Below are 102965 nucleotides of genomic sequence, written 5' to 3'. Positions count from 1 at the left end.
ACCCCCCCGGATCATGAACAACAAGGGGGGGAATTCATGCCGGACCCGAAGGCCGGAGGCCCCATTGCGGAGCCACGTAGAAGGTAACGGGGGGGATCGTCGCCGTTGACTCCATGATCAACCGGGCCCATCAGCACGCCGCGGGCGCCCGTAAAAGGGGGACGCAGACAGGGGCGAACCGGAAGATCCGGGCCGCTCGCAGGCGCTTCAAGAACTCGGTCGGTCCCGGGGCGGGCTGACCACCAAGGTCCATCTTGCCGTCGACGGCCTGACTGCCGCTGTCGATCGTGCTCACACCCCGAAACGTCAACGACGCCACCGCGCTCGCCGACGTCCTCGACGGGGTCCGCACCCCGCGCGTCGGCACGGGTCGCCCGCGCACGACACCGGACCGTGTGCTGGGTGACAAGGCATACTCCAGCAGGGCCATGCGTCATCTGCTGAGGCGTCGGGGCATCGCCGCCACGATCCTCGAGCGCCGCGACCAGGTGGCCAACCGCCGACGCAGGGGGCGCTTCGGTGGCCGGCCACCCGCGTTTGACAGGGAGATCTATCGCGACCGCAACGTGGTCGAACGATGCTTCGCTCGCCTCAAGCAGTTCCGTGCGATCGCAAACCAGGTTCGACAAGCTCGCGGACCGCTACCGCGCGGGAGTCGTCCTCGCCTCCCTGATCCTCTGGCTCCGCGAAACGGCCAGGTGATCATTTGTCAGACAGGCCCTAGTGGGGAACCCGGCAGAAGCCAGCGGGACATCCTCGCCATGTAGGAGGCGACGGACCTCTGGGACCCGTCGCCGTTGGCTCAGAAGAGCCAGCTGACGAGTTCGTTGATCAGGACACGGAGTACCGTGCTGAGCACCACGCGGGATACCTCGAGGAGGACCTCGCGTCGTAGTACGAACTTCCGCAGGAACCGAGACACTGCTTCTCCAGAGCGCAGACACGGTCGAGGTTGCGCCACATCCCTCGAGAGGGTCGTGCGTTCATCTCGATGTGCTGTCGCCTGAAGAGCCAATGGGATTCCGCGCACCTCCCAGAGAGGCGTGCAGCAGTAAGTACTCTACGGGACGACGAACTTGGTGTACCTGCGGTTGTCCGAATTTCCCCGCGCCGGTTTTTACGGAGATGCTGCAGGGCGATGAAGCATTGCGAGACAGCTTGCTCTGCTGCGTTCTTCGGCAGCACTAGCTGCACCGAACCCGTGACAAGGAGCACCATGCCTCTGGAATCCCGTCTCTGGGGCAAGGCTGCTGGGCTTGGCGAGGACGCCCGCGGCGCAGACCGTACGCATCCTCTGATCTGCCACCTGCTGGACGCGGCCGCCGTCGCTGAGGTCGTCTGGGACGAGTTGCTGACCGTGCATCAGCGCAGCACGGTGGCGGAGGCGCTGCAGGTCTCGGATGGGCAGGCGCGGTCGCTCGCGGCATTCTGGGCGGGACTGCATGACATCGGGAAGATCAGCGTGCCGTTTCAACTGCACCGGAATGGACCGAAGCACGGGGGGAAGCTGCTGACTCAGCCGCTGAGCGCTGAGCCGGGGTATGCGTTCGGTGCCGGTGCCGTGCAGGACCGGCAGTCGCACGAAGCGGCGGCACACTGGTGGCTGGTGGGGATCTTCGAAAAGATCGGCTATCCGTCATCGAAGCGACGTCCGCAGTCCCAGCTCGGTCACGCGGTGGCCCAGTTGCTCGGTGGTCACGGCGGCCGCTTCCATCCGGTGGTCCACAACAAGGACTCGCGATGCCCTGCGGCGCGTCACCCCGGTCTGGGCATGGGGAGTTGGGAGGAGCAGCGACGGCTCCACTTCGATGAGGTGCGCAGAGTGGTCGGGGTGAGGTCGGTTCCGCAGGGTCGGATGACGCCAGGAGCGGCCGTCGTCCTGACGGGGTTGGTGACCTTGTCGGACTGGCTGGCCAGTATCGAGGAGGAGATTCGGACCCGGCTCAGGGATGAGACATGGGCTGGAACTCCGGACGATCTGGACTCCTACTGGCAGATCGCCCGCTCGGCCGCTCCCCGCCTGTTGCAGCGGACGGACCTGCTCGGGACCGGGTTCGCTCAGCCGCCGGAACCTCCTCGGTGTGCGGGGAAGCCTGGTCTTGGGACGAGTATGGCTCGCCAGATGCCCGACCTGGTGGCCGAGCACGGGCCGGGCATGGTGGTCGTGACGGCTCCGTCGTCGGAGGACCGTACGGAAGCGGCGCTTTGCGCGGCGGCTGTCCTCGGGCATGCAGCGGGCGCGCGGGGCCTCTACTACGCACTGCCGACCGGTTCAGCGGCTGACAGCCACATGGCGCAGGTGCATGCGTTCGCCGAGCAGGCGCTGACCGGCCCGTGGCGTTCGTTGCTGCTCCACAGCTCTTCCCGGTTGAAGCCGGCGGAAGCCGCGGAGCAGTGGGCGCATGCCAATGCGACCGGCGGAGTCAGCCCGGAGCCCGGGGAGGAATGGGCCCCGACAGCGAACAGCTGGCTCAACTCCCATCACCGCGCGCTATTGGCTGCGCTCGGCACGGGGACGGTGGACGAACTTCTGCAGGCCGTCATGCCGGTGAAGTTCAACGTCATGAGGCTCTTTGCTCTTTCCAGCAAGGTCGTTGTGGTGGATGAAGCCCACGCCCGCAACGCCTGGGGGCATGAGCTGATGCTGCGGTTCCTTGAGTGGGCCGCAGCGTTGCGGGTCCCCGTTGTCCTGGCAGCGACGGCTGCGGACAAGTCGGTGGACGCGATGTTGGCGGCTTACCGCCATGGCGCAGGAGGGGACAGGGAGCCGGTGAAGCAGCCTCGTCGGACGCCGGGGTGGTTGTTCGTGGATGCTCAGTCCGGAGGCGGTCACCTGCCCCAGGGGCCTACCGATGCCGCTTGTGCCGGCACGCTCAGCGTCGAAGTCGTTGACGGCACGCCGTACGGCGAGATCGAGGCAGCTCTTGCACCGATCGTCGCAGCCGGGAGCGGAAGAGCTGCCGTCTACCGAGCGACGCCTGCGGCAGCCATCCGCACGTTTCATCAGCTCACGAAGGATTTCCCCACTCTGAACGTGACCCTGATCCATGAACAGATGCGGAACAAGGACCGGTGGCAGCGTCTCGCAGCCTGTCGGGGTGCCTTCGCCCCTGATGGTGCGGTCTCCGGTCCCTCGGTGCTGGTGACGACGTCGATGCTGGAGCATATCCGGGGCCTGCATTTCGACCTTGTCCTCTCCGGACCGGCGCCGCTCGCGGCCCTGCTGGCCCGCGCGGTGCAGAGCGTGGGTGACCGATCGAGGCTGGTGGTGCTCCGAGCGGACAACGCGTCGGAACTGGACGACGCCGCGCTGGTAAGGCGTACTGACCTGCTCCTGGGGACTGGCAGGACGGTTTCCCTGCCCGAAGAGCTACCCCTCGTGCTGGATGAGGTGTATGCCAACGAGTTCGCCGACGGGCTGGAGTGGGCGACGGCGCGTGAGGTCCAGCAGCTCGACAACCAGCGCACGGTCCGTGGAAACAGGGCCGGCGGCACCGCGCGGTGGCTGGCGGTGCCTGGGCCGGGGGAGCTCGATGGCAACCTCGGACTGCTGAGCCGCGATCACACCGGTATGGAGCCCGAGCTCCTCTCCTCCGTGTTAGGGGAGGACGTGGTGCAGGTGGTCTGTCTGTACGAGCACGGGCGACCGGGGAACAAGGTGTACCTCCTGGAAGACGGCGTTCCGGAGCGGAGACTTGAGCGCGGCCCCAAGGGGAGACCGGTGCCGGGCCAGCTGGTCCCCTATCTGATTCCGGTACCGAAGCGATTCGTCGAGGACATGGAAGGTGATGCCAATAATGCCTGGCGCGGCATGGCAGCCCTCAAGAATGTTCTCCGGCTGAATCTTGAAAAGGGGGAAGACGGCAGGTGGGTGCACACCGGCCCGAAGTATCGATTTTGCATGAGTGAACACGGTCTGGTGATCGACGAGTTGCCGTAAACGGGCACGCCATCCCGTACGTCCGTCTAGCATCTAGTGGATGTCCGACCATGGGGGGAGGGGCGTGGCTACGCCTGGGGCCAATCTGATCGATCAGCCATGGATTCCTGTCGCATGGCTGGAGGGGAAATCGGGTCCGCCGTATGTGGGTCTGAGGAGTCTGTTCCTGCGTGCCGGAGAGATTCGCACGCTACTGGTTCCGGAAGCTCCGGCTCACTCGGCGCTGCTGCGCTTGCTGTACGCGCTGACAGCCCGGATCACCGCTCTGGACGAGGCCGGTCCCGGAAGCTGGGGCGATCGGCGGGAGGAGATCCTTGAGCAGGGTTTTCCTGAGCAGAGCATCGACCTCCCCGGCGGCCGCAAGGCCGGCATCGCGGGCTACTTCGACCAGTGGGCCCATCGTTTCGACCTGTTCGACCGTGATCGTCCTTGGCTTCAGGATCCTCGTCTCCCCGACCAGTGCGACAGGAACCAGACTGCCGGGATCCACAAGCTGGTCATGAGCCGGTCAGCGGGCAACAACCACTCCTGGTTCGGGCACTGGAGCCATGCCGAGCTCGTTCTTCCCCACCTTTCGCAGGCGGCGCTGTCGCTGCTGACCTGGCACTATTGGGGAGCCCCCGGGGCCCTCTCGAGGCGCGCAGTCGACCATGTGAGCCACCATTACGCGAAGGCCTCACCCCTGCGGGCCGCGCTGTCGTATCACCCGGAGTGCGACAACCTTCTCCTGACGCTGCTGGCGGGTCTGACTCCGCCGGACGGCGACGTCAGCCGGCAGACCGACCTGTGCCCATGGGAGCGAGAAAATCTTCTGGACCCGCTCAAGCCGATGCCTGCGCCTGAGGGCCCCTGCTCACGGCTCACCGCCTGTTCGCAGCACGCCCTGTACCTGGTCGCCGCCGAGGACGGCGAGCACACCACCGACGCCTACATCACCTGGGCCTACGATGCGGAGCGGATCCGGCCCGAGGACGACTACCTGATCTGGGACATCGGTAAAGACGGAGAGACATTCCCCCGGCTCGCACGTTCTTCCCGTTCCCTCTGGCGCGACATCGACGCCCTTCTGCTGAAGCAGCTGGACGACGCCAGCCCCGTCCAGCCGAAGGTGATGGACCACGCCTTCGACGTCAGTGAGTACATGCGAGTACGGGCGCTCGGCTTTGAACAGGACGCCAGCCAGGCGGCCAACCATCAATACGTCGACTCCACCACCCCAGTACTTCTCTCCCGGGTCGAGGAAGACGTGGTGAGCAGCGACCTGCCCGTCCGCCAGCTCCGCGAACTCGGCGAGCTCTTCGGACACCGGCTGGAGCAGGCCACGAAGGAAGCGTGGCTGAAGTACACGGATGACAAGAAGAACGACCCTGGAGCCTGGCTGGGCGCGGTAGCGGCACGGTACTGGCCGTCAGCGGAGGTCGAGTTCTGGTCAAGGTTCAGGCAGTTAAGCCGTTCTGACGGCGCTGTGGACTCCGGCTTCGACTTCGAGGCCGCGTGCCTGGCCTTCGGGCGGCACGCACTTGACGCGTACGAAGCGGTGACCGATTCCGTGACACGCACCCCACGGGGTGCGAAGGCCGTCACCAGCGCGAAGGCGATCATCCTCGGCGCACTGAAGGACCCGCTCAAGGCGATGCAGCAATCGAAGACGACCAGGGCGGCCAAGGCGTCGTGACCGCCGCCCACCGACCCGAGGACAGGCAGTGAGCCCCCAAGCCCCTGAAGCAGGCGAGCACCAGAGGACGCGCGCCTCGTACGCCGCTTTCGCGCTGAGTATCGAACGCCTGTGCCGCGCGGATCCCGGAGCCCGTGCCGCGCTGCGCGCGGGGCTGCGCCGAGATCTGGACCACCCGCGCACCCGCCCCATGCACCGGCTGCTGACGACACGCCTGCCGGAGGAGTGCGATGACCCAACAGCGCAGGCCCATTACACGGTGGCTTCACTGATCGCAGCTCAGCCACGACACGCTTTCGCACCCGGTCAGGAAGACGACGAAGACACCGCCGCCGAACAAGGCGAGCCAATTCCTCCGGAGAACGGCGAACCGGACGAGGAAACTGCCCCGTCAGAAGTCACCCCGTATGGGTCCTCGTTCGGTGCGACTCTGGGACATGCCGTCATCGCGAAGGGTGCCTCCATGCGGATGAGCGCCGCAGAGAACCGCATCAACCTCCTGACGCGCCAGAGTCTCCGTGGAATTCACCTGCACCTCCCCGCCGCGGTGAATCAGGTGCGCTCCACCGGTACCCCGATCGACTGGGGCCAGTTGCTGGCAGACCTCATCAACTGGCCCTACCAGTCGGGGCGTATCAGCCGCCGCTGGCTGCAGGACTTCTACCGGATCACCGCCCGTGCCGACCGGGACTGACCCTCTCACCCACAGGAGCTCCCTGATGGCCCTCAAGCCGCGCTTCCTCGATATCCACGTCGTTCAGCCCGTTCCTTACTCGAACCTGAATCGGGACGACACCAACTCGGTCAAGACCATGCTCTACGGCGACGCCCTGAGGACCCGCATCTCCAGCCAGTCCTGGAAGCGGGCCATCCGCGAGCACTTCCAGGAAGCGCTCGGTGATCGCGCGCTGCGTACGCGCCGTATCGGTGAGCGGGTCACCGAGGTACTCCGCGGCCGTGGGTGGGATGAGGCGCCTGCCGGTCGTGCCGGTGCGCATGTTGCCGCGGGAAGCAGCATCAAGTGGGAGGTGGCCAAGGGGAAGGACAAGCAGCCCATCACGAACAAAGTCCTGACCAACGCGCTCGTCTACCTTCCCGAAGACGCCGTCGAGGAACTGGCGGACACCGCCGAAGCCCACAAGGACGCGCTCACGACCGACTTCACCGGCAAGGGAAAGACGAAGCCCGAGAGCGCCCTGAAAGGGAAGATCGACAAGATCCTGCTAAAGAGGAACGGCGTCATCAACCTCTTCGGCCGCATGCTCGCCGAAGTCGACCATGCCGGTGTCGACGGCGCCGTCCAGGTCGCGCACGCCTTCACCACCCACACCACCGAGGTCGAACTCGACTACTTCGCAGCTGTCGACGATGTCACCGCGACGAAGGACGATGAAACAGGCAGCGGTCACATGGGCACGGCCGAGTTCAGCACCGGCACCCTGTACCGGTTCGCCACAATCGACCTGCGGGAACTCACCAAGAACTTGAGCGACGACAACGACATCGCCGTCGATGCCGCCCGCGAACTCGCCGGCCAGTTCCTGCTCTCCTTCATCGAGTCGCTTCCGCAGGCCAAGAAGAACTCCACCGCCCCGCACTCGCTCCCGCATCTGGTCCACGTGGCGGTCCGCTCCGACCGGCCCCTGTCCTTCGCCGCAGCCTTCGAGGAGCCCGTACGGTCCGCCCGGCACGGTGGCTACGTCGCACGTTCCGTGGAAGGCATCAACGCCTACGCCCAGGCCGCGAACACCCTCCTCGGCCCCAGCCGCGTTCTCCACGCGGCGCACGCCTCCCTCCAGTTCGACAAGCTGGAGCACCTCGGAGAGCGTCACGCGTCCTTTGAAGCCCTCGTTACCGCCGCCGTCGACGTGGCGCTCGCCGAGGCCCCGCAGTGACCGAGCGACCCGCCCGCGGACTGTTGCTGCGTTTGGCCGGCCCCCTGCAGTCCTGGGGCACCCACAGCAAGTACCTGTGGCGTGACACCGCCAGATTCCCTACACGGTCCGGCATCGTGGGCATGTTGGCCGCAGGTCTCGGGCGGGAGCGCGGAGCGCCTCTGGACGACCTCACGGCACTGTCGATGACGGTACGAGTCGACCGCCCCGGCGTAGTCTTGTCCGACTTCCACACCGTAGGCGGTGGGCTACCAGCCGATGAAAAAGTGATCACCGTTGATGGAAAACGCAGGGCCGGGGACAAGGGAACTCTGGTGTCCAAGCGTCAATATCTGGCCGACGCTGCTTTCACTCTCGCGCTCACCTCCGACGACGCAGAGTTGCTCCACATGTGCGGCGATGCCCTCCGTGACCCGCATTGGCCCCTGTTCCTCGGCCGCCGGTCCTGTCCGCCGGAGGGACCGATCCTGCTGGGAGCCGTAGAAGATCCACTGCAGCACCTCGTACGGCTGCCCCTGGCAACCAAGCGGCCACGCAGCGGCGCACAGGCGACCGACTTCTACGGCGATAGACCGCTCGGGGTGCTCCCCGTGGACACCGACGCCCCGGACAGGGGCGACGGCGATCACCACAGCGGCGAAGTCACCGACGAACCTCTGTCGTTCGCACCGCTGCAGCGCCACTACCGGCCCCGGCCGCTGTACCGACGAGCCGTACACCTGCCGGAAGCCGCGTACGAAGGCTTCGGCACCGGCTACCTGGAAAAGCTTCAAACCTATATCGACACCCATTTCGTCAAACCGGAGGGGAGCGCCCGGTGACTCTGTGGCTGACCCGCATCGTGCCCTCGCCAAGTTCTCGCGAAGCCCGAAGGGACCTCGGTGGCAGCGACCAAGGAATCCGGCTGCATCAACGCATGCTGCAGATGTTTCCCGACGGCGTCGAAGGACCCGCCCGGGCCGCATTTGGGGTCTTGTTCCGGGCAGAGGAAAGCCCACGTGGACCACACATCCTGCTACAGAGCCACATAGAACCTGACCCCTCACGCCTGCCAGACGCTTACGGCAACGTCGACATACGATCACTCGACGCATTGTTGTCGAACCTGCGCAAGGGGATGGTAGTCAACTACCGCTGTGTGGCCAGCCCCGTGCGCAAGCCAGGTGCCACCTCTCGGGAAGCCTACAAGCTCCCGCCGGTCGTGGCCTTGAGCGGTAATGCCGCTGTTGAATGGTGGGAACGCCAGTCCAACGCAGGCGGGCTGGAGCCGTTGCACGTCACCGCTCACCCGCTTGCCGCTGTCCGAGGCCGACAGGGCTCCCGGGCCCCTGTTGTCAAACAGAAAATCCAGCATGCCCGAACGCAATTCGATGGGACAGCCCGAGTGCTCGACGCCGAACTACTTCGGGAAAAGGTCGCTACCGGCATCGGGCGCGGGAAGGCATACGGATGCGGGCTGCTCAGTGTTGCTCCCGTCCGGTGAATTCAATCGCGCGCCGACCTGAGCCATGTCGGGCTCTTGGCCACAGTGCTCCCGCTTGGCAGGGGACCTCCGCACTCTTTCTCTGACTACCGGGACACGAGAGTGGGAAAAAAACCGCCCACCACGTTGAGCCGATCGTTGCTCGGCCAGCGAGCGATGTGCCTGGGGTGATCTCCGCAGAAACGGCGGTGAGCCGCTGGTGGTCCTCGACGCGAGCCCCTTGGTAGGCGGACGTCCCGCAGCCCATCGAGTCGGCATGCGAGGAGCCAGCCGAAGGGCTGTCCCGTAATCCCTGGTGGGCGCGCGACGACAGCTACGGCACCTCGCCGCGTTGTCGGAACGCCCGAATACATCCAGTATTCGGACGTCCCTCCGCCTTGCGATGCACCGCATCTGACGCCGCACGCTGATCCACCGGGGATTACGGGACACCCCTTAGGCCGGTGCCATGACCAGCCCTGGAGGTGGACGTGGCAATCTTCGGCCGGGTGTGGACATGGAATCTGTGTGGGCAGCCGTGGTGGGCCGGAGGCGGCGTATGACGTGCCGGGGAAACCGTTGCTGCTGTATGCGGAGGTCTCGTGCTGGTCATGTCCCTGTGGGATATGACCGTTGCCGGGACTTGCGGACGCGCCTTCGTTCGAGTCGAGGTGAGCCGCAAAACCCTGGGTGAGCGACGCGGTTCGTCATCAGCCCTGCGGGGGCCGTAACGCCCGGCCGAATCGTGCGAGATGGGCTGCTGACCTGCGCTTCGCGATTCCGAGGGTATCTGCGACGGCATCGCAGGCTGGCCGATTCGTCGCTTCTCCCTATGGCCGCTGCCCGCCCGGTCTGTGCCCCGGTGGGGGTCTCCGGGGCCGGCTCAGCGCACGCGGCGGATGCGGATCGGTCCGCGCGCCCGGTCCGGATCGACGCGGCGGCCGCCCTGGGTGATCTCCACCTCGCCGGCCTCCGTCAGCCGCCGTGCCGCCCGGCGTGAGGGCTCCATGAGGGCCCGCCAGCCGTCGTCGTCTCCGGACCAGACCGCCCGTGCCGCGTCGGAGGGGCAGATCGTCGCGTCGGGCGCACGCCCGTCGAGCAGGTCGAGGATCGCCTGTTCGAGCCGCTGGTCCTGCTGCTGTCCGGTTCCGGTCATGCCGCCAGTGTCGCATTCGCCCGGAATCCTGCCCGTCGCCCTGTCCGCCCGGCCGGAATGCCGGTCTGCCGCTACGAACGGGGAGACGGCGGAGGCCCTGGGGCCGCGGTCGCCGGTCTCCAGGCCGAAAGCGACGAGAGCACGGGGCGATCAGCGACTTGTCGACAAAGGGATCATTGACGTTCGGGAACGCGTCGGAGCCGTCGCCCTCGGAAGGGATGAAGCCGGACCCGCGTAGCTCCTCGAAGGCCAGGCCGTACCCGCGTAGCTCGTCGAACCGGACGGGCCCGCCCGTAGCCACATCCAGGCCCCGCAGCCGCCACGAAACGCGCAACACCTGTGCCCGGACCGGGCGTCGCCCGCCTTTGCCGCGGCCTGCCACTCGCCCTCGCGGTGACCCCGGCCGCCGGTCGCCAAGGCGGGGTGTGCGGCACGGGCCGGGCCGCCGTCGTCGGCTGCCGGGGGCTGCGAGCGGCACCTCCCGGCGTACGGTCCGCGTTCACCGATGTGACATGGCCCCTTCCGTTCTGTTCGGTTCTCTTGGAACATCCTGTTCGTTTCTGTCCCCCACACTCCAAGAGGCCCCTCACTCATGGCTGATATGAATCGGCGCCGCTTTCTCCAGATCGCCGGTGCGACCGCGGGCTACGCCGCGCTGACGGGCAGCATCGACCGGGCCGCCGCCATCCCCGCCCACCGCGCGTCCGGAACCATCCAGGACATCGAGCACATCGTCGTGCTGATGCAGGAGAACCGTTCCTTCGACCACTACTTCGGCGCGCTGAAGGGGGTCCGCGGATTCGGGGACCCCCGGCCCGTCACCCTGCCGAGCGGAAAACCGGTCTGGAACCAGGCGGACGCGGCGGGAAAGGAGACCCTGCCGTTCCACCCGACCGCCGACGACCTGGGGATGCAGTTCCTCCAGGGGCTCAACCACGACTGGGCGGGAGGGCACGAGGCGTACAACAACGGCCGGTACGACCGCTGGATACCGGCCAAGACCCCCACGACCATGGCCTATCTGACCCGGGAGGACATCCCCTTCCACTACGCCCTCGCCGACCGCTTCACGGTCTGCGACGCCTATCACTGTTCCTTCATCGGGGCCACCGACCCCAACCGCTACTACCTCTGGTCGGGCTACACCGGCAACGACGGCACCGGCGGCGGGCCCGTCCTCGGCAACGAGGAGAAGGGGTACGGCTGGACGACGTACCCCGAGCGGCTGGAGGAGGCCGGGGTGTCCTGGAAGATCTACCAGGACACCGGGGACGGGCTGGACGCCGGCGGCGGCTGGGGGTGGATCGACGACGCCTACCGGGGGAACTACGGCGACAACTCGCTGCTGTACTTCGACAAGTACCGCGACGCCCGCCCCGGTGACCCGCTGTACGAGAAGGCGCGCACCGGTACGGACGTGGCGAACGGCGGCGGGTACTTCGACCGGATCGCCGCCGACGTCAAGGCCGGTACGCTGCCGCAGATCTCCTGGGTCGCCTCCCCGGAGGCGTTCACGGAGCACTCCAACTTCCCGTCGAACTACGGCGCCTGGTACATCGCCGGACTGCTGGACGCCCTGACGTCCGACCCCGAGGTGTGGAGCCGGACCGCCCTGTTCATCACCTACGACGAGAACGACGGCTTCTTCGACCACGTCGTCCCGCCCTACCCGCCGGTCTCCGCCGACCAGGGGCTGTCCACCGCCGACACCGCGGCCGAGGTGTACGAGGGAGGCTCCTCGTACGACGCTGGTGTCTACGGTCTCGGACCGCGGGTGCCGATGCTGGTCGTCTCGCCCTGGAGCACCGGCGGTTACGTCTGCTCCGAGGTCTTCGACCACACCTCGGTCCTCCAGTTCATGGAGAAGCGCTTCGGGGTGCGCGAGCCGAACATCTCGCCGTGGCGGCGCGCGATCTGCGGCGACCTGACCTCCGCGTTCGACTTCTCCCGTACCGCACCGGCCCCCGACGACCTGCCGGACACCGCCGCCTACGAGCCCCCGGACCGCGAACGGCACCCCGACTACCGGCCCACCCCGCCCGACGTGGGCTCGCTGCCCCGGCAGGAGGCGGGCGGGCGACCCGCGCGCCCGCTCCCGTACGCCCCGTACGTGGACGCCGCCGTCGACGCGGGCACCGGGAAGATCGCCCTCACCTTCAGTCCGGGGGCCGCGGCCGGGGCGCAGTTCTACGTCACCTCCGCGAACCGGACCGACGCCCCCTGGACGTACACCGCCGAGGCGGGCAGGACGGTCTCCGACGCCTGGAACTCCGCCTACTCCGGCGGTGTCCACGACCTCACCGTGCACGGTCCCAACGGCTTCCTCGTCACGTTCCGCAGTCCGGGCAAGGCCACCGGACCCGAGGTCACCGCCCGCCACAACGAGGAGAGCGGCGGTCTGGATCTGACGCTCACCAACCCCGGCGGCACCGAGGCCCGCCTCACCCTCACCGAGGCGTACGGGGGCGCGGAGCAGACGGTCACCGTGGGAGCGGGCGCCACGGAGTCACGGACCATCGACCTGCCGGCGGACCGACGCTGGTACGACGTCTCCGTCACCGCCGAGGGAGCCCCGGACTTCCTGCGCCGCTTCGCCGGCCACGTCGAGACGGGAGCCGTCGGGGTCAGCGACCCGGCGACCGCCACGGCGTGAGAACAGGGAGAGGGGCCAGGACCGCACGGTTCCGGCCCCTCTCCCCTCTCCCCGTCCGCCCCCGGCCCATGCGGGCGGCGGCTGGTTCAGGCCGCGCCGCCGTCGCCCCGTCCGGCGCCGGACGCCGCCTTGATGCCCCGGGTGATCTCGTCCAGGACGGAGAGCTTCGGCGCGTCCTCGCTGACGTCGAACCCGGAACGGACCACCACGAGCATGTCGGCGGAGGCGGGGGAGGGGAACACCAGCGACTCCACATATCCGTCGTCGCCCTTCTCCGTCGCCACCTCCCAGCGCACCGCGTAGCCCTTCTCGCCCGCCACGGTGACGGCCTCGGACTTCAGGACCTTGTGCGCGGTGATCTTTCCGTAGGTCGCCCCGCCGTAGGACTCCTTCGCGTTGACGGCGATGTCCTGCTTCGCCGCCTCCTCCGGGGTTTTCGCGGTGATCTCCAGGGCGACCGCCGGAGCCGAGAACACCCCGCCGCGCACACAGGTCTCCCCGCTGTCCCCGGGGCACGGGTGCTCGCCCGTCGTCACCCCGGCACCGACCGGCGCGGACTTGCCCTGCCAGCCCTTGGGCACCGGCATGCTGATCCCGGCCGCCAGGTCCGTGGCGAAGCCCGGCTCCGACGGCGGGGCCTGCTCGCCGGGGCCCCGGGGGCCACCCTCGCCGTCCTCGTTTCCGTTGCCGCCGTCCTTCCGGTCGCCCTCCGGGCCGCCGCCCGGCGACCCCGGCCCGTCGTCAGGGGTGGCGGACGGTGCGGAGGCCGCGGTGCCGGGCCGACCGCCGTCGTTCTCGCCCAGCAGATACACGCCGCCGCCGATGGCCGCGAGCACCACGGCGCCCACGACCACGCCGACGCCGATGCGGATACCCCGTCGGCGTCCCGCAGCGGGGGAGGGGCGGACGTGGCCGGTCCACCGGGCTCCGTCCCACCAGCGTTCCTGGGCGGGACCGTTTCCTGAGTGCCCGGGGTCTGGATGCCAGCCGGGCGGGGTCATCTGGGTCACGGACCGCAGCCTATGCGGACCGGCTGAGAATCACATGAACTGCCCCTGTCGGCAGCCGTACCCGCCCGCCCGTACGGCCGCCGACCCGTCACGGTTCGATCAGGCCCGCGCGGATCGCGTACCGCGTCAGCTCCAGACGGTCGCGCAGACCGAGCTTCTGGAGCAGGTTGGCCCGGTGCCGCTCCACCGTCTTGACGCTGATGACGAGCAGTCCGGCGATCTCCTTCGAGGAGTTCCCCTCGGCGACCAGCTTGAGGATCTCCTCCTCCCGGTCGGTGATCGCCCGCGCGGGAAGCTCCTCGCCCTCCTTCGCCCGGTCCAGGTAGTTCCGGATGAGCGCGGTGACCGCGCCGGGGTAGAGGAACGGCTCGTCGCGCATCGCGGCCCGGCACGCCTCGACAAGGTCCCGGTCGGCGACCGACTTGAGGACGTATCCGGCGGCCCCGGCCTTCAACGCCTCGAAGAAGTACTGCTCGTTGTCGTACATCGTCAGCATGAGGATGCGCAACTCCGGCTGGACGCGGGAGAGTTCCCGCGCGGCCTGAAGCCCTGTCAGGCGGGGCATCGCGATGTCCAGGATCGCCAGATCCGGCCGTTCGCTGCGCGCCCTCTCGATGGCCTCGGCCCCGTCTCCCGCCTCGGCGACGACGGTCAGATCCGGTTCGCCGTCCAGGATCAGCCGGACCCCGCGGCGGACCAGGGCGTGGTCGTCCGCCAGCAGGATGCGGGTCGGCGCGGGGCCGGGGCCCTCGGCGGCCGGGACGACGGAGGGAGACATGGGCACGGGTCACTCGCCTTCGGTACGGACGGGTACGTCGAGAGGGACTTCGGTACGGACGGGTACATCGAGACGGACTTCGGTGCCGCCCAGCGGGCCGGGGCCGATGGACAGTTCGGCGCCGATCAGCAGGGCGCGTTCGCGCATCCCGCGCAGGCCGGCCCCCTCGGCGGCGCCCCGGAGTCCGCGGCCGTCGTCGCGGACCAGCAGCTCCACCCCGCCGGGGCCCCGGTCCAGGGAGAGTTCGAGCCGGGTGGCCCCGGCGTGCCGGACCGTGTTGGTGAGGGCCTCCTGGGCGATCCGGTAGACGACCAGCTCCGCCTCCGCGTCCAGTCCGGGCAGGTCCTTGCCCGTCCGGCGGCGGATCGTGAGCCCGTCCGGCGCGGGGGTCTCGGTGACCAGAGCCGTGAGCGCGCTCACCAGGCCCAGCTCCTCCAGCACCCCCGGCCGGAGCCTGCGGGCGATCCGGCGGATCTCGTCGAGGGACCCGCGGGTGATCTCCTGAACCTGCCGCAATTCGCCGCGCAGCGGTTCCGGAGCGTGGTCGGCGACCCGCTTCAGCTCCAGCAGCACCGCGGTGAGGGTCTGGCCGACCTCGTCGTGCAGCTCCCGGGCCACCCGGCGCCGCTCGGCCTCCTGCGCGGACAGGGCGCGGGCGCTGCTGGTGGCGCGCTCGGCCTCCAGCCGGTCCAGCATCGTGTTGAACGTCTCGATCAGCGCGGCGATCTCGCCGTGCCCCGCCACCTCGGGGCGCGGACTCGGCCGCAGCAGATCGGTGGTGGTCATCGCGCGCGTGACCCGCTGGAGCGGGAAGAGGCCCAGCCGGAGCAGCGCGGCGTTGGCCGCGAGCATGAAGGCGATGCCGCCCGTCAGGATCATGGCCTCGGTCAGCAGGACCGGCGTGGACACGGTGATCGGACCGAGCAGCAGCAGGGCGCCGGCCGCCACCAGCACGGCGGCGTTGAGCAGGAAGATCCGCCAGAACAGGGACAAGGGTGAACGGCTCCTTCTGGACGTGGGCGTCGGGCTGACGGCGGCACGTGGGCGTCGGGCGGGCGGGTGGTGTGGAGCGGGGGTGGAGGCGGGCGTGGACCATGGGGAGGAGGCGGGTGTTCGACAGCCTCCACTATCGCCGCCGCACGGACGAACCACGCCGCCGCCTGCGCCAGCCTCGTCGCCCGTGCCGTGCCCACCCCCCCGGGTGCCGTGCCCACCGCCTGCGCCAGCCTCGTCGCCCGTGCCGTGCCCGCCGCGTGGGCTGTCCTCGTCGCCTCGGCCTGCATGGTGCGCACCCCCCGATATGGGTGCTGCCCCCGATGGCCCGCTGCCGCCGCGCGCGGCGACCATGAGGTCCAGGGTCCCGAGGGCCCTGACCCTGCTCGGCGCGGGGGCCGGGGCGGCCGGAGCCGAAGGGTCTCCGTACGGGAGGGAGAGACCATGCCCACGTACGACGAGCGGCTGCGCGTGCTGGAGGAACAACTGCGGCGCGACGATCCCGGATTCGCCGAGGCGATGTCCGGGGGCACGCCGCGCGGCCCGCGTGAGTACCGGCGTCGCGGCGCCTGGCTGTGGCTCGCCGTCGGGCTCACTGTTCTGGGCTCCGGCATCGCCGCCGGTCACGGGCTGCTGATCGCCGGGGGCCTCGTCGTCTCCGGAGCGGCGGCCAATCTCTTCGACCCGCAGCGCGGACGACAGCACGGCCGGGACATCCCCACCCCCTGACCCGCCCCTGCCCCGTCCTTGATCCGCCCCCTGCCGTCCCCGCTGCTCGCCCCGCCGAGTCCGCCGATCCCCCCCCCGGGGATCCTGCCGACCACGCGCCATCTCCCCGGCGGTGTCCGCATACACCGCCCCACCGGTCCCTCCGGGCCGGTGCAGGCCCCGTCCCGAGACCCCCGGGCGGGGCCTTCGCGCGTACGGGACCGGGCGGCGGGGGCCCGAGGGCCGGGCCACGGGCGGTACGGTCCGACCACAGGCCGGCCTGACACCTGGCATAGGCTGCGGGTCCTGGTCCGGCCGACACTGGGAGCGACCGATGCCCGTCGAATGGCAGCCCGTGCGGCAGTCCCGTACGCACGAACTCGTCCTGCGCAGCATCGAGGAACGGGTCTTCGCCGGAGAGCTGCGGGCCGGTGACCGGCTGCCTCCCGAGCGGGAACTGGCTCCCGTGCTCGGCGTCAGCCGCTCCGCGCTGCGCGAGGCCCTGCGGGTGCTGGAGACCGTCGGCGTCCTGGCGGCCCAGCCCGGCCGGGGCCCCGACGCCGGGGCCCGGATCGTGCGCAACCCCGACGACGCCCTCGGCCGGCTGCTGCGACTGCACTTCGCGCTCGGCAGCTACAGCCTCCAGGACGTGCTGGAGGCGCGGGTCGTCCTGGAGCGGTCCAGCGTCGAGGCCGCGGCCCGCCACGCCCCGGCCGAAGACCTCGACGAGGCGGCGCGGCTGGTGTCCGGCATGGCGGAGCCGGGCATCGGCGTCGACGCCTTCAACGACCTGGACACCCGCTTCCACGTCCTCCTCGCCCGCAGTTCCGGCAACGCGCTGACGTCGACCCTCACCTCCGCCGTACGCGAGTCCGTGCGCCCGCTCATCCTGCGCGCCCTGGAAGCGGCCGAGGACTGGCCCGCCACCGCCCAGGCCCTGAACGCCGAGCACCGCAGTCTCCTCGCACTGGTGCGGGAGGGCGAGGGGGGTCCGGCCGCGGAGCTGGTGGAGCGGCACATCCGGGGACTGCACGGAACCCTCGTCGAGGGACCGGTCACTCCGGAGGAGAGCCCGGGGAAGCGCCCGTAGCACGGCTCGGGCACGGCACACAGCAGGCCTCCGTACGCGCGCGTCCTGGCAACCCGACGAGGAGCCCCGCCCGGGGCGGTGTGAGGGCGTCCGGATCCTTCCCCGGGCCACCCCCGCCTAGTATGGTCCGACCATAGAAACATCATCCTCAGGGCGACGGACGCCACGCCGCAGAGAACCCGACCGGGGAGACGCCATGCGTATCGGACTCTTCGCCACCTGCCTCGGGGACACCCTCTTCCCCGACGCGGTGCGGGCCACCGCCGTCCTGCTCACCCGGCTCGGCCACGAGGTGGTCTTCCCGCCGGGCCAGACCTGCTGCGGGCAGATGCACATCAACACCGGCTACCAGCGCGAACCCGTCCCGCTCGTACGGAACTTCGCGGACGGCTTCGGCGACCCCTCCATCGAGGCGGTCGTCATGCCCTCCGGCTCCTGCGCCGGGTCGGTGCGCCATCAGCACGCGCTCGTCGCCGACCGCTACGGGGACGCGGCGCTGCGCGCCGGGGTCGCCGCCGTCGCCGCCAAGACGTACGAACTCTCCGAACTCCTCGTGGACGTCCTCGGCGTCACCCGCGTCGGCGCGTACTTCCCGCACCGCGTCACCTACCACCCCACCTGCCACTCGCTGCGGATGCTCCGCGTCGGCGACAAACCCCTCCGGCTGCTGCGGGCCGTCGACTCCATCGACCTCGTCGAACTGCCCGGCGCCGACTCCTGCTGCGGATTCGGCGGCACCTTCGCGCTCAAGAACGCCGAGACGTCCACCGCGATGCTCCGCGACAAGACCGACAGCATCCGGGCCACCGGCGCCGAGGTCTGCACCGCCGGGGACTCCTCCTGCCTGATGCACATCGGCGGCGGGCTCTCCCGCATCCGGTCCGGCACCCGCACCCTCCACCTGGCCCGGATCCTCGCCGCCACCCGCGCCACGCCCGACGCCCTGACGGAGGCCTCCGTATGAGCACGTTCCTCGGCATGCCCGCCCCGCCGCCCCGCTCCCCGTACGGCACCGGCAACCTCCGCGGCGACCAGCCCTTCCCGCGCGCCGCGCACCACGAACTGGGCAACGCGCAACTGCGTCGCAACCTGGGCCGCGCCACCGCCACCATCCGCGCCAAACGCCTCGGCGTCACCGGCGAACTCCCCGACTGGGAGGCCCTGCGCGACGCGGGCTCCGCCATCAAGACCGACACCATGAACCGGCTGCCGGAACTCCTGGAACAACTGGAGCAGAAGGTCACCGAGCGCGGCGGCACCGTCCACTGGGCGCGCGACGGAGCCGAGGCCAACGCCATCGTCGCCCGCCTCGTGCAGGCCACCGGCAGCGACGAGGTCATCAAGGTCAAGTCCATGGCCACGCAGGAGACCGGACTCAACGAACACCTGGAGTCCGTCGGTATCACCGCGCACGAGACGGACCTCGCCGAACTCATCGTCCAGCTCGCCGACGACAAGCCCTCACACATCCTCGTCCCCGCCATCCACCGCAACCGGGACGAGATCCGGCGGATCTTCCTGGACCGCATCCCCGGGATCGACCCGGACCTGGACAACGTCCCCGCCCACCTCGCCGCCGCCGCCCGCCGCTACCTCCGCGAGAAGTTCCTGACCACCAGGGTCGCCGTCTCCGGGGCCAACTTCGGCGTCGCCGAGACCGGGACCCTCGCCGTCGTCGAGTCCGAGGGCAACGGCCGGATGTGCCTGACCCTGCCCGACACGCTCATCACCGTGATGGGCATCGAGAAGGTGCTCCCGCGCTACCAGGACCTGGAGGTCTTCCTCCAGCTCCTGCCGCGCTCCTCCACCGGGGAGCGCATGAACCCCTACACCTCCCTGTGGACCGGGGTGACGCCCGGAGACGGACCGCGCGACGTCCACCTGGTGCTGCTCGACAACGGGCGTACCGCCGCGCTCGCCGACACGATCGGGCGCGCGGCCCTCAACTGCATCCGCTGCTCGGCCTGTCTGAACGTGTGCCCGGTGTACGAGCGCACCGGCGGCCACGCCTACGGCTCGACCTACCCGGGCCCCATCGGCGCGGTCCTCACCCCCCAACTGGCCGGGATGGACGCGACGAAGGGAGACCCCAACAGCTCCCTTCCCTACGCCTCCAGCCTCTGCGGGGCCTGCTTCGACGCCTGCCCGGTCAAGATCGACATCCCCTCGCTGCTGGTCGAACTGCGCCACCAGCACACCGAACAGGCCGGAACCACACCGGAGAAGCTGGCGATGAAGGCGGCCGCCGCCGTGATGCGCCGCCCGGGCCTGTACACCGCCGCACAGAAGGCCTCCGCGCTCGGCCGGGTCGCCGCGGGGCGCGACGGGACCATCTCCCGGCTGCCGCCACCGCTGAGCGGCTGGAGCGACAGTCGCGACACCGCCGCCCCGCCCCGGCAGACCTTCCGTTCCTGGTTCGCCTCCGACGAGGGGCGGGCCACCCTGCGGGCCGCGGCCGCCGAACGCACCACCGACCCCGGCGAGGAGGAGGACGCGACATGAGCAGTTCCCGCGACACCGTGCTGGGCCGGGTCCGCGACGCCCTGGCCCTGGCACCCGCCCACGCGGTCACCATCCCGCGCGACTACCGCACCGGCCGGGTCCTGCCCGACGGCGAACGCCTCGCCCTGTTCACCGACCGGCTCCTGGACTACCGGGCGAGCGTCCATCCCTGCGCGGCCGACCGCACCGCCGAGGTGATCGCCGACGTCCTGCGGAAGCACGGCGTCCGCCGGATCGGTGTGCCGCCCGGCCTCGACGCGCGCTGGCTCTCCCGCTACGACGGCGAGGTCCACCACGACGGCCCGGACTTTCCCGCCGCCCGGCTCGACGCCCTGGACGCGGTGGTGACGGCCTCCGCGGTCGGCTGCGCCGAGACCGGCACGATCTTCCTCGACGGCTCGCCCGGCCAGGGCCGCCGGGCGCTGTCGCTCGTCCCCGACCTCCATGTGTGCGTCGTGGATCTCTCCGCCGTGGCGGCGGGCGTGCCGGAGGCGGTGTCCCGGCTGGTGCCCGAGCGGCCGACGACGCTGATCAGCGGTCCGTCGGCCACCTCCGACATCGAGCTGGAGCGGGTGGAGGGCGTGCACGGGCCCCGCACCCTGGTGGTGGTGATCCGCACGGACGCGTAGCTCCCGGCGCTCCCTACCCGTGACGGGCGCCACCCACGACGACCCTTCCCACGACGGGCGTTACCCGTGACGGACGCTCACCGCGCCCCGCCCGAAGGCGATACGCGTCCACGCCCCGTCGTCCGACCAGCGGACGGCGACAGTGTCCCCGGTGACCTCCACCCGGTCCACCACCTCCTCCGCCGCCACCGGCGCCCCCGCGTCCGGGGCGGCGCTGAGGGCGGCGAGCGCCACCAGGACCGCCGGGCCCCACGTCACCGCCGAGCCGGACGAGGACGTCGGGGTGCTGGAAGGGGGCGCGCCGGGCAGGGTGGCGGTGAGGCGGGGGACGGTCGCCCAGCGGGTGAACGCCGTGCCCTGCGGGGCCCGTACGTCCTCGGCGCGCGCCGCGTCCCAGCCGTACAGCCCGAGCAGCCGCGAACGCGCTCCGTCTCCGGGGCCGGTCGCCCAGCCCGTCAGTTCGGCCCGCGCTCCGTCCGGCGCGCCCAGCACGCGGTGGATCCGCAGCTCGTCACGGCCCCGGGCCACCGTCACGCTCTCCACCCGCAGGCCGGGTGCCGTCGCCGGGGCGCCCGCCGGGAACGCCGGCAGATGCCAGGAGGCCGCCCAGCCCCAGCCGTCGCCGTGCCCGGACCCGAGCGGACGGATGCGCCGCCGTGCGCTGCGCGTTCCGCCGACCGTCACCGACAGATGGTTGTCCGCCGGGTTCGCGGCCGACGTCGGCCCGGTCACCGTGGAGTACGCCAGCCGCGCGTAGTGCGGGTCCTCGTCGGCCGCTGACTCGCCCTCGTCCGGCCGGACATGGTCGCTGCCGTGGTTGTGCAGCCGCACCACCCCGTCCGCCCGGGTGGACTGGACCAGCAGGCCCGCCGCCGGTACCGACAGCACCCGGTCGGGACCCTCGCTGGGGGCGGCCTCCTCCTCCGCCGTCCACAGCGGGTGCCCGGCCGGGGCCAGCAGGGCCACGAACGCCTTCGAGGCCCAGTACGGCGACGCCGGGCCGGAGTACGTCTGGAGCGTCGACGCGTGCGGGCCGTGCCAGCCGAGGCTCAGCAGCCCGTCCTGCCCGGCCGCCCCTCGCTCCAGGAAGTACCGCAGCGCGCCGCTGACCACCCGCCGGGAGGCCCCCGGGGCGAGCGGCGTGTGCCCGGTGACCGCACCGAGGCCCACCGCCGCGCCCGCCGCGAACCGGTAGGTCAGCGAGCGGCCGAAGTACAGCGGCGCCCCGTCGCCGCCGAACATCAGCGCATAGCTCTCCAGATGCTGGCGCAGCCGCGCACCGTGGCGCGCCGACTCCTCCTCGTCGCCCGCCAGACGGGCGTCGAGCAGCGGATACAGGTGCAGTGCCCAGCCGTTGTAGTGGTCGAAGGCGCGCCCGTCCCCGTCGGTGTACCAGCCGTCGCCCGCGTACCAGCGCTCCAGCAGCTCCAGCGCCCGCTCCCGGGCCCGTACGGTCTCCGCGTCGCCCCGGCCCACCGACTCCAGGAACCCGGCCACGGTGTACGGGAAGAGGTACCAGTTGTTGGGAGCCGGCACATGCCGCAGCGCGCCGCGCAGCCACCGCTCCGCCCGGTCCTGTACGTCGCTGTCCAGCCGGTCCCAGAGCCAGGGCCGGGTGAGCCGCAGGCCGAGCGCCACCGACGCGGACTCCACCATGGGCTGGCCCCGGACGTGGTGGCCGAGGATCGGGGGCCAGGACTCCGCGTCGTCCCGCCCCGGGCTCCGCGTACCGGCGTCCAGCCCCTCGGCGTACCGTTCCAGCAGGCCGAGCGGGTCCCCGCCCCCGGCCCCGGCGATCCGGAACCCGGCTGCCAGGAACGTGCGCGCGTACCCCTCCAGGCCGTCCGACCGCACCCCCGACCACGACGGGGGACCGGGCAGGTCGAGCCGGGCCCCGGCCGGGGAGGCCCACCGCCACGCGGCGGCCAGCAACCCGTCGGCGGCCGCCTCCCAGTGCGCGCGGGTGTATCCGGTGTACGGGCTCGACGCCCGCTCCTCCGGCGGGAGTTCGAAGGCGCCACCGCTCACGGCAGCAGCACCCAGTCCGCGCCGACGGCGGCGACGAGACCCACCCCGAGCAGCCAACTGCCGAGCCGGGTACGGCCGTTCCGGCTCAGCTCGATCACCACACCGCACAGGATGAGCGCGAGCCCGTACACGCCGACGACCAGCACCGAGGACCGGCTCGCGATCCGCAGGGCGAGCACCACCGCCATCGCCACCATGCCCACCGCGGAGAGCACGATCCGCAGCCGCCGGGCCTGGCGGGGCGTCAGCCGCCGCGGCTCCGCGGCGGCACCGTCCGTTTCCGCTCCATCGACCTCCGGGCCTGCGGCCCCTGAGGCACCTGCGGCCCCTCTGACCTCGGCCGCACCTCCGGCCTCGGCCGCCCCTCCAGCTTCGGGCTCCGCTATCGGCGGGTCGGCGGGGGCCCGGCCGCTCCCGGCCGGCCCGTCGTCCGGCTCGTCCTCGCGCTGGTCCCGGCGCTGATCCTGGTCAGAAGTGCTCATGGAGCCGGATCGTAGTAGCTGCCCGGCACCCCGGTGCCCGGAGCGGTACCTTCTGTCCACGGCCGACGCCGGACCCCGCGCCCCGCACGGCCGACGCCGGACGCCCCGGACCCCGCACGGCCGACGCCGAACGGCCTGGACCACGCGGGGGTCGGGCTCCGGGGCTCGAACCCCGGCGCGTCCCGCCGCCCTAGTTACCCCAGCAGCCGGGGTGCTTCCTCCGCCGCGTCCACCGCCCGTCCCTCCTCCACCCGGTCCGCCAACTCCCGCGCCCAGGAGGTCAGGTGGGTGACCGCGAGACCGTGCGGCCGGTCCTCGGTGTACGGGGTGATCGCCGCCGCGCCCCGGCGCAGCAGGCGGGCCCCGCCCGCTGTGTTGCCGCGCGCCGCGTGGGTCAGCCCCACCGCGAGCTGGGCCAGCCCCCGCCACAACGCGCGTTCGCCCTCGGGACCCGACTTCCAGGCGTCCTCGAACACCTCGTGCGCGTGGAACGGCATCCCCGCCGCCAGCAGCCGCTGCGCCTCCCGGAGCGTTTCCGGAGGGGACCGGAGGACCCCCTCCGGCTGCCGCTCGACGCCGGGCGACCCGTAGGGCAGCGGGCGCCCCAGCCCGTCGCGGGGGCGCGCATTGCGCGCCCGGCCCTCGGCATCACGGTCTCTGCGCGTCTCGTTCACTACTCGATTGTGCCCCGCACCTGCAAGGAATCGGGTGAACTCTGTCGGCGAGCACCCGCGCACGACTAGGCTCGACCGTCGAGAAGACTGCCTCTGTGGGAAGGGTGGGCATGAAGCCGTCCCGGCCGTTGTACGAGCGTGAACCGGAACTGGCCGCCGCTGCCGAGGCGGTGGACGCGCTGTGCGGCGCGCAGGCCGTCGGCGGGCTCCTGGTCTTCAGCGGAGAGGCCGGGCTCGGCAAGACCGCGCTGCTCTCCGAGATACGGGCGATGGCCACCGACCGCTGCACCGTCTGGTCCGCCCGGGGCGGCGAGACCGTCACCTCCGTACCGTTCCACGTGGTGCGGCAGTTGTTGCAGCCCGCGCTCGACCGGTTCCCGCCGGACGAGACCCGCGCCCTGTTCGGCGACTGGTACGAGACCACCGCGCCCGCCCTGGGACTGGCCGAGCCGAGCGGCCCGCAGCCCGACCCGCAGGGTGTCCGCGACGGCCTGGACTTCGTCGTCGGCCGCCTCGCCTCCCGGCTGAGCCACCGGCCGCTGCTGCTCATCGTGGACGACGCCCACTGGGCGGACGGCGAATCCCTGGCCTGGCTGGCCTCGTTCACCGCCCGCCTCGGCGAACTCCCGGTCCTCGTCGTCCAGGCACACCGCCCGCAGGAGCTGGCCGAACGCGACGCCAACTACATCGCCGACCGGGAGGCGGAGCGGGGCTCCGGCGGCAACGGCACGGTCACCCGGGTCGCGCTGCGCGCGCTCACCCCCGACGCCACCGCTGTCCTGGTCCGCGCCGCCCTCGGGGAGCACGCCGACGACCCGTTCTGCCGCGAGGTGTGGGCCGTGACCGGCGGCAACCCGTACGAGGCGGTCGAGCTGGTCGCCAAGGTCCAGGACCGGGAGCTGCCGCCGGTGGAGGAGTCGGCGGGCGAACTGCGTGAACTCGGCGCGTCCGCCCGCGGCAGCGGTCTCGTCGCCCGCCTGGAGCGGCTCGGCACCAACGCCAACCGGTTCGCCTGGGCGGCCGCCGTCCTCGGCACCGACATCTCCCAGGAGCTGGCGGCCACCCTCGCCGGGATGAGTTCGGCGGAGGCCGCCGACTGCACCGCCCGGCTGCGGGACGCGCGTATCGTCACCGGGTTCGACCCGCTGGAGTTCGTCCACCCACTGATCGCCTCCGCCGTCTACCGCTCCATCCCGCCCGCCACCCGCACCGCCATGCACGGGCGCGCCGCCTGGGCGATCACCCGGGCCGGTCTCGGGGCAGCCGCGGCCTCCCGCCATCTGCTGGAGGTCCATCCCGACGACGACCAGGAACTGGTCGCACAGCTGCGGGAAGCGGCCGGCCAGCACCTCGCGGTCGGCGCTCCCGAAGCGGCCCGCCGCTGTCTCGAACGGGCCATCGAGGAGCCGCCCCGCCCCAAGGACCGGGCTGTCCTCCTCTACGAGCTGGGCTGCGCCACCCTGCTCACCTCACCGCCCACCACGGTCCAGCACCTGCGCGCCGCCCTCGACATGCCGGGACTCGACGACGGCCTGCGGGTGGACGCCACCTTCCGGCTCGCCGCCGCGCTCGCCCACAACAACCAGCTCAAGGACGCGGCGCTCTCACTGGCCGCCGAGGCGGCACGGACGGCGCCCGGCCCCGGGCTGATGCGGTTGCAGGCCGCGCACTTCATGTGGGAGGGCATGCAGGCCACCGAGGAGGACGGCCCGACCCGCTCCCGGCGGCTCGCCCGCAACGCGGACCACCTCAAGGGCCGCGACAACTCCGAGCGGGCCCTGCTCACCCTGCGGGCCTTCGACGCCATGCTGCGCGGCGAGAACGCCCAGCTCATCGTCGACCTCTGCGAACGCGCCCTCAACGACGGCAGCCCCGCCAGGGGACTGGGCTGGACCGACACCGAGTGGGGCTTCGAACTGCCCACGATGGTGGGCATCACCTACACCTTCACCGACCAGCTGGACCGGGCCGAGAGCCTCTTCGGCGAGGCGGTCCGCGCCTTCGAGATCTCTGGCTGGAGCGGTGGCCATCTCGCGTTCGCGCACACACTGCTCGGCATGGTCCACCGCCGTCGCGGCCGCCTGGCGGAGGCCGAGGGCTTCCTGCGCGAAGGACTGCGCCTCGCGGACCGCGTCGGCTCCGGAATGCCGGTGCAGTGGGACGCCGCCTGCCTGCTCATCGACACCCTGCTGGCCCGGGGCCGGGTGGAGGAGGCCCGTCAGGTCGCCGACCAGTACGCCTTCGGTCCGCCCTACCCCAGCGCCATGGTGCTGCCCGACGCCCCGTGCGTACGCGGCCGGCTGCTGCTGGCGGAGGGCCGCACGGAGGAGGCCGTCGCCGAGCTGGAGGCGGCGGGCGCCGCCCTGGAGCCGCGGGAGCGGTTCAACGGCATCTGGGCTCCCTGGGCGGGCGACCTGGCCCGCGCGCTCGCCGACACGGACCCGGCCCGCGCCTCCCATCTGGCCGCCCGCGCCCGGGTGCACGCCGAGCGGTTCGGCACGCCCACGGCCCTGGGCGAGGCCCTGCGGTGCGTCGCCCTCTTCGCCCCGCCCGAGCAGTCCGTGCAGTTGCTCGCCGACGCGGTGCGTCACCTGGAGAAGTCGCCTTCCGGTTATGAGCACGCCCTCGCCCGGGTCGAGTACGGCATCGCGACCGGCTCGCACCGCGAACTGTCGCGGGCCCAGAAGCAGGCGATGACCTGCGGAGCCGAGGGACTCGCCGCCCGCGCGCAGCAGGCACGGGCGTCGATCCGCTCCTCCGAGTGAGGTACTGTTTGTCCTGCGCGACCCCCGGGAAACCGGGAGGAACCGCATCGGGACGTGGCGCAGCTTGGTAGCGCACTTGACTGGGGGTCAAGGGGTCGCAGGTTCAAATCCTGTCGTCCCGACTGGAGACAGTCGCTGATCAGGGCCGGTTTCGGAGAAATCCGAAACCGGCCCGTCGTCGTTGTCGGGGACCGGTCGGGGTCCGGTCCCGGAACCGCCGGACGACCCGGGCGCCGACCCGGTGCCGAGGATCTGCCCGGGGCCGCGTCGGGTGGGACCGATATCTGCGTGCGGGCGACGGTGGAGAGGCGCGGGGGACCGCTGATCACCGTCAGTTCAGCTTGGCCACCCTGGCGATGATGGCGTCGGCGACGCTCTGTGCGGGCCAGGGGAAGACGCGGATGACGGTGTACTGGTGCGCGAGGCCGTGCATGGCGACCCAGAGGGTGACCGCGTCCAGCTCCGGATCGGTGACCGTCGACTCTCCCGCGGCCACGCAGTCGGCGAGGGCGTCGGCCAGGACGCGTATGGCCGACGCACCGAGACCGGTGAGCTGCTCCTCCGTCAGGGAACTCTCGCCCAGGGTCGGCATCCACAGACCGCCGAACATCGTGCGGTAGCGGCCGGGGTGGTCCTGGGCGTAGCGGAGGTAGGCGTGGCCGAGGGCGTACAGCCGGTCCCGCGGGTCGGCAGCGGCGTTCTCGGCCACGTCGCGCAGATGGTCGGCGAGCGCGGCGAACTCGCGTTCCACCACGGCCAGCATGATGGCCGGCTGGTCCGAGAAGTGCCGGTAGATCGATGGAGCGGCGATCCCGACCTTGCGGGCGACCGAGCGCAGGGTGACCGCCCGTTCGTCGCCGGTCTCGTCGAGGAGTGCGGAGGCGGCGTCGAGGATGTCCTCCCTCAGCCGGCCGCCCTCGCCGCGTCGATTACGTACGCGGGTCGCCTGCGGGGGCGTCTCCGGGCTCGGCACGTCGGTTTCGTTCATGTCCGTAATCTTACAGTCTAAAGTTTAGGGCCGTTAGCCTCTCGGTGGCTGGTGGTCATGGCTGGGGGTGCCCCTGCGCCCGGCGTTCTCTCCGCGCTATCGCCTAACGCCGTAAGTTTATGCCCGTGATCCCTTGTGCGGCACGAGCTAACGGTCATATCCTTACGCATGTAAGCGCAAGGTTGAGGTCCTCAAGGAGAGTCATGGCCGCCATCACCACACCCGTCACGGAGATCGTCCTGCCCGCCCAGGTGGAGCCGGACGGCCTGCGCGTACGCACGAACGACCTCCCCGCACCCGCCGACGGTCAGGTCGTCATGCGGATGGACGCCACCGGCGTCAGCTTCGCCGAGCAGCAGATGCGCCGAGGCAAGTACTACGACCAGCCGCCCTTCCCCTTCGTGCCCGGCTACGACCTGGTCGGCACCGTCACCGCCACCGGCCCGCGGGTGGACGCGGCACTCGTCGGACGCCGATTCGCCGCCATCACGAAGACCGGGGCATGGGCCAGCCACGTGCTGGTCGACGCCACCGACCTGATGCCGATCCCCGTGGAGGCCGACCCCGCCGCCGCCGAGACCGTCATCGTCAACGGCGTCACCGCCTGGCAGATGCTGCACCGCGTCGCGGGAGTCCGCAGAGGCCAGACGGTCGTGGTCCTCGGGGCCAACGGGGGCGTCGGGTCCACCCTCGTCCAGCTCGCCCGGCACGCCGGCCTCACGGTGATCGGCACCGGCTCGCCCCGGCATCACGACCTCATCCGCGAACTCGGCGCCACCCCCCTCGACTACCACGCCCCCGATCTGTACGACCGGCTGCGCGCACTCGCCCCCGACGGCGTCGACGCCGTCTTCGACCACGTCGGCGGCGCCGCCATCGTCAAGTCATGGCGACTCCTGCGCCGCGGCGGCACGCTCGTCTCCTACGGCAGCGCCGCCACCAAGGACGAGGCCGGAAGCTCCCAGCTCCCGGTGCTGAAGCTGTTCGCCCGGCTCTTCGTCTGGAACGCCCTGCCCAACGGCAAGGGCGCCCACTTCTACAACCTCTGGGCCGGAAAGCGCCGGGACCGGAAGGTGTGGCAGCAACGGATGAGCGATGACCTCAACGAGGTCCTGCGCCTGGTCGTCGACGGCACGCTCGTTCCGCAGATCGCCGCCACCTTCGCCCTGGGCGACGCCGCGGCGGCCCTGGAACTCGCCGAATCCCGCACGGTCGCCGGCAAGGTCGTCATCCTGCCCCAGGCGTAACGCCCGCCCCCGCGCCAGCCCCCGCACCACCAGCGCCCGCACACGCCCATGCCGCGCATGCCTGTGCCGCGCATGGGCGCACTCGCCCCCGGTCGTTCTCGCTCACGCCCGCGCCTACCGCCGTACCGCGGTTTCGCCTGCCCGCATCACTCCGGCCCGGTGCCCACATCCGCGCGCACCCACCTCGTGCCGACCCGCCTCGTCGCCCGCCACGCTCGTTCGCCCTGCCCTCCTGGAGGTAACCCTCATGTCCCTCGCCGCACCCCTCGCCCCCGCCGACCGGCCCGCCCCGGGACGGCCCGCCACCGGCGACGTCGCCAATCTCGGCACGTACATCTGCTTCGGTCTCGCCTACGTCCTCGGGCACGGCTCCGCCGCTCTCTCCCACGGCGAGGCACCCGTGCTCGACCTGCCCGGCTGGCTGCCCATGACCCTGCTCGGCGGCGGGCTCGCCATCGGTACCGTCCAGGCGACCCGCGCCGCCCTGCGAGCCCAGCGGGACACCACCGACCCCGCCGCCGTCCGCACCGGCCAGCTGCTCGGCGCCGCCTGGGTCACCGCACTCGCCGCGCTCTTCCTCGTCGTCACCGGGCTCAGCGCCGCCGTGGACCACCCGGACCTCCCGACCCTGTTGTGGCCCACCGGCTCCGGATTCGTCGTCGGACTCATGTACGTCGCCGAGGGCGCCGCCCGCCGCAACCTGCTCCACTACACTCTCGGCACCTGGCTCGCCCTGACCTCGACCGCGGCTCTCCTCGTGGGCACCCCCGGCCTCTACTGGGTCCTCACCGTCGCCGGAGGCGGCGCCTACGCCCTTGCCACGCTCCTCGAACGCCGCCGCCTCCTCCTCGCCGCCTCCCGCAGCTGATCCGCACTGCCACGGCACGCGGCGAACGCCCTCCCTGCGGAGCGCCCGACCCGGTCGGAGATGCCCAAGGGCAACGTTCCGACCGTGGAAAAAACCGTGATATCGCGTCACTCGTTTACATGACGTTTCACACTGCCCGGGTCACGGGGGGCGTGGTGGGATCGAATCATGTCTTCGACACCAGTCATTGAAGTTGAGAGCCTCAACCTGAGTTACGGCGACTTCCACGCCGTCAAGGATCTGTCCTTCCAGGTGCGCGCCGGGGAGTTCTACGCCCTGCTCGGCACCAACGGGGCAGGCAAGACCTCGACCCTGGAGACCATCGAAGGTCACCGCACCGCCACCTCCGGCACCGTGCGGGTCTTCGGGCAGAGTCCGGCCGACCGCCGTGCCGTGCGGCCGCGCATGGGAATCATGTTGCAGGAGAGCGGATTCACCCCGGACCTGACGGTGAGGGAGTCGGTCCGTCTGATCGGCAAGCTCACCCACCGCGAGGACCGGATCGACCGGGTGCTCGGCGTCGTCGGGCTCACCGACAAGGCGAGCACCAAGGTCTCCCAGCTCTCCGGCGGCGAGAAGCGGCGGCTGGACTTCGCGACCGCCGTGTACGGCGCGCCGGAGCTGATCTTCCTCGACGAGCCCACCACCGGGCTGGACATCCAGTCCCGCGACGACCTCTGGAAGGCCGTCGGCAGGCTGCGCGAAGAGGGCTCCACGATCGTCCTGACCACGCACTACCTGGAAGAGGCGCAGCAGCACGCCGACCGCATCGGCCTGATGCACAAGGGCACCTTCCACAAGGAGGGCACGGTCGCCGAACTGACGCAGACCCTGCCCTCGGTCATCAGCTTCACCGTGGCGGGGCACGCGCCCGCGGTGCCGCTGCCCGCCACGAGGGGCGGTGACGGCAAGTACGTGGCCGAGACCTTCCAGCTGGAGAAGGACCTGTACACGCTGCTCGGCTGGGCCGAGCAGCACGGGGTGGAACTGCGCATCCTCGAAGCCGGGCCCACCCGCCTCGACGACGTCTTCCGCGCCATCGGCAACGCCTGAGAACCCCTACCGGACAAGGATTTTCACCATGTTCCCGATCGCTCTGAGCGAGCTGATCCAGATCTTCCGCAACCGCCTTGTGCTGGTGACCAGCTTCATCATCCCGGTCGCGATCAGCGCCTTCTTCATCTACCGGCACGAACTGTTCGCCGAGATGGCCAGCCTCGGCTACATCGCGGCGGTGGTCATGTTCACGGTGAGCGCCTTCGGCCTCTACACCGCCACCGTGACCACCCTGGCCTCCCGTCGGCAGAACCTGTTCCTCAAGCGCCTGCGCTCCACCGCGGCCGGGGACGTCTCGATCCTTTCCGGACTGCTCCTGCCGCTCACCGCGATCGCGGTGGTCCAGGTGACCGTCATCATGATCGTGCTGGGCGCGGTCGCCGGTGCCCCGGCCAACGCGGCGCTGCTGGCGGCGGCGGTGCTCGCGACGCTGGCGATGATGGTCGGCCTCGGCCTCGCGACGGCGGGGCTGACCAACTCGCCCGAGCACGCGCAGGTGACCACGCTGCCGGTCAGCCTCGGGGTGATCGCCGTGGCCAGCTGGGTCGGGATCAGCGGCACCGAGGAGCTCACCCCGCTTAAGCGGCTGCTGCCCGGCGGCGCGGCCACCGAGCTGGCCATGAACGCGTGGAACGGGGGCGTCGCGCTGTCGGACTCCCTGATCCTGCTGGCGCCGACCCTGGCCTGGGTCGTGGTCGCCATCGCACTGGCCTCCCGGATGTTCCGCTGGGAACCGCGCCGCTGAGCGTCGTGCACCGTAAAGGGGAGAGCCCGCGCGATCGGGCGACCCCGCTCTTTGAGGCCCGGGAGCCTGCGTGCCGGTCAGTCCTGTGACGCCTCCTCGGCGTTGCGCCACACCGTCAGATCGATGGTGATGTAGCGGCTGGGGTCGTCGTCACCGGACTGTCCCCGGTAGGTCACCACAGCGATGTGCCCGGCCTTGCTGAGCACACAGATCTGCGATCCGGGCGTGAGCTGGTCGAGACCGAGGCTTTCGGTGAAGCGGGACTCCTGGCGGCAGAGCTCCAGCGAACCCTTCTGGGAGTTCTTGAGGACGACCAGTTTGCCGTTGGCGCTGCCGACCTGTTCGTCGCCGAAGAGGGAGTCGCGGTGGAAGTAGAAATCGCCGTCGCCGTACAGGACACCGCTGTCGTTGTTCTCCTTCGGGCGGGGCGGGTTGTCGGCGAGCATCAGTTCGTAGCTCGCCGACAGGTCGATGCCCTTGTAGGAGACGGGCCGGGGGTCGACCGGCTTCGTCGGGCCGCTGTCCGCCGACCCGCCACCCGCCGACGAGTCGGCGCGACCGCCCTTGTCGCCGGTGGAGTCGCCGGACCGGTCCGGCAGCAGGATGCCGAGCAGCGCGAGACCGGCCACTCCGGCGAGGACCGCACCGGCGACGATCAGCCCCGGGCGCTTACGGCGCGGCGTGGGGCCGGGAGGGAACGCGGCGTTGCCGCCCCAGCCGGGCTGGGCGAACTGCCCCTGCGGGTGGGGCGGCTGGATGGTGTACCCCGGGAAAGCGGGATTACCCCGCGGGGGACCGGGCGGCGCGGCTCCCGGAAACGCGGGGGCGGCCGGTCCCGTCTGGGTCATCGCGGCCGCGATGTGGTCGGCCTGGATGCGGGGGTAGGAGGGATGGGACCCCGGGGAGACCTGGGTGGGCGTCGGCGGCGCGGCGGGGCGCGGAGGCGGAGTCGGGGCGGGCGCGGGAAGGCGGTGCCGTTCCGTGATGGACCCGGCGACCTCCTGCGGAAGCCAGTCCTCGCCCTGTCGCAGGGGAGTGGGCGAGATCTCGTGGCACATCCGGATGATGTCGGCCAGGGCCGGGCGGTCGGCAGGATCGCGGCTGAGGCACCGGCTGACGAGGGGGCGGAGTTCGTCGGGCAGGCGGCTGAGGTCGGGATCCTCGTGGACGATCCGGTAGAGGACCGCGTGCGAGGGCCCGTCCCCGAACGCGGGCGCGCCGATCGCGCCGTAGGCGGCGATCTGGCCCAGGGCGAAGACGTCGGTGGCGGAGGTGACCGTCCCGGCCGACGCCTGCTCCGGCGCCATGAACGCCGGGGTGCCGACACTGACTCCCGTACCCGTCAGGGCCGTCGTGTCGGCGGCCCGCGCGATACCGAAGTCGATCACGCGCGGTCCGTCCGCGGCGAGCAGGACGTTGGCGGGCTTGAGGTCGCGGTGCACGATGCCCGCGCCATGGATGACCCCGAGCGCCTCGGCCACCCCGACCGTCAGCAGCAGCACGCTGCGCAACGGCAGTCCGCCGTACCGGGCCACCGCGTGCGCGAGCGAGGGGCCCGGCACATAGGCGGTGGCCAGCCAGGGCTGCGCCCCCTCGGTGTCCGAGTCGATGACCGGCGCGGTGTAGAGCCCCTGCACCCGTTGCGCGGAGCGCACTTCCTGCTGGAAGCGCCGCCGGAACTCGGGGTCCTCGCTGAACTCGGCCCGGATCACCTTGACGGCGAGCGGCCGTCCGCCGGGCGTGTACGAGAGGTAGACCTTGCCCATGCCGCCCGCGCCCAGCACGGCGGCCAGCCGGTAGCCCCCCACCACCGGCGGATCGTCGGCCTTGAGCGGCTGGAACGGACCGGCCGAAGGCGTGCTGATCAAGGTGTTCCCCCCTGGTCACGAGAACGGGGCCTGCGAGCGCCCCGGTCATCAGGAGCAGAGCGTACCGAACGACGGGGCGGGCCTCGGCGGGGGCGAGCGCGACCCCGCCGGGCGCGGTGACGAGGGGGGCTTTCCGGCGGTGTACGGGACCGGGTGTGCCCCGGGGGCTCCGGTCGGTCAGAGCTGCCGGAGCGCGCTGAGGACGGCCAGCGGAGTGGCGGCCGCCCAGGCCTGCGGGGAGCAGGCGTGGGGGTAGGGCACCGGGCGCGGGTGTTCCGTGCGGCCGTAGCCGGCGAGCACCTCCGGCAGCCGGTGGCCGTGGTGCGCCGAGGTGTCCAGCAGTCCCCGGATCAGCGCGCGTGCCTCCTCGGCCAGGCCGTAGCGGGCCAGGCCCAGCAGGATCACCGCGTTGTCGTGCGGCCAGCAGCTGCCGCGGTGGTAGGAGAGCGGGTGGTACGCCTGCTGTCCCGCGGCCAGTGTCCGTACGGCCCAGCCGGAGAAGAAGTCGGGCTCCATCAGGCGCCGTCCCACCCGCGCGGCCCGGTCCGGGTCGAGGATGCCCGACCAGAGCAGGTGTCCGGCGTCCGAGGCCAGCGCGTCGGCCTGCCGGCCCCGGCCGTCCAGCGCGAGCGCCGGGAAGTCCGCCTCCGGCATCCAGAAGTCCCGTGTGAAGCGCTCACGCAACGCGGTGGCGGCCCGCTCCAGCCGCTCGGCGTAGGCGGGGTCGCTCCAGCGGGTGCGGGCCAGCCGCGCGGTGCGCACCAGCGCGTCGTAGGCGTAGCCCTGCGCCTCGGCGACCGCGACCGGCCCCTCGGCCTGGGTGCCGTCGGCGAAGCAGACGGCTCCGGCGGAGTCCTTCCAGTTCTGGTTGACCAGGCCCAGCGGGTCGGGGCTGTAGACCAGGTATCCGTGTTCGTCCAGTCCTCCGTCACGGAACATCCACTCCACCGCGGCCCGCGCCTGTGCCTCGTACCGCGAGGCCAGGGAGGAGTCACCGGTGACCTGGGTGTACCGCTCCAGGAGCACCAGGAAGAGCGGGGTGGCGTCGATCGAGCCGTAGTAGCGGCCGTAGGGGACCTGGTGGAAGGTGGCCAGCTCGCTGTGGCGGATCTCGTGGACGATACGACCGGGCTGCTCGCCGCGCTCCGCGTGGTGGCCGGTCCCCTGGGTCGCCGCCAGGGCGCTCAGGGTGGCCGCGGCCAGTTCCGGGCGGTACGGCAGCGCGAACAGGGAGGTGAGCAGCGAGTCCCGGCCGAAGAGGGTGAGGAACCACGGGACTCCGGCACCGGGAACCCGGACGCTCTCCCCGTCCAGACCGGTGACCGGCACCCGCAGTGCCGCCAGATCGCTCAGGCCCCGTGCGCACGCGGCGGCCAGCGAGGCGGGCGCCTCGGCCGGCAGCGGCAGCGGGGCGCCGGTGAACGCCTCGGTGTCCTCGGCCAGTTCGGCGTGGGCCTTCTGCGGCGAGGCGACAGCGGCGGGGGCCGGCGCGCCGTGCGCGTAGGCCGTGGCGGTGAGCGTGAGGGTCGCCGAGCCGTGCGCGGGAACGTCCAGCCGCCACTCCAGCCGTTGCGCGGTCCCGTCGTCGCCGACGGGCCTCACCGAGGCGGGAGCGGGGGTCGCGCGCACGGCCGTCCGGGAGTGCCAGGGGCCGCGCCGGTAGCTGAAGGTGACACCGTCCGGCCCGGCTTCCGCCGATCGCCGCGCTCCGTCCTTGACGTAGTGCCGCTTGTCGGAGCGGAGCTCGAACTGGTCGGCGAAGTCGGCGTCCAGGGTGAACACGAGGACCGCGGTGACGGGGGAGGGGCGGTTGTTGACCAGCCGCAGCTGTTCCGTCAGCACACCTTCGCCGAGGGCCTGTTCGCGGAAGACCGTGTAGTCGGCCGGTTCGTCGCGGGTGCCCGGCGGGGTGAGGACGCAGCGGGCGGAATACTCCCCCGAGGAGGGCACCAGGACGGTGGGGGCCGTGCCGCCCACGGTCAGCGACATCCGGCTCAGGTGGCGGGCGTCGCGGTGGAAGAACCCGTCCGGGGTCGTGCCGCCCCGGCCGGTGATGGAGCCGTCGACGCCCAGGACGGCGAAGGTGCCCGAGCGCACCAGCGTGGGGCCTGCTGTGTCGTTCACGTGGTCTCGTCCTCGGTGAGGTGGTGGTCGCTTTCGGTGTCCGCCACGGGGGCGGCGGCCATCAGGTCGAGAGCGAGGGCCGCCGTCCACCCGAAGTTCCTGGTCCCGCGCGCCTGTGCGGTGACCGGGTCGACGTACTCGGAGAAACCGCTGGAGCCCGCCGCGGTGAGCATGGCCTCGCGCAGCGCGTCGGCGGCCGCACCGTGCCCGTACTGCCGCAGACCGCGTTCGAGCAGCCAGTTCGTGTTGAACCACGCGGGGCCGCGCCAGTAGCGGGAGGAGTCGAAGGCCGCGCCGGAGAAGTCGTAGCTGGGGGCCATCGGCACCTCGCCGAGGCGGAAGCCGTCGCCGGTCAGCGTGGACACCAGGGCCCGCACGATGTGCCGCGGCAGCCCCGGGACGACGAGGGGGACGAGCCCGGCGACGCTGCGCTCGGCGATCAGCCCGCCGCCGACCACGTCGCGGCAGAGGAACATGCCGTCGTCGGGGGACCAGAGCCGCTCCACCAGAGCCGCAGTGAGGGTCCGTGCCCGTTCCTGGTGGCGGGCGGGGTCCGCCCCGACCTCCGTCGCGATCCGGGCGAGCGCGTGCTCCGAGACGATCAGCAGCGCGTTGACGCAGGGGTCCTCGACCGCGAAGGCGTGACGGCCTGGCGCGTCGGTGTATCCCGCGTCGCGGTAGTCGGCCGCGAGCCGCACATAGCGGCCGTAGTCCAGATCGGTCGGCCGCTCGGCGGGCTGCCCGTGGTCGAGGTCGGCGCGGCGGTAGCTGTCGGGCCGCATCGGCTCGACGCGCTCCAACGGGCCGTCCCAGCACGGACTGTTGTCCATCCCGGCCTCCCACGGGTGGATCACCGAGGCCAGCCGCCCGCCGCCCAGGTCGCGCGGACCGGTGAGGTAGTCGTGCCAGGCGGCCAGGGCGCCGTACACCCGGGGCAGGAAGCCGCGCCGCTGCGAGGTGCCGGGGTCGGCGAGGTGGACCAGCCAGGCGGCCAGCGCGTGCACCGGCGGCTGGATGATGCCGGAGGTCTCCGTCCCCGCCGGTGCGCCCGCCGCGGCCCCCTCCAGCGACGAGCGCCAGAAGTCGGGGCTGGGGAAGTACGCGTCCAGCGGCACCGCCGGGTTGAAGACGATGTGCGGGACACGGCCGTCGGCCCACTGGGCGCCGAGCAGGCTCTCCAGTTCGCGCTGGGCACGGCGCACCGAGAGGTGGCGCAGGCCGATGGCGATGAAGCCGGAGTCCCAGCTCCACTGGTGGGGGTACAGACCCCGGGAGGGGATGGTCGAGGAGCCGGTCCAGTTGGTCAGCAGGACCCGTGCCGCGCCGCGCCGGAGTGTCAGGTCTCCGGTGGCGGCGGGCACGGGAGTGGTGAGGAGCGTCGTCACGCGCCGGACCTCCGCAGGAACGCCGGGATGGAGCGGACGGCCGCGACGGGGTCACCCGTCAGACGGCACTCGGCGGCGAGGTGGCCCGCGTAGCCGATGGTGTGGAGGGCCCCGATCCAGGCGGGCCAGTCCAGGTGCCCCGCACCGGGCTGGAACCTGTTGGAGTCGCTGACCTGCGCGTGGCCGATGTACGGGGCGGCCGCGAGGATGGCGGCGGCGGGATCGGCTTCCTCGATGTTCATGTGGTAGCTGTCGATGCCGATGCGGACCGAGTCCAGGCCCACCGTCCGGATCAGCTCGGCGGCCTGCTCAAGGCGGTTGACCATGTGGTCCTCGTACCGGTTGAGGGGCTCCAGATACAGCTCAGCGCCCTCCTTGCGGGCGTGCTCGCCCAGCTCGGTGAGGCCCGAGAGCAGCACCTCGCGGTCCTCCTCCTCGCTCCGGGGCGGTTCGAAGGGCGGCAGCCGGCGGGAGAACATCCCGTACGAGGCGGGGGTCTGCACACCGAGCGCACCGATTCGCGCGGCCACGCTGATCTGGGACTTCAGCTGGTCGATCGCGTCCCGGCGCAGGTCCTCGTCGAAGGCGGCGAAGAAGTGCAGCATGTCGACGCAGACGGTCGGCATGACGACGCCGTCGGCGGCGGCCCGCTCCAGCTCGGGCAGCCGGTCGCGGAAGTGGAAGTCGCCCTTGGAGCGCAGCTCGATCGCGTCGAACCCGGCGTCCTGGGCGAAGGACCATTTCTCCTGGAGCGTGTCGCCGGGAAGCAGCTGTTCCTGGCAGGCGGTCTTGAGCATGGGGTGGTGCCTTTCGGCGCTGAGAGGGGGTGGGGCCGGGTCCGTCGCCGTGCCCGGCCGGACGGAGGGGCCGGGCACGGGGCGGGGGGTCAGAACTCCAGGACGATCTGGAGGGCGTCGGCGGGCCGCTGGTCGAGCAGCTCGTAGGCGTCGGCGGCATCGGCCACCGGCACCACATGGCTGACCAGGGACGTCACATCGACCTGCCCCTCGGCCACCAGGGACAGGAAGGTCCGCTGGAGCCGCTCGACGGTCCACCGTCCGGAGAGCTGGGGCGGCACTCCGCCGATCTGCGAGGAGATCAGCTGGACCCGGTTGTGGTGGAACTCGTCTCCCAGCCGCAGTCCCGCGCCGTCGCCCTGGTAGAACCCCGAGGCGACGACGCGGCCGCCCGTGGTCACCGAGCGCAGCGCCTCGTGCAGGGCGGGATGGGCGCCGCTGATCTCGATCGCCACGTCGGCGCCCGCTCCGCCGGTGGTCTCGCGGATGCGCGTCGCGACGTCGTCGGTGCGCGCGTTGAGGGTGTGCCGCGCCCCGTACGCCACCGCGGTCGTGAGGCGGGCGTCGATGGCGTCGACCGCGGTGACCCGGGCGCCGCTGAGCTGGGCGAGACGCGTGGTGAGCAGCCCGATGACCCCCTGGCCGAAGACGGCGACGTCCTCGCCGAGGTGGAGGTCGGCGGCGAGGATCGCGTTGTACGCGATGGCGCCGACCCGGGCGAAGGCTCCCGCGAGCGGTTCGAGCCCGGCGGGCAGGGTGTGGCCGGTCATCCTGGCCGCCGGGACGACGCCTTCGCTGCGGTGCCCCCAGATGCCCCAGACCAGGTCCCCGACGGCGGGCATCCCGGGAGAGGAGACCAGCTCGGGGGAGACCTCGGTCACCTCGCCTACCTCGGAGTAGCCCCAGCCCGCCACCGGGTACTCGATGCCGGCGGCACCCTCGCGGAACAGCCGGCTCCCGGCGTCCCAGGTGCGGGTCAGATAGGGGTTCGTACCCCGGTAGGCGGTGAGTTCGGTGCCCGCCGAGATACCGGAGAAGCGGGTGCGTACCCGTAGGTGCCCCGTTGGGAGGGGGGCGCTCTCGTGCTCGGCGACTTCGACCTGGCGGGGGCCGGTGAACTGGACGACGCGTTCCACGGAGGTCTCCGTACTGCTGGGAGGTGGGCTGTTCGCTGACTTAGGTCGAAGGTATCTCACGCTTATGTCTTGTCAAGCTGCAAAAGTGATGCTGTGATGCTTTTGGAAAATGCGTAAGTGGCGTGAGGACACAGAATGGTGCTGAAAGTCCGACGAGCGAGGACGACCCTGGTGGGACTCGCCGTGACCCTGGCCGCGGGTCTGCTGGCCGGCTGCTCCGGAGACTCCGGCGACAGCCGGCGGGCCGACAACCGGATCACGGTGTGGTCGCAGGAGAATCTGCCACCGCGCATGGCCGCGACGCGGAAGGTCGTCAGCCGCTTCGAGAAGGAGACCGGGATCACGGTCGACCTCGTCGGCGTGGACGAGTCCCAGCTTCCCCAGCTGATCATGTCGGCGGCGGCCGCCGGGGAACTCCCCGACGTCATCGGAGCCGTCCCCATGGGCCAGGTGTGGCAGATGTACGGCAACGGACTGCTCAACACCGAGATCGCCGACCGGATCGTGAAGGACCTGGACCCGGGTACGTTCAACGCCAACGCCCTCGCCCTCACCGAGGACGACGGCACCCGGCTCGGCGTCCCCTCCGACGCCTGGCTCCAGCTGCTCGTCTACCGCAAGGACCGCTTCGCCGACGCCGCCCTGCCCGCACCCGACAGCTACGGCCGCGCCCTGAAGGCCGCGGCCGAACTGGACGGCGACGGCCGCGACGGCATCTCCCTCGCCACCGACCCCTCGGACGTCTTCACCCAGCAGAGCTTCGAGGACCTGGCCCTGGCCAACGGCTGCGAACTGGTCGACGAGGCCGGTGACCCGGCCCTCGACTCCCCGGCCTGCCGTGCCGCCTTCACCGCCTACGACGACCTCGCCCGCGAACACGGCGCGCCCGGAACCCAGAGCGTGGACACCACCCGCGCCTCCTACTTCTCCGGCACCTCGTCGATGATGGTCTGGTCGTCCTTCCTCCTGGACGAACTGGCCGCACTGCGACAGGACGCGCTGCCCAGCTGCCCCGAGTGCAAGGACGACCCGGGCTTCCTCGCCCGCAACACCGGCGTGGTCACCTCCCTCCAGGGCCCTGACGGCGACCAGCCCGCCCAGTTCGGCGAGATCACCTCCTGGACCGTCACCAGGACCGCCGAGACCGGCGCCTCCCGCGCGTTCATCGAGTACATGATGGACAAGGGCTACGAGGACTGGTTCGGCATGGCCCCCGAGGGCAAGATCCCCGTCCGCACCGGGACCCCGCGGAGCCCCGGCTCCTTCGAGCAGGCGTGGCGCCAGAGCGTCATGGGCGTCGACCGCCGCGAGTCCCTCCAGAAGGCGTTCCCCACCGAGCTGCTGGACCGGCTCGTGGACGGGGTCGGCGACATGAAGCGCTGGGGCCTCACCCAGGGACAGGGGACCCTCGTCGGCGCGACCAACGGCGAGCTGCCCGTCGCCAAGGCGATCGGCGCGATGACCAGCGGCCAGATCACCCCCGAGGAGGCCGCGAAGGAGGCCAACGACGAGGTGGCCGCCCTCCAGAAGTCCCTCCAGTAACCGACGGCCACCCGCCTGCCCGGCAGCCGCACACCGCACCTTCACCGAGGTAACTGACCCATGAGCACACTCCAGCGCGGCGCGAAGAAGCGCCGCACCACGCCGCGATCGGCGGCCAGCAGGGAGAACCGCGCGGGCCTCGCCTTCGTCACCCCGACCTTCCTGGTCGTTTTCGTCGTCGTGATCCTGCCCATCGCCTGGACCGTTCTGCTCGCCTTCCAGAACGCCAAGCTCGTCGGAATCCAGGAGAACGGGCTCCTGGGCCGCTGGACCCTGGACAACTTCTCCCAGGTGTTCGGCTCGCCCGGCTTCTGGAGCAGCCTGGGCACCACCCTCGTCTACACCGTGGGGGCCACCGCAGGATCAGTGGTCCTCGGCCTGATCGCCGCCCTCGCGCTGCGCAGGCCCTTCCGCGGCCGCGGCGCCCTCCGCGCGACGATGCTCCTGCCCTACGTCGCCCCCGTCGTCGCGGTCGCCTTCGTGTGGGAGATGGCGCTCAGCCCGCAGTACGGCTTCGTCAACGACTGGGGACGCAGGTTCTTCGGCTGGGACGATCCCATCGCCTTCCTGTCCACCCGCTCCTACGAAGTCAGCCTCCTGGGAGCCCACTTCGACATCCCACTGGCGCTCCTGACGGTCATCGCCTTCGAAGCGTGGCGCTACTTCCCCTTCGCCTTCCTCTTCCTGCTGGCCCGCCTCCAGGCGGTGCCGGCCTCACTGGAAGAGGCCGCGGAGGTGGACGGCGCGACCGTCTCCCAGCGGTTCCGGCACGTCCTGCTGCCCCAGCTGATGCCCGTCATCGCCCTGCTGTCCGTGCTGCGCTTCATCATGACGTTCAACAAGTTCGACGACATCTACCTGCTCACCGGCGGCGGTTCCGGCACGGACGTCGTCGCCGTGCGGGTGTACGACTTCCTGACCGCCCGCTTCGACGTCGGAGCCGCCTCCGCGCAGGCCCTCGTCCTCGCCGTCGTGCTCATAGCTCTTCTGGGCGTCTACTTCAGGTTCTTCGCCAAGAAGGTGCAGGAGGAATCAGCATGACCGCCACCCCGGCCCTGAAAACCGTCCGACCCGAGCGCACCGCGTCCTCCCGGCCCGCCGCCCCGCGGCCCAGGGCACCGTTCACCCGTGCCCGCTTCGAGGAACTGCTGTTCGGCACCCTGCGCAGGTTCGTGATCCTCTTCCTCGTGGCGATCACCCTCGTGCCCTTCCTCTACATGCTGATGCTGTCGATCAAGCCGATCGACTCCCTCCTCCAGAACCCGGGCAGCCTCTGGGTGTCGGCGAAGGACTTCACCCTCAGCACCTACCAGAGCGTCCTCAAGCCCACGTCCGAGGGCGGCCAGGGCTTCCTGCGGATGCTGCTCAACTCGGCGCTCGTGGCCATCGCCACCGTCCTGCTCACCCTCGCCGCCGCGGTGCCCGGGGCCTACGCGGTCAGCCGGCTCAGGTTCTTCGGCGGCCGCCAGGTCAGCGCGATCTTCCTCGCCGTCTACCTCTTCCCCGCCACGCTGCTCGCCGTGCCGCTCTTCGTCATGTTCGCCAAGATGGGACTCTCCGGCAGCCTCGTCGGCCTCGCGATCGTCTACATCGCACAGACCGTCCCCGTATCGATCTACATGCTGAAGAACTACTTCGTCACCATCCCCTTCAGCATCGAGGAAGCCGCGGCGATCGACGGGGCCTCGCGGCTCCAGACCGTCCGCAGGATCATCCTGCCGCTGGCGCTGCCCACCTTGATGGCGACCGGGCTGTACGTGTTCATGATCGCGTGGAACGAATTCCTCTTCGCCCTCCTCTTCCTCGCGGCCGATCCCGACGCCTGGACCGTCTCCCTGGGACTCCAGCAGCTCGCCGGCGGCATCGAGGTCTCCAAGACCGTGCTGATGGCCGGTTCCGTCGTCCTCACCATCCCCGTGGTAGTGGTGTTCTTCGCCGCCGAACGGCTGCTCACCGAAGGGCTGACCAGCGGGGCCGACAAGGGCTGACGCCCCTCAGCGGGCGTCGGCCGGCGGCGGAACGGACGATGATCGAACTAGGATGGCGGGGATGGCAGGAAACCAGGCCAGCGCGGGGCATCTGCTCCAGCTCATTCGCAGCGGCGAGGCCACCACACGGGGAGAGCTCCAGCAGGCCACCGGACTCTCCCGGTCGACCGTGGGCCACCGGCTCGACCAGCTCTTCGGCGCGGGGTGGCTGCGCGGCGCGACCGGCACCTCCACCGGCGGACGCCCGTCGGCCCGGCTGGAGTTCGACCCCGCCCACGCCGTGGTGCTCGTCGCGGATCTGGAGACCCGGCACGCCCGCGCCGCCGTACTCGACCTCGCGGGCACCGTCCTCGCCGAGCACACCGGCGACCTGGTCATCGCCGACGGCCCCGACCGCGTGCTGGACCAACTGGCCCGCTGGTTCGGCCCGCTGCTCGCCGAGGCGGCGGTTCCCGCCGAGAAGGTCTGCGGCATCGGGCTGTCCGTTCCCGGACCGGTCGAGTGGGACACCGCACAGATCGTGCAGCCGCCGATCATGCCTGGCTGGGACCGCTTCCCGGTCCGCGAACGACTCCGCGACGCCTGGCTGGAACACGTGGGTCCGGCTCCCGGCCCCGGCGCCCCGCCCGTCTTCGTCGACAACGACGCCAATCTGATGGCCCTCGCGGAGCAGCGGGCCGGTCATCCCCGGTGCGACGCCTTCGTCCTGATCAAGGCGGCCACCGGAATCGGCGCCGGTGTGGTCGTCGGTGGCGAGATCTACCGGGGGATCGACGGCGGCGCCGGCGACATCGGTCACATCCGCCTGCACGACCGGCCCGACGCGCTGTGCATGTGCGGCTCCTACGGCTGTCTGGCCGCCGTCGCCAGCGGCCGGTCGATCGCCGAGCAGCTGACCGCCATCGGTATCCCCACGGCCTCCGGCTCCGACGTCCGCGCTCACCTCGCCGCCGGTGAGCCGCACGCCATACGACTGGCCCGCGAGGCGGGCCAGCGGGTCGGAGAGGTCCTGGTCACCGTCGTCACGCTGCTCAATCCCGGAGTGCTGATGCTCGCGGGCGACTTGGCCGGCACGCCCTTCCTGACCGGCGTCCGCGAGCTCATCTACCAGCGGGCCATGCCCCGCACCACCGCCCGCCTCCAGGTGGTCACGTCCGAACTGGGCGACAAGGCTGCCCTGGCGGGGGCAGGCGTCATGGTCGTCGAGCACCTGTACGCGCCCGACCGGGCCGACGCCCGACTCACCGCCCTCGCCCGCGGTGACGACTCCGCCTGAGCCACCTCCGCATCTCGGCCCGAACCCCACCCACCTCTTCTCCTTCTTCCCGAACCACATCCGCACCAAGAACGGTCACGCATGTCCTCAACCACCCCTCCCCGGAACGACCGGACCGGCACCCTCCCGCAGGGCGACTGGACCGGTGAGCCCGTCCGCGTCGGCCTCGTCGGCGCCGGACCCTGGGCCCGCGCGACGCACGCCCGCATCCTGGCCGCGGGCCCCGAGACGACCCTCACGGGTGTCTGGGCCCGGCGCCCGGATGCGGCCGAGGAGGTCGCCTCCGCCTACGGAGCGACCGCGGCCGGTTCCTTCGAGGAACTCCTCGACAGCTGCGAGGCCGTCGCCTTCGCCGTACCGCCCGCGGTCCAGGCGGCCCTGGCTCCCCGAGCCGCGGCGGCCGGGCGCGCCCTTCTCCTGGAGAAGCCGCTCGGCACCGATCTGGCGAGCGCCCGCGCCGTCGCGGACGCGGTCGCCGAGCACGGCGTGGCCTCCCAGCTCGTCCTCACCAAGAGGTACCACCCCACCACCAGGGCCTTCCTCGCGAAGGCCGCCACCCTCCAGGTGACGGGCGCCCGGTCCTCCTACCTCCACGGAGCCTTCCTCGGCGGCGAGTTCGCCACCTCCTGGCGCCTCCAGCACGGCGCGCTTCTCGACCTCGGTCCCCACCTGCTCGACCTCCTCGACACCGCCGTCGGCCCGATCACGTCGCTGCGCGCCACCGGAGATCCCCGGCGCTGGACGGAGGTGACGTGCGAACACGCCAACGGGGCCATCAGCCAGGCTTCGCTGTCCGGCAGCGTCCGAGTGGACCGGGCGCAGACCCGGGTGGAGCTGTTCGGCCCGGACGAGGAGCTGGCCTACGACACGGCGGGGATCGACCACGAGGAGTGCTGGCCGATCCTCCGGCGGGAGTTCGCCACCGCCGTCCGCACCGGGCGCGCCGCGGACCTCGACGCCGCCCACGGCCTGCGGATCCAGCACCTCCTCCAACAGGCCACGGACAGCGCGGGCCTGGCCGGGTAGGGCGTCGGAACACGACGGACGGACCTCCCGGACCCGGTCGGGACCCGGCGGGCGCGGGTCCCGCGGCGACGCGCGCTGTGCGGGCCCCTCTCAGCGTCTCAGGTGTCGCAGGGCCAGGCGGCGGAGATGGCGGGGCGCTCCGCGGCGGGGAAAGCGCCGAGTTCGCTCCGGGTGAGCGGCTGCGGGCCGGTGGCGCAGGCGCGCTCCGCCAGTTCGGCGGTGCCGCCGCTCGCCTCGTCGGCGCGGCGGGCGTCCAGGACGGCGAGGTCGGAGCCGTGCAGCACGATGACACGCATCCGGTCGCCGTTCTGGTGCACGGGGACGACGAACAGGCGGCGGCCGTCGCCGTACGCCTTCACCTCCGCGCCGTCCGGAAGGACCGCCTCGTAGGAGCGGTCGAGCCCCGGGTGGGTGAGGCGCAGGGTCCGGATCCCGTCGGCCGACGCGGTGAGACGGACGCGGTACCGGGCGGAGGCGTCGGTGCGGTCGGCCTCGACCTCGCCGCCGTAACGGTTCAGCGCCGCGGGCTCCGTGGACGCGACGACCGCGGGGCCGTAGCCGTCGAGGCGCACGTCGGAGAAGTTCTCCCCCTCGGGCACCCGCACCGTTCCCGAACCGTGCGGGGTGCCGTGGTTCAGGGGGACGATCTCGCCGTGCGGGTCCTCGCGCGGACCCCGTACGTGGAGCAGGGAGGACGTGTCGGTGTTGAAGTCGAGGAACTGGGCGCCGTCGGCCGGTACCGGGGGCACCCGGGCGTCGTCGGAGACGTAGGAGCCGGTGGCGGTCAGCTCGTACACCGTGCGACGGCCGTCCGGCTGGGCCACGGCCAGGACGTTGCCGCAGTCGCTGATGGCCAGGACGGAGGAGGGGTCGACCGGCCCGCCGACCGTACGCCAGCTCATGCCGGAACCGTCGGCGCCGAACGACAGCACCCCCATGCGAGCCCCGTCCGCCCCGTCGGCCCGGGTGAGCACGGCCAGGCGGTGCCCCTCCGGGGCCACGTCGGCGGCGAGCACCTCGCCGCTCGGGGCGAGTCCCGGGCGCAGCGTCGCGGCCGGAGCCACCGCGGGGTTGTTCCGCGCCAGGAGGCCGTTCAGCGCGTCGTCCTGCTCCGGCTCACCCGCGACGCCCCAGGCGGCGAGGGCGTAACGCAGGGCGTCCGCGCGGTACGCGCCCCCCTCGGCGCCGCTCCCGCGGGCGGAGTTGGTGGCGGCGATGGCGCGCAGCACCTCCCCGGCCGCCACGGTGGACGTGGCCACGTCCTCCTCGGATGCCCGCTGCTCGTTCCCCGCCCCGGAGCTCTCACCGGCCACCGGAAGCGGCACAGCCACGGCGGCCGCCACCGCCGCGAGGGCGGCCCCCACGAGCGCCACCCCGGAGCGACGGCGGCGGCGACGGCGCAGGTGGGGAGCGGGAGCGGTCTCTTCCGGAGTCTCCTGTGCCTCGGGCGTTTCCTGTGCCTCGGGCGTTTCCTCCGGGGGAGCGGGGTGGGCGGGCGGGGCGGACCGTGACGGTGCGGGCGCCGCATCTCCCGCCGGGGCGACGGACCCGGCCGGATGCGCCTCGGGAGCCTCGGCGGGACGGTCCGCGTCGGGGCCGGACCCGTCCGCACCGGCCGCGACGACTCCGGAGACGCCCATTCCGGCCACGACGGGTCCGCAGGGCCCTGCTCCGGTCCCGGCGGGAGGCCGGGCAGCCGAGGGGGCCTCCACGGGTGCGGGACCGTTCCCGGTCGGGCCGTTCCCGGCCCGGTCGTCCCCGGTCGGCCTGCGCGCGGCGTCCGGGATCGCGGGTGCTTCTGGTTCGGCCGCCCTGCCCACCACGTGTCCGAGGCGCGCGACGGCCTGACGGCCCGGTGCCGGGGCCGGACGGCCGTCGAAGGGGGCGCGGGTCTGCGCCGGTAGACCCGCCGCCGGAAGCCCCCCGGCTCGCGGCCCAGGTGCCGGGGCGCCCGCCGGGATGCCGCTCACCGGGAGGCCGCGCGAGGGGTGCGGCACCGTCCCGAGCGTCCTCTCCCGCGGGCCCGCCGCGCCCTCACCGACGGGCTCGGCGGGGGGCGCGGAACCGGGAGAGGCGGACGCCTCCCGCGCCGCGTGCCCGCGCGCGTCGCTCTCCCGCGGCGCGGGCACCGGGTCCGCGACGGGCCGGGGCGCCCCGTGCGCGGATGCCGTCCTGCCGTTCTCCGACGGTGCCGTCGTCCGTGAGCCGGGTACACGCTGGGGTGGCTTGCTGGTCACGCGGGGGCTCCTCAGGATCGGGGCGGCGCGCCGGACCCGGGTGCGCGGAGGGCCCGGACTCCCTTCGGTGCGGGAAGCGGTCGCGCGTGGGGAGGACACCGCGTCAGAGGGCTTACGCAAGCCGCCCGCACCGCGCCGGGGCAAAGACCCCGCCGCGCGCTTGCCCGTAGGGGTGAATCCGCCCGTCGCTCCTCAGCCCCTGCGGTGCGGGCCAATTCCCTGCTCAGCGGGGCGGCCCGTACACGGCGGTCGTCGGGCGTGACCGGGGCGCCGGGAACGCCGCAGGTGAGCGGCCTCGGTTTTCGATCAAATATGCGACATGGGTGGTTCATTCGGGAGTGTGATGCGTTGACGCGAGGGGTTGACCACTTCGCCGGACCCGGGTGGCCGCGCCCCCGGCGGACCGGGCAGTATCGGCGGCATGAGCGAGATAGACGAGGCCCAAGAGGCCTCTGGTGCACCCGTATTGACCACGCCGGAGGCGTGGCGCGGCTACCTGCAGAACTACGACGAGCGGTATCTGCGGACCCAGGACTCGGACGAAGACTTCGAGTGGATGGACGACGAGGCGTACGAGGAGTTCCTGGAAGGTGCCCCGCTGGGCCGCTGGCTGGGAGAGGCCCCGGCCAGCGAAGCGGCCCTGGCGGCGGCCGAGGAGCGGCTCGGGGTGCGGTTCCCGCCCAGCCTGCGCGCGTTCTTCCTGGCCAGCAACGGGTGGATGCGCGTCAACGGCTGGGTGGACCTCGTCCACCCCTGCGAGCGGGTCACCTGGATGCGGGAGAGCGATGCCGGGTCGCGCGTGATCGCGATCTACGACTCGATCGAGGGCAACGAGGAGTACGTCGAGCTCTTCAACCGCTCGATCGAGGTCGCCGGGGGTGAGGACTTCTGGCTCCTCGACCCCACCGACGCCGGACCGGACGGGGAGTGGACCGCCCATCTGTTCACCCCGAAGTACGGCGACGTGGAGGAGTTCCCGAGCTTCGCCGAGCTGTTCGACGACGGATACACCGACATGGAGTGAGGCGAGCACCGGGGGTCGGTCCGGGTGCGTCCGGACCGGCCCCCGGCTCCCTCAGGCCCCGCTGTCCGGCGCGCGGTCCGCGGTCGGGAGCGTGAGGCCGCGCAGGGCCTCGGCCGGTGTCACCTTCCCGTGCACGCTCTCCACCAGCAGCGTCTCCATCGCCCGCAACAGGCCCTCGATCACCGGCACCGGGAGGTAGTGGGTGTCGGCCATCAGATACAGATGAAGCCGGTCGGGGCAGTACGGGGTGTGGACGAAGTACTTGGCGTCCTGGCGGGCCCAGGACCCGATGAACGAGATTTCGCTCCGCGCCCGCAGTGCCAGCAGCGCCTCCGGGTCGTCCCCGGTGTCCGGGAGGGCGTCCCAGCGGTCCCGCATCCGTACGTCGTTGAAGAACGCCGACAGGTCCAGCTTCCGGCCCCGCGCCCGGCCGACCCGCTCATGCACCTCGTCCATCGCCGCCGGGTCGTACTCGCCGTACCGGTAGGCGCTCATCGTCGGCAGGAAGCCGCCGCGTACCGCGTCCTCGAACGTTCCCTCCCCGGGCGCCAGGACGAACAGGGCGTTCTCCGTCTGCGCGCCCACCATGCTCTGGAGCCTCGGTTCGTTGCGGTTCCCCGCGATCAGGAGCATCACCGCGCGGTCATGGCCCGTGTACGCGGCGAGCGTCGCCGCCGCGGCCGTCAGCAGGACCGTGCTCGTGCTGACCCGGCAGCGGTCGGCCAGCCGCTGGGCCGCCACCGCGCCGGCCACCGACGCGAGCCGCAGCCGGACGAAGCGTCCGGGATCGTCCTCGCCCGCCCCGTCCGGCGGCGGCGGGAAGTCGAAGTGCGAGGTGGGCGCGGTGCTCAGCGCGCGCTCCCAGTGGTCCAGCGCGGCGCGGCCCCGCCGGGCGCCCTCGCCCTCCTGCTGGTGGCGGGCCTGGTCCAACGGCTGCCACTCCACCGGCTCCAGGCTTTCGCCGCGCAGCAGCCGGGCCAGCTCGTCCTCCATGACCCGTACGCCGCCGTAGTCCGTGGCCTGGTGCGACACCACCATGACCAGCCACACCGGCTCCCCGGCGTACGTCAGGACCGCGTACCGCATCCCGAACTCCTCGCCGTTGCGGAACGGCGTGGCGGCGAGCCGGTCGGCGAGCGCCTGGGCGTCCGCCTCGTCCGGCGGGCCTGGCGCGTCCGCCGGGGCGGCGTGCACGGCGACGGCGGCGGAGCCGTTCCCGTACACCCGCTGCACCGGCCCGTCGGGCCCGTTGGCGAACGTGCTGCGCAGGGCCTCGTGGCGGGCGATCAGCTCCCCGAGGACGCTCAGGACCCCGTCCGTGGTCGTCCCGCCGGGGAGGGCCACCACGCGGGCGAGGTTGAAGTAGTGCGCCTCTTCGGCCAGCCAGTTGATGGACTTCCAGATCGCCTGCTGCCCCCAGCTCATCGGGGCCGATCCGGACCGCAGTCCGGAGAACCGGACCGTACGGGTTCCGGTCCCGACCGTTCCGGATTCGGCGTCGTCGGCCGTCCCGGTGCCGCTGCCGGTCTCGACCGCGGCGGTCCCGGTGTCGCCCGTCCCGGTGTCGTGCGATGACATCTGCTACCTCACATCGTTTCGTGGAGAGCGCGGGGAGCGCGGGGAGTATGGGGCGCGCGGGGCGCCGACTGCGTGAGGAGCGACGCGGCGGAGAGGAGGCGGACCGGGGCGGCGGCGACCGCCGTCACCACGGCTGCCCGCCGTTCGTCCGTCCAGTCCAGGACGTACAGCCCGTCCAGGCGGCTCGGGTGGCTGCCGGGTCCGTCCGCCCACGGCAGTCCGGGCGGACGGGGGAGAAGCGGCCCGGTCCGGTGGCCCGCCTTGAAGAGCGCCTCCCCGCGCACCCACTGCCGCAGCACCGCCCGGCCGGGGTCGGGCCGCGCGGCGGCGTCCCGCAGTCCGGCCTCACCCAGCAGCCGGGCCCACATCGGCGGGGGTCCGACGCGGCGGCCCGCCGGCTCCACGTCGACGCCGACGGCCCCGGGCCCGGCGGCCGCCGCGACGAGCCCGTCCGCGTGGCTCAGGCTGATCCCCACCTCCGGGTGGTCCCGCAGGAACGGCCGCCCGTGGCCGTGGCGCCCGCAGTCCGCGCAGAACTGGACCGGGACCAGCTCGCGCGGCGGCCACCCGGTGAGACGCGCCGCGCAGAGCCGGAGCAGCAGCCGCGCGGCCAGCACGTCGTCGCGGCGGTCCGGGACGCGGACCTTCGCCAGCCGCCGCCGCTCCCACGGGGCGAGCGCGCCCTCGTCCAGGCCGCCCCGGTCCAGGACCTCCGCCGTGGTGGCCACCACGGCCCGCGCGGTGCGGCGGCCCGGCGGCCTGAGCCGCGGACCGCTCAGCACGGCCGTACACCGGGCGGCCGGGCGTTCACCGGGCGGCCGCCTGCGGTGCCGGTCCCGGCTCCGGGGCCGCCTGCGGCGTCGGCGGTGTCCGCGGTGCGGCCGGGCCGGGGGTGGAGAGGAAGCGTTCCTGGATGCGGTCCAGAGTGCCGAAGTCCTCGATGGTGACCGTCTGGAGGTCGATCTCGCGACCCGAGACGGTCTCCAGGAGGTAGACGAACTCCAGGAAGTCCAGGGAGTCGATGAGACGGGCCTCGATCAGATCCTCGTCGTTGCCGATGGGCCCTTCGAGGCCGGGGTTCTTCTCGTGGATCCACGCGACGATGCGTTCCATGGCGGGCTGCTCCTTCTCTGTGGCTGCTCGGTTCCTGGTCCTGGGCGGGGGCTCATCCCTCCGTCCCGCAGGCGGAGACGTGCTTCCGTCCCGGACGGGGACACGTCATCGGCGGACGGGGCAGCCGCTCAGTCCGCGGCCTCACGGAGCCGGGCCAGCGCGGCGCCCGCCGTGCCATGGGCGAGGATCATGGCGTGCACCCAGCGCTCCACCCCGAAGGCGACGCAGGAGCTGTACGCGGAGCCGTGCTCACCGGCCCGGATGCCCAGGCGCTCCCCGAAGAAGTTGCGGTGCCGGTTGACCGAGGCGATCGCGGTGCCGTCGGGCGCGCTGAACTCGTGCTTCACCGGGTCCAGGGCCATCAGCTTGGCCCGTGAGCCGCCCTTGTCGTAGAAGGGGTCGTCGGCCGTGGCCCGGGTCAGGGTCAGTCCGAGACGGGCGGCCACCTCCCGCACGAACTCCGAGCCCTTGTCGAGGTGTTCGACGGCGCCTTCCCGCGTCCCGAGGTACAGCACCTCACGCATGTGGAAGCCCCACAGCCGCCGCAGCCCGTCGTAGTGCGTCTCGTTGCGGAAGCAGCGCCCGGTCGCCGACAGCCGCAGCCCGGCCGCGCCGACATCCGCGCCCTCCAGGGAGAGCAGCAGTCCGTAACAGGTCGCCGACGGCAGCAGATGGCCGGTGGGCCGCAACGGCAGTTCGGAGGCGGGCGTTCCGGCGGCCAGACCGTCGAGCGCCTCCGGGGCGAACCCCGCGGCGGAGACGCCGAGGTGGGGGAAGTTGCGGAAGTAGTCCAGCCGCGTCAGCCCCTCGACGGACAGCAGGGGCGGGCCCACGACCTCCGGGGCGGAGAGCCGGGCGGCGAGTCCGGTGAGCAGTCCGTCCAGGCCGTGCAGCAGGGCCGTACGCACCGGGTCCAGGGTGATCAGGCCCGCGCCAGGACTCTTCAGGCCGAGCTCCGGCGGGGCGGCGGTGGGGGAGGTGCTCATCGGAGGCGTTCCCTCTCGGGTAGGGACGGGCGGGCGCGGGAGGCGGATGCGGGGTCGGGGAACAGGGCGGCCGGAGCAGGGCGAAGCCGCCGGGTGGCGAGGCCTGCGTGGCAGGAACGGACGGGCAGCGCGAGGGATCCGGGAGCCGGTGCGGCTCGGGCGTCGGCGGGAGGTCGAGGACGACGGTCGGCGGTCCGGGCACTGCTCCGGCACTCCGGCCGGAGGGCGTCGCGGGAAGCCTGGCGGTGCGGTGCGGTGCGGTGGGGCTGCGGGCGGTGAATCGGCTCGACAGTAGCCAGCCCTCCGGCGCATGTCTAGACCAAAGGGGACCGGTGTCAGCAGGCGGAATCGGTGCTACCGGCGGAACCCGAACCTCCTCATGTCCGGCTTGCTGTAGGGCACTTGACAGCACAGGAGGTCTGGACCAATTGTTTGGGTCGCGCCTGGGGCGCCCGTCGGGCCCCTGGGTCGTACCGGGTGTCTCTGTGTCGCTCCTCGCCCGCCGCCGGGTCCTCCCGGACCGGCCCGGTCACCCCCGGTCACCCGTCCCCGCTCGCCCGCCTCACCGCCTGGCCGCACCACTGCTCGTACGACCGCCCGCTCCACCTACCGCCCGGCCGCCTCACCGCCTGGCTGTTCCACCGCTCGACCGCCCGCCCGCATGTCTCCCTGCTCCACCGCTCACTCGACCGCTCGCCCGACCGAGGAGAAGCGCTTGTCATCGTCGCCCCCTGCCTCGCGCGCCGTGTCCCAGCCGCGCGCCCGCGTCGGACGGTGGCTCGTCCTGCTGCGGCTGCTGCCGCGCGCGGGCGCGGGCCTGCTGACGGCCGCCGTCGTCCTCAACATCCTCATCGGCCTCCTCCCGCTGGCCTTCATCGTCTGGATGAGCGTGCTGCTCGACCGCCTGCCGGAGGCCCAGGCCGTCTCCGGCGGCACGGGCGGGGTGTTCGCCGCCCTGCTCCTGGCCCTCGGGGCCTTCGTCCTCCAGCAGTTGCTCGCCCCCTTGCAGGCGGTGCTGGGCGAGGTGGCGACCCGCAGGGTGGACGGCCAGTGCGTGAGCGGGCTGATGGACACGGCGCTGCGCCACTCACCGATCGCGATGCTGGAACGCGAGGAGACCCTCGACCTGCTGAGCGACGCCCGGGGCGCCTTCGACCGGCTGCTGCCGACACCCGGTGACGCGGTGGGCGGGGCGATCGCGCTGATCGCCCGCTACACCCAGCTGCTGGGCGCCGTGGTGCTCGTCGGCGTCACCCTCTCCCCGTGGGCGGGCGCGCTGACCGGGGCCACCGCGCTGGTCCTGCGGTTCGGGCAGCGCGGCTCGCTCGGCCGGTTCTCCGACCTCTACCAGGACATGGCCGGGAAGCGGCGCCGTATCGCGTACATGCTCCGGACCGCCGGGGGCACCGAGGCCGCCAAGGAGATCCGGGTCCTGGGGCTGGCCGACTGGTTCCGGGGCCGTCACCACCAGGACATGCAGGGCTACCTCGATCCGCTGTGGGAGGGGCGCCGCCGCATTCTGATGGGGCCGTTCGTCGTGCTGGCCCTGGTCGGTCTCGCGGGCGGCACCGGAGTCCTGCTGCTGCTCGCCGGACCCGCGGCGCGCGGCGAACTGTCACTGCTGACGCTGGCGGTCGCCCTCCAGGCCGTGCTGATCCCGATGAGGTTCGGGGTGTACTTCCCCGAGTGCGATGTCCAGACCCTGTACGGGATGCAGTCGTACGACTCCCTCACCGCCTTCACCCGCCGCGCCGCCGAGGAGAACGCGGCCACCCCGGACGCTCCCGGCGCCCCGGCGAGCCCGACCGGACAGGGCGCCACCGAACCGGCCGCCACCGAACCGGTCCTGGCCGGACAGCTCCCCGCCGGACCGGCCGCCGGACCGGCCCCCGGAGCCGCGGACGTGGGCGCGTCGGCGCTGGGCATCCGGTTCGAGGACGTCGTCTTCCGCTACACCCCCGACGGACCCGCCGTGCTCGACCACCTGGACCTGGAGATCGAGGCGGGCCGCTCGACCGCGATCGTCGGCCTCAACGGCGCGGGCAAGACCACCCTGGTCAAGCTGCTCACCCGCCTCCACGAACCGTCCGCCGGACGCGTCACGGCGGACGGCACGGACCTGCGGGGCCTGTCCGGCACCGCGTGGCGGCGCCGACTGGCCGTCATCTTCCAGGAGTTCAACCGCTACGAGCTCTCCCTGCGTGACAACGTCACGCTCGGCGCCCCCGAGGGCGCACCCGACCCCCGGGCCTTCGACGCCGCCGTGGCCCGCGCCGGCCTGGAGGACGTGCTCGCCCGGCTGCCCAAGGGCCCGGACACCGTGCTCTCCCGGCAGTACGAGGACGGCGTCGACCTCTCCGGCGGGCAGTGGCAACGTACCGCGCTGGCCAGGGCGTTCTACGCCGTGGAGCGCGGCGCGCGGCTGCTCGTCCTGGACGAGCCGACGGCCCAGCTGGACGTCCGCGCCGAAGTGGAGTTCTTCGACCGCTTCCTCACCATGACCCAGGGGCTGACCAGCGTGGTCATCTCGCACCGCTTCTCCACCGTGCGCCGTGCCGACCGCATCGTGGTCCTGGAGCACGGCAGGGTCGCCGAACAGGGCACCCACGAGGAGCTGACCGCCCTCGGCGGCCGGTACGCGGAGCTGTTCCGCCTCCAGGCGGAGCGCTTCTCCGGCCCCGTCCCGGAGGAGGCCCGATGACCACCCTGTTCACCGCCGTACGCACCCTGCTCGTCCTCGCCCACCGGCTGGACCCCCGGCGGCTGTACACCGCTGCCCTCCTGCTCCTGGTCGGGCTGCTGGCCACCCCGGCCATGGCCCTGCTGCTGCGGGAGTTCACCGACAGCGCCCTCGACGGAGCCGTCGCCACGACGGCCTGGCTCGCCTTCGGCGTCGCCGTCGCCCTGGTCCTGGAACTGTCCATGGGGCACTTCGCGCACCTTTTCTACTTCGAGCTGGGCGAACAGCAGGAGACCGCCCTGCACCAGGAGGTGCTGGCCGTCTCCAACGGGACCCGCGGACTGGAGCACCTGGACAGCGCGGAGTTCGCCGACACGCTGACGCTGGTGCGCGAGGACGTGTCCCGCACCAGGGCCTCGCTGGAAGCCGTGCTCCAGATCTGCGGTCTCGCCCTCCAGGCGGTCCTCACCACCGTCATCCTCGCCACCGTCAACCCCTGGCTCGTGCTGCTGCCGCTGGCGGCGGTGCCGCCGGTCCTGGTCGCCGACCGGGCCCAGGCCGTCCTGGACCGGGCCAAGGAGACCTCCGCGGAGTCCACCCGGCTCAGCCGCCACCTCCTGGGCCTCGCGACCTCCGGCCACTCCGTGCCCGAAGCCCGGCTCACCGGGGCGGAGGGCGAGCTGATCCGGCTCCAGGCGGCGGCCTGGCAGCGGACCACCGAGCTGCTGCGGCGGGCCGCCCTGCGCGCGGCGGCCCTGCGGGCGGGCGGGCAGCTGCTGTTCGCGCTCGCCTACGGCGGCGGACTGTGGCTGGTGATCCGCCAGGCCCTGGACGGGGCTGCCGGAGCCGGTGACATCATCCTCGTCATCGCCCTCGCGGTACAGGTCAGCGTCCAGGTTGCGAGCGGCCTCGGGCTGCTCGCGATGCTCCAGGGGGCGGGCCGTACCTTCGAGCGCCTCGACCGGCTCCGCGCCCTGGCCGCCGAGGAGCCGGACTCCGCGGCCCGCCCCGCTCCGGAGCGCCTGGAGCACGGCGTCCGGCTGGAGAACGTGTCCTTCCGCTACCCCGGCAGCGACCGGGACGTGCTGACCGACGTCTCCCTGACGCTCCCGGCCGGAGCCACCGTCGCCCTCGTCGGCGAGAACGGGGCGGGCAAGTCCACCCTGGTCAAGCTGTTGTGCGGGATGTACCGCCCCACCTCCGGCCGCATCCTGGTGGACGGCACGGACCTCACCGAGCTGGACCCGGCCCGCTGGTCCGCCCGGATCGCCCCGCTCTTCCAGGACTTCGCCCGGCTGGAACTGCCGCTGCGCGAGAACGTCGGCGTCGGCCGGCTGTCCGCGCTGCACGACGACCCCGCCCTGCGCGAGGCGATCGCCGCGGCCCGCGCCGACCGGGTCCTCGAACGGGTGCCGGACGGCCTGGACGGGCTGCTCGGCAAGGGGTACGGCGACGGGGCGGAGCTCTCCGGCGGCCAATGGCAACTGCTGGGCCTGGCCCGGTGCCTGCTCCGCGAGGACCCGCTGCTGATGGTGCTCGACGAGCCCGCGTCCGCGCTCGACGCGGCCGCCGAGCACGAGCTGTTCCAGCGGTTCACGGACGCGGCCGACCGGGCCCGCTCCGGTTCCGGCTCGCTGACGCTGTTCATCTCGCACCGGTTCTCCACGGTCCGCTCCGCCGATCTCATCGTCGTCCTGGAGAACGGCGCGGTCCGCGAACACGGCGGCCACGACCAGCTCCTCGCCCGGCAGGGCCTCTACGCCGAGCTGTTCGAGCTCCAGGCCCGCGCCTACCGCTGACCCCCGCCCCACCGCCTCCCGGAAGGGACTCCATGCAGCCACAGCGCCCCGCCCGCGTCCGCCGCCGCCCGCACCTGCACCGCGCCGCCTCCACCGTCCCGTACTTCAGCGCCGACGGGGAGTCCTACCTCGCGCAGACCTCCCTGCGCGAGCTGGAGAAGTCCCGCCCGCTGCGGGTGCTGAGCGAGGAGGACTTCGCGCACTGGCAGACCTACGGCTACGTCGTCGTCCCGGAGGCGATCCCCCCGGCGGCCGCCCAGCGGCTGCTGGACTTCACCTGGGACTTCCAGGGGCTCGACCCGGACCGGCCGGACACCTGGCACGAGGACCGGCCGTTCCGCTCCGACCTGGACCGGCAGCTCCACATCTACGGATTCGTGGAGGCGTACCACCACCAGCTTCTGTGGGACAGCCGGATGACGCGGCGCGTGTACGACGCGTTCGTCGACGTCTGGGACTGCGAGGAGCTGTGGGTCACCCTGGACCGGCTCAACCTCAACCCGCCCAACATCAAGAACCGCGACCGGGCCCTGATCGACCCCACCGACCGGGGCTTCGACATCGAGCTGCACTGGGACATCGACACCACGCTCGACATACCGCCGCAGCGCGTCCAGGGCATCATCGCCCTCAACGAGACCCGGCCCGAACTGGGCGGCTTCCAGTGCGACCCGGAACTCTTCCGGCGGTTCGACCGGTGGAAGACGCAGCAGCCCCGGGACCGGGACCCGATCCGGCCCGCCGTCGACCGGGACGCCTTCCCCGTCGTCCGTCCGGACCTCCACCCCGGCGACCTGCTGATCTGGAACGGCCTCCTCGCCCACGGCGTGGCGCGCAACACCTCCAAGGACGGGGCGCGGGCGGTCCAGTACCTCGCGATGATGCCCGCGCTGGAGGAACACGAGACGCTGCGCTCCTCCCGCGTCGACTCCTGGCGGCACCTGCGGACCCCGCGCTGGAACCGGACGCTGGCCGGTGACGCGATCCGGCACGAGTCCCTCCGCTATGAGACGGCCACCCTGGACGGTCTCGGCCGCCGCCTCCTGGGCCTCACCTCCTGGCACGAGAAGGACGACGAAGGCGACGCGGAGGCGGCGTCCCCGGCGGCGCGACGGGCCGAGGCGCCCGGGAACGGGAGCGGGCAGCCGGCATGCGACGTATCGGTCTAGCGCTCCCCACCGACCGCGCCTGCCCCGACGCCATCGCGGCCCTGGGCGACGAAGCGGCGTACGCGGCCCGCCACTTCGGCACCGAGGTCCGGCTGCTGATCCTGGACACCTCGGGGCCGGACGCGCTCGCCGCGAACCGCACGGCGGCCGACGCCCTGCGCCCCGCCCCCGGCGTCACCGTCCACCACCTCGACGAGCGGCGGCAACGGGCCTTCCTGCGCACGGCCCTGGAGCGGTCCGGGGTCGAGGACCCCGGACGGCTGCTCGGCCTGATGCTGCCGGACGGGGTGTCCTACGGGGCCTGCACCAACCGGGTCTTCCTCGTGGCGGCGGCCCTGGGCTGCACCTCCGTCCACCGCCGGGACTCCGACGGCCGCTACCAGAGGCACGAGGGCGAGACCGTCTTCCCCGTCCACCACGAGTTGGCGTTCCTGGGCCGCCGGGCCGCCGACGTGGCCGCCTCCGGCGCGCTCACCCGGACCCGGCTCGACCCGGCGGCGGCGGACCGGCCGGTGGCACTGGTCGGCGGCTCCTTCATCGGTGAGATGTCCGTGGACCTCGGGGAGATGCACCGGGCCGACCCGGCGCTCTACGAGGAGGTCGTCGGGTTGTCGCTGCCCGCCGACTGCCCGGAGATCTGGCGGCGGAAGCTGGTGGGGGAGGCGTTCCGGGGCGGCGGCACCACACCCTTCACCCGCGACCACACGACGCTCATGGCGGTCAGTCCCGCGCGCGTCGACATGTGCAACATCAGCCTCACCGACGCCGTCTACGAACGCGTACCGCTCCCGCCCGCCACCGACACCATCGGCAGCGACTACTTCCTCAGCCACCTGGTGCACGACGCCAAGCTCCCCGGCGTCCTGCACAACCGCCACATCGTCAACCACTACACCGGAGAGCGCCGCACCGACCGGGGGTTCCTCGCCTACCAGCTCCGCTTCGCGCGGTTCCTGCTGGCCACGCACCACCTCAACGCCGTCTACGCCCGCCTCACCGCGGCGGGCGGGGACCTGCTCGACGCCGAGGGACACCTGCGCGCCCCGCTCGTCGCCGGGTACGTCCGGGACAGCGTCGCGCTCGACGTCACGGCGAACGAGGAACGGCTGGACGTGCTCGACCGGTCCTACCGCGCGCTCGGCGACCGCTACACCGCGGTCGCCGACGCCCTGGCCGCCCGCCGCCAGGAGCTGCTGGACGGGGCGGCGGCGGACATGGCGGACTTCGCCCTGCTCATCGACGCCTGGCAGCCGCTCGTGCGGGCGGCCCGCTCCCCGGAGGGGGTACGGGCCGCGAACGCCGGCCGGGAGGCCGCGCCCCTGAGGTGAGCGGCTTCCCCTCGGCCCGGTCGCACTCCTCCGGGCCGAGGGTGCCCGTGTCCCCGCCCGCGCACGACCGGGTACCCGGCCTCGGACGGTCCTCTTCATGCCTCCGGCGGGGCGATCCGGAGCACGTGCGCGGGCGGATGGGTGATGCCCAGCTCCGGCCGCCAGGCCGCCAGGATCTGCGCCGAGGGATCGAACAGCGGGGACGGCAGCTCCTCGGGTGCGGTCCATCGCCAGGCGCTGATCAGATGCGGCTCGGTGACCTCCGGGACGCCCGAGGCGAGGCGGACGAGGGCGGCCATGCTGATGCGGTTGATCCCGCCGATCACGTCATGGACCATCGCGATGACGTGCACGGCCGCCGCGTCGACGACCAGACCGGTCTCCTCGCGCAGTTCGCGCGCGGCCGCCGCCGCCACCGACTCCAGGGTCGCGTCGACCTTGCCGCCCGGCAGCTCCCAGGTCCCGCTGTGGTGCCGTCCCAGCAGCACCCGCCCCCGCCCGTCCTGGACGATCACCCCGACCCCGAGCGCCGCCTGCGCCGTTGGCGGACGGGTGTTGCGGTCGGGCGCGACGGCGGGGTCGGCTGTCATGGTGCTGGATCTCCGCTCTTCGGGGCCGGTACGACGCCACCGTAGCGAAACGGCCCGACCGCCCGGGTCCGGAGGCAGGCCCGGCAGCCGCGGGGCACTGCCCGCGCCCCGGCCCCGGGCCGCCGGACGCCCGGGACCCGGGGTCAGACCACCAGGCGCAGGGAGGCGTCCGCGATGCCCAGCCGTACGCTCTGGCCCCAGGCCAGCTCCAGGGCGTCGGACTCCATCCCGTCCCCGAACACCGTGATCCGGTCCGACTCCACGGTCAGCCGCAGTCCCTGGCCCCGCCCCAGCTCGCCCGCCACCCGCGACGTCCCGGTCGCCGGGGACGGCCACGCCTCCCGCACGAACCACAGCAGCCGCGGGTCGCCCGGTGCGGGAAGGGCCAGGGCGCTGCCGCGCTCGCGCCACAGCGAGCGGAGCCAGCCCGTGGCTCCGGTGCCGGTGCCGACGAGCACCCCGGAGGAGGCCTGGGCCTCGCCCGGGACGCTCTCGCCGTCGGGCCCCAGCCGGTAGCGGGCGGTCTGGTGGCCGGGCGGGCCGACGTAGATCTCGTTGAGGGCGACCAGGCGCTGGGTGTCGTCGGCGACGGCCTCCACCATCGTCAGCTCCTCCGCCCGGCCACCTGCGGACGCGGCCCGCAGCAGGGCGGCCGCGTCCGCGCGGTGGTGCCGGACCAGCACACCCGGATTGCGCCCGGGATCGGTGTCGATGCCCACGACCGGCTGACCGGAGAGGTACTTGGCGGTGTTGGCGACCAGCCCGTCCTGGCCGACCACCACCACGACGTCCTCCGGGGCGAACAGGAACCGGTCCAGGTCCGCCCGCTCCACCCGGGTGGAACGCCAGGTCAGCGGTACGGCCGCCGCCACGTCCCGCAGCGCCCGCCCGGTCCGCTCGTGGCGGGCGGCCACCTCGTCGATCGCGCGGCCACGGCTGGAGAGGAAGAACGCGGCCTGCCCGTGCGTCCCGTGCCGGGCCAGCAGCTCCTCGTACTCGGTGCGCCGGTGCACCAGCACCGCCCGGGGGGCGAGGCTCACGCGCCCGCCCCGCCGCCCGGCCGCCCGAGCTTGGCGAGGAGTCCGGTGAGGACGTCCGGGGAGAGCGTCAGGCTCTCGACGCGCGGCAGGTTCTCCGCGACCCGGCTCACCGCCAGGGCGTGCAGCGTGGCCGCGTCGACCTCGCCGTGCACCCGCAGCCACGCGGCCTGCGCCTCGGCACGGGCCGCGCCCGTCTCCCGGGCCGCCTCGGCCTCCGCGCGGGCCAGGCGCACCGTGCGGGCCGCCTCCGCCTCGGCCCGTACGCCGTCGGCGGCGGCCTTCTCCTCCGCCTCCCGCCGGGCGTTGGTGCCGCGCTGGTCGACCAACTGCTCCTCCCGTCGGGCGAGTTCGATCTGGCTGGCCAACTCGTTCTCGGCGATGGCGCGTTCGCGTTCGACGGCGACGGCCCGCCGCTCGTAGGTGGCCCGGTCCGCCTCCTGCTGGATCTGCTCGCGGGCCGGGGTGCGCAGGGCGCGCTCCACCTCGGCCTCGGGACGGATCGCGACGACGCGCACGGCCACCACGTCGATGCCGGTGGCCGGGAGCCGGGGTTCGGCGGCGAGACCCGCGGCGACCCGTTCGCGTACCGCGGCGACCCCGTCCACCAGGGCGGCCGCCAGCGCGGTGCGGGCCAGTACGTCGAGGGTGTGCTGCTGGGCGGTCTCGGTGAGCAGGGTGGCGATCTGCTCCAGCGGCGCCGCCCGCCAGTTCCCGGTGTCCGGGTCGACGGAGAAGTCGAGCCGGTCCGCCGCCTCGGCCGGATCGCTGATCCGGTAGGTGACGGTGGCCTGCACGGTGACGTCCTGGAAGTCGGCCGTACGGGCGTGGAACGCCATCGCCAGCTCCCGGTCGTCCACCGGCACTTCGGAGAGCGCCGCCGACAGCGACCGGTACCAGAAGCTGAGCCCCCGGCCGTCGTGGGTGAGCGTGCCGCGCTTGTGGTGGCGGATGTGGGCGGTGGGCGCGGAGCGCAGATGGCGCCAGCCGAAACGCCGGGTGATGTCGGCCATGAGGACCCCCTATTTCGTCAGTGCGACGATAAGGGGGTCCGCCCCGGATCGTCAACCGGACGAGAAGGGGAAGGCGGTGCGACGGGCGAGGTGCCGGGCCGGGAACTCGCCGCCCCCGTGCACCGCGAGGTCGGCGCCGTTGACGTACGAGGAGAGATCGCAGGCCAGCCAGAGGCAGGCGTGCGCCACGTCCTGCGGCTCCGCCAGCCGTCCCATCGGCACGGTGGACGCGACGGCCGCTCCGCCGTCCTCGCCGTAGAGCGCGGCGGCCCTCTCGGTGCGGACGAGGCCCGCGGTGATGTGGTTGACCCGGACCCGCGGTGCCCACTCCAGGGCCAGTGCCCGGGTGAGCCCCAACAGGCCCGCCTTGGCCGCGGAGTAGGCCGCGGTACCCGGCTGCGGAACATGGGCGGAGACGCTGCCGATGTTGATCACGCTCCCGCCGCCCGGCTGCTCCCGCATCACCAGGTTCGCCGCCTGGGCCACGGAGAACGGTGCCAGGAGGTTGAGGGCGACCACCTTCTCGACGAAGCGCGGGGAGACGGTCGCCGCCTCGGCGTCGGGGGAGCCGCCCGCGTTGTTGACGAGGACATCGAGTCGCCCGAACCGCGCGGCCGCCGCGGCGACCAGGCCCGCCGCCGCCTCCGGGTCCCGTACGTCCGCCGCCCGGAACACCGCCGTCCGCCCGTCCGCCGACACCGGCTCGGCGGGTGCGCCCCGCGCGCCGACCATGACCTCGGCGCCGCTCGCCAGAAAGGCCCGCGCGATCGCGGCGCCGAGCCCCTTGGTGCCGCCCGTGACGAGTGCCGCGCGCCCGGTGAGGTCGATCCGCTGGGGCGGGTGCATACGGTCCGCCTTTCCGCACGGAGAACGGATCCATCGAAGCTACCAAGCGCTTGTTAGGTGCGGTAGGGGTCTGCGTGGGGCGGACGCACGGACGGCCGGTGACCTCCGCGGAGATCACCGGCCGTGCGGTGATGCGCCGCCCCCGTCCCCACGGTGCGGCGCCGGTGGACCGCCCCGTCCGCCGGGCGGGACGGTCCACGTCTGTCAGGACTCAGGCGCCCCCGCCGCGAGTCCGAGGCCCGGGAGGATCGCGCCCTCCACGAACCGGGTCAGATACGCCGCGTCGGCGTGGCGCCCCTCCAGCAGCGGCCGGGCGCGCAGCACCCCGAGCAGCTGGGCCGGGACGAACGCGGCGGCCGGCAGGTCCGCGGGGATCTCGCCCCGCTCCTGGCCGCGCCGGACCATCGTGCCGATCGCCGCGATCTCCGGCACGATCAGCGCCTCGCGCAGCGCGCACAGCAGCTCCGGGCTCTGGAGCGCGGCGTGGCTCAGGGCGTGCATCAGCGGGGTGTCGGCCTCCGACGCCTCCCCGATCGCCCGCGCGGCCTCCAGCAGATCCCCGGCCAGGGTTCCGGTGTCGATGTGCGGCAGCCGCATCCGCCGGGTGCCGTGCAGCGCGGCGACGACCAGCTCCGGCTTGGAGCCCCACTGCCGGTACAGCGTCGACTTCCCGCACCGGGTGCGGGCGGCGACCCCCTCCATGGTCAGCGACTCGTACCCGCTCTCCCGCAGCAGGTCCAGCACCGCCTCGTACAGCTCCCGCGCCCGCTCCGGCGTGATCTTCGACCGGGGGGAGGCGAGGGCTGACTCCGGTCCGGAATCGGGCGAGGGCATGGGCGCTACCTCCTGCGGCGGTGCGGCGAGGTGTTCGATACACCAGTCTACCGATACGCACGTGTACCGATACGACTGCGTATCGGTACACTGGCGTATCGATACGGCGTGGACTGGACCACTCCGTCCTGACACCGCTTCGCATCCAAGGGGGCACCGGGTGACGTACGCCCGCACCGAGCCCACGGACCAGGAGCCGGACATACGTGCCCGACCGCCCCTCGTCCGCGAGTTCCTTCTCGTGGCCGGACTCTTCGTGGTCTACAAACTCGGCCGCGTGGCCGTCGGCGGCGACGCCGGGGAGGCGTTCCGCAACGCGGGGAGCGTCTGGGACCTCGAACGCGCCCTGCGCCTGCCCGACGAGGGGGCCGTCCAGGGCCTGCTGCTGCACGGCGAGCCCCTGATCCACGCGGCGAACACCTACTACGCCGCCGTGCACTTCCCGGCCACGGTTCTCTTCCTGGTCTGGCTCTACCGGCGCCGCCCCCGCCACTACCTCTGGGCGCGCCGTGTCCTCGCCGCGCTCACCGCCGCCGCCCTCGTGCTGCACCTGCTCTTTCCGCTGGCTCCGCCCCGGTTGCTCCCGGCCGCCGCACTGACCGACACCGGGCAGGTCTACGGCCCGACGGTCTACGGGCAGAGCCCCGCGACGGACACCATGGCGAACCAGTTCGCGGCGATGCCCTCGCTGCACGTCGGCTGGGCGGTCATGGTCGCCGTCGGGCTGATCGCCGCCTCCCGCTCCCGGTGGCGCTGGGTGTGGCTGCTGCACCCGGCGCTCACGCTCCTGGTCGTGGTGGGCACGGCGAATCACTACTGGCTGGACGCGATCGTGGCCGGCGCGCTGCTCGCGCTCGCACTGGCCGTGATCCGGCCGCCACTGCCCGCCGGGGCGACCGCCGCCGGGCCGCGCGGTGCGGTGCCCACGGCCGGCCCGGCCGCCGTACGGTTCGCCGCGTCGCTTGCCGCGCCGGTCGTCGCATCACCCGGCGCGGCGGTCGGCGGGCCGCCCGTCCCGGAGCCCGGAGCACCAGTTGGGGCGCCGGTCGTCGCGTCGCCCGGTGGGCCGCTCGTCCCGGAGTCCGGACCTGCTGCGGAGCCCGTGTCCGAGACCGTCGCGAGCGGGGTCGCCCGATGAGCGCCACCCTGATCGCCGTCGTCCTGTCCCTCGTCTCCGCCGGGGCCTACGCGGCCGCCGCCGTCGCGCAGTCCCGGCTCGCCGGGCGCACCGAGCCCTCGGCGGGAGGGCTGCGGCTGCTGGGCCGGGGCGCGTGGTGGTCGGCGGTGGGCCTCAACGCGGCGGGCGCGCTGCTGCACGTCGCCGCGCTCAACTTCGGACCGCTCACCCTGGTCCAGCCGCTCGGCGCGCTCACTCTCGTCGTCGCCGTGCCGCTCGGCGCGCGCGCCGCGGGACGCCGGGTCGGCCGCGTCGAGTGGCGGGGCACGGTCCTCACCCTGCTCGGCCTCGGCGCGCTGCTCCTGACCGCGGGCGGCTCCGCCCCGCACGACACCCTGACCCTGCCCGAGGCGCTCGGCGTGGGGGCGGCGACCATGGCCGTCGTCGCCGGGCTCGGCCGCCCGGGGGCCCGCCCGGGGCTGCGGCACGCGGCGGCCTCCGGAATCACCTCCGGCGTCGCCTCGGCGCTCACCCAGACCCTCACGGTCGCCGTCACCGACCACGCGGGCGGCCCGCTGTTCGACTGGCGGCTGCTGACGGTGGCGCTGCTCGTCTCCGCCTTCGCCATGGGCGGTCTGCTGCTGTCCCAGACCGCCTACCGGGGTGGCCTCGGCGCGCCGCTCGCCGTCGTCACCCTCGCCAATCCGGTCGCCGCCGCCGCGATCGGCCTGGCCCTGCTCGGCGAACGTCTCCAGGGCGGCCCGGTCAGCCTGGTGCTCGCGCTCCTCGGCACGGTCGCCGCCGCCCGCGGGGTGATCCTGCTCAGCCGGGCCCAGCCGCGCGGCACGGAACCCGGGCGGGCGCCCGGCGTGCCCTCCCCGGCCGGAGCGGTCCCGCCCCGGGTCGTCATCGGCGCCCCCCGCCGCGCGGCGGACGGTCCGACGGCAGGCCCTGTCCTTCCAGGTCTGCGATCGCCCGGCCCGGCCGGCCGGTCCGGAACGTCTCCCGGCCGATGCCGCCCCGCGGCACGAGAAGCCGCGGCTGTTCTTCTCCGGTCGTCCGGGCGGGGGTGACGTCCCGCTCTCGCGGTCGTGCGACGACGGGCCCGTCTCCCGTACGGCGTAACCGGCCGGGCCCGCCCGCCCCGGGCCGACGAGAGTGGAACGCGTACGCGATGCCCCTTCGTCACGGGAGTTCCCATGGCCAGCCTCAACCGGCGTGATCTCGGTCTGCTCGCTCTGCGGGTCGGCACCGGCGCGGTGCTCGCCGCCCACGGCAGCCAGAAACTGGCCGGGTGGTTCGGCGGCGGCGGAATCCAGGGGACCACGGCCGCGATGGAGGCGATGGGGTTCCATCCGCCCCGGCACAGCGCCGTGGCCGCCGGACTCGGGGAAGCGGGCGGCGGAGCGCTGCTGGCCCTCGGGCTCGCCACCCCGGCGGCGGGCGCTGCCGCCGCCGGAGCCATGGCCGGGGCGGTGGCCGTGCACGCTCCGGCGGGCTTCTTCGCCCAGGGCGGGGGCTACGAGTACCCGGCCTTCCTCGGCTTCACCGCCGCCGCCATCGGCCTGTCCGGCCCCGGGCGCTACTCGGTCGACCATGCCACCCGCCATGTCTTCGACCGGCCGTGGATGGTCGCGCTGGCCTTCGCGGGCAGCGCGGTCGCCGCCGCGGCCGTGGTCGGCAAGCGGGCGAAGGACCAGGCCGCCGAGGGGCAGGGGGAGGAGTCCTGACCCGTCGGGACCTCTCCCTCCGCCCGCGTCCGTGTACGGCGATCGTGCCCCCGCGTCCGGCTACGCCGTACCGGCTCCCGCGTCCGCCTTCGGCTTCACCGCCGCGTCCTCACGGCTCAGGGCACCTGGCCACCAGGCCCTGGGCCCGATGTCCCGGACCAGCGCGGGGACGAGCAGTGACCGCACGACCAGCGTGTCCAGCAGCACGCCGAACGCGACGATGAACGCGATCTGCACCAGGAACGCCAGCGGGATGATGCCGAGCGCCGCGAACGTGGCGGCGAGCACCACCCCGGCCGAGGTGATGACCCCGCCGGTCGCGGTCAGCCCGCGCAGGATGCCCTCCCGGGTGCCGTGGCGCAGCGACTCCTCCCGGACCCGGGACATCAGGAAGATGTTGTAGTCGACGCCCAGGGCGACCAGGAAGACGAACCCGTACAGCGGCACCGAGGAGTCCGTACCGCTGAAGCCGAACACATGGGTGAAGACCAGCGAGGAAATACCCAGTGTGGCCAGGAAGTTGAGGGCCACCGTCACCACCAGCAGCACCGGCATCAGCAGCGACCGCAGCAGGAAGACCAGGATCACCAGGATGATCGCCAGCACCACCGGGACGATCAGCGAGCGGTCGTCGGCGGCCGTGCGCTGGGTGTCGTACTGCTGGGCGGTGTAGCCCCCGACCAGGGCGTCCGCCTCCGGTACGGCGTGCACGGCCTCGCGCAGCGCGGCCACCGCGGACTTGGCCGCGTCGCTGTCGGCCGCGTCGGCGAGCGTCGCGTCGATCCGCACCCGCCCGTCCACGACGAGGGGCGCACCGCCGCCGGGGCGTCCGCTCTCGGTGACGGGGGCGGCCGAGGCCACGCCGTCGGTACGCGTCGCGGCGGTAGACACCTCCTTCAGCCGGTCCGCCGCCGCGATGATCACCGCCGGGTTGCCGGAGCCCCCGGGGAAGTGCTCGCCCAGCGTCTTCTGGGCGGACACGGACGGGGCGTCGTTGACGAAGATCTCGTCGAGCGGCACGCCCTTGGAGGTCAGGGTGGGCGCGAACGCGGCGCAGGCGACCAGGGCGGCCAGGGTGACCGCCCACACCTTCCGGGGCGCCCGGTCCACCAGGGAGGCGACGCGGCTCCAGACGCCGTGCCCGCCCGCCTTGTCCTCGGCGGTGCGGGGCTTGGCGGGCCAGTACGCCTTGCGGCCGAGCAGTACCAGGACGGCGGGCAGGAAGGTGAGGGCGCTCAGCACCGCGCAGACGATGCCGATCGCGCCGACCGGGCCCAGGGCGCGGTTGTTGGTGAGGTCGCTCAGCAGCAGGGCGAGCAGGCCGAGCGCCACCGTGGCGGCGCTGGCCGTGATCGGCCCGAAGGACTCGCGCAACGCGGCCCGCATCGCCGCGAACCGGTCGCCGTGGACGGCCAGTTCCTCCCGGAAGCGGGCGGTGAGCAGCAACGCGTAGTCCGTCGCCGCCCCGATCACCAGAATGGAGAGGATGCCCTGCACCTGGCCGTCGACGCGCACGATGTCGTGATCGGCGAGGGCGTAGACGATCGCGCAGGCCAGCCCGAGGGCGAACACGGCCCCGATGATGATCACGAACGGCAGCAGCACGCTGCGGTACACCAGCAGCAGGATGACCAGCACGGTGCCCAGCGCCACCGCGAGGAGCAGCCCGTCGATCCCGGCGAAGGCGTCCGACAGGTCGGCCTGACTCGCTGCCGGGCCCGCCACCTGCGCCGAGGTCCCCGCGACGGAGTCCCCGGCCTTCCCGATCCGCTCCAGGACCTCGGGCAGCTTGTCCCCGAGGTCCGGGCTCAGCTGGACGACGCCCTGGAGGGCCAGGCCGTCCTCCGAGGGGAGCGCGGGGGAGGGGCGGCCCACGACGCCCTCCGTCCCGGAGAGCGATTCCAGGGCCCGCGTCGCCTCGGCGCGCTGGGCTCCGCTCACCGCCCCGCCCTCGTCGGAGGCCGTCCAGACCAGGATCGCGGGCAGTGTCTCGTTCTGCTGGAACGCCTTCTGCGCGTCGATGACCTGTGTCGACTCGGCGTTCTGGGGCAGGAACGCGGCCTGGTCGTTGGTGGCGACCTCGCCCAGCTTCCCCGCGTACGGGCCGAGCCCGCCGCCGATGCCGAGCCAGGCGATGAGCAGGACGACGGGGATCAGCCAGCGGGCCGACCGTGCAGCGGTGAACATGCCTCTCCCGGGGATGGTGAAACTGTCTCAGCGATAAACAATCTCAATCGTTGAAATACATTAGCGGAGTCCCCGGCGACGGAAGGTGCGGGGGCTGGGGCGGTACGCGGCGGGGGTGCGCGAGGCATACGCGCGGCCCGCGCGGGCGCGGGCTCAGTGGCCGGGGGAGGGGTGCGGGGAAGCCGGGGGCGCCGGAGGCGGGTCCTCGGCCGTGGCCAGTTCCTCGTTCATAGCGACGAGGAACCGCAGGACGGTCGACAGCTCCGCCTGGCTGAACCGGTCTCTCGCCCGCGCGGTGGCCCGCGCGAGGGGCATGAAGTAGTCCCGGGCGACCAGCCGGGCACTCGACTGGTAGCGCACATGGACCACCCGGCGGTCGGAGCTCTCCCGTACCCGGCGGATGTGCCCCGCCCGCTCCAGCCGGTCCAGACACGCCGTCACCGCGCCGGAGGTCAGTCCCAGGTGCTCGCGCAGGGCGCCCGGGGTCAGCGGGGCGGGGGCGTCGAGGACGGCGGCCAAGGCGCTCACATCCGTGGGGTGCAGCTGCTGGTGGGACGCGAAACCGTGCGTCATCCGGTTGATCTCGCCGTTCATCCGGCGGAGCTCGACCGCGAACGCCTGGAGATCGGCAAGAGCCCCGGAGTCCGGGGCGCCGCCCCCGGTCGGTCGGCCGTCAGCGCTGGTCACCCGCCCAGCGTATAGAACCGGGTGGGGAACTGGTGTGCACGGGCCGTGCCCGGACCGCGGGGCGGTCCGGGCACGTACGAGGGGGGCGGTCGCCCGCCGGGGTCACGACGGCATGAGCACCGTGTCGATCAGGTTGACCGTGGCGTTGGCCGTCGGCACGTTGCCACAGACGATCTTCGCGGAGTCGTTCACCGTGTACGAGGTGCCGGAACCCTTCGTGGTCAGGTTGCTGCCTTCCAGCGTCTTGTACGAGCCGTCCGCCAGCTGCTTCGTCGTCAGCTTCTCTCCCACCACGTGGTAGGTCAGCACCTTGGTGAGTTCGGCCTTGTTGTTGAGCAGCTTGTCCAGGTCCGCCTTCGGGATCTTCTTGAAGGCGTCGTTCGTCGGTGCGAACACCGTGACGTTCTTGGCGTTGTTGAGGGTGTCCACCAGGCCGGCCTTCTTGACGGCGCTGACCAGGGTGGAGAGTTCGGGGTTGTTGGAGGCGGCCGTGGCGACCGGATCCTTGGCCATGCCCTGGAGACTGCCCGGACCCTCGGAGGGGACGGAGGAACAGGCCGGGCCGAACGGTTCGGCCGGCGTCTGCGCCTGCGCCTGCGGTGCGAGGAAGGCCAGTGAGGCGGGCAGAGCGAGAGCCGCGGCAGCCGCAGCGGTGCGCTGCAAGCGGGTGATGGTCATGATGTCTCCTCCGGCGAGCGGGGGTCCTGATCCGTCGTATCCACGCTCACGCGGATCCGCCCGTCGTGCCTGCCGCGTCGTTTCTGCGTCGAAATGCCCGTGCCGCCGCGGTCGTCCGGAAGCGCGAGGCGCATCGAAACGCCGGACAGGGGCATCCGGCATCTCATGACTACCCGTTCAGCAGCAGCGCAGGGACGCGGCCAGGCACGGCGTGCCGCGAACAGTAACGCGATCGAAATGGGAGGCCGTGCCGGATTCGTCGCCCGTGGGGTCATCTACGTTCTCGTGGGCGCCCTCGCCCTGCGCATCGCCCTCTCCGGGGGCGGCGGTAAAGAGGCGGACCGCGGCGGCGCCGTCGCGGAGATAGCCGAGAAGCCCTTCGGAACCGTCCTGCTGTGGATCCTGGGCATCGCCGTCGTGGGCATGGCCCTGTGGCGGCTGTCCGAGGCGCTGTTCGGCGGGGCCGGACCCGATGAGGACAAGCCGGCCAAGCGGGCCATGGCGGCCGGGCGTGCCGTCTTCTACGCCTTCGTCGCCTACTCCGTGCTGTCCTTCGCCGCCGGAGACTCCGGCAGCGGCGGCGGCTCGTCCGACCAGCAGTCCCAGGACGTCACCGCCAAGGCGCTCGAATGGCCGGCCGGTCAGTGGATCGTCGGCATCGGCGGCGCGGTCGTGGCCGGTGCGGGGCTCTGGATCGCCGTCCGGGCCATCATGCGGAAGTACCACAAGCACCTGAAGATGTCGCAGATGTCGCAGAAGGTGCGCCGCGCCGTCGACATCACCGGAGTGTTCGGCGGGGCGGCGCGCGGCAGCGTCTTCGCCGCGGCGGGCGCCTTCGCCATCGCCGCCGCCGTCAAGCACGAGCCCGACCAGTCCAAGGGGATGGACGACACCCTGCGCTCGTTCACCGACACCCCCGTCGGTCCGTGGCTGCTGGTCGTCATCGCTCTCGGACTGATCGCCTTCGGCGTCTTCTCCTGGTTCAACGCCCGTTACCGCAAGGTCTGAGCGGACCGGCCCCGCAGGGGGCCGCTCGCCGCCGCCGCGCCCCTGTGCGCGGCGGCGGCTTCTTGTGCCGCCTGCTCGGGGTGGCGGCGGCGCCAGTACGGGTTGTCGTGCGGCAGACCGCCGGTCACCCGCCCGTACATGCCGAACGTGAGGATCAGCAGCCCCATCACGAAGCTGAAGATGACGTTCGCCATGCTGAAGTCCAGGATGTTCGCGGACCGGTCCAGGATGAAGATGTGGACGAAGCCGCTGAGGACGAAGAGCGCGCCGACGACCATGTTCACCGAGGACGCGACGTTGCCGCCGACCGCGGCCCCGGCGATCAGCAGGGCGCCGACGACCAGCGAGATCACGCTGAGAAGCCCGTTGGACGACAGTCCGGCGATCCGGTCGCCGGACGTGTTGAAGAAGCTCAGCTGATTCGCGAAGCCCAGAATCCCGAACGTCACCAGGATCGCCCCGCACAGACCGCCGCCGATCCGGTACACCGCCGCCAACCGGTGGTCGACGGGCAGCTCGTCCCTCAGTTTCATGACCGTCTCCTCGTCACCTCGTATCGCGGACCCAGGCGCCGCGGCCCCCTCGCGGTCTACGGCGTGCCGCGGCGTCCGTGATCAACAGGGAACAGCGGCCCTGGCCGCCGGGCAACACGCATCGGTTGTGCGTCGTATGGTGGATTTATGAACGTATCAGCCGATTTCCTGCCGGAAGTCTCGGCGGAAGGGGGCGTGACCACCGGGGAGGTCGCTCGTCTCCTCGGTGTCGCGCCCACCACCCTCCGCTCCTGGGACCGCCGCTACGGCATCGGCCCGGCCGCGCGACAGGGCGGTCGGCACCGGCGCTGGACGGCCGCGGACGTCGACGTCCTGCGGACCATGTGCCGACTGACGTCCGCGGGCACGCCACCCGCGGAGGCCGCCCGTGCCGCCCGCGCCGGAGTGGACCCACCCGCCGGGCGCGTCTCCCGGGCCCCCGGCCCGCTTCCGCTGGGCAGGGCCCGCCAGGAGTGCCGGGGGCTGGCCCGCGCGGCGGTCCGGCTGGACTCCCAGGCCATGGACGAACAGCTCACGGCGGTGCTCGACCGGTACGGCCTGCCCGCGGCGTGGGACGAGGTGATGATGCCGACCCTGCACTCCGTGGGGCGCAAGTGGGAGACGGCGGGGGAGCGGTACATCGAGGTCGAGCACCTGCTGTCGTGGCACGTCTCCGGCGCGCTGCGCAAGGTGTCGCCGCGGCGGCCGCCCGTGGTGGGTGCGGGCCTCTCCCTGCTGGCCTGCGCCCCCGGCGAGAGCCACACCCTCGCCCTGGAGGCGCTCGCCGCCACCCTCGTCCAACAGGCTCTGCCCGTCCGGATGTTCGGTGCCGCCCTGCCCGCCGACGCGCTGGAGGAGGCCGTACGGCGCACCGGTCCCGACGCGGTGGTGCTCTGGGCCCAGTCCCGGGCCACGGCGGACCGCGCGCTCGTGGCCCGGGTCGAGGCGATCGAGTGGGGCGTACGCGGGGCCCGGCGGCGGCCCGCCGTCCTGGTGGCCGGTCCCGGCTGGACCGGGCGGCAGCCGCCGGAGACCCGGCACCCCTGCGGGCTGACCGAGGCGTTCGCCGCGCTCGCCGCGGTCGGCTCCCGCTGAGCGGTCCCGGCGGGTGCCGACCCGGGGCGCGCGGCCGGGGGGTGCTGCCGCGGGCCGCGCCGGGCAACACCCCCCCGTCAGGCGCCGTTCCGTGTCACCCTGGCCCAGGAGGGGCGGCCCCCGCACCGAACGGTCTCGGCGGTCAGGCCAGGTGCCCTCGGCCGCCGGACACCCGGAAGGTGCTCAGTACGGCCTTGTGATCGGTCGGCCAGGTCCAGTCCGGCTCCCAGAACCTGTCCCGGCCGGTCTCCCGGACCCGTTCGTTGCGCACGATCGTGGAGGCGGGGCCCACGATCACGCTGTCGAGAAGACGGAGCCGCCGGTCGGGGTGGTAGAAGACGTAGTCGATCCGGTCCCGCTCGTCGGCCTTCGGGGCCCAGGTGAGCTCTCCGGTCTCGGCTCCCGGGTTGTCGCTCGGCCAGGTGAACCCGGGGGAGCGCACCGGGTCGGGGTGGATCTCGCGGTAGCTGTCGCGGAACCCGGCCTTCTCGATGGCCTTGGTCGTCGACCACTCGACGACGGTGCCGTTGTGGTCGAACAGATGCCGCGTCCGACGGGTCCAGTCCCGGTGCGACGGCTCGTTGAAGTCACCGGCCAGCAGGGTGAGCCGTCCCCGGCGGCGCTCCCGGGCGGCGTCCGCGAGGACCGTCCGCGTCACCTCGGTGCGGCCGGAGGCCTCGTTGAGCCGCTTGATGAGGCCGACATCGGTGATCGGGCCGGTCGGGATCTCGTCCCACCCGTACTCCGAGGTCTCCAGCGGCGGCGGCGTGCCGCCGCCGTAGCCGCGCGGCAGGTAGTTGACGTAGTAGCGGTACTCCAGGTGCCCGGAGTAGGCGGCGATCTCGGTGCCGCCGACCGAGATGACCGCCTTCGACCAGGACGGGAAGGAGGCGTGCTCGATGACCGGGTAGCGGGAGATCACCCCGGGGTCCCCCGGGTTGGCGTTGTCGAAGTAGGTCAGGCCGCGGTCGGCGAGGTCCGACAACAGGTGGGCGACCCGCTCCTGGTCCGACTCGCTGAGCATGACCACGTCGGGCTCGACCGCCGCGACGGTGTCCGCGATCCCGGCCCGCCCGCCCGGCACCCGGCTGCCGCCCTGCCAGATGTTGAACTGGAGAACCTTCAGCTTCCGGTGCGAGGGCCGGTGCCGGTCCGCCGTGCCGCCGCGCGTGACGGCCTCGGCGCTGCCCGCGCCCAGCACGCCCGCGCCCAGGGCCGCTCCTGCCATTCCGAGTATCTCTCGGCGCTTTACCATCGCTTACCTCAACCTCTGGTCGGTCGCCGCCCGAGCGCCGTTCGGCCCGGACTGTGACGAAGTGTCGATATGTGCCGCGTCCACGGGATGAACCCGGACTGGATTCCGCATGTCGTTCGCACGCCGCGCACCCGCGTCCGGCCGGCGGCCACCGGCCAGGGGAGGCAGACCGAAGTGTTCCTCATCGGGGCGCGTTCCGGTCACCGTTCGGTCGGCTACTCTCCGGCCGGGTCCCGCGTCCTGCGATCGGCGGCGGCCGCGGAGCGCACCAGGAGGCGGGATGCGGGAACGTGTGGAGGAACGGCACCGGCGGATACTGGAGATCGTGCGGGAGCGCGAAGGTCTCCGGGTCACCGAACTCGCCACGGCGCTCGGCGTCTCCGTGGAGACCGCCCGCAGGGACGTGACCGCACTCGCGGCCGTCGGCCGGGTGCGGCGACTGCACGGCTCGGTGTCCTGGCCCGCCGCACCGCTCAACGCCCGCGACGCGCGGCTGGCCCGCCACCGGGCTCCGTCGCCGCCGCTCAGCGGCCTCGTCCTGGGGATGCTCGTTCCCACGGCCGACTACTTCTACCGCTCGATCATCCGGGGCGCCCGGGACGCCGCCACGGCCGCCGGGGCCCGGCTGCTGGTCGGCATCACCGACTACCGGCAGGACCGTGACGCACGGCAGACCAGGAACCTGATCAAGGCCGGGGCGGACGGTCTCGTCCTCACGCCCGGCTGGGGTGTGTACGGCCCCGCCGAGGAGGAGGCGGCGGCGATCGCGGAACTCCGGACGCCGCTGGTGCTGGTGGAGCGCCGGATACCGCTGGGTCTGGCGGCCCTCGGCCTGGACCGGGTGGCATCGGACCACGCCGGGGGAGCGACCGCGGCGGTGCACCACCTGGCCGGCCTCGGGCACGAGCGCGTCGCGATGATGTCCCGAACGACCCACACCTGGCCCCACATCCGCCGCGGCTACCGGGCCGCCGTCGAGGCGCTCGGTCTTCCCGACGACGACCTCTCCCTGCAACAGGGCTCCCGCGCGGGGCACTTCGACGACTTCGAGACGTGTGCCGACCGCCTCCTGGAGCGCGTCGACTCCGGGGAGGTGCGGGCCGCCGTCGTCCATACCGACTCCGACGCGGTCAACCTGCTCCAGCGGCTGCTGGCCCACGGTGTGCGGGTGCCCGAGGAGTTCGCGCTCGTCAGCTACAACGACGAGATCGCCGGTCTCGCGGATGTGCCGCTGACCGCGGTCTCCCCCGCGAACCACGCGGTCGGGGAGAGCGCGGTCACGCTCCTGCTGCGCCGTATCGAGGACCCCGGAGCCCAGAGCTCGACCGTGGAGTGGCTGCCCCGACTCGTCGTCCGGCGGTCCTGCGGAGCCCCCGCGAAGGACCGGACGCCCCAGGCGTGACCGACTACTGACCGTTTCCGCGGCGCGCCTTGACGCCGCTTCCACGCGAACCGGAAGCTGCGGACCGGCTCCCCCCACGCCCCCCACCTCCGAGGAGAGACCAGACCGTGCGACGCAGCGACGTACGAACCACCCTCCGCAACCTCCTGGCCCCGGCCGCCATCGCCTCGGCCATGGCCCTCCTGGCGGCCTCACCGGCCCATGCCGCCGTCCTGTGGACGGCCGACCCCGCCTCCGGCACGGGCAGCTTCTCCTACACCGCCTGTGACGGCGGGTCGATCACCACCCACGACGGGAACGACGGCCACGGCCCCGTCTTCCGACTGGACAAGCCGACCGGGTCCGACCGCTGCGAGGTCGCCGGTGCGGCAGGCCGCACCTGGAGCAACGACACCACGTACTGGTGGGGCTGGAAACTCCGGACGAGCACGCCCGACGCCCAGACCGTCTTCCAGTGGAAGTCGTGGGGCACCGGCGAGGAGCAGCAGCAGAACTACCCGGTGCTCATGAAGGTGGAGGACGGCCGGCTGAAGATCTGGTACGTCGCGCCGGGCGAGGTCTGGAAGCCGGTCGGCAGCAAGGAGTGGACGACCACCGGCTACCACAAGATCGAACTGGGCATCACCACCCGCTCGGACAACACCGGTTCGTTCGCGCTCTACGTCGACGGGTCCCTCGTCGTCGACCAGCGCTCCGTCCGCACCTGGGACGACCGGGGCAACAATCCCCGCTGGGGGACGTACGGTTCCGCCATCGGCGACGTCGACTCCACGGTCTGGATAGACGACTTGAGGCTGGGGCAGACCCGCGCCGACGTCGACTGACGCTACATCCCGCTCCCTCATCCGGCCCGATCAGTGAGACACCCCCTGGCCCACCCCGCCGGGAGGGGCGGCCGGTGACGCCACGCCCGCGAGGACACCGAGGGCCGCGGCGGTGGTCCAGTCGATGAGCTCCTCGCGGTCGGCCTCCAGCTCGCCGGTGAGCCAGCTGTCGACAAGGCGCAGAACGGCGCCCATCGCCGCCAGCGCGGCCGCTCGCGCGCGGGCGTCACCCAGCAACACATCGAGGCCGTTCGACACCGCCCGGCGGGTGGCCTCCGGCAGGGGTGGGCGGGGCTGCGCTCCACGGCCCCGTGCGTGTGTGTAGGGCGAACGCCTTGACCAGGGGGAAGCGACCACAGGGAGGTTCCGCACCGTCGGCGATCGCCGCCGGAGCGATCAGGGGCCGGTCAGTGCGACGGCGGCGCTGATGATCCTGCCGCCGGTGGGCAGGGCCTGGACATCGACCTGGTGGGCGACCCGGTTGACCACCGACCAGAACGCGCTCCCCAATCCCGCACGCCCGTGGTCCAACGGGTGCGGAAAGCGAGGCAGGTCCGCGTCGCAGGGGTCGGTCACCACGATGGTGATCTCGTTGGTGTGCAGAAGGCACACGAGGAGGCACTCCCGGGAGGATCCGGTGTGATGGTGCACATGACCCACGAGCTCGGAGGCGACGAGTGAGGCGTCCATCGCCCGTGCGTGGTGTGCCGGACGCAGCGACACGTCCGGGGAGCACAACAGGGGATAGAGCGCGAACTCCACCTCCCGGCGGGCCTCGGCCGCCGACTCCGGCCGACTCACCAGGACCCCGTCCGCTCGGTCTCCCCACATGACGTCGTACCCCCGGGCTCTCAGGACGCGGAGGGCAGGGGCGCGACGCCGGAGGGGGCGACCCGTTCTGCGGGCTTCAGCCGCAGCGGGACGGCGACCGTCCTCATGCGGTCCGAGGGGGTACGCAGAATCCTTTCCGCAGCGTGCAGGGCGTCCTGCACGTTACGGGTTCCGGTGGTGACGCACAGTGTGTACGACACATCCTCCAAGCTCCGGTTCCGACCGTTCGCGGAGTCCTTGGAGTGTTCCAGCCGCAGTTCGTTGTAGCGGGTCAGCAGGGAGCGCACCGTTTCGGGGCGGGGCATCAGCATGTGTCACCATCCGTCGCATGAGGGGGGTCCCACACCTTGTGCCCCTTCTCCGCACCCTCACCCTATTGATCATGGTCCCGATGGGCCAGAGGGGGCCGGGGCACGCGACGGACGACCGGAACCGAGCGCATTTCCGGCGAGACCGCCACCCGGCCCGGCACCGGAGCCGGGCCGGGCGGCAGTCGTCAGACCTGCCCCGCTCCCCTGACGGGCAGGCGAGCCGTCCCGCGGGCAGGATGAGCCGGAGCAGGCCCGAGCGGATCCCGAAGGGGCTTGATCCGTCCGGTCAGTTGCCACCGGAGGGGAGGTCGGGCAGGTCGTGCGGCGCACTCGCTACCTGGGTCAGTTTCGCCGTCAGGGGCTTGAGCGGCGGCGCCGTGAGGACCTTGTCGGCGAGATGGCGCAGAGCCAGCCCGGTACGGGTCTGCGGGTAGGCGAACTTCTTCATGCCCGGCGGGAGTTTCTGGACGTCCTCGACCAGGGGCCGCATCCACTTCTCGTACGCCCGCAGGGCGGCTTCGGTGTCCTCGGGACGGGAGGCGAGCTCTGCCGCCAGTACGTAGCCGCTGGTCAGAGCGAGCGACGCCCCGCCCCCGCCCATCGGCGTGACGCACCAGCCGGCGTCGCCCGCCACCACGACGCGGCCCCTGTGCCAGGTCGTCATCCTGATCTGGGTGAGCTGGTCGATGTAGACGTCGTCGGAGGTGCCGAAGGCCTCGACGATGCGGGGGGCCTCCCACCCGGCGTCGGCGTACCGGTCCCGGACGCGTGCCAGGGCGTCCTCCCGGTCGAGTCCGGTCAGGTCGTCCCCGGGGCTGAAGGAGAGGATGGCGCGGGTGGTGCCGTGACGGTCGGGCCTCAGGTGGATCTGGCGGCCGCGGGTGGTGGTGTGCCAGCGCCACCGGTCGTCGTCGTCGGCCGTGCGGGGAATGGTGCCGAAGACCATCGTCACGTCGAGATCGTTCCTGGTGATGCCGTCCTCCGCGAACACCCGGTCCCGTGTCGCCGAGCGCACGCCCTCGGCGATCACCAGGAGTTCGCAGCCCAGTTCCCTTCCCCGGGACGTCACGATGTCGACGCCCCGACCGTGGTCACTGACGGTCTCGATGACGTCGTCGTAGAGGAACGCGACGCCGGGCGGCAGATGGTCGTGGATGGTGCGGGCCAGGTCGCCGCGCAGTACCTCCAGCTCGGCCGTGGCTCCGTCCGGGCCCCCGGAGGGCAGCTCGGCGGTCACCTTGCCGTCCGCGTCGACGAAAACCGTCCCCGTCTCCGTGGTGTTCTGCCGCTTCACCGCCTCGAACAACCCCATGCGGTGCAGGACTTCCCGCGCGACGCCCCGCACATCGACGTTCTGTCCTCCGTCGCGGAACTCCTGCGCACGTTCGATGACCGTGACCTGCCATCCGAGCCTCCTCAGCCAGAACGCGGCTGACAGACCGGCGATACTCGCTCCGGAAACCACCGCACGACGTCCACCCACGAGACTTCTCCTCTCCTCGGCGATCCCCACCCCGGCCGGGTGCTCCCACGACGTGCGTGCCCGGGGACCAGGCCTCACCTACCCCCGAGCCGCACCGGGGCAACACCTGCTCGTACCAGGTGGCCGGGGAGCGGATGCCGCGATTCCGGAGCCTGGAGGGGGGCGGACGCCTTCGGGACCGCTGCGGACTCAGCCGTTCGGCGGCACAGGCATGCGCTTCGTCCACGTCCTGCCGACGATGGGACTTCGTTCGACCGTCGACGCGGGGAGTTCCATGCTGGTGGGCGACAGGCAGCAGAAGACACGCGGTGTCACGACCGGCCCCCTGGTGGCCGTGCTGGTCGCGCTCGTGTGCATGGCAGTGGGCCAGGCGACCGGCGTGCGGACGCTCAAGGGCACCGGCGTCGACCCGTCGTCCCCGACGGGTGTCATCGTCTCGTGTCTGGCCGCGTTTCTGCCGACGGCCGTACTCCTCGGCGCATGGGTCGCTCTCGGGGAACGGCGCCCCGTCGCCTCTCTCGGACTGTCCGGGGCCGGCAGGACCCGCGGAATTCTGATCGGAGGTGCTTCCGCCGTAGCCGGGCTGATCGTGCTGAACGTAGGAGCGAGCATGCTCAGCGGCTCGGCCGAGGGCGATTCCGGTGACTCCATCGCCCTCGGCACGGCCGTGCTGCTTCTGGTGGCTGTCACCGTCCAGGCGTCGACGGAGGAGCTCGTCTTCCGCGGTTTCCTCCTGCCGAAGTTCTCCGAGCGATGGGGAGCGGCGGCCGGCGTCCTCGGCAGTTCGGCGCTGTTCGCGTGCGCGCACCTGGCGAACGCGAGCGCGCCCGTCGCCTACATCCTGATGACCTTTCTCCTCGGGGACGCGCTCGCTCTCTGGGCCCTGGCCGATGGGTGCATCTGGCGTTCCTGTGCCTTTCACACCATGTGGAACTTCGTTCCCCAACTGGCCTCCGGCGACGCCGAGAGGAACGCGTCGGCCGACTTCGACGCTGCGACCCTGGGCGTGGCCGCGGTGGTGCTGCTCGCTCTCGTCGCCTTCGCCCTCCGGGCCTACCGCAGGAGCGTGACGTCGACGGCCGCGGCATGACACTCCCGGTGGCCGGTGTCCCGCGGCGTCCATCCGAGGACGGCCACCGGCAGCAACCGGGTGAGATGACGCGCGCCCTCGGTACTGATTCCGAGGGCGTGGCGGACCCCCCGCTCGACCCGCGCGGGGGAGAGTGGAGACATGCGGACGGGGAAGCGGAACCCACGCGACCCTTGCCATGATTCTGAGGAGTTTCCACGTGACCACCCCCCGGGCCTCCGGCGAACCGCCCGTGCTCCTCGTCCTGTTCGGGGCGACCGGCGACCTGGCAGGCCGGATGATCTTCCCGGCGCTCCTCGAACTACGTCGTCGTGGTCTGCTCCCCGCGGACTTCGCCGTCATCGGCTCGGGCCGCCACGCTCCCGCTTCGCAGGAGGACTTCCGCGGCCAGGTACGTGACGCCCTCACCGGGGACGGCGACCCCTCGTCCCTGGCGCGGTTCACCGAGCGCGTCGAGTTCGCGCAGGCCACCGCCGAGGACGGGACGGAGCTCGCGGCTGCGGTGCGGAGCCGCCGCGAAGAGCTGGGGGCCGACTGCCGGACCTTCGTCTACTTCTCCGTACCGCCGGAGCACCTGGGCGACATGGTGCGCATGACCGACCGGGAGGGCATCGCCGACGGTGCCACGCTCATGGTCGAGAAGCCGCTCGGCGTGGACGTGCCCTCCGCCCGCGGCCTCAACGCGCTGCTCGCCTCCGTCGCGCCCCCGGAGCGGGTGCTGCGCGTGGACCACTTCCTGGCCAAGGAGTCCCTGCGCGCCCTGCTCGCCCTGCGGACGGGTAACACCTGGGCCTCTGCCGTCTGGGACGCGGGGCACATCGCCTCGGTCGGCATCGACGTACCGGAGACGATCGGTATCGAGGGCCGGGCCTCCTTCATGGAGAGCACGGGCACCTTCCGCGACATGGTCCCCACGCATCTGTTCCAGGTGCTGGCGGTGGCCGCGATGGAGCCTCCGGAGGGGGACGACGCGGAGGCGGAGCGGGAGGCCCGGCTGCGCCTCTTCCAGCAGACGCGGCCCCTCGACCCGGCGGAGGCGGTTCTCGGCCAGTACGAGGGATACCGCGACGAGGAGGGGGTGGCCGACGACTCCACCACGGAGACGTTCGCCGCGGTCCGGGTCCACATCGACAACGACCGCTGGCGTGGTGTGCCCTTCGTCCTGTCCACCGGCAAGGCCCTCGACTCCGACGACGCGCGGGTCACCGTGCGGTTCCACGAACCCCTCGGGCATCGGCGGCCACCGGGCCGGACAGGCACCGAACTGGTGGTGGGGCTGGGCGCCGGGGCGGACATCCGGCTCGGCACGCGGCTGACCGCGCCGGGCCCCGGCCCCCGGCGTCCGGACGGTGAGCTGCGTCTGGCCCCGCACTCCGGTGACGCGCCCCTGAGCGCCTACGCCGCCGTATTCCTGCACGCCTTCGCAGCAGACCACCGAGTCTTCACCACGGCGGCTGAGACCGAGCGGGTCTGGGAGCTGGTCGCCCCCGTCCAGGAACACCCGCCCCGCCCGCAGGCCTATCCGCGCGGCTCCCGAGGCCCCGAGGCGGCGACAGGACTCGGCGGACACCCGGAGGCCGGCGCGTGAGCGGCGGCACCGGAGAGACCGGAGCGCGCGCGACGCTGCCCATCGCGGACCACGGGGTGATCGGAGACCTGAGGACCGCTGCTCTCGTGGCCACGGACGGGCGCGTCGACTGGTTCTGCGCACCGCGCTTCGACTCGCCGAGCGTCTTCGGCTCCCTGCTGGACGCCGACGAGGGCGGCTTCTGGGAGATCGAGCCGGTCTGCGACGTCACCGCGCGCCACCAGTTCTACTTTCCCGACACGAACATCCTCATCACCCGGCTGCTGACCGTCCACGGCATGGTCGAGATCCAGGACTTCATGCCCGTCCTGCGCCCCCACGACCCCGACCACCGGCAGCGTCTGGTCCGGCGCGTCTCCTGCGTACGGGGCAGCATGACCCTCCGGGCGCGGGTCGCCCCGCGTCCCGACTACGGCCGTGCGGACGTCCAGGTCACCTCGCACGAGCAGGCCGTGGACTTCCATTCCCCCGACCTCCTCGTCCGGCTGCGCGCCACCGTGGAACTGGAGGTCGAAGGGGCGGACGCCGTCACCGAGTTCTGCCTGGAACAGGGCGAGGCCCAGGTGTTCGTCCTCACCTGCGGCGAGGAGGCGTGCGCCGTCGACGGCTCCGAACCGGTCGGGCCCGACGAGGCCACCGGCCTCTTCGACGCCACCGTCGGTTTCTGGCGGTCCTGGATCTCCCACTCCCGCTACACCGGCCGCTGGCGTGAGCGGGTGCACCGCTCCGCGCTCACCCTCAAGCTGCTGACCCACGAACCCACCGGAGCCATCGTCGCCGCGCCCACCATGGGACTTCCGGAGGTGGAGGGCGGGGAACGCAACTGGGACTACCGCTATGTGTGGATCCGTGACGCCGCCTTCTCGCTGTACGCGCTGCTGCGCCTGGGGTTCATGGACGAGGCCGAGGCGTTCATCGGCTGGCTGGCCCGCTGCCTGCGCGATGCCCACGCCGACGGCGACGGCCCGTTGCGGCCCATGTACACCATCGACGGCGCGCAGGTCCCCGCGGAGACCACCCTCGGCCATCTCCGCGGATACGGCGGAGCGTCCCCGGTCCGCCTGGGCAACGGCGCCGCCGAGCAGAGCCAGCTCGACGTGTACGGGGAGATCGTCGACAGCGTGTACCTCTTCGACAAGCACGGACCGGGCATCTCCCATGAGACCTGGACCGACCTGCGGCGGGTGCTCGACTGGCTGATGGAGAACTGGGACCAGGCGGACGAGTCGATCTGGGAACCCCGGGTCGAGCGCCAGCACCACACGTACTCCCGGCTGATGTGCTGGGTCGCGGTCGAGCGCATGATCCGGATGGCGCGACGGCGCGGGCTGCCGGGGGACATCGCACGGTGGAGCGGGGTGCGCGACGCGATCTACGAGCAGATCATGGAGCGTGCCTGGAACCCGGAGACGGCCGCCTTCACCCAGACGGTGGCCGGACCGGGCCAGACCCCCGCATCCGTGGTCGACGCATCCCTCCTGATCATGCCCATGGTCAAGTTCATCGCCCCGAACGACCCGCGGTTCCGCTCCACCATGGCCGCGATGGAAAAGGAACTGGTGGTGGACAGCCTCGTGTTCCGCTATCAGCTGTCGGCGGCGCCCGACGGTCTGGACGGATCCGAGGGGACGTTCTCCCTCTGCTCCTTCTGGTGGGTGGAGGCGCTCACCCGCGGCGGCCGGGCGGAAGAGGCGCGGGTGGCGCTGGAGAAGATGTTCACCTACTCCAACCACGTGGGTCTGTACGCCGAGCAGATCGGCGTGACCGGACGCCAACTGGGCAACTTCCCGCAGGCGTTCACCCATCTGGCGCTGATCAGCGCCGCGGTCAACCTCGACCGGGTGCTGCCCTGAGCGTCGCCCTCACGCGCGCGGACCGGACCCTTGAGGGCGTTGTGTTCACGTTGCGGACCCGTCTGCCCTGGCGGGACCTGCCCGCGCGGTTCGGCCCGTGGCAGAGGCCGTTCACGGACCGTTCGCCCGCTGGGTACGAGAGCCGGTTCCTCCGGGTGCTCCCACCACGTACGTGCCGGTCGAAGCCTGTTCGGCGGTGTCGGAGGCCGCTGGCATGATGATCGGCATGAGCGAGACAACTGATCGTGATGGGAATGCAGTTGTTGGTGTTGCGACCACACCGGAGGAGTGGCGTGCGTATCTGATGCGCTACGGCGATCTCTACGTACAGGAGGCCGATTATGACGAGCTGGTCGACCTGCTGGAGGAAGAGGATCTGGAGGCTTATGACCGAGGGGAGCACGTCCGGCCGTGGCTGGGCGAGACCCCTGCCGCTCAGGAAGACGTGGTGGCGGCCGAGGAGCGGCTCGGGGTGCGCTTCCCGCCGGGCCTGCGGGCATTCTTCCTGACGAGCAACGGCTGGACGTGCCTGGCGAATTCCTGGGTGGGAGGAAGCGTCTACCCGTGTGACCGCGTCACGTGGATGCGGGACAGTGAGAGCGGCGACAGCGTGATCGAGATTTACGACGGGATACCTGGCAACGAGGACGACGTCCAGTTGTTTCGCCGGTCTCTCGAGATCGCCCATGACGAGGACTTCTGGTTGCTCGATCCCACCGACACCGGCCCGGACGGCGAATGGGCCGCCTACACCTTCTCACCGAAATACGGCAATCCGAGTAAGTACCCGAGCTTCTTCGCACTGTTCCACTCCGGGTACGAAGCCATGCAGCGGTAGCAGCTCGCAGACGTGAGTCCGGGAGGAGACCGTCCAACACGGGCCCACGCGTCCGGAGCCGGTTCCGGTCGCAGGACACGTCCGCCGGGCTGTGCAGGTGCGAGGAAGCGGGGGCGGCGGGCGCTCTGGCCGTCGGCGGCGCACCACCCCCGCAAACCGGGCGGCGTCCCCGGCCGAGCCGAGCTCGGAGAACACAGCCCAGGATCGGGCCGGTCCATGTGCCCCGGGCTCCGGCCGAGATGCCGTGGTGATTGTCACGGAGTCACCCTGCGGAGCGCTCCGGGCGCGTCAGTGGAGTGCTGCGCGGATCCGGGGCACGAGTTCACCGCGAGGAGTTCGCCGGGATACCGGCCTTCGGCCGCGGTGAGGCCACCGACCAGCCCTTCACCGAGGGGTACGTGGCCTGCGACTCGCAATCCGGCGACGCCTGCCGCTACGATCCGGCGGAGGCGAAGAAGCTCCTCCATCGGCATCAAGGTCACCGTCAGGATCGACAAATCGTGGCCACGGGAGGAGAGTTCGGGGCCTGAGGTGCCACGGCCAGGGGTCTACGCGGTACGCATGAGTTCGGCCGCCCGCTCCCCGATCATGATCGTCGGAGCGTGGATGTTTCCACGGGGAAGGCTCGGCATGACCGAGGCGTCCGCGACGCGCAGTCCCCTGATCCCGTGCACGCGCAGAAACTCGTCGACGACCGCGTCCTGGTCGTCTCCTGCCCGGCAGGTGCCGGCCGGGTGGTTGAAGGAGACGGTGGAGGTTCGCACCGACTCCCGCAGTGCCGCGTCGTCGGTGGCAGGAGGGAAGGACGGGGAGCCGATGAAAGCGCCCATGACGGGACTGCCGCAGATGTCCAGGGCCCTGCGCAGTCCCCCGACGACGAGTTCCAGGTCCGCCGGGTCCTCGTAATAACGGGGATCGACCAGCGGCGCGTCCACGGGGTCGGTGGACGCGAGGCGGACAGTGCCCCGGCTGCGGGGAGCCAGGACGGTGACCATGCAGGAGAGCCCGGGCACGCTCTCGCCGAGCAGGTCGATCAGCATGGGCATCGCCGAGACGTCCGGGGCCGGTGCGCCGGGCGTGACGCGCAGGAACGCGCTGGCCTGGCCGACGGATGCCAGCGGCCCCCGCCGCTGTCGGTCGTAAAGAGTCTGGTTGCTCTCGCTGAGCGCGTCCAGCCAGGTCTCGCCCCTGGTGACCGGCCAGCTGACGACGGCTGCGGGATGATCCTGCAGACCACTGCCCACACCGGGAAGGTCGTGGACGATGTCCATCCCCAGATCGGACAGATGGTCCGCCGGTCCGATGCCGGAGAGCATCAGCAACTGCGGTGTGCGCACGGCTCCCGCGCAGAGCACCACGGAATCGGCGTGCACGCGCTCGGTGGAGCCGCCGCGCCGGTACTCGACACCGGTCGCCCGTGTGCCCTCCAGCAGTACGCGTACCACCTGCGCCTCGGTCAGCACGTCAAGGTTGGGCCGGTCCATGGCCGGGTGGAGATAGGCCCGGGAGGCGCTGAACCGCTCACCGTCGCGGATGTTGCTGTAGACCAGCCCCGCGCCGTCCAGCTCCGCGCCGTTGAAGTCGCGGTTGAGCGTCAGACCGGTCTCCACTCCCGCGGTGATGAACGCCAGTGAGAGCGGGCTGACGTCCTTCGGCGTCGTGACAGGGACCGGCCCATCCGTTCCATGGAGGTCCGACACTCCCAGTTCGTGGTCCTCGCTGCGGCGGAAGGCCGGCAGCACGTCGTCCCACCCCCACCCCCGCATACCTCCGGCCGCCCATCCGTCGTAATCGAGCCGGTGCCCCCGGAACCACACCTGGTAGTTGATGGAACCGCCGCCGCCCAGCACCTTTCCGGCGGAGAGAGGCACCCTCCTGCCCCCGAGCTGTTCCTGGGGAACGGTGTCGTAGCTCCAGTCGAGCTCACCTCGGAGCAGACCCGCGAAGAGCCCGTGCGGCTGCTGAATCCGCGGGTCGGTGTCCGCCGGCCCCGCCTCCAGCAGCAGGACGCGGCAACCGGGGTCCTCGCTCAGCCGGGCGGCGAGCACACTGCCTGCCGCCCCACCGCCGACGATGACGTGGTCGTAGGGGCTCCCGGGCTCGGGGGTCTTCCCCGTCGCGGCCGTGGTTTCGGGCATGGAAGGGCCTGCCATTCGTAGAGGTCGGTCCGGTGTCGAAAAAAAAAGGGGCTGTGGTGGGTATGACGGGGCGAGGCACCGCCGGGCATGGTGGACGCGGTCGCACCGGCGCCTCGTCCACGTCCACCCCCTCGTATGGGGGCCACTACCCTCCGCCTCCTTGCTGACACGGTTTCGCCGGAGGGTGCACCGGCCGCGGAGCGGTCATGCGGTGTCGCCCAGAGCCGCTACCGGACTCACCTGGGTCGCGCGGCGGGTCGAGAGGAGACCGCTGATCGTCGTGAGGGCCACCAGGCTGCCGAGCACCGCGGCAAGGGGGGCGAGGGGCAGTTCGAACACCGCGCCCAGATTCAGCGCGCGAGCCGTCAGCCAGGCGTAGGGGACACCGATGGCGAGCCCGACGATGCCGCCGAGCACACCGTAGAGGCCCGCCTCGATACCGATCATGGTGCGCAGTCCTGGCCGGCCGAGCCCCAGTGCGCGGAGCAGCGCCGACTCGCGGGTGCGTTCGCGCACGGTGAGGGCGGTCGTGGTCGAGACGCCGATCACCGCGATCAGCAGGGTGAGTCCGAGCAGCCCCAGAGCCGTGGTGGCGAGCCACGCGATGTCCTCGGCGCTGCGATCACGGTCGTCGGCGAGCACACCGAGCCGGATGCCGCTCCGGCCCTCGGCGGCCTCGGTGATCGCCGCCACCGCCGCGCTCCGCCCGTCCTGCCCGCGTCCGGCCGCGTTGGCCAGAATCGCCGTCGCCGGGCGTGGAGCACCCGTCCGGTCGAGATCGGCCGGCGCCAGGAGCAGGTCGGAGGTGAGGGGCCCGGCGCCGGTGAGCGTGGCGGCGACCGACAACCGGAGGCTCCGGGAGCGGGCCGCCTCCAGCCTGATGTCGTCACCCGCCCGTACCCCCAGCTCGGCGGCGAGTCCCGCCTCGAGGACCACCCGGCCGGGGCCGAGGTCGTCGAGTTCCCCACTGGCCGTGTCGAGGCGGGTCGCGGACGGCAGGGCCGTGGGATCGAGGTCGAGGGCGGACACTCCGCCCGCCCCCGCTCCTTCGACACGGACCTCGGTCTGCCGGTAGCCATGGACGTCGGTCAGCTGCGGTAGGCCCCGCAGGCGGGTGACGAGGTCCGGAGCAAGACCCGTCTCCGGGCCGTGCAGGGAGAAGTCCGCCGGTGCCTGGACGGCGAGGCGGGTCGCCTCGTGGCTCCGCATGCTCGCGATGCCGACGAGGGTCGCCGAGACGAGGCTGACGCCGAGAGCGACGACGAGCGAGAGGGCCGCGGCCCTGTGCGGGGTACCGCCGACGCCGGTCACGGCGAGCTTCCCGACCGGCCCGAGCCGCCGCAGCGCCCGTCCGGCGACGGCGAGCGCGGGCCGGACCAGCAGCGGCCCGAGCGCCAGGAGGGCTCCGAACACCAGCATTCCCGAGAGCGCCGTCAGGGCCAGGTTCTCGGAGGACTCGTACGTCACGTCGCCCGGTTCGGGCAACCGGGTGAGGACGAGGACGCCTGCCGCCGCCCCCACCACAGCCAGGGCCGCTCCGCCGGCGCGGCGCCCGGGACCGAGGCCCTCGGCCGCGGCGGTCGACGCCGTACGCAGCGCCGCGAGCGGCGAGACCTTCGCGGCGGCGAACGCGGGGGCGAGGACGGCGCAGACGGTGACGACGGCGGCCCCCACCACCACGGCCGCCGCGGCGCCCAGTGGCAGACCGGGCGCCGCGAGATGCTGTCCGGCCGCGCCCGCGACGGCCGGGACCGCCCGGCCCGCGCCGAGCGCCAGGACGACCCCCGTCGAACCGCACAACAGACCCGTCACCGCGCCCTCGACGGCCAGGGCCCGCACCAGTTGTCGCCGTCGCGCCCCGATGACCCGCAGCATCGCCAGCTCCGCCAGCCGCTGGGCGAAGACGACGCGGAACGTGGAGGTCGCGACCAGGGCGGCCGCGACGACGGCGACGGCGAGGAACATGCTCACGATGCGGAAGAAGTCCGCGTACTGGCCGACCGCGGACCGTGCCTCCGCGTCCCGCACCTCGGCCCCGGCGGTGACGCGGGCGTCGACGCCGCGCCGCTCCAGCGTCTCGGCGATCCGGCCCGACAGGACCTGCGCGGACGTGCCCGGCGCGGCGCGTACGTCGAGCCGGGGAGAGCCGGTCCGGTGGCTGAGGCCGTTGACGACGGAGGCCGAGGCGTAGGCGGTCTCCATCCGGTCCGAGCGGGTCGTGACCACGCCGGTGACGGTCACCGCGACGGGCCTGTCCTCCGCCGAGGGATCCTCCGAGGGGAAGAGGAGACGCAGCCGGTCCCCGGCACGGACGTTCCAGTGGCGCGAGGCGTCCTCGTTCACGGCCACTTCCCCGGCAGCCCGCGGGTAGGACCCCGACACCACCCGGGTGCGGGCCAGTTCCCCCTGTCCGGGGTCGGCCCTCAACTCGACCAGCCGGTCGGAGATCCCGTCCAGCGGCGCCTGCGCGCTGGTACGCGCGGTGGCCTCGGCCACTCCGGGCAGTCGGCGAACGGCATCGGTGACGGCCTCGGTGATACCGGGACCCTGCCGCACGACGGCGACCAGGCTGGTGGCCGACGGCGTGTCGCTGAACTGTTCCAGGGTGGTACGCCGCGTGACCTCCTGGGCCAGCACGGCGCCCATCACGACGAAGGCGGCGACCAGGACCGAGAGTCCGGTCATCATGAGCCGGGCCGGGTGCCGCAGTACGCCCGCCAGGAAGACGCGCGCCAGGACGACGCGGGAGCGTGGTGTCATCGCACACTCTCCGGAGCACGGTTCCTGCGGTCAACCGGGTGCTTTGCCGGACGGTCGGCCGATGACGGGTGGGCTGCCACCGTCCCGGTCGCGGTCGCGGACTCCTCCCGGGCGCCTGGGGTTTTGAGCGGCGCCGTCACCGGACTCCGTTCCGCCGTACACATGTCCCTGACTCCTTCCTCATCGACGTGGATCGGGGCGGCCGGAAGAGGCCTCAGGAGCCGATGGGGGGCAGGTCGAGGGTGCGTCCGGCGTCCTCGCAGTGTGCGTTGGCGGTGTCCGCGGTCTTCCGGAGCTCCGGTGCGGAGGGGCCCCGACCGGTGTGCGTGGCGTGGTCGGCCGCCCACGACTCGTACTTGGAGATCTGTGCGCCGAGGTAGCCGTCCTCCATGTTCTCGCGCCGCAGTTCCTGGGAGTCCTTGAGCCACTTCGCCACGTCGGTCTTCTCGGCGGGGAGGTCCTGCGCCCCATCGATGATCTTCTGGGCCAGAGCGCAGTCCGCGGCCGTGGCCTGGCTCGGCCGACTGCGCTCGTTCCACCAGAGGGCGCCGCCGCCGACCGCACCGGCCAGGACCGCCGCTGCGGCGGCGCCGACGATCCACGTCCTCGGGCCGTGCCCGCCCCTCGTGCCGCGTCCGGTCTTCGTGCCGTTGTTGATGTCCGTCATGTCGACCTCCGTGGGATCACCTGCGAACGAGCGTCTGTCTCGTCGGCAATCCTGGTCGAGGGGGGTGTCCTGCCGCGTCGGAGCAGGACATGAATCCCCGGCCACGGAGCGTGCGACCCGAGGGGGGGCTCGCCCGTGGGCGTGTACGACCCCAGGGGGACACGCTCACGGGTCCGTCGATCCCGAAGAGGCGGTACGGGGGCACGCGGCGCCCGGCCGTTCAGCGCTCGGTCCGGACCAGTCCGGTCTCGTAGGCCAGCACGACGGCCTGCACGCGGTCCCGCAGCTGGAGCTTGGCCAGGATGCGGCTCAGGTGGGTCTTGACCGTCGCTTCGGCGATGAACAGGCTGTCGGCGATCTCGGTGTTGGACAGGCCCCGGCCGACCAGTTCCAGGACACCGCGCTCCCGGTCGGTCAGAACATCGAGCCGCGCGTCCCTCGGCTCCGGTTCGGGCGTCAGCCTGCCGGCGAAACGGTCCAGAAGCAGCCGTGTCACCCGGGGAGCCACCACCGAATCACCCGTCGCCACCACCCGGACCGCGCTGAGGAAGTCCTCGGGCGGCGTGTTCTTGAGGAGGAACCCGCTCGCCCCGGCCTGGAGCGCGGCGAACGCGTCCTCGTCGGTGTCGAAGGTGGTCAGGACGAGCACCTTCGGGGCGTCGCCCCGCTCGACCAGGAGCTTCGTGGCCTCCACGCCGTCCATCACCGGCATCCGGATGTCCATGACGACGACATCGGCCGGGACGGGGGCCAGAAGCTCCAGAGCCGCGGCGCCGTCGCCCGCCTCGCCCACCACTGCGATGTCGGCCTGCGCTTCCAGGACCATGACGAAGCCCGCTCGCACCAGCGGCTGGTCGTCCACGACGATCACGCGGATCGGACGGTCCGTAGTCATGTCCTCGCTTCTCACGTCGTCGTCACCCGCTGCGCCAGAGGAAGTTCGGCTGTGATCCGCCAGCCGGTATCCGGTCGGGGTCCCGCGCTGAACCGGCCGCCGTGGGCCTCCAGTTGTTCTCTCATCCCCCGCAGTCCGTTGCCGCCGGAGGCGAGCATCGCGTGCGACGGGCCGACGGGCTCACCCGTCGGCCCGTCGTCCACGATCTCCAGGGTCGCGAGATCCCGGTCGAACCGGAGGGTGACGGCCACGCGCGCGCCGGGGCCCGCGTGCCGAAGGACGTTCGTCAGGCCCTCCTGGACGATCCGGAAGAGCGCGACTTCCGCCGTGCCCGGCAACCCGGCGGGCTTCTTCGCCGCGTCCAGTCGCACGTCGAGTCCGGCCACGCGCGCCCGCTCCGCCAGAGGGCCGAGCTCGTTCAGATCCACCGTGCGACGGTCCTCGCCCCCGTAACCGGAACCACCACGGAGCACCTTCACGATGTGGTGCATGTCCTCCAGCGCCTCACGGCCGGTGTCCGCGATGGTCCGCACAGCTCGCTGCGCCTTGTCGCTGTCCTTCTCGATCGCGTAGCTCGCGCCGTCCGCCTGGAGGATCATCACCGAGAGGCTGTGTGCGACCACGTCGTGCAGGTCGCGGGCGATCTCGGCGCGCTCCTCGGCGGCGGCGAGCCGGGCAAGGTGCTCCTGCTCCCGCTCGACGACCTCGGCGCGCTCCTCCAACGCCGCCACATAGAGCCGGCGCGTGCGCAGGACGTACGCGGTCAGCCAGAGCCCGGCGGACAGAACCATGAACGACGCCGCCTCCAGAAGGGAGTCCCGGCCGCTCGGCGAGGTCAGGGAGAGGGAGTCGCGGTAGAGCAGCAGGACGCCCAGCAGGACGAGGGCCCCGGCGGCGAGAGCCTGCCACATCCGCTCGGTGTGGCTCACCACCGTCACCATCGCGATGAGCACGGCCACGTCATAGAGCGCGGTGGCGTCGGCCAGCGGCTCGTCGGGCACGGTCGCCAACAGCTGTTGCGCCAGCGCCAGGGCGGATACGACGACCATGACGAGCATGGGGCGCCGCCGCCGGAACAACAGGGCAGCAGCCATTCCCAGACCCAGGAGCCAGCCGACACCCAGGTGCCAGAACTGCACGGTGAAGGCCACCGACACGGCCAGAGCGGCGTCCCAGGCCCGCAGCGACCTCGCGGTGGGTGGTGTTCGGCCCAACATGGTCGGCACCCTACTCGATCACCTCCACGAGCGGTCACGAGTGATCATGACGGGCGTTCCGGCGGCTGCCGGCATGACGACCGCGTCTCGCCGCGGGTTGGGCACACGCCCGCGGTCCCTGTACGGGAGTTCCGCCGCGTGCGGGATGGCGAGTTCCCCGCGGGCGCGCCGTACTTCGGCGGTCTTCACCGACGCGGTCGAGCGTCTTCCGCAGGTGCACGCGGAGAAGAAGACCGCAGCGCCGGGCCGGAAGGGGGTCCGGGGACGCACTGCGGAGCGTTGGACGCCTTACCTGCGGTGGTGAGTGCCGAAGTGCCTGCTTCCCTCGCCGCATCCGCCTTGACTCCAACTCCGCCACCTGGTCGTTACTGAACGCTGGTCACGCTTGGCCCCAGAAGGTCGGCTCGGCGCTGGAGCGGGCAGTGATGTCGTAGTGATTCAGCCTGGCCCACTCCCGCCCGTAATGGGCCAGCTCGGAGTGTCCGCAGTTCAGGAAGGTCTCAGCCATACGCTTGGCCGTGCCCTGCTCGGGGCAGCTGAAGAGCATCTCTGCCAGGTGCTCCTCTGAGTGCTGCATCCCGACTTTCACTCCCAGGTACACGACTCGCCGGGGGAACCGTCCGTGGCCGAAGGTGCGGAGGAAGACGCGGACCAGCGCCGGGTTGAAGATGCTGGGCCGGAGCTGGACCAGTTCAGCATGCAGCACCCTTCCTCGCGCCTCATCAATCCAGGTGTATCCGGAGATGCAGGCCAGAGTCTCTTCCACCAGCTCCTCGGCCGCGCCTATGCGATCGATCTCATCCGGCATCAGGTGAGAACGGGCGTCCAGTCTCGTGTCCGCGCCGTACACCCGCAGTGCGGCCACGGCCTCTTCCTGACCGGTGCGGTACTGGAAGGGCAGATCATCCGGATCCTCCACCACCACGGCAAGGCGTTCGCGCTCGGTGAAGCCGTCCCGGGCCGGGGTTCGCATCGCCGTTCGATCTGCCTTCCCGCCCCCGTCACCCACTGAGCTCAGCAACCGGACGAAGCAGACGAGCAGGGCAACACCGATGACTAAGCCAGCGACCACGGTCAAGCTGCCCATGCGCACCCCTCACCTCTGAGCAGGAACCCGCCAACGCCTTCCGGCACCCTCAGCCGGCGAACTGGCAGACGGCGGGGCGCGCTGAACAGCCTCTCAGGCCCGACCCGAGTACGGGGGCGGACTACTGGATCCATCAGGATCACTTGATGACCGGTCAAGCTCGCCCTCGACATCCACGACGACGGACCCCGCCGCCTCGAAACCGCCCTCGGCAAGGCCGCGAGCCGTCGTGGCCCCGGCGTGGCCGGAGCAGCGTCGGCCTTTCCCCGACCGGCGGGGGCCGGCTACTGCGGCATCGGAGAGAAGCTCTCCCCACGCAGCTGGAGAGCGGCACCTCCGACTCCCTCCGGAAGTCAACCTGGCCACCACGTGCTCCGGCCAGAAATACGCCGTCAACGACCCCTCCAAGGGCGTCGTGCGACAACGTCCCCACCGCCAAGGGCGCCGTCTGCATCGTCCTCATGGCCACGGGCTGAGGCCCGCCTGGCACGTGGTGACCGGTGCACCGGTGCTGAGGGACCACCTTCCGCTGAAAGCAGCTCACGCGAGCGGGGCCCCGAGTCGTCTTCACCGACTCGGGGCCCCGCTCATGTCCGGTGTCGCTCAGGGGCGGACGGTGCACAGGGCGAGCAGGCAGAGGTTGAACCCCTGGGTGTTGCTGGGGCCGGGGTGAGCACCGGGCCCGGAGTCGCCGACCGTGCACCGGGCCAGCAGGCAGAGGTTCCCGCCCTGTATGCCCCGGTAGAAGGCGGCCAGGCCAGGAGCGGTCGCCTCGGCGGGCGCGGCCTGCGTCTGGCGGGGGGCCACGGGGGCGGAGGGGGCAGCGGACGCGGCGGGGGCCGCGGCCAGCAGCGCGGCGCCGACGAGGGCTCCCACGAGAGGCCAGCGGGGAGCGGATGCGAAAAGCTTCACGGAGTTCTCCGATGCTCAGAACGCGCACAAGATCCGGACGGATGTCTGGATACCTCCTTCTTCGGCGCGTCCCCCTCCTCCGGATTGCTCATCGGCGTCATCCCGCCATGCGATTGGCTGATACGCGCCAGCGAAGTGCAAAATCCGCCCCGGGGTGAAGTGGCGTGCGTCACATGGGCAATCCGGGGCGCGTGTGACTTCGAATCACTCGTGTGACGGCCCACTTGGGACAACGTCAGCTCCGAGGAGGCAGTCCGCATGCACCGACCCGTCGACGTGCATGCTTCGCGATCGCGATGCACAGGTGCCCGGCCCGGCCAGGGCCCCTGTTCCGCTCCCTCCTTGACGAGCCGACGGGCCCCGGAGCTCCCGCCCGTCCAGCCCGGCCGACTTCGACCGCCGTCCGCTTCCCCCGCCATGTTCCGTCCTACCGCACCTGCGCGCCCCGGCGCCTGACGTAGCGGGCATCCCCCACCGAGGTGAATTCGCGTGACCGACGTACCGAACACCGGAACTCCGCCGGGCACCGTACGCCTGACTGCCGCTCAGCGCGGGGTCTGGTTCGCGCAGCGACTCGATCCCGCTGACCCCTCGTACAACATCGCCGAATACGCCGACATCCGGGGACCGGTCGACGCCGCACTGCTGGGCCGCGCCGTCCAGCACACCGCGACCGAGATAGAGGCCCTGCGCAGCACCTTCGGCGAACTGGACGGCGTTCCCCACCAGCGCGTCGAGGAAAGTCCCTCGCTGGCCGTGCCCTTGGTGGACCTCTCCGGTGAGGAGGATCCGCACGGCGAGGCCCTGCGGCGTATGCGGCTCTGCCTGGCGGAGGCAGCCGACCTGACGGCAGGGCCGCTGGTCCGGGTCATCCTCTACCGGCTCTCCCCTTCGCGCCACCTCTTCCACCAGCAGGTCCACCACCTGGCACTCGACGGCTACGCGGCGATCCTCGCCCTCTCCCGCATCGCCGAGGTCTACACCGCGCTCACCACGGCGCCGGACACCACCCCGGACATACGACCGGCTACCTCACTCGCGGCGCTCGTCGAGGAGGAGGACGCCTATCTGGCCTCCGAACAGGCCACGAAGGACGAGCGGTTCTGGACGGCCCACCTGGCCGGCGCCCACCCGCCCGAGGCACCGGCGGAGAACGGCGCAGCGGGGACGTACGGGACGGTGTCGGTGCGGCGCGCCTACAGCCGGGCGGAGACGGACCGTCTCAAGGCCGCCGCAAGGCGGGCCGGGACCGGGTGGCCGACGTTCGTCATGGCGGCCCTGGCCCTGTGCCTGCACCGGGAGAAGGGGCTCGGCGAGGTCGTGCTCGGCCTGCCCGTGACCGGCCGTCGCACTCCGGCCGCGCGGTCGACCCCCACGATGCTCAGTTCGATCCTGCCTCTGCGGATCCCCGTGTCCCCGGCCGATCGCGTGACCGATCTGGCCCGGCGGGTGTCCGCCGAGGCACGCTCGGTACTCCGCCACCAGCGCAGGCCGGCGGAAGCGCTGCGCCACCAGCTGGGGCTGACCGGGACGCGGACCGCGCTGACCGGGCCGACCGTCAACATCCTCGCCTTCGACGACGCCCTGCGCTTCGGGCCCCACCAGGCCACCCTGCACAACCTGTCGATCGGCCCGGTCGAGGATCTGGCGGTGGCCGTGCACGCCTCCTTCGGCGACGGTGGCCTGGAGATCGACCTGCTGGGCAACGCCAGGCGCTACGGCAGGCAGGAGCTGGCAGGACCTCATGAGCGGCTGTGCCGGGTGCTCGACGCGTTCGTGGCGGACCCGGAACGCACCGTCGGAGCGGTCAGCCCCGTCGACGAGGACGAACAGCGGCGGGTCCTCGGCCTGGGAGGCGCACGGTCATCTAACGGCGACGCGACAGCCCCGGCCCCCCTGCCCGAACTCTTCGAGCGGCAGGCGCGCCGGACCCCCGACCGCACGGCCGTCGTGAGCGACGGCGCGACGCTCACCTTCGGTGAACTCGGCCGCCGGGTCGACGCCCTGGCCCATGTGCTCTCCGCCGAGGGCGCGCGGCCCGGCACGCGCGTGGCCGTGGGGCTGCCCCGGTCGACCGACCTGGTGGTGGCGATACTCGCGGTGATGCGGACCGGGGCGGCCTACCTGCCCCTGGACCCGTCCTACCCGGCGGACCGGCTCGCCTTCATGATCGAGGACTCCCGGCCCGTGGCGCTCGTGGCGACCGCGTCGTCGGCGCGCGCCATCGACCCGGGCGAGTGGCTTCCGCGCGTCGACCCGGCCACGATCCCTCCCGGCGCCGCTGAGGCTCCCGAGACACCCGGGCCCGAACCTCACGACGCCGCCTACGTCATCTACACCTCCGGCTCCACCGGCAGGCCCAAGGGCGTCGTCGTCGAGCACCGGTCGCTGAGCAACCTCCTGGAGCACCACCGGCGGGAGTCCCACACCCTGGCCGAGGAGGCCCTGGGACGTCGGCTGCGGGTGGCCCTGAGCGCCGCGACCTCCTTCGACGCGTCCTGGGACCCGGTGCTGTGGATGGTCGCCGGACACGAGCTCCACGTCATCGCCGACGATGTGCGCCGCGACCCCCAGGCCCTGGTGCGGTACCTGGCCGACCACCACGTCGACGCCATCGAGACGACCCCCACCTACCTGCGGCAGATGATGGCCGCGGGCCTGCTCGCCCCGGGTGGCCACCGGCCCCGCGTCATCGCGCTCGGCGGTGAGGCCGTGGACGAGGGACTGTGGGAGGAGCTGGCGGCCGATCCCGGGCTGCTGGTGTTCAACTTCTACGGCCCCACCGAGACCACCGTCAACGCGGTCACCGCCCGTGTCACCGGCAACTCTCCGGTGATCGGGCGTCCGGTCGCGGGGGCCGGGGCCTACGTGCTGGACCCGTCACTGCACCCGTTGCCGCACGGGTCGGTGGGGGAGCTGTACCTCGCCGGTGAGGGCCTCGCCCGCGGCTACGCGGGCCGCCCGGGGCTCACCGCCGAGCGCTTCCTGCCCGACCCCTTCGGCTTGCCGGGGGCGCGGATGTACCGCACCGGTGACCTCGCGCGGTGGGACGAGGACGGCTCCCTGGAGTTCGTCGGACGCAGCGACCGGCAGATCAAGGTGCGCGGCGTGCGGGTGGAGACCGGCGAGATCGAGGCCGTGCTGCGCTCCCTGCCCGCCGTCGAGGACGCCGCCGTGGCCCTGACGACGGCACCCGACGGACCCGAACGCCTCGCCGCGTTCCTGGTGTCCGGCCCCGGAGCACCCGACCACGCGGAGGCCCGCGACGCGGTCGCCGCTCTGCTGCCCGGCCCGCTGGTACCGACCGCCTGGGCCACCGTGGAACGGCTGCCCCTCACCCCCAACGGCAAGCTCGACGTGGCGGCCCTGCCCCCGGCCGTGCCGGTCTCCTCCGGCGGAGGAGCGCCGCGCTCGGCTCAGGAGACCCGGATGTGCGCGGTGTTTGCCGCGTGCCTCGGAATCTCCGAGGTCGGCCGGGACGACGACTTCTTCACCCTGGGCGGCCACTCCTTGCTGGCGATGCGGCTGATCGGCCGGATCCGGGAGGAGTTCGGCGCGGAGGTCCCGATCAGCGCCCTGTTCGCGGCGCCCACCCCGGCCGGTCTGGTCGCGGCTCTGGGTGAGGCGGGCGCGGCCCGGCGTCCGGTGACGGCGGTCGTTCCCCGCCCCGATCGGCTCCCGCTGTCGTTCGGCCAGCAGCGTCTGTGGCTCCTGGAGACGCTGGGCGACGCGGGCACCTCCTACCACCTGCCGGTGGCTCTGCGCCTGCGCGGCCCGGTGGACCGCGACGCCCTGGAGCTGGCGCTGCGCGACATCGTGGAGCGGCACGAGGCCCTGCGCACGATCGTGGTGGCGGGCACGGAGGGTCCCGGCCAGCGCGTCCTGCCACCGAGCCTGCTTCCGCGTCCGCTGCTGCATGTGATGCCCGTCGGCGAGACGGCCGCCCCGGACGGCGTCCCCTTCGACCTGGAGCGGGAGATCCCGCTGCGCGCCCGGCTTTTCACCGTGGCCGCCGATGACCATGTCCTGGTCGTGACCCTGCATCACATCGCCGCCGACGGATGGTCCATGGGGCCGCTCATGCGGGACCTGACCGCCGCCTACGCAGCGCGCCGCGCCGGGCAGGCGCCCGGCTGGGACCCGCTTCCGCTCCAGTACGCGGACTTCGCGCTGTGGCAGCGTGACCTGCTCGGAGACCCGGACGCACCGGACAGCCTCGCCCGCCGTCAGCTGTCCACCTGGGCCGACGCGCTGGCCGGGCTGCCGGAGGAATCCTCCTTCCCCGCGGACCGGCCGCGTCCGGACCGGCCCTCGGGCCGGGGCGGCACCGTGCCGGTGCACGTCGGGGCGCACGACCACCGCACGCTGGTGGAGCTGGCCAGGGCGTCCGAGGCCAGCTCCTTCATGGCGCTGCACGCGGCGCTCGCCGCCCTCATGTCGCGTCTGGGAGCGGGCGAGGACATCGCCGTCGGCACCCCGGTGGCGGGCCGTACGGAGGAGTCGCTCGGCGAACTGGTCGGCTTCTTCGTCAACACGCTGGTCCTGCGGGCGGACGTCTCCGGCGCGCCGTCGTTCCGTGCGCTCGTGGACCGGGTGGCCCGGACCGACCTGGCGGCCTACGCCCAGCAGGACATCCCGTTCGAGAGGGTCGTGGAGGAGCTGGCGCCGCCGCGCTCGCTCAGCCGTCACCCCCTGTTCCAGGTGATGCTGAGCCTCAACAACACGCCCGCGCCCCGTCCGCACCTGGACGGTCTCACGGTGAGCCGTGAGACGTCCGTGGGGCGCTCGGGCTCCAAGTTCGACCTCAGCTGGGACCTGTCGGAGCAGCACGACGAGTCGGGCCGCCCGCAGGGGATCACCGGGGAGCTGGAGTACGACGAGGACCTCTTCGACAAGGCGACGGCGGAACGATTCGTCGAACACTTCTCCCGTCTCCTGAGCGCTCTGCTCGCCGAGCCGGACCGCCCGCTCGCCGATCTCGACTTCCTGAGCCCGGCACAGCGCGCCGCGTCCCTGGGCGAGCTGCCGCGTATCGCGACGAGGCCGCTCAGCGTGGCCCCGGAGACCGCCGACGGGGACTGGACGGTGCTGGACGTCCTGGCGACCCGGGCGGCCGTGCAGCCGGACCGGACCGCGGTCGTGGCCGACGACGGACGCCTCACCTTCGGCGAACTGCGGCTGCGCTCCGAGCGCCTGGCCGCCTCGCTCGGGGAGCGGGGGATCGGAGCGGGCGACCGGGTCGCCGTGGCGCTGCCCCGCACCTCCCACGCGGTCGTGGCGGTCCTGGGCATCATGCGGGCCGGGGCGGTCTACGTACCCCTCGACCCCGCCCAGCCGGCGGCCCGCACCGCGCTGGTCCTCGACACCGCGGCCCCTCGGCTGGTGCTGGCCACCTCCGCGACCCGGGGCTCTCTTCCCGACTCCGTCGACGTCCTCCTGCTCGACGAGGCCGGAGAGACGGTCGACACGGCGGCAGGCCTTCCGGCACCGCCCCGCGGCCGGGACGCCGCGTACGTGCTGTACACCTCCGGTTCCACCGGGGTGCCCAAGGGCGTCGTGGTCGAGCACCACTCGCTCGCCGCGCTGCTGGCCCACCACCGAGACCGCCTGATGGGACCCGCTGAGGCGGACAACAACGGGCTGCCGCTGCGCGTCGCGCACACCGCCGCGATGACCTTCGACGCGTCGCTGGACCCCCTGCTCTGGATGATCGCGGGCCACGAACTGCACCTCGTGGACGACGCCACACGCCGGGACCCGGAGGCCCTGACCGCACTGCTCCACGCCCGGTCGATCGATGTCGTCGAGACCACCCCCTCCTACCTCCAACAGCTCCGCTCCTACGGCCTGTTCGCTCCCGGACGCCCCCGGCCCCGGGTACTGGCCCTGGGCGGGGAGGCCGTGCCCGCCCCGCTGTGGCGGGAACTGGCGGCCCTGGCCGACGTGGCCGTCTGGAATCTCTACGGCCCCACCGAGACCACCGTGGACAGCGTGATGGGCCGGGTGCTGCCCGGCGTCCGCCCGCACCTCGGCCACCCGGTGACCGGCGCCCGCGCCCGCGTCCTGGACCATCGGATGCGGCCGGTCGCTCCCGGAGTGACGGGAGAGCTCTACGTCTCCGGCCCGGGTGTCGCACGCGGTTACGAGGGCCGCCCCGCCGCGACGGCGGAGCGCTTCCTGCCCGACCCCCACGGGGCGCCGGGCGCACGCATGTACCGGACCGGAGACCTGGTGCGCCAGGCCGAGGGGCGTCTGGAGTACCAGGGCCGGGCGGACGGGCAGATCAAGGTCCGCGGATTCCGGGTCGAGACCGGCGAGGTCGCCGCCGCTCTGGAGTCCCACGAGGACGTCGCGGCATCGGCCGTCGCGGTGCGCCCCGGCTCCGGGCCGGGAGAGGCGCACCTGGTGGGCTGGATCGTGCCCGCCGGTCATCGGGAGCCGTCCCCGCGGGAGTTGCGGGCCTTCGCGGCACGGCTGCTCCCGGCCCACATGGTCCCCTCCCTGATCGTTCCCGTGGACTTTCTCCCGCTGACCGCTCACGGGAAGGTGGACTTCTCGTCGCTGCCCTCGGCCGCACCGGCGGAACGCCCGCAGGACACGGGGCGGACTCCGCGTTCGGCCCCGGAGGAAATCCTCTGCGCCTTGTTCGCGGAGAGTCTGGACCACCCCCAGGTCTCCCCGGACGACGACTTCTTCGAGCTCGGCGGCCATTCGCTGCTGGCGACCCGGTTGATCGGGCGGATCCGGTCCGCCTTCGGCGTCGAACTCCCGGTGCGGGCCCTGTTCGAGTCCACCACCCCCGCCGCGCTCGCGGAACGGCTGGCGGAAGCGGGCTCGGCACGGCCCGCCCTGCACCGGGCACGGCACACGGAGCGGGCACCACTGTCCCCGGCCCAGGAGCGCCTGTGGTTCCTGCACCAGCTCGATCCCCGGGCGGCGGCCTACCACATGGCCTTCACCGTGCGGCTCAGCGGCACCCTGGACCAGCACGCCCTGCGCAGCGCTCTGGGGGATGTGCTGACCCGCCACGAGAGCCTGCGCACCGTCGTCGAGCCCGGTGAGGGCCGCCCGCGCCAGCGTGTCCTCACACCCGGCGACGCGCGGCCGGGGCTCCCGGTCGTCGAGGCCGAGGAGGCGGACCTGGACCGGGTGCTGCGCGAGGCGGCGGCCGAGCCCTTCGACCTGGCCCGGGACGTGCCCCTGCGGCCCGTCCTGTTCCGGAGCGCGGCGGACCGGCACACCCTCCTGGTGACCGTGCACCACATCGCGGCGGACGGCTGGTCCATGGGGCCGCTCGCCCAGGACCTGGCCGGGGCCTACGCGGCCCGGACGGCCGGCCGGGCACCGAGCTGGGCCCCTCTCCCGGTCCAGTACGCGGACTACACCCTGTGGCAGCGCGACCTCCTCGGCGACTTCGAGGACCCCACGTCCACCGCGTCGGCCCAGCTCGCCTACTGGCAGGACCGGCTCACCGCCGCCCCGGAGGAGACGGCCCTGCCGACCGACCGGCCCCGGCCCACCTCGCCGAGCGGTCTCGGCGGGACGGTAGCGGTCCCTGTGCCGCAGGAGACCATGGCCGGTGTGGCGCGGCTGGCGAGGTCGACGGCCAGCAGCACCTTCATGGTGCTGCACGCCGCCCTGGCAGCCCTGCTGCACCGGATGGGCGGCGACAGCGACGTCCTCGTCGGCACCCCGGTGGCCGGGCGGACGGACGAGGCACTGGACCCCCTGGTCGGCTTCTTCGTCAACACCCTCGCCCTGCGGACGGACCTCGGCGGCGACCCGGACTTCACCGAGCTGCTCTCCCGGGTACGGGAGACGGATCTCGCCGCCTACGCCCACCAGGAACTGCCCTTCGAACGCCTGGTGGAGGCGGTCCGGCCGACCCGCTCGCTCTCCCGCCACCCGCTCTTCCAGGTCATGCTGACGCTCAACAACCACCGGCCGCCGCGGCTGGACCTGCCCGGCCTCCGAGCCCGGCTGGAGGCGGTCGACACCGGAGGCGCCAAGTTCGACCTCTCCTTCTCCTTCACCGAGCGGACACCGGCGACGGGCGACGGGAGCAGCCTCGACGGGACGCTCGAGTACAGCCGGGACCTGTTCGACGCCGAAACGGCCGTCCGGATCGCCGAGGCTTTCGCCCTCCTGCTCGCCCACGCCGTACGCGATCCCGGCACGCTCGTCGGCGACCTGCCGCTGGTCGGCGCCGAGGAACAGCGAAGGCTGCTGGACATCGGCGAGAGCCATGCCCGCTCCCCGCACGAGCCCGCTCCGTTCGAAAGCGTGCTGGACCGGTTCGCGGCCACCGTGGCCGCGGCGCGCAGCGGTGACATCGCGGTGACCGCCCCCGACGGCAGCCTCTCCTTCGCGGAGCTGGACGCCCGCTCGGACCGGGTCGCCTCGCTGCTCGACCGGGCCGGGGTACGCACGGGCGACCCGGTGGCCGTCCTGCTGCCGCGGTCCACCGACTCCATCGCCGCCCTGCTGGGCGTGCTGAAGGCGGGGGCCGTCTACGTACCGGTCGACGACTCCCTCCCGCAGGGCAGGATCGACGCGGTGCTGGCGGAGGCCCGCCCGCACACCGTGCTCACGACCGCCGGGACGCACGAGCGGGCGCGGAGCGCCCCGCACCGGCTGGACCTGTCCACCCAGGACGGCGCCGCCGTGCCCTTCGACGGTTCGGTGTCCCCCCGGGAGCGGTGGCGGCCGGAACCGGGCGAGCCGGCCTACCTGCTGCACACCTCGGGTTCCACCGGCCGTCCCAAGGGCGTCCTGGTCGGCCACGGCTCCCTGGGCCGGCTGCTCGAACACCACCGCCGCCACGTCTTCACGCCCGCCGTACGGGCGGCCGGAAGGCCGCGGCTCGATGTCGCGCTGACGGCAGCCCTGTCCTTCGACGCCGCGTGGGACCCGGTGCTCTGGATGGTCGACGGCCACCGGCTGCACGTGCTGGACGACCTCACGCGGCGGGACCCGGAAGCGCTCGTCGGCGCGGCCCGCGTCCAGGGGCTCGACGTGCTGGAGTCCACGCCCACACACGTCCGTCAGCTGCTGGACGCCGGGCTGTTCACCGGGGACGGTCCCGCCCCGTCCGTGGTGGTCCTCGGCGGCGAAGCCGTCCCGGCCGGGCTCTGGGAGGACCTCCGGGCGCGGCCGGGCCTCACGGCCTGGAACTTCTACGGCCCCACCGAGGCGACGGTCGACACCCTCACCGCCGACCTCCGGGCGACCGAGCGGCCGGTCCTCGGCCTCCCGGTCGACGGGACCTCGGTCCGCCTCCTCGACGACCGGCTGCGGCCCGTACCGGTCGGGGTGACCGGTGAGCTCTACCTGGCCGGCGCCGGCCTGGCTCTCGGTTACCAGGGGCAGTCCGCGCAGACCGCGACGCGATTCGTACCCGACCCCCACGGCCCGGCGGGTACCCGGATGTACCGCACCGGGGACCGGGCGGTGCGGAGGTCCGACGACACCCTGGAGTTCACCGGCCGCGCCGACGACCAGGTCAAGGTGCGCGGCTTCCGGGTGGAACCGGAGGGAATCGCCGCTGTGGTGACGGAACACGCCGACGCCGCCCAGGCGGCGGTGGTGGCCCGGGGCGAAGGCCCCGGCGGCTCGCGCCTGGTGGCCTACGTCGTGCTCACCGGGCAAGACGCGGCATCGGCCGGGACCGGCTCGGCCGAGCCGTCCGGTCCGGACGGAACGACCCGCTCCGAGGCCGAACGGCTGACCGCGATACGGGAGCACACGGCGGCCCGACTGCCCGCGTACATGGTCCCGTCCGGCTGGGTCGCCCTGGACCGCATCCCCCTGACCCCGAACGGCAAGCTGGACCGAAGGGCCCTCCCCGCGCCGCAAGCCACCGCGGAAAACGGGCGCAGCCCCCGCAACCCACGGGAAGACGTGCTGTGCACGCTGTTCGCCGAGACACTGGAGCGCGAACGGGTCTTCATCGACGACGACTTCTTCGAGCTCGGCGGGCACTCCCTGCTGGCGGCCGGGCTCATCCGCCGTATCCGGGACGCGCTCGGGGCCGACGTCAGCATCCGCAGCCTCTTCGAG

Annotated in this window: 78 protein-coding genes, 1 tRNA gene and 2 pseudogenes (1 of these 81 running past the window's edge); 42 read left to right on the top strand and 39 right to left on the bottom strand. The window is 72.4% G+C overall.

Going from position 1 to position 102965, the window contains the following annotated elements; all coding sequences use genetic code 11:
• Nucleotides 1-98: 98 nt before the first annotated feature.
• The 7 genes and pseudogenes from ACIRRU_RS24565 to cas6e all read left to right on the top strand — a co-directional run.
• A pseudogene (locus ACIRRU_RS24565) lies at nt 99-724 on the top strand (IS5 family transposase); the annotation flags it as partial.
• Between the two features lie 492 nt (nt 725-1216).
• Nucleotides 1217-3940: a CRISPR-associated endonuclease Cas3'' gene (locus ACIRRU_RS24560; protein ID WP_403683904.1), complete on the top strand. Its 2724-nt coding sequence runs from the start codon at nt 1217-1219 to the stop codon at nt 3938-3940.
• A gap of 40 nt (nt 3941-3980) precedes the next feature.
• On the top strand, nt 3981-5615 hold the full coding sequence (gene casA / locus ACIRRU_RS24555; RefSeq protein WP_403683902.1) for a type I-E CRISPR-associated protein Cse1/CasA: 1635 nt from the start codon (nt 3981-3983) through the stop codon (nt 5613-5615).
• A gap of 28 nt (nt 5616-5643) precedes the next feature.
• Nucleotides 5644-6309 (top strand): type I-E CRISPR-associated protein Cse2/CasB, encoded by a 666-nt coding sequence (casB, locus tag ACIRRU_RS24550; RefSeq protein WP_403683900.1) that lies wholly within the window; start codon nt 5644-5646, stop codon nt 6307-6309.
• Between the two features lie 25 nt (nt 6310-6334).
• Nucleotides 6335-7510, top strand: coding sequence for a type I-E CRISPR-associated protein Cas7/Cse4/CasC (cas7e, locus tag ACIRRU_RS24545; protein ID WP_403683898.1), 1176 nt, complete (start codon nt 6335-6337; stop codon nt 7508-7510).
• Nucleotides 7507-8331 carry a type I-E CRISPR-associated protein Cas5/CasD gene (cas5e, locus tag ACIRRU_RS24540; RefSeq protein ID WP_403683896.1) on the top strand — a complete coding sequence of 275 codons (825 nt, stop codon included), beginning with the start codon at nt 7507-7509 and terminating at the stop codon, nt 8329-8331. Before cas7e ends, cas5e begins: the two co-directional genes overlap by 4 nt.
• Complete coding sequence (cas6e, locus tag ACIRRU_RS24535) at nt 8328-8993, top strand: type I-E CRISPR-associated protein Cas6/Cse3/CasE (protein WP_403683894.1); 666 nt, start codon at nt 8328-8330, stop codon at nt 8991-8993. The genes cas5e and cas6e overlap by 4 nt, the downstream gene beginning before the upstream one ends.
• Nucleotides 8994-9855: 862 nt before the next feature.
• Here cas6e and ACIRRU_RS24530 read toward each other — a convergent pair.
• Nucleotides 9856-10128, bottom strand: coding sequence for a DUF3253 domain-containing protein (locus tag ACIRRU_RS24530; RefSeq protein WP_403683893.1), 273 nt, complete (start codon nt 10126-10128; stop codon nt 9856-9858).
• 592 nt (nt 10129-10720) lie between these two features.
• On the opposite strand from ACIRRU_RS24530, the gene ACIRRU_RS24525 reads away from it, so the two are divergent.
• Complete coding sequence (locus ACIRRU_RS24525; protein WP_403683892.1) at nt 10721-12781, top strand: phosphocholine-specific phospholipase C; 2061 nt, start codon at nt 10721-10723, stop codon at nt 12779-12781.
• 86 nt (nt 12782-12867) lie between these two features.
• Here ACIRRU_RS24525 and ACIRRU_RS24520 read toward each other — a convergent pair whose 3' ends face one another.
• From ACIRRU_RS24520 to ACIRRU_RS24510, 3 genes are all read right to left on the bottom strand, one after another.
• Entirely contained in the window at nt 12868-13791 is a 924-nt protein-coding gene (locus ACIRRU_RS24520) for a DUF2510 domain-containing protein (RefSeq protein WP_403683890.1), read from the bottom strand.
• Nucleotides 13792-13879: 88 nt separating this feature from the next.
• On the bottom strand, nt 13880-14569 hold the full coding sequence (locus ACIRRU_RS24515; RefSeq protein WP_403683911.1) for a response regulator: 690 nt from the start codon (nt 14567-14569) through the stop codon (nt 13880-13882).
• Between the two features lie 9 nt (nt 14570-14578).
• A complete protein-coding gene (locus ACIRRU_RS24510) occupies nt 14579-15562 on the bottom strand; it encodes a HAMP domain-containing sensor histidine kinase (protein WP_403683888.1) in 984 nt (327 codons plus the stop codon).
• Between the two features lie 444 nt (nt 15563-16006).
• Between ACIRRU_RS24510 and ACIRRU_RS24505 the strand changes: the two genes are divergently transcribed.
• The 5 genes from ACIRRU_RS24505 to ACIRRU_RS24485 all read left to right on the top strand — a co-directional run bounded on the left by ACIRRU_RS24505 (nt 16007) and on the right by ACIRRU_RS24485 (nt 20491).
• Nucleotides 16007-16291, top strand: a complete 285-nt coding sequence (locus tag ACIRRU_RS24505; RefSeq protein ID WP_403683886.1) for a DUF3040 domain-containing protein — start codon at nt 16007-16009, stop codon at nt 16289-16291.
• Between the two features lie 313 nt (nt 16292-16604).
• Nucleotides 16605-17360, top strand: coding sequence for a FadR/GntR family transcriptional regulator (locus ACIRRU_RS24500; RefSeq protein ID WP_403683884.1), 756 nt, complete (start codon nt 16605-16607; stop codon nt 17358-17360).
• Nucleotides 17361-17556: 196 nt separating this feature from the next.
• Nucleotides 17557-18324, top strand: coding sequence for a (Fe-S)-binding protein (locus ACIRRU_RS24495; RefSeq protein WP_403683882.1), 768 nt, complete (start codon nt 17557-17559; stop codon nt 18322-18324).
• Nucleotides 18321-19862: a lactate utilization protein B gene (locus ACIRRU_RS24490; RefSeq protein ID WP_403683880.1), complete on the top strand. Its 1542-nt coding sequence runs from the start codon at nt 18321-18323 to the stop codon at nt 19860-19862. Before ACIRRU_RS24495 ends, ACIRRU_RS24490 begins: the two co-directional genes overlap by 4 nt.
• Entirely contained in the window at nt 19859-20491 is a 633-nt protein-coding gene (locus tag ACIRRU_RS24485) for a lactate utilization protein C (protein ID WP_403683879.1), read from the top strand. Before ACIRRU_RS24490 ends, ACIRRU_RS24485 begins: the two co-directional genes overlap by 4 nt.
• 60 nt (nt 20492-20551) lie before the next feature.
• On the opposite strand, the gene ACIRRU_RS24480 is transcribed toward ACIRRU_RS24485, so the two are convergent.
• The 3 genes from ACIRRU_RS24480 to ACIRRU_RS24470 all read right to left on the bottom strand — a co-directional run bounded on the left by ACIRRU_RS24480 (nt 20552) and on the right by ACIRRU_RS24470 (nt 23675).
• Nucleotides 20552-22519 (bottom strand): DUF2264 domain-containing protein, encoded by a 1968-nt coding sequence (locus ACIRRU_RS24480; RefSeq protein WP_403683877.1) that lies wholly within the window; start codon nt 22517-22519, stop codon nt 20552-20554.
• Complete coding sequence (locus ACIRRU_RS24475) at nt 22516-23001, bottom strand: hypothetical protein (protein WP_403683875.1); 486 nt, start codon at nt 22999-23001, stop codon at nt 22516-22518. The genes ACIRRU_RS24480 and ACIRRU_RS24475 overlap by 4 nt, the downstream gene beginning before the upstream one ends.
• A 194-nt stretch (nt 23002-23195) precedes the next feature.
• Nucleotides 23196-23675: a DUF309 domain-containing protein gene (locus ACIRRU_RS24470; protein WP_403683873.1), complete on the bottom strand. Its 480-nt coding sequence runs from the start codon at nt 23673-23675 to the stop codon at nt 23196-23198.
• A gap of 110 nt (nt 23676-23785) precedes the next feature.
• On the opposite strand from ACIRRU_RS24470, the gene ACIRRU_RS24465 reads away from it, so the two are divergent.
• Both ACIRRU_RS24465 and ACIRRU_RS24460 read left to right on the top strand, forming a co-directional pair.
• Nucleotides 23786-26440 (top strand): ATP-binding protein, encoded by a 2655-nt coding sequence (locus tag ACIRRU_RS24465; protein WP_403683871.1) that lies wholly within the window; start codon nt 23786-23788, stop codon nt 26438-26440.
• Nucleotides 26441-26488: 48 nt separating this feature from the next.
• Nucleotides 26489-26562: transfer RNA gene (locus tag ACIRRU_RS24460), tRNA-Pro, on the top strand.
• Nucleotides 26563-26771: 209 nt separating this feature from the next.
• Here ACIRRU_RS24460 and ACIRRU_RS24455 read toward each other — a convergent pair.
• Nucleotides 26772-27428 (bottom strand): TetR/AcrR family transcriptional regulator, encoded by a 657-nt coding sequence (locus tag ACIRRU_RS24455; protein ID WP_403683869.1) that lies wholly within the window; start codon nt 27426-27428, stop codon nt 26772-26774.
• Between the two features lie 203 nt (nt 27429-27631).
• Between ACIRRU_RS24455 and ACIRRU_RS24450 the strand changes: the two genes are divergently transcribed.
• The 4 genes from ACIRRU_RS24450 to ACIRRU_RS24435 all read left to right on the top strand — a co-directional run bounded on the left by ACIRRU_RS24450 (nt 27632) and on the right by ACIRRU_RS24435 (nt 31344).
• Entirely contained in the window at nt 27632-28675 is a 1044-nt protein-coding gene (locus ACIRRU_RS24450) for a medium chain dehydrogenase/reductase family protein (protein ID WP_403683868.1), read from the top strand.
• Between the two features lie 247 nt (nt 28676-28922).
• Nucleotides 28923-29543 carry an ABC transporter permease gene (locus ACIRRU_RS24445; protein WP_403683866.1) on the top strand — a complete coding sequence of 207 codons (621 nt, stop codon included), beginning with the start codon at nt 28923-28925 and terminating at the stop codon, nt 29541-29543.
• Nucleotides 29544-29711: 168 nt separating this feature from the next.
• Nucleotides 29712-30596, top strand: a complete 885-nt coding sequence (locus tag ACIRRU_RS24440) for an ABC transporter ATP-binding protein (RefSeq protein WP_403683865.1) — start codon at nt 29712-29714, stop codon at nt 30594-30596.
• A 28-nt stretch (nt 30597-30624) separates the two neighbouring features.
• Nucleotides 30625-31344 carry an ABC transporter permease gene (locus ACIRRU_RS24435; RefSeq protein ID WP_363200014.1) on the top strand — a complete coding sequence of 240 codons (720 nt, stop codon included), beginning with the start codon at nt 30625-30627 and terminating at the stop codon, nt 31342-31344.
• 77 nt (nt 31345-31421) lie between these two features.
• On the opposite strand, the gene ACIRRU_RS24430 is transcribed toward ACIRRU_RS24435, so the two are convergent.
• The 5 genes from ACIRRU_RS24430 to ACIRRU_RS24410 all read right to left on the bottom strand — a co-directional run bounded on the left by ACIRRU_RS24430 (nt 31422) and on the right by ACIRRU_RS24410 (nt 38654).
• Nucleotides 31422-33212 carry a serine/threonine-protein kinase gene (locus ACIRRU_RS24430; protein WP_403683863.1) on the bottom strand — a complete coding sequence of 597 codons (1791 nt, stop codon included), beginning with the start codon at nt 33210-33212 and terminating at the stop codon, nt 31422-31424.
• 177 nt (nt 33213-33389) lie between these two features.
• Nucleotides 33390-35336, bottom strand: coding sequence for a glycogen debranching N-terminal domain-containing protein (locus ACIRRU_RS24425; protein WP_403683861.1), 1947 nt, complete (start codon nt 35334-35336; stop codon nt 33390-33392).
• Nucleotides 35333-36721, bottom strand: coding sequence for an MGH1-like glycoside hydrolase domain-containing protein (locus ACIRRU_RS24420; protein ID WP_403683859.1), 1389 nt, complete (start codon nt 36719-36721; stop codon nt 35333-35335). The genes ACIRRU_RS24425 and ACIRRU_RS24420 overlap by 4 nt, the downstream gene beginning before the upstream one ends.
• Complete coding sequence (locus tag ACIRRU_RS24415) at nt 36718-37518, bottom strand: TIM barrel protein (protein WP_403683857.1); 801 nt, start codon at nt 37516-37518, stop codon at nt 36718-36720. Before ACIRRU_RS24415 ends, ACIRRU_RS24420 begins: the two co-directional genes overlap by 4 nt.
• Nucleotides 37519-37607: 89 nt before the next feature.
• Nucleotides 37608-38654, bottom strand: a complete 1047-nt coding sequence (locus ACIRRU_RS24410) for a zinc-binding alcohol dehydrogenase (protein WP_403683855.1) — start codon at nt 38652-38654, stop codon at nt 37608-37610.
• Between the two features lie 135 nt (nt 38655-38789).
• Here ACIRRU_RS24410 and ACIRRU_RS24405 point away from each other — a divergent pair, with 135 nt between their 5' ends.
• The 5 genes from ACIRRU_RS24405 to ACIRRU_RS24385 all read left to right on the top strand — a co-directional run bounded on the left by ACIRRU_RS24405 (nt 38790) and on the right by ACIRRU_RS24385 (nt 44486).
• Nucleotides 38790-40196, top strand: coding sequence for an ABC transporter substrate-binding protein (locus ACIRRU_RS24405; protein WP_403683854.1), 1407 nt, complete (start codon nt 38790-38792; stop codon nt 40194-40196).
• A gap of 60 nt (nt 40197-40256) precedes the next feature.
• The gene (locus tag ACIRRU_RS24400; protein ID WP_403683852.1) at nt 40257-41237 is read left to right on the top strand and encodes a carbohydrate ABC transporter permease; all 981 of its coding nucleotides are present in this window, start codon (nt 40257-40259) and stop codon (nt 41235-41237) included.
• Entirely contained in the window at nt 41234-42184 is a 951-nt protein-coding gene (locus tag ACIRRU_RS24395; RefSeq protein ID WP_403683850.1) for a carbohydrate ABC transporter permease, read from the top strand. Before ACIRRU_RS24400 ends, ACIRRU_RS24395 begins: the two co-directional genes overlap by 4 nt.
• A gap of 61 nt (nt 42185-42245) precedes the next feature.
• Nucleotides 42246-43460 (top strand): ROK family protein, encoded by a 1215-nt coding sequence (locus ACIRRU_RS24390; RefSeq protein WP_403683848.1) that lies wholly within the window; start codon nt 42246-42248, stop codon nt 43458-43460.
• 81 nt (nt 43461-43541) lie between these two features.
• Nucleotides 43542-44486: a Gfo/Idh/MocA family protein gene (locus ACIRRU_RS24385; protein ID WP_403683846.1), complete on the top strand. Its 945-nt coding sequence runs from the start codon at nt 43542-43544 to the stop codon at nt 44484-44486.
• 98 nt (nt 44487-44584) lie between these two features.
• Here the strand turns inward: ACIRRU_RS24385 and ACIRRU_RS24380 are convergent, their stop codons facing one another.
• Nucleotides 44585-46135 (bottom strand): hypothetical protein, encoded by a 1551-nt coding sequence (locus tag ACIRRU_RS24380; protein ID WP_403683844.1) that lies wholly within the window; start codon nt 46133-46135, stop codon nt 44585-44587.
• A 1009-nt stretch (nt 46136-47144) separates the two neighbouring features.
• Between ACIRRU_RS24380 and ACIRRU_RS24375 the strand changes: the two genes are divergently transcribed.
• On the top strand, nt 47145-47747 hold the full coding sequence (locus tag ACIRRU_RS24375; RefSeq protein ID WP_403683842.1) for an SMI1/KNR4 family protein: 603 nt from the start codon (nt 47145-47147) through the stop codon (nt 47745-47747).
• A gap of 51 nt (nt 47748-47798) precedes the next feature.
• Here the strand turns inward: ACIRRU_RS24375 and ACIRRU_RS24370 are convergent, their stop codons facing one another.
• The 4 genes from ACIRRU_RS24370 to ACIRRU_RS24355 form a co-directional block, all read right to left on the bottom strand.
• Complete coding sequence (locus ACIRRU_RS24370; RefSeq protein ID WP_403683841.1) at nt 47799-49325, bottom strand: condensation domain-containing protein; 1527 nt, start codon at nt 49323-49325, stop codon at nt 47799-47801.
• Between the two features lie 8 nt (nt 49326-49333).
• A complete protein-coding gene (locus ACIRRU_RS24365) occupies nt 49334-50107 on the bottom strand; it encodes a hypothetical protein (RefSeq protein ID WP_403683839.1) in 774 nt (257 codons plus the stop codon).
• Between the two features lie 25 nt (nt 50108-50132).
• Entirely contained in the window at nt 50133-50438 is a 306-nt protein-coding gene (locus ACIRRU_RS24360) for an acyl carrier protein (RefSeq protein ID WP_403683837.1), read from the bottom strand.
• A 128-nt stretch (nt 50439-50566) separates the two neighbouring features.
• Nucleotides 50567-51424 (bottom strand): aminoacyl--tRNA ligase-related protein, encoded by an 858-nt coding sequence (locus ACIRRU_RS24355; protein ID WP_403683835.1) that lies wholly within the window; start codon nt 51422-51424, stop codon nt 50567-50569.
• A gap of 715 nt (nt 51425-52139) precedes the next feature.
• On the opposite strand from ACIRRU_RS24355, the gene ACIRRU_RS24350 reads away from it, so the two are divergent.
• From ACIRRU_RS24350 to ACIRRU_RS24335, 4 genes are read left to right on the top strand one after another with little or no spacing between them, the layout of a single operon-like run.
• The gene (locus tag ACIRRU_RS24350; protein ID WP_403683834.1) at nt 52140-54125 is read left to right on the top strand and encodes an ABC transporter ATP-binding protein; all 1986 of its coding nucleotides are present in this window, start codon (nt 52140-52142) and stop codon (nt 54123-54125) included.
• Nucleotides 54122-55903: an ABC transporter ATP-binding protein gene (locus ACIRRU_RS24345; RefSeq protein ID WP_403683832.1), complete on the top strand. Its 1782-nt coding sequence runs from the start codon at nt 54122-54124 to the stop codon at nt 55901-55903. Before ACIRRU_RS24350 ends, ACIRRU_RS24345 begins: the two co-directional genes overlap by 4 nt.
• 32 nt (nt 55904-55935) lie before the next feature.
• A complete protein-coding gene (locus ACIRRU_RS24340) occupies nt 55936-57072 on the top strand; it encodes a phytanoyl-CoA dioxygenase family protein (RefSeq protein WP_403683830.1) in 1137 nt (378 codons plus the stop codon).
• The gene (locus tag ACIRRU_RS24335) at nt 57054-58400 is read left to right on the top strand and encodes a DUF6271 family protein (protein ID WP_403683828.1); all 1347 of its coding nucleotides are present in this window, start codon (nt 57054-57056) and stop codon (nt 58398-58400) included. The genes ACIRRU_RS24340 and ACIRRU_RS24335 overlap by 19 nt, the downstream gene beginning before the upstream one ends.
• A gap of 95 nt (nt 58401-58495) precedes the next feature.
• Here the strand turns inward: ACIRRU_RS24335 and ACIRRU_RS24330 are convergent, their stop codons facing one another.
• The 5 genes from ACIRRU_RS24330 to ACIRRU_RS24310 all read right to left on the bottom strand — a co-directional run bounded on the left by ACIRRU_RS24330 (nt 58496) and on the right by ACIRRU_RS24310 (nt 62720).
• Nucleotides 58496-58990, bottom strand: coding sequence for an NUDIX hydrolase (locus ACIRRU_RS24330; RefSeq protein ID WP_403683826.1), 495 nt, complete (start codon nt 58988-58990; stop codon nt 58496-58498).
• Between the two features lie 143 nt (nt 58991-59133).
• A complete protein-coding gene (locus tag ACIRRU_RS24325; RefSeq protein ID WP_403683825.1) occupies nt 59134-60030 on the bottom strand; it encodes a hypothetical protein in 897 nt (298 codons plus the stop codon).
• Nucleotides 60027-61040: an SPFH domain-containing protein gene (locus tag ACIRRU_RS24320; RefSeq protein WP_363199991.1), complete on the bottom strand. Its 1014-nt coding sequence runs from the start codon at nt 61038-61040 to the stop codon at nt 60027-60029. The genes ACIRRU_RS24325 and ACIRRU_RS24320 overlap by 4 nt, the downstream gene beginning before the upstream one ends.
• A 51-nt stretch (nt 61041-61091) precedes the next feature.
• A complete protein-coding gene (locus ACIRRU_RS24315) occupies nt 61092-61886 on the bottom strand; it encodes an SDR family oxidoreductase (protein WP_403683823.1) in 795 nt (264 codons plus the stop codon).
• 204 nt (nt 61887-62090) lie between these two features.
• Nucleotides 62091-62720: a TetR/AcrR family transcriptional regulator gene (locus tag ACIRRU_RS24310; RefSeq protein ID WP_403683822.1), complete on the bottom strand. Its 630-nt coding sequence runs from the start codon at nt 62718-62720 to the stop codon at nt 62091-62093.
• A 160-nt stretch (nt 62721-62880) separates the two neighbouring features.
• On the opposite strand from ACIRRU_RS24310, the gene ACIRRU_RS24305 reads away from it, so the two are divergent.
• From ACIRRU_RS24305 to ACIRRU_RS24295, 3 genes are all read left to right on the top strand, one after another.
• Nucleotides 62881-63858 (top strand): phosphatase PAP2 family protein, encoded by a 978-nt coding sequence (locus ACIRRU_RS24305; protein ID WP_403683820.1) that lies wholly within the window; start codon nt 62881-62883, stop codon nt 63856-63858.
• A complete protein-coding gene (locus ACIRRU_RS24300; RefSeq protein WP_403683819.1) occupies nt 63855-64910 on the top strand; it encodes a DMT family transporter in 1056 nt (351 codons plus the stop codon). Before ACIRRU_RS24305 ends, ACIRRU_RS24300 begins: the two co-directional genes overlap by 4 nt.
• A gap of 126 nt (nt 64911-65036) precedes the next feature.
• Nucleotides 65037-65567, top strand: a complete 531-nt coding sequence (locus ACIRRU_RS24295) for a DoxX family protein (RefSeq protein WP_403683817.1) — start codon at nt 65037-65039, stop codon at nt 65565-65567.
• A 60-nt stretch (nt 65568-65627) separates the two neighbouring features.
• Here ACIRRU_RS24295 and ACIRRU_RS24290 read toward each other — a convergent pair whose 3' ends face one another.
• The 3 genes from ACIRRU_RS24290 to ACIRRU_RS24280 form a co-directional block, all read right to left on the bottom strand.
• Nucleotides 65628-67754: an MMPL family transporter gene (locus tag ACIRRU_RS24290; protein ID WP_403683815.1), complete on the bottom strand. Its 2127-nt coding sequence runs from the start codon at nt 67752-67754 to the stop codon at nt 65628-65630.
• A gap of 153 nt (nt 67755-67907) precedes the next feature.
• Complete coding sequence (locus ACIRRU_RS24285) at nt 67908-68441, bottom strand: MarR family winged helix-turn-helix transcriptional regulator (protein ID WP_403683813.1); 534 nt, start codon at nt 68439-68441, stop codon at nt 67908-67910.
• Nucleotides 68442-68543: 102 nt separating this feature from the next.
• Nucleotides 68544-69119, bottom strand: coding sequence for a fasciclin domain-containing protein (locus tag ACIRRU_RS24280; protein WP_363199984.1), 576 nt, complete (start codon nt 69117-69119; stop codon nt 68544-68546).
• 165 nt (nt 69120-69284) lie between these two features.
• On the opposite strand from ACIRRU_RS24280, the gene ACIRRU_RS24275 reads away from it, so the two are divergent.
• Nucleotides 69285-70127: a DUF1206 domain-containing protein gene (locus ACIRRU_RS24275; protein ID WP_403683811.1), complete on the top strand. Its 843-nt coding sequence runs from the start codon at nt 69285-69287 to the stop codon at nt 70125-70127.
• On the opposite strand, the gene ACIRRU_RS24270 is transcribed toward ACIRRU_RS24275, so the two are convergent.
• Nucleotides 70112-70660: a DUF4383 domain-containing protein gene (locus ACIRRU_RS24270; RefSeq protein WP_403683809.1), complete on the bottom strand. Its 549-nt coding sequence runs from the start codon at nt 70658-70660 to the stop codon at nt 70112-70114. The genes ACIRRU_RS24275 and ACIRRU_RS24270 overlap by 16 nt on opposite strands.
• Before the next feature lie 147 nt (nt 70661-70807).
• On the opposite strand from ACIRRU_RS24270, the gene ACIRRU_RS24265 reads away from it, so the two are divergent.
• Entirely contained in the window at nt 70808-71755 is a 948-nt protein-coding gene (locus ACIRRU_RS24265) for a MerR family transcriptional regulator (protein WP_403683808.1), read from the top strand.
• Nucleotides 71756-71897: 142 nt separating this feature from the next.
• On the opposite strand, the gene ACIRRU_RS24260 is transcribed toward ACIRRU_RS24265, so the two are convergent.
• Nucleotides 71898-72983 carry an endonuclease/exonuclease/phosphatase family protein gene (locus ACIRRU_RS24260; protein ID WP_403683807.1) on the bottom strand — a complete coding sequence of 362 codons (1086 nt, stop codon included), beginning with the start codon at nt 72981-72983 and terminating at the stop codon, nt 71898-71900.
• A 307-nt stretch (nt 72984-73290) separates the two neighbouring features.
• Here ACIRRU_RS24260 and ACIRRU_RS24255 point away from each other — a divergent pair, with 307 nt between their 5' ends.
• Nucleotides 73291-74412 (top strand): substrate-binding domain-containing protein, encoded by a 1122-nt coding sequence (locus ACIRRU_RS24255; protein ID WP_403683805.1) that lies wholly within the window; start codon nt 73291-73293, stop codon nt 74410-74412.
• 107 nt (nt 74413-74519) lie between these two features.
• Complete coding sequence (locus tag ACIRRU_RS24250; protein WP_403683803.1) at nt 74520-75236, top strand: heparin lyase I family protein; 717 nt, start codon at nt 74520-74522, stop codon at nt 75234-75236.
• Between the two features lie 30 nt (nt 75237-75266).
• Here ACIRRU_RS24250 and ACIRRU_RS24245 read toward each other — a convergent pair whose 3' ends face one another.
• The 4 genes from ACIRRU_RS24245 to ACIRRU_RS24230 all read right to left on the bottom strand — a co-directional run bounded on the left by ACIRRU_RS24245 (nt 75267) and on the right by ACIRRU_RS24230 (nt 77861).
• Nucleotides 75267-75494 carry a hypothetical protein gene (locus tag ACIRRU_RS24245; protein ID WP_403683801.1) on the bottom strand — a complete coding sequence of 76 codons (228 nt, stop codon included), beginning with the start codon at nt 75492-75494 and terminating at the stop codon, nt 75267-75269.
• A 138-nt stretch (nt 75495-75632) separates the two neighbouring features.
• Nucleotides 75633-76067 (bottom strand): hypothetical protein, encoded by a 435-nt coding sequence (locus tag ACIRRU_RS24240; protein ID WP_403683800.1) that lies wholly within the window; start codon nt 76065-76067, stop codon nt 75633-75635.
• A 20-nt stretch (nt 76068-76087) separates the two neighbouring features.
• The gene (locus tag ACIRRU_RS24235) at nt 76088-76372 is read right to left on the bottom strand and encodes a DUF5133 domain-containing protein (RefSeq protein WP_403683798.1); all 285 of its coding nucleotides are present in this window, start codon (nt 76370-76372) and stop codon (nt 76088-76090) included.
• A gap of 292 nt (nt 76373-76664) precedes the next feature.
• Nucleotides 76665-77861: an FAD-dependent monooxygenase gene (locus ACIRRU_RS24230; RefSeq protein WP_403683797.1), complete on the bottom strand. Its 1197-nt coding sequence runs from the start codon at nt 77859-77861 to the stop codon at nt 76665-76667.
• A 238-nt stretch (nt 77862-78099) separates the two neighbouring features.
• On the opposite strand from ACIRRU_RS24230, the gene ACIRRU_RS24225 reads away from it, so the two are divergent.
• The 5 genes and pseudogenes from ACIRRU_RS24225 (at nt 78100) to ACIRRU_RS24205 (ending at nt 83230) form a co-directional block, all read left to right on the top strand.
• Nucleotides 78100-78951 (top strand): lysostaphin resistance A-like protein, encoded by an 852-nt coding sequence (locus ACIRRU_RS24225; RefSeq protein ID WP_403683795.1) that lies wholly within the window; start codon nt 78100-78102, stop codon nt 78949-78951.
• A gap of 199 nt (nt 78952-79150) precedes the next feature.
• Nucleotides 79151-80539 (top strand): glucose-6-phosphate dehydrogenase, encoded by a 1389-nt coding sequence (locus tag ACIRRU_RS24220; protein ID WP_403683794.1) that lies wholly within the window; start codon nt 79151-79153, stop codon nt 80537-80539.
• The gene (locus ACIRRU_RS24215) at nt 80536-82392 is read left to right on the top strand and encodes a glycoside hydrolase family 15 protein (RefSeq protein WP_403683792.1); all 1857 of its coding nucleotides are present in this window, start codon (nt 80536-80538) and stop codon (nt 82390-82392) included. Before ACIRRU_RS24220 ends, ACIRRU_RS24215 begins: the two co-directional genes overlap by 4 nt.
• A gap of 35 nt (nt 82393-82427) precedes the next feature.
• Nucleotides 82428-82525, top strand: a pseudogene (locus ACIRRU_RS24210) (transposase); the annotation flags it as partial.
• An 84-nt stretch (nt 82526-82609) separates the two neighbouring features.
• Nucleotides 82610-83230: an SMI1/KNR4 family protein gene (locus ACIRRU_RS24205; protein ID WP_403683909.1), complete on the top strand. Its 621-nt coding sequence runs from the start codon at nt 82610-82612 to the stop codon at nt 83228-83230.
• Nucleotides 83231-83778: 548 nt separating this feature from the next.
• Here ACIRRU_RS24205 and ACIRRU_RS24200 read toward each other — a convergent pair.
• The 7 genes from ACIRRU_RS24200 to ACIRRU_RS24170 form a co-directional block, all read right to left on the bottom strand.
• Entirely contained in the window at nt 83779-85368 is a 1590-nt protein-coding gene (locus ACIRRU_RS24200) for a GMC family oxidoreductase (RefSeq protein WP_403683790.1), read from the bottom strand.
• Nucleotides 85369-85572: 204 nt separating this feature from the next.
• Nucleotides 85573-88128 carry an FtsX-like permease family protein gene (locus ACIRRU_RS24195; protein ID WP_403683788.1) on the bottom strand — a complete coding sequence of 852 codons (2556 nt, stop codon included), beginning with the start codon at nt 88126-88128 and terminating at the stop codon, nt 85573-85575.
• Nucleotides 88129-88342: 214 nt separating this feature from the next.
• Nucleotides 88343-88795, bottom strand: a complete 453-nt coding sequence (locus ACIRRU_RS24190) for a hypothetical protein (protein ID WP_403683786.1) — start codon at nt 88793-88795, stop codon at nt 88343-88345.
• Between the two features lie 220 nt (nt 88796-89015).
• Complete coding sequence (locus ACIRRU_RS24185) at nt 89016-89690, bottom strand: response regulator (RefSeq protein WP_403683784.1); 675 nt, start codon at nt 89688-89690, stop codon at nt 89016-89018.
• Between the two features lie 11 nt (nt 89691-89701).
• Entirely contained in the window at nt 89702-90907 is a 1206-nt protein-coding gene (locus ACIRRU_RS24180) for a sensor histidine kinase (protein WP_403683783.1), read from the bottom strand.
• A 379-nt stretch (nt 90908-91286) separates the two neighbouring features.
• Nucleotides 91287-91994: a hypothetical protein gene (locus ACIRRU_RS24175; RefSeq protein WP_403683781.1), complete on the bottom strand. Its 708-nt coding sequence runs from the start codon at nt 91992-91994 to the stop codon at nt 91287-91289.
• A gap of 603 nt (nt 91995-92597) precedes the next feature.
• Complete coding sequence (locus tag ACIRRU_RS24170; RefSeq protein WP_363199965.1) at nt 92598-92906, bottom strand: hypothetical protein; 309 nt, start codon at nt 92904-92906, stop codon at nt 92598-92600.
• 489 nt (nt 92907-93395) lie between these two features.
• Between ACIRRU_RS24170 and ACIRRU_RS24165 the strand changes: the two genes are divergently transcribed.
• A protein-coding gene (locus ACIRRU_RS24165) for an amino acid adenylation domain-containing protein (RefSeq protein WP_403683779.1) crosses the window boundary here: on the top strand, nt 93396-102965 show its 5' portion. 855 nt of this gene lie beyond the right edge of the window; only the first 9570 of its 10425 coding nucleotides appear in the window; it begins with the start codon at nt 93396-93398; the stop codon falls past the right edge of the window.

The sequence above is a fragment of the Streptomyces sp. NPDC101181 genome (assembly GCF_044767975.1).
Lineage (GTDB): Bacteria > Actinomycetota > Actinomycetes > Streptomycetales > Streptomycetaceae > Streptomyces.
The sequence above is the reverse complement of the archived record's forward strand: the minus strand, read 5'-3'. Positions and strand labels throughout refer to the sequence as shown.

What these genes read in the sequence shown, in the direction of transcription:
- ACIRRU_RS24560 (WP_403683904.1), top strand. Translation starts at nt 1,217, where the DNA reads ATGCCTCTGGAATCCCGTCTCTGGGGCAAGGCTGCTGGGCTTGGCGAG.
- casA (WP_403683902.1), top strand. Translation starts at nt 3,981, where the DNA reads ATGTCCGACCATGGGGGGAGGGGCGTGGCTACGCCTGGGGCCAATCTG.
- cas7e (WP_403683898.1), top strand. Translation starts at nt 6,335, where the DNA reads ATGGCCCTCAAGCCGCGCTTCCTCGATATCCACGTCGTTCAGCCCGTT.
- ACIRRU_RS24530 (WP_403683893.1), bottom strand. Translation starts at nt 10,128, where the DNA reads ATGACCGGAACCGGACAGCAGCAGGACCAGCGGCTCGAACAGGCGATC.
- ACIRRU_RS24525 (WP_403683892.1), top strand. Translation starts at nt 10,721, where the DNA reads ATGGCTGATATGAATCGGCGCCGCTTTCTCCAGATCGCCGGTGCGACC.
- ACIRRU_RS24515 (WP_403683911.1), bottom strand. Translation starts at nt 14,569, where the DNA reads ATGTCTCCCTCCGTCGTCCCGGCCGCCGAGGGCCCCGGCCCCGCGCCG.
- ACIRRU_RS24505 (WP_403683886.1), top strand. Translation starts at nt 16,007, where the DNA reads ATGCCCACGTACGACGAGCGGCTGCGCGTGCTGGAGGAACAACTGCGG.
- ACIRRU_RS24500 (WP_403683884.1), top strand. Translation starts at nt 16,605, where the DNA reads ATGCCCGTCGAATGGCAGCCCGTGCGGCAGTCCCGTACGCACGAACTC.
- ACIRRU_RS24495 (WP_403683882.1), top strand. Translation starts at nt 17,557, where the DNA reads ATGCGTATCGGACTCTTCGCCACCTGCCTCGGGGACACCCTCTTCCCC.
- ACIRRU_RS24490 (WP_403683880.1), top strand. Translation starts at nt 18,321, where the DNA reads ATGAGCACGTTCCTCGGCATGCCCGCCCCGCCGCCCCGCTCCCCGTAC.
- ACIRRU_RS24485 (WP_403683879.1), top strand. Translation starts at nt 19,859, where the DNA reads ATGAGCAGTTCCCGCGACACCGTGCTGGGCCGGGTCCGCGACGCCCTG.
- ACIRRU_RS24475 (WP_403683875.1), bottom strand. Translation starts at nt 23,001, where the DNA reads ATGAGCACTTCTGACCAGGATCAGCGCCGGGACCAGCGCGAGGACGAG.
- ACIRRU_RS24465 (WP_403683871.1), top strand. Translation starts at nt 23,786, where the DNA reads ATGAAGCCGTCCCGGCCGTTGTACGAGCGTGAACCGGAACTGGCCGCC.
- ACIRRU_RS24455 (WP_403683869.1), bottom strand. Translation starts at nt 27,428, where the DNA reads ATGAACGAAACCGACGTGCCGAGCCCGGAGACGCCCCCGCAGGCGACC.
- ACIRRU_RS24450 (WP_403683868.1), top strand. Translation starts at nt 27,632, where the DNA reads ATGGCCGCCATCACCACACCCGTCACGGAGATCGTCCTGCCCGCCCAG.
- ACIRRU_RS24445 (WP_403683866.1), top strand. Translation starts at nt 28,923, where the DNA reads ATGTCCCTCGCCGCACCCCTCGCCCCCGCCGACCGGCCCGCCCCGGGA.
- ACIRRU_RS24440 (WP_403683865.1), top strand. Translation starts at nt 29,712, where the DNA reads ATGTCTTCGACACCAGTCATTGAAGTTGAGAGCCTCAACCTGAGTTAC.
- ACIRRU_RS24435 (WP_363200014.1), top strand. Translation starts at nt 30,625, where the DNA reads ATGTTCCCGATCGCTCTGAGCGAGCTGATCCAGATCTTCCGCAACCGC.
- ACIRRU_RS24415 (WP_403683857.1), bottom strand. Translation starts at nt 37,518, where the DNA reads ATGCTCAAGACCGCCTGCCAGGAACAGCTGCTTCCCGGCGACACGCTC.
- ACIRRU_RS24405 (WP_403683854.1), top strand. Translation starts at nt 38,790, where the DNA reads ATGGTGCTGAAAGTCCGACGAGCGAGGACGACCCTGGTGGGACTCGCC.
- ACIRRU_RS24400 (WP_403683852.1), top strand. Translation starts at nt 40,257, where the DNA reads ATGAGCACACTCCAGCGCGGCGCGAAGAAGCGCCGCACCACGCCGCGA.
- ACIRRU_RS24395 (WP_403683850.1), top strand. Translation starts at nt 41,234, where the DNA reads ATGACCGCCACCCCGGCCCTGAAAACCGTCCGACCCGAGCGCACCGCG.
- ACIRRU_RS24390 (WP_403683848.1), top strand. Translation starts at nt 42,246, where the DNA reads ATGGCAGGAAACCAGGCCAGCGCGGGGCATCTGCTCCAGCTCATTCGC.
- ACIRRU_RS24385 (WP_403683846.1), top strand. Translation starts at nt 43,542, where the DNA reads ATGTCCTCAACCACCCCTCCCCGGAACGACCGGACCGGCACCCTCCCG.
- ACIRRU_RS24375 (WP_403683842.1), top strand. Translation starts at nt 47,145, where the DNA reads ATGAGCGAGATAGACGAGGCCCAAGAGGCCTCTGGTGCACCCGTATTG.
- ACIRRU_RS24370 (WP_403683841.1), bottom strand. Translation starts at nt 49,325, where the DNA reads ATGTCATCGCACGACACCGGGACGGGCGACACCGGGACCGCCGCGGTC.
- ACIRRU_RS24360 (WP_403683837.1), bottom strand. Translation starts at nt 50,438, where the DNA reads ATGGAACGCATCGTCGCGTGGATCCACGAGAAGAACCCCGGCCTCGAA.
- ACIRRU_RS24355 (WP_403683835.1), bottom strand. Translation starts at nt 51,424, where the DNA reads ATGAGCACCTCCCCCACCGCCGCCCCGCCGGAGCTCGGCCTGAAGAGT.
- ACIRRU_RS24345 (WP_403683832.1), top strand. Translation starts at nt 54,122, where the DNA reads ATGACCACCCTGTTCACCGCCGTACGCACCCTGCTCGTCCTCGCCCAC.
- ACIRRU_RS24340 (WP_403683830.1), top strand. Translation starts at nt 55,936, where the DNA reads ATGCAGCCACAGCGCCCCGCCCGCGTCCGCCGCCGCCCGCACCTGCAC.
- ACIRRU_RS24335 (WP_403683828.1), top strand. Translation starts at nt 57,054, where the DNA reads ATGCGACGTATCGGTCTAGCGCTCCCCACCGACCGCGCCTGCCCCGAC.
- ACIRRU_RS24330 (WP_403683826.1), bottom strand. Translation starts at nt 58,990, where the DNA reads ATGACAGCCGACCCCGCCGTCGCGCCCGACCGCAACACCCGTCCGCCA.
- ACIRRU_RS24320 (WP_363199991.1), bottom strand. Translation starts at nt 61,040, where the DNA reads ATGGCCGACATCACCCGGCGTTTCGGCTGGCGCCATCTGCGCTCCGCG.
- ACIRRU_RS24315 (WP_403683823.1), bottom strand. Translation starts at nt 61,886, where the DNA reads ATGCACCCGCCCCAGCGGATCGACCTCACCGGGCGCGCGGCACTCGTC.
- ACIRRU_RS24310 (WP_403683822.1), bottom strand. Translation starts at nt 62,720, where the DNA reads ATGCCCTCGCCCGATTCCGGACCGGAGTCAGCCCTCGCCTCCCCCCGG.
- ACIRRU_RS24300 (WP_403683819.1), top strand. Translation starts at nt 63,855, where the DNA reads ATGAGCGCCACCCTGATCGCCGTCGTCCTGTCCCTCGTCTCCGCCGGG.
- ACIRRU_RS24295 (WP_403683817.1), top strand. Translation starts at nt 65,037, where the DNA reads ATGGCCAGCCTCAACCGGCGTGATCTCGGTCTGCTCGCTCTGCGGGTC.
- ACIRRU_RS24290 (WP_403683815.1), bottom strand. Translation starts at nt 67,754, where the DNA reads ATGTTCACCGCTGCACGGTCGGCCCGCTGGCTGATCCCCGTCGTCCTG.
- ACIRRU_RS24280 (WP_363199984.1), bottom strand. Translation starts at nt 69,119, where the DNA reads ATGACCATCACCCGCTTGCAGCGCACCGCTGCGGCTGCCGCGGCTCTC.
- ACIRRU_RS24275 (WP_403683811.1), top strand. Translation starts at nt 69,285, where the DNA reads ATGACTACCCGTTCAGCAGCAGCGCAGGGACGCGGCCAGGCACGGCGT.
- ACIRRU_RS24270 (WP_403683809.1), bottom strand. Translation starts at nt 70,660, where the DNA reads ATGAAACTGAGGGACGAGCTGCCCGTCGACCACCGGTTGGCGGCGGTG.
- ACIRRU_RS24265 (WP_403683808.1), top strand. Translation starts at nt 70,808, where the DNA reads ATGAACGTATCAGCCGATTTCCTGCCGGAAGTCTCGGCGGAAGGGGGC.
- ACIRRU_RS24260 (WP_403683807.1), bottom strand. Translation starts at nt 72,983, where the DNA reads ATGGCAGGAGCGGCCCTGGGCGCGGGCGTGCTGGGCGCGGGCAGCGCC.
- ACIRRU_RS24255 (WP_403683805.1), top strand. Translation starts at nt 73,291, where the DNA reads ATGCGGGAACGTGTGGAGGAACGGCACCGGCGGATACTGGAGATCGTG.
- ACIRRU_RS24240 (WP_403683800.1), bottom strand. Translation starts at nt 76,067, where the DNA reads ATGTGGGGAGACCGAGCGGACGGGGTCCTGGTGAGTCGGCCGGAGTCG.
- ACIRRU_RS24235 (WP_403683798.1), bottom strand. Translation starts at nt 76,372, where the DNA reads ATGCCCCGCCCCGAAACGGTGCGCTCCCTGCTGACCCGCTACAACGAA.
- ACIRRU_RS24225 (WP_403683795.1), top strand. Translation starts at nt 78,100, where the DNA reads ATGGGACTTCGTTCGACCGTCGACGCGGGGAGTTCCATGCTGGTGGGC.
- ACIRRU_RS24205 (WP_403683909.1), top strand. Translation starts at nt 82,610, where the DNA reads ATGATCGGCATGAGCGAGACAACTGATCGTGATGGGAATGCAGTTGTT.
- ACIRRU_RS24200 (WP_403683790.1), bottom strand. Translation starts at nt 85,368, where the DNA reads ATGCCCGAAACCACGGCCGCGACGGGGAAGACCCCCGAGCCCGGGAGC.
- ACIRRU_RS24195 (WP_403683788.1), bottom strand. Translation starts at nt 88,128, where the DNA reads ATGACACCACGCTCCCGCGTCGTCCTGGCGCGCGTCTTCCTGGCGGGC.
- ACIRRU_RS24190 (WP_403683786.1), bottom strand. Translation starts at nt 88,795, where the DNA reads ATGACGGACATCAACAACGGCACGAAGACCGGACGCGGCACGAGGGGC.
- ACIRRU_RS24185 (WP_403683784.1), bottom strand. Translation starts at nt 89,690, where the DNA reads ATGACTACGGACCGTCCGATCCGCGTGATCGTCGTGGACGACCAGCCG.
- ACIRRU_RS24180 (WP_403683783.1), bottom strand. Translation starts at nt 90,907, where the DNA reads ATGTTGGGCCGAACACCACCCACCGCGAGGTCGCTGCGGGCCTGGGAC.
- ACIRRU_RS24175 (WP_403683781.1), bottom strand. Translation starts at nt 91,994, where the DNA reads ATGGGCAGCTTGACCGTGGTCGCTGGCTTAGTCATCGGTGTTGCCCTG.